This is a genomic window from Methylophilus sp. DMC16, from assembly GCF_056314045.1.
The window spans coordinates 227,733-341,441 of sequence record NZ_JBQUZC010000003.1; the positions used below are offsets into that span (position 1 = coordinate 227,733).

Sequence of the window (113,709 nt, forward strand, 5' to 3'; positions counted from 1 at the left end):
TCATTGCCGACAACGGCAAGATGCATTTCACCCTGGTGCGCAAAAACGGCGTGACCGTACGTAATGAGGTGACCTTGAACCTGCCCGGCCACCACTATGTGCTGAATGCGCTGGCGGCAATTGCGATTGCTACTGAGTTGAATGTGCCGGATGCCGCCATCCTCAAGGCCCTGGCTGAATTCAGGGGCGTAGGCCGCCGTTTTGAGCGCTATGGTGAAATCCCGGTCAATGGCGGCCACTTCACGCTGGTGGATGACTACGGACATCACCCGATTGAAATGCAGGCGGTGATTGCAGCCGCGCGCGGCGCCTTCCCGGGTCGCCGTCTGGTGCTGGCCTTCCAGCCGCACCGCTATACCCGCACGCGCGACTGTTTTGAAGATTTTGTAAAAGTGTTGTCGACCGTGGATGCCTTGCTGTTGACCGAAGTGTATTCGGCAGGCGAATCACCGATTGTGGCGGCGGATACGCGCAGCCTGATCCGCGCCATCCGCGTCAACGGCAAGGTGGAGCCTCGCTTTGTGGAAACCACCGAAGAACTGCCGGCAGCCATTCTTGAGAGTGTGTTGCCTGGCGATGTGGTGGTAGTGATGGGCGCTGGCAATATCGGTAGCGTGGCGGCCAAAACAAGGGAGCTGGCTAGCGTATGAGTGCCACCCGTGTGAAAACCTCAGGCTTGCAAGTGCTCAAGAACGAGCCTTTGGCCCGCTATACCAGCTGGCGTGTCGGCGGCCCGGCGGATCGCCTGGTGCTGGCTGACAGCGTAGAAGCCTTGCAGCAGTTTTTGCAGCAATTATCGGCCAGCGAGCCGCTGACTTTTATTGGCCTGGGTAGCAACCTGCTGGTAAGGGATGGCGGAGTGCGCGGCACAGTGGTGGTCATGCATCAGGCGCTGCAAGCGCTGGAGATGCACGGTGAGCGTATTTATGCGGATGCTGGCGTGACCTGTGCCAAGCTGGCGCGCTTTGCGGCCAGCCAGGACCGCGTTGGGGCCGAGTTTATGGCTGGCATTCCGGGCACCGTAGGCGGCGCGCTGGCAATGAATGCCGGTTGTTATGGGGGGGAAACCTGGCAGTGGGTCAGTGAAGTGAAAACGATTAACCGTGCAGGCTTGGTACAAACGCGCATGAAAGCAGAATACCAGCCCAGCTATCGTCATGTGGCGCATCCGGCGGCAGATGAGTGGTTTTTGGGCGGCTGGTTTGCCGTCCCTGCCGGCGATGGCAAGGCGTCTGCCGAACAGATCAAGCAGTTGCTGGCCAAGCGTTTGGCCAGCCAGCCACTGAATATGCCGAGTGCAGGGTCTACCTTTAGAAATCCTGAAGGCGATTTTGCTGCGCGGCTGATTGAAGCTTCAGGGTTGAAGGGGGCCACCATCGGTGGCGCACAGGTCTCTGAAAAGCATGCCAACTTTATTGTGAATCTGGGGCAGGCCAGCGCGGCGGATATTGAAGCCCTGATTGAGCACGTGAAAACCACCGTGCGCGCCAAACAGGGCGTGGCATTGGTGCAAGAAGTAAAAGTAATTGGGGAAGGTGTTTTACAAGCATGAGTACAAGTCAGTCTCAATTTGGCAAAGTGGCCGTGTTGTTCGGCGGTCGTTCCGGCGAGCGTGAAGTGTCGCTCAAAAGTGGCTCGGCTGTGCTGGCGGCCTTGCAGCGCCAGGGCGTGGATGCGCATGCCTTTGATCCGGCCAGCCAGGACTTGTCGGCGCTCAAGCAGTTTGACCGTGCCTTTATTGCCTTGCATGGCCGCTTTGGTGAAGACGGCACCATACAGGGGGCGCTTGAGTTAATGGGCATCCCTTATACCGGCAGCGGCGTCATGGCGTCGGCGCTGGGCATGGATAAATGGCGCACCAAATTGTTGTGGACGGCTGCGGGTGTGACTACGCCTAACTATGTGCTCATGGATGACAGTACCCATGTTGAAAATGTCGTGACGGCACTGGGTTTGCCGCTGTTTGTGAAACCGGCCAATGAAGGTTCCAGCATCGGTGTCAGCAAGGTCAAGCAGGCGGGGGATTTGCAGGCAGCCTATGCATTGGCCAAACAGTCAGACCCGCTGGTGATTGCCGAACAGTTTGTCGGTGGCGGTGAATATACCGTCGGCATTCTGGGCGAGACCGCGCTGCCTATCGTGCGCATTGTGCCCCAAAACGAATATTACGATTACGAAGCCAAGTATTTGCGCGACGACACCGAGTACCGCTGCCCTTGTGGCTTGTCTGCCGAGCAGGAGCAACAGATCCAGGCCGAAGCCGTGCAGGCTTTCAAGGTGCTGGGCTGCAAAGGCTGGGGACGGGTGGACTTTTTGATGGATGAGGCCGGTAAACACTATTTTCTGGAGGTGAATACCAGCCCGGGCATGACCGATCACAGCCTGGTGCCGATGGCAGCGAAAGCGGCCGGCATGGACTTTGATGCCTTGGTGATCCGTATTTTGCAACAAACCCTGCGTGACGCGTAACGAGGACGACTGAGACGATGTGGGATAGACCAACATTGCTGAACTGGATCGCCAATCTGCTGTTTTCACTGGCAGTGGTGATGCTGTTGTACGCCTTGTTGTTTGTGGTGTTGCATTTGCCCATCTTCCCGGTCAAGCAAGTACAGGTGGAGGGCAACCTCGACCATGTGAACCATGAGCAGATCCAGCTGATTGTGCGCAAATACCTGAAGGGCAATTTTTATACGCTGGATTTGCAACGCACGCGTACCGCTTTTGAAAAGCTGCCCTGGGCGCGCAAGGTGGCCGTCCGTCGCCAGTGGCCAGACACCATTGTGGTACAGATTGAAGAGCATCAGGCCCTGGGCCGTTGGGGCGGCGTGGCACTGGTCAACAAGCATGGCGAACTGTTTCAGGCCGCCTCAGATGAGCAATTGCCCACCTTTTATGGGCCGGGCGATGCCGTGAAAGAAGTGGCGCAAGGCTATGCCAGTTTTGCACAGATGCTAGCAGGCACACCGCTACAGATACAGCAACTGAGCCTGTCCTCGCGCCGTGCCTGGGAAATTAAAACAGCGGATGGCCGCCAGATGATGCTGGGGCGAGAAGCCGCGAAACAAAGATTGCAACAGTTTGTGACAGCTTACCGTCAGCAAGCAAGTATTGCAGAGAGCGACTGGCGTTATGCCGATTTACGCTACCCGAATGGCTTTGCCTTGCGCATGCCACGGCCTGGGGCGTAGGCGGCACATTGCCAGAAAGAAGGTCAAGGAAAACACATGAGTAGAGTCAGAGAAGATAAAAATTTGATCGTGGGGCTGGATATCGGCACCTCGAAGATTGTTGCGATTGCGGCAGAGATTTTGCCGGAAGGCACCCTGAAAGTGATCGGGGTCGGGCAGCATGCTTCCCGTGGCTTGAAAAAAGGCGTGGTGGTGAATATTGACTCCACCATGCAGGCGATTCAGCGCGCGATTGAAGAAGTGGAGTTGATGGCGGATTGCAAGATCAATACCGTGTATTCCGGCATTGCGGGCAGCCACGTGAAAAGCCTCAATTCGCACGGCATGGTGAAAATCAAGGAGAGCGAAGTCTCGCAGATGGATATAGACCGCGTGGTGGAAACCGCCCGTGCGATTGCCTTGCCAGCAGACCAGCAGATTCTGCATATCCTGACCCAGGAATTCATTATCGACGGTCAGGAAGATGTGCGCGAACCGCTGGGCATGAGCGGCATCCGCCTCGAAGTGCGGGTACATATTGTGACCGGTGCCATTGCCGCGGCACAAAACATCGTCAAATGCATCAAGCGCTGCGGCCTGGAAGTCAGCGACCTGATTTTGCAGCCACTGGCTTCCAGTGAATCAGTGCTCACTGATGATGAAAAAGAGCTGGGCGTATGTCTGGTGGATATCGGTGGCGGTACCACAGACCTGGCGGTGTTCAAGAATGGCGCGATCCGCCATACCGCAGTGATCCCGATTGCGGGTGATCAGATTACCAATGATATCGCGGTGGCCTTGCGCACGCCGACGCAGTCGGCAGAAGAGATCAAGGTCAAGCATGGCTGTGCCTTGCGCCAGCTGGCCGACCCACGCGAAGTGGTGGAAGTGCCTGCGGTGGATGGCCGTGAGCCACGCCAGTTGTCCTGCCAGGCGTTGACCGAGGTGATTGAGGACCGCGTCGAAGAGATTTACGAGTTTGTGCAGCAAGAGCTGCGCCGCAGTGGCATGGAATCCATGATTGCTTCCGGCATCGTCATTACCGGCGGCGCGGCACAAATGCGCGGCATGGTCGAGCTGGGCGAAGAGATTTTCCATACGCCGGTTCGTTTGGGTGTGCCGCGCTATGTAGAGGGCTTGTCAGAAGTGGTGGGCAATCCACGCTATGCCACTGGCATCGGCTTGTTGCTGATGGCCAAACAGCAGGTGGAGAAACAAATGGTAGGCGATCTGCAATCCGGGTCATTTGGCAGATTGTTTGAAAGAATGAAGCGCTGGTTTACCGGCAACTTTTAGGTTTTTGTTGTTTTTTTAATGTGTTTTAGGGCGAGTGTGCGGGGCAAACCAAGCACTCAAATAATAGGCAATGGAGGGTGAGTATGATTGAGATTTTTGACAAAGAGAATGATGGCGCCGTGATCAAGGTGATTGGGGTCGGTGGTTGCGGTGGAAACGCCGTAGAGCACATGATGACCAAGAGCGTGACAGGCGTTGAGTTTATTTGCGCCAACACGGATATGCAGGCCTTGAAAAAGAGCCATGCCAAAGTCGTGCTGCAAATTGGTTCTGACATTACCAAAGGCCTGGGCGCTGGTGCCAAACCGGAAATCGGTCGCGAAGCCGCGCTGGAAGACCGCGACAGTATTGCCGAAACGATTGATGGTGCAGACATGCTGTTTATTACCGCAGGCATGGGTGGCGGGACTGGTACTGGGGCTGCACCGATCATTGCAGAAGTGGCGCGTGAAATGGGCATCCTGACCGTGGCCGTGGTGACCAAGCCTTTTGCCTTTGAAGGCAAACGTGCCAAGGTCGCACAGGAAGGTCTGGAAGAACTTTCCCAATATGTAGACTCTCTTATCGTTATCCCTAACGAAAAGCTGATGGACGTGCTGGGTGAAGACGTGACCGTGGTAGAAGCTTACCGTGCAGCCAATGACGTTTTGCACAATGCCGTGTCTGGCATCGCTGAAATCATCAACTGCCCAGGCCTGGTGAACGTGGACTTTGCTGACGTACGCACCGTGATGTCTGAAATGGGCATGGCAATGATGGGCTCTGCAGAAGCCAGCGGTCCGAACCGTGCACGGATTGCCGCAGAACAAGCGGTTGCCAGCCCATTGCTGGAAGACGTGAATCTGGCCAATGCGCGTGGCGTGCTGGTGAACATTAGCGCTAGCGGCAGCTTCAAGATGCGTGAATACTATGACGTGATGAACACGATCAAGGAATTCACCGCAGAAGATGCGACCGTGATCGTCGGTAACGTGATGGATGAAAGCATGGGCGATAACCTGCGTGTGACCATGGTGGCCACTGGCTTGAACGGTTCCGTGGGCAAACGCCAGGCCAAACCTGAGCTCAAAGTGATGACGACCCTGCGTGATGGTACGACTAACCAGCCGATCTTCAACACGGTTGAAGAAGACGAGCCAGCCGTATTCACCAGCAACAGCCGTCGTGCGCAGGTCGAAGCCATGAAGAACTCCGGGATTGAGGAATACGATATTCCGGCATTTTTGCGCAAGCAGGCTGACTAATGATACCCCTGGCGGAACCGGGTGCAACACAGGGAAGGCCAGATGAATCATGAGTGAGTACAGCGATTGGCTTATAATGTCGCCAATCATTAACAGTAGAGAAAACCATGTTAAAGCAACGCACGCTTAAACAATCGATCAGCGCCACTGGCGTTGGGCTGCACAGCGGTGAAAAAGTCACGCTGACGCTCAAGCCTGCGCCCGCCGATCACGGAGTGGTGTTCCAGCGCATCGATTTGCCCGATGCGCCTGCCATGCGGGTCGCCCCGACGGCAGTGAATGACACTCGCCTGAGCTCCGCCCTAGAGTTTTCAGGTGCGCGCGTGGCTACCGTGGAGCATTTAATGTCTGCCCTCGCCGGTTTGGGGGTAGACAATGTATTGATAGAACTGACGGCCGCCGAGGTGCCCATCATGGATGGCAGCTCGGGACCGTTTATCTATCTGTTGCAAACGGCCGGACTGGCTGAGTTGGAGGCACCGAAAAAATTCGTGCGTATCCTCAAGCCGGTAGAAGTAAGCGAAGGCGATAAATGGGCAAAATTTACGCCGCACCATGGCTTTAAAGCCGAATTTACCATTGATTTTGCACATCCCGTGTTCGAGTTTTCTGGCAAAACGGTCACCATTGATTACGACAGCCAGAGCTATGTGGACGAGATCAGCCGTGCACGCACATTCGGCTTTATGCATGAGGTCGAATACCTGCGGGCCAATGGGCTCGCCAAAGGCGGCAGCCTCGATAACGCGATTGTGCTGGATGAATACAAAGTCCTCAACGGCGGTGGCTTGCGTTATGAAGACGAATTCGCCAAACACAAAGTCCTCGATGCGATTGGCGACTTGTATATTCTGGGCTATCCGATTGTCGGACAGTTTACTGCGTTCAAATCGGGCCACGCTTTGAATAACCAGTTACTGCGCGCCCTGCTGGCCGATGAAAGCGCCTGGGAATACTGTACGTTTGATAACGACGCCCATGCCCCAGTTGGCTTTGTTAAACAACGCGACTATTTTAGTCCGGCGCCGCTGTTACCGGCGTAAACCGCGTCCAGGCAGATCACAATGTGGTGGATACGAATCTTGTTTGCCGTGCTGGTGTTGAGCACCCTGATCCTGGGCTTGCTGAGCTGGCAGACCGGGCAGCCACGCTACTGGCGCTGGCTCAAGGCAGTCTGGCGCGGTGGGTTTGTGGTCATCCTGTTGTTGCTGTTGTTCTTTTTCCTCAGTCGATTGGCCAGAATTTGAAATTGATCACGCCATCACGTGATCGTTAATGCATGAAGACTAGATTCCCCTTTTTCGTGGCACTGGCTGCTGCGCTGTTCATTGTGGCGACCGCTGCATTTGCTGGCGACGCCGAGGTCTATGCACAGGCCAAACAGGCCTATCAAACCAGAAACCTCGCCCAATTATCCGAAGCTACTGATACGCTCAGGCAAAAGCGCTCGCCGTTGCTGCCTTATCTGCAATACTGGCAGATGATCCTCACGCTGGATCAACTCTCTTACAACCAGGTGCAGGCGTTTTTGCAGGAAAACAATGAATCCTTGCTGTCGCAGCGGGTGCGTGAGCTGTGGTTGAAACGACTGGGCCGCTTGCAGTTCTGGGACCAGTTTATTGAAATGCGTGCGCAAATGCCCATGTATTACAGCCTCAACGATGTGGGTAACCAGTGTTACCAGATTCAGGCCGGGATCGCCATGGATGATCCGAATGCCTACGAGGACGGCAAGAAACTGTTGCTGGCGGGCAAAGACCTGCCGCCCGATTGTCAGGGCATGCTGGAAGCCTTGCAGCAAGTGGGCGTGCTCGACGAGAAGTTGTTACTGACCCTGTATCGGGACGCGCTGTTTGCCAACAAGCCCGGCTTGGCCAAAACAATGGCCAAACGCAGCAGCAAAACAGATGCTGCGCTGTTTAAACAACTGGACGAAGTCACGCAAAACCCGGCGTTGGCGCTGAAAAAAGGCACGATTCAGGACCGCAGCGCTTATGGCCGGGCGTTGTATATGTATATCATCCATAGACAGGCCAAGGCTGAGATCGAGGTCGCGCGGGCCAGTTATCAAAAACATAACGGCTTGCTGGATGCTGAAGAAAAACAACTGGTTCAGGCTTATATCGCACTCGAGGCGGCACGTAAACACGCGCCGGAAGCCTTGCAAAGTTTTAACAAGGTGACTGCCTCTGTGCTCAATAACGAGCAGTGGGAATGGTATGCACGGGCCGCTTTGCGTCAGCAGGACTGGAACCAGCTGCTGAAAGTGATCTCTGACATGCCGCCGGTCTTGGCCGAAGAGGCCGCCTGGCGGTACTGGAAAGCCCGTGCGCTGCTGATGAAGGGGACGCCTGCAGAAGCCAATGCCTTGTTGGCCAAACTCTCGCAGGAACGGCATTTTTATGGCTGGCTGGCCGCTGAAGAGTTGGGGCCAATGCTGGGTGAGCCGACGGCCACTTATCAACCCGCTGACGACGAAGTCCGGCAGTTTTCACGGCAACCGGCAGTCAAACGTATGGAAGCCTTGTTTGACGTCGAGGCACGCTACGAGGCCAGGCTGGAGTGGATGTACTTGCTGGAAGCGCTGGATGATCCCGGACGCATTGTCGCCGCACAATATGCCATGCTGAAAGGCTGGTTTGACCTGGCGGTGCTGGCGGCAGACAAAACCAGCCGTACCCATAATTTTGAGTTGCGTTACCCCACGCCCTACCGCGATTACCTGCAGAAAGCCTCTCGCAGCCGGGAGATTGATGAAGCCTGGGTCTATGGCATTATCCGACAGGAGAGCCGGTTTATGCACTACGCCAAGTCATCGGTGGGCGCAGGTGGTTTAATGCAGGTGATGCCTGCTACCGCCAAATGGATCGCCAAAAAACTCGGCTTGAATAGCTACCATGATGGCATGCTGCATGACATCGAAACCAATGTGAATCTGGGCACTTATTACATGCGCTACACGCTGGATACGTTTAATGGCCAGGAGGTGATGGCCACCGCCGCCTACAATGCCGGCCCGAGCCGTGCACGGCGCTGGGCGGCCAGTACGCCACTCGAAGGCGCAATTTATGCCGAAACCATCCCGTTTAGCGAGACGCGCAATTATGTGAAAAAAGTGCTGGCCAATGCGCATATGTACGCTGCGCGGTTGGGCTTGCCGGTGGTGACCCTCAAGAAACGTCTGGGGACGATCCCCGCACGCAGTGTGGCAGAGGCTGACACGGTCACCACCACGATCACGATTTCAGAGCAAGAGTAAGCGGCGGTTTTTCGGTACAATAAGCAAATACGAACTCAGTTAACGCAAGACGCATCAGGAACAAGCAAATGAAGACAGTCACAGTGTTGGGTGGTAGCGGTTTTGTTGGTAGCAGTGTGGTCGCCAGGCTAGATCAGGCCGGTTACCAAGTCAAAGTGCTGACGCGGCGTCGCGAGCAGGCCAAGCACTTGATTTTGCTGCCTAATGTGCAGGTGGTTGAGTGTGATATTCATGATCACGCCGCCCTCAAGGCGCAATTGCAGGGCAGTGATGTGGTGATTAACCTGATTGGTATCTTGCATCAAACCCGTGATAACGCCTTTGAAAAAATGCATCACCAGTTTCCACGCCAGGTCGCGCAATTGTGCGAAGCGTTGGGGATTCAGCGTTTGCTGCATATGAGCGCCCTGCAGGCTTCTGCCAGCGCCCCCAGTGAATATTTGCGCAGCAAGGCCGCGGGGGACAGTGCCGTCATGGCGTTCAGCAAAAAACTGCATGTGACCATCTTCCGGCCTTCAGTCATTTTTGGCACGCGTGACCGCTTTATCAACCTGTTCGCCAAGCTGATCCAATGGATTCCCGTTTTGGCACTGGCCATGCCCAATGCCAAGTTCCAGCCGATTTGGGTGGAAGACGTCGCTGCCGCCATGGTGAATGCTGTCGATGAACCTGCGACCTATGGCAAGACTTATGAGCTGGGTGGCCCCGCCATCATGACCTTGCAGCAAATCATTGAGGCGGTCATGAAAACCATCCATGTGCAGCGCCCCATCCTGGGCTTGAGCCTGCGCATGTCCCTGCTGCAAGGCAGCTTTATGCAGCTGTTGCCCATCAAGCTGATCTCACGCGATAACGTCAAATCCATGCAGGTCGATAATGTGTGCCAGCAACCGATGGCCAACGAATTGTGTGTGGTCCCGACGGATATGTTCGCCGTGATTTCCGGGTATCTGGTCAAAAACAATCCGCGGGGGGCTTATGATCAGTTCCGCGCGGCCGCTGGGCGTGTCATCAACGCCAGACGTTGATTGCGTACAGGGCTGCCTGTCATGCAGATTTACCAGGTAGGGGGCGCCGTGCGGGACAGCCTGCTCGGCCTGCCCGTCAAAGACCGTGACTATGTGGTGGTGGGTGCCAGCCCCGAACAAATGCTGGCCGCAGGCTACCGCGCAGTCGGCAAAGATTTCCCCGTTTTTTTACATCCCCAGACCCAGCAAGAGTACGCGCTGGCGCGTACCGAGCGCAAAACCGCCAAAGGTTACAAGGGCTTTAGTGTTCACGCCGATCCAGATGTGACCTTGGAGGAAGATCTCGCTCGCCGTGACTTCACCATGAATGCCATTGCCCAGACCGCGGAGGGTCAACTGATTGATCCGTTCGGTGGCCAGGCAGATATTGAAAAAAGAATCTTGCGGCATGTGACAGCCGCGTTTAGTGAAGATCCGGTCAGAATCCTGCGTGCTGCCCGTTTTTTAGCCAGATTTACCGATTTTACTGTGGCACCTGAAACCATGCTGCTGATGCGCGAGATGGTCGCTGCAGGCGAGGTGGATGCCCTAGTGCCCGAGCGCGTCTGGCAAGAGATCGCCAAAGGCCTCATGGAGTCCCAACCGAGCCGCATGTTTGAGATGCTGCGTGCTTGCGGCGCGTTGAAAATCATCTTCCCCGAGCTGGACCGCTTGTGGGGTGTACCGCAAACCGCCACTTATCATCCTGAAGTGGATACCGGCATCCATATTATGATGGTGATTGATTACGCTGCGACGCAAGCCTTTAGCCTGCCTGTACGCTTTGCGGCACTGACCCATGATCTGGGCAAGGGCACCACGCCTGCTGACGTGTTGCCGCGCCATATTGGCCATGAGTTGCGCAGCGTTGATCTGATTAGGGATGTCGTGGCCCGCCTGAAAGTGCCCAATGATTGCAAGGATTTGTCACTGGTGGTGGCGAAATATCACGGCAAATTGCATGCGGCGCGGCAAATGAAAGCAAGCACGCTGCTACATTTTCTAGAGGAGCTGGACGCATTCAGACAGCGCAGCCGTTTTGAGGATTTTCTCAAGGCCTGTGAATGTGACAGCCGAGGCCGGCTGGGATTAGAGCAATGCCCACTGGAGGATGCCGAGCACCTTAGCCATGCATTGCAGGCGGCCTTGACCGTAGACGCGGGGGCGATTGCCAAACAATGCCAGTCGCCTGCCCAGATCAAACAAGCGGTGGCGGAAGCCAGAACACAGGCCATCCAGCAGGCCATGCATCTGCATTAACCAGTCCGCGATCGTTTAGGGTCTAAACCTCTTCCTGCAAGACTATCCGGTTTCTGCCTTGATGCTTGGCGTGATACATCAGTCTGTCTACATCCGCCAAAAAATCATTCATCTGGTCTGTTGCTGAGGGGATGATACTGCCCACCCCCACACTGATGGTGAGCAGCTGACTGACGGCTGAGTGCGCATGCGGAATCTGTGCCTTGAAAATCAGATGGCGGCAACGCTCAGCGATCTTGCCTGCGGAAACAAGATCGGTCTCCGGTAAGATCCAGGCAAACTCTTCGCCGCCAAATCTGGCAAAAAAATCATTTGCACGCACGCCGGCATGAGACAAGAGGCTGGAGACTTTTTTCAGTATCTCATCGCCTTTCAGATGCCCGTAAGCATCATTGAACTGCTTGAAATAGTCGATATCGATCATGATCAGTGCCAAGGGCTGCTGATGTCGGCTGGCTTCCAGCCATTCTTTTTCCAGCACGCTGTCAAACATGCGGCGGTTGGCGACGCCAGTCAGGCTATCCTGATAGGACAGCACTTCAAGTTGTTTTTGCAAATCCAGTAATTGTTGCTCTGTTTGTTTGCGTTCGCTGATATCAAACATAAAGCCAATCAGTGCCTCGGGCTCGCCGTTCTCAGTACGGATCACATGTACCACATCGCGTATCCAGACAAAGCCACCGTCAGCCGTCAGTGCGCGGTAGTCGGCTTCATGATCCAGGCCTTGCAGTGATTGCGAGATACAAAAATTGAATACCCGATCGCGGTCTTCCTCGTGCATGCGTGCGGCCCAGTCCTCTGCGGATTGCCAGCTGTCCTGTGTCCAGCCGAGTAAGGACTCAATTTGTGGGCCAATATAAGTGAACCGTTTGGAGGCCCAGTCTAATTTCCATGGAATCGCTTTGGTGGATTCCAGCAATGTTTTATAAGTATCGTTATCTTGAGGGGGCAGTACATGATCCATGGCGAAAACGGTGGTGTGAGAAATTGATTAAGGGTAGCGGACGGACAGCAGGATCGCAATAGCCAATTCAGGCTTGCTGCCCTAGAAATGCGGTCACTTCATGGGCCAGGGCTTGCCCTAATTGCAGATGTTGTGGAGCATCCAGATGCACGCCATCTATTTCACTGGCGGTGACGATGCGCCCTGCATCGACAAACAGGCAATCCATCGCCTGGCTGACTGCGCGGTAAGCCGCGGCCAGTCCCTGGCATTTTTGTGCGGCGCCAGCAAACTTTTCTGCAATCGGTCCTTGTGGTTGAGTGATGAGTGGTGGCGCCACGATCATGACTTGGGGGACAGGCATGCCTGGTTCTATCGGTGCTTGCCGTATGGTGGTAACCAGGCTGGCCATGCCTTGCGCGGCGTGCCAGGCGGTATGCGGATGCATGGACTGAAAATCATTGGTGCCCAGCATGAGGATGACCAGCGCCAGCGGCGAATGGATTTCGATACGCTGCGCCAACCCTTGCTGGCCGTTGCGTCCGGGTTTGAACGGGTCTTCGAACACCGTGCGCCTGCCATTCAGGCAATCTTCAATCACGCGCACGCGTCGCTGCATTTGACTCAGGCTGATTTCGAGGACTCCAGGCCAGCGCTGCTCAAACGGCAAGCGCTGACGGGTATTGGGGATGATGCCCCAGCTTAACGAGTCTGAGTAAACCAGAATGTGCTGCATTGCTTCACCTCACCAAGGGAGCATGCAGTATAAAGCAGACGCTGGTTTTGATAAAACAGGTGAATATTCAGCTAGTGAATATTCAGATAGTGCTGAATGGCAAATTTGGCCAGGAATCCGACCAGCCCCAGCGTCAGGGCCAAAAACAAGGCAAAAGTGCCGGTTTTGCCCGCTTTGGATTTCCAGGCCAGGTTGCCCACAATAAAGACAATAAACAGCATGAGGAACGCGAGGCCCCAGGACATGCCAAACTCGGTGAGTTGGGCTTCATTCATGCCAAAAATAGTGGTTTCCATCCGTGATACTTTCTGTTGAAACTTATTGCAGGCAGCCCGTAATCAGCTGGGCCAAGTGTTGCTCAAGATTGTCGCTCGGTTTGCGTTTGAATCCGCTTTTGGCAAAAGTATGCCAGCGGCCCAGCACAAAACTGATCATGGTATTGGCCGCCGTGCCGGCATCATTGATTTTGTGACCCTGAGCTTCGGCAATGCGCAACGATTGCTTGAGGCTGGCTTCTAACCTGTCCAGCAACTGGTTGATACGTAATTGCAAGGCGTCATCTTCATTGACCAGGGCATCGCCAATCAACACCCGTGACATGCCGGGATTGCGCTCGGCAAACTTGAGCATGGTTTGCAGCATCAGCTGTACTTGCTTGAGGCCATCGGTTTCGTCGGTGGTGATTTTGTTCATGACACCAAACAAGGCACTTTCAATAAACTCGATCAGGCCCTCAAACATTTTGGCCTTGTTGGCAAAGTGGCGGTAAAGTGCCGCCTCGGAAACATCGAGTTTGGCAGCCAGGGCTGCCGTGGTGACTTTTTCGCCACGTGGTGTTTGCAGCATGCCTGCCAGGGTTTCCAGAATTTGCTGTTTACGGTTTGCGCGTGCTTCTTTATTGATAGTAGCCATAATGATGTGGGAGACTGAGCCTGATCGTTAGGTGGTTATTTTGACCCGTATTTTAACCTTATTCACCGGCGGCGGGAATGTAAACCGGCCCTTTTTTCAGGCCGCTGTGAGTGAGCGCCAACATATGCGCTAACCTATATTGCACAAAGTTTGGTTTGCGTAACTTGCGGCTGATCCACACCGTGCGCATCCCCAGCCGTTTGGCCGTCATCAGTGCGGGCAGGCTGTCTTCAAACAAGGTGCAATCTGCCGCACGGCATTTAAGCTGGCGTAGCAGCAATTGAAACCCGCGCACGCTGGGTTTGGCGTGAAAGCCACTGGATTCCACACTGAAGACCAGTGAAAAGCAATCCTCAATGCCCAGCACTTGCAGCACGCGCAACGCATAGTGACGCGGTGCGTTGGTGAAGACGCATTTACGTCCCGGCAGTTGCTGCAATAATTGTCTGAGCTGTTTGGTGGTATGCACCATTTCGTCCGTCAGAAAGGCATGGGTTTCTGCAAGAAAATGATGCGGGTTGACCCCGTGGTGGCGCATCAGCCCTTTGAGGGTGGCGCCATAGACCTGCCAGTAATGCTGGCGCAAGGCGCAGGCGGCTGGTTCATCCAGCTGCAAGTGATCCTGGATATATTGGGTCATGGCGCGGTTCATCACCGGGAAGATGTGCGCCGAGGCGTTGTGCAGGGTGTCGTCCAGGTCAAAAATCCACACCCTGCGCGTCATTACTGTCGTGCCAGATTAAAGGGCATCTGCCCGCAATTTGGCCGGGCGGTGCAGCAGGCGGTTTAAGTAGTCGTCAAAGACGGCACGCGGTGGATAGGCTTTGGTGTAACGCATGCCAAACGCCAGATGGGTCGCCAGATAGACATCGGCGGCGGTGAACTCGTCGCCACACACATAGGCATGCTGGCGTAAATGCGATTCCAGGGTATCTAGCGTGAGTGTCAGTGAGCCAAAGCCCAGAAAAGCCTGACAAGGCGTACCCAAAGGTGTTTTTTCCGGCGTTTGCCAGCCCAGAAACTCAGCCGTGGTTGCCGCTTCCAGCGGACCGGCGATAAAAAACATCCAGCGGTAAAAAGCGGCCCTTTCCGGGGTGACCGCGGCTGGAATCAAGCCCTTGTCGGCAAACGTGTCTGCCAGATAGGTCAGGATCGCAGCCGTCTCGGTGACCACGGCCTCGCCATGCTGGAGGGCAGGTACTTTGCCCATGGGGTTGATGGCTAGGTAGTCTGCTTTTTTCATGGCCGGACCAAAGTCCAGCCACACCGCCTGATACGCAAGGCCCAACTCTTCGAGCAGCCAGTGCACGGCACGGCCACGCGACAGTTTGTTGCTGTATAAAATAATCTCAGCCATGGTTGGGCACTGCTGATGAACGTGGCTGAATGGCTATTTCGCCTTGATCAGCGTGCCCACGCCTTCGTCGGTCAACACTTCCAGCAGCAAGGCATGCTCCACGCGGCCATCAATGATGTGCACAGACTTGACGCCACTGCGCGCCGCATCTAGCGCAGAACCGATTTTTGGCAGCATGCCGCCACTCAGGGTGCCATCCTCTACCAGGTCATCGATTTGCTTGGGTGTCAGGCCGGTCAGCAGCTGGCCATTTTTATCCAGCACGCCTGGCGTATTGGTCAGCAAAATGAGTTTTTCTGCATTGAGGATTTCAGCCAGTTTGCCCGCCACCACATCGGCATTGATGTTATAAGTTTCGCCATCCTTGCCTACGCCAATCGGCGCGACGACCGGGATAAAGTCACCGCTATCCAGAAACGTAATGATGCTGGGGTCTATGCCGGAAATCTCGCCCACCTGGCCGACATCAATCATTTTGCTCGGGTCTTTGAGGTCTTCCATCAGCAGTTTGTGCGCATGGATAAAGTTACCATCCTGCCCAGTTAACCCCACCGCTTTACCGCCGTGACGGTTAATCAGGTTCACGATTTCCTTGTTCACCTGACCCCCCAACACCATTTCCACCACGTCCATGGTTTCTTCGTCAGTGACGCGCATGCCCTGAATGAATTCACCCTTTTTGCCCAGCTTGTCCAGCATTTCATTGATTTGCGGGCCGCCGCCATGCACCACCACCGGGTTCATGCCCACCAGTTTTAACAGCACCACATCCTGCGCAAAACATTCTTTGAGGCGGTCGTCCGTCATGGCGTTGCCGCCATATTTGATCACGATGGTTTTATCAAAAAAGCGTTTGATGTAGGGCAGCGCTTCGGACAGGGTTTTTGCCTTTTGCGAGGCAGTGGCATGTTGCATCATCGGAGGTCCGTATTGAGTTCAAAACAGCGTGAATTTTACCGCAGAAATGTGAAGCGCTGATTAAAAAACAGCGCTTACACATCATGCGAATTTAGGGTAGCCAGTAGCTTAACCTGGATGCATCAGCCATATCAGGCTTGCTGAATCCCAGCCAATAACCATGGCGCATTGCTTGGCTGTAACGCTTTTTGCAAGTGCCAGATTTCATTGATGTGTTCAATCGCACCATTGTTTTCGCGCAACTGACCCGAGTAACGCACACTGGCAATGGTGTAAGCGCCTTCAGTGACCACCTCAATCAGCTCAGCATCAATATTCAATACCTCGGTTGTTTGTGGGGCATCGCCGCGTTCTTGCAATTGCAGGCTGATTTCAGCATAGACCTCAGGGGTGGTGTATTCACGAATGTCTTGGATGTCTTTGCGGTCGTTGGCGGCTTGCAGACGAATAAATGAAGCTTTGGCACCACGTAAAAAACTATCCACCGGAAAATCGGCAGGAATATCAGCTTTGATTGTGGATGCAGCGCTGGCGTTGTATGCGGATTCAGATTGAAATCCGGCGGGGGCGTACGGTGCGCCTGCGCCTGCGTATTGCGGCGGCGAGGCTTGCGCATTTTTGAAGCGACGCACTAAAAATATCAGCAAGGCAAAGCCTGCAACCACCATCAATAATGTGCTGAAATTATTGGCAAAATCGCCTAATCCGCCGTGTGAAAACAGGGTTGCCAAGCCGGCACCAATGGCAAGACCGGCCAATGGCCCCATCCATTTGCTCATCCCGTTACGTGGTGCAGCCGCAGGGGCTGGTTGTGGCGTCGCTTCAGGCGCACGTTGCATTTGTTTGGCAGGCGCAGGCCGATTTTTACCAAAACTGCCGCCACCGCCCAATCGCTTGGCCTCTGCCACACCAGAGAACAAACTCATGCAGACCATCAACACCATCAATAGCTTCCAAAACTGTTTCATGTTTTCCTTTTGTTTCTGTGTTTTAAATAAATGCTTGATTGCCTGAGCGCTTGCATGGCAATCGGATATCCAATGTAACGTAAGTGGGCATGAAATGGTTGTATTTCAAGAAGCTAAGGCCATTGTTTGTTTTTTAGGGGCCATAAAAGGGTCAGCCTTTTGGCTGCGGCCTTACAAAGGTTTCACAAACACCTTGGACTTGCGCTGGAAATTATAGAACTTGAGTTTCTCTTGCGGCAGTTGCTCCACGCTTTGTTCGCTAAAGCCGCGCTCCAGAAACCAGTGTTCGGTGCGGGTGGTCAGGCAGAAAAGCTGTTTAAAGCCTTTTTGACTGGCTTGCTGCTGGCAAAAGTTAAACAGCTTATCACCGCGGCCACCGCCACGGTAAGCGGGATCTATCGCCAGGCAGGCGAACTCTACCATTTTTTCCTCGTGAAACGGATATAAAGCCGCGCAACCGATGACGCGGTTATCATGTTCCATCACATAAAAATAGTTGATCTCCATCTCGATGCGTTCGCGGCCGCGCCGCACCAGAATGCCCTCATTCTCCAGGGGTTCAATCAACCGCAAAATGCCGCCTACATCTTCGATATTGGCCTGACGCATGGTTTCCAGTGACAGTTCAGTGATCATGGTGCCTATGCCCTGGCGCGTAAACAGCTCCTGAATAATGGCGCCATCAATGTGGCGTGAGATCAGGTGGGTTCTGGCCACGCCATGCTCGCAGGCACGCACGGCGGCGGGCAGGTAATAATTGACGTCCTCAGAATAAAAAATCGGCTCATCACTTTCCTGCACGTTACGTAGCAGGTTGCGCGCCTTGGCCGAGGTCATTTCGCGCAACAATTCGCCGCGCAGGTTCTGGATCCCTTCTGAGTCCATCAGGAAAATCAGTTTTTCTGCATCCAGCGCAATCGCGGCACTCACCGCGACATCTTCCAGGGTCAGGTTAAAGGTCTCGCCGGTGGGGGAGTAGCCCATGGGCGACAACAACACCATCTCGCCATCGTCCAGCCGTTTCTGGATGCCGACCGCATCAATCTTGCGCACTTCGCCGGTATGTTGCAGATCCACACCGTCGCGTACGCCCAAGGGTTTGGCAGTGACAAAATTACCACTAGCAACACGGATGTCGCTGCCTGCCATCGGCGAGTTGGCAATGCCCATGGATAACAGCGATTCAATCTCGACCCGGATGGCGCCATTGGCTTCTTTTACCGCCTCCATGGCGGCATCATCGGTAATCCGCAAGCCGTTATGCAGTTTGGGGGTGAGGTGGTCACGTTTCAGGCGTTGCTCAATTTGCGGCCGGGCGCCATGGACTAATACCAGTCTGACTTCGAGGCTGGCCAGCAGGTTGAGGTCGTGCGAGAGGGCCACAAACTGTTGTTCACTGACGACTTCTCCGCCAAATGCAATGACAAAGGTGCTGCCGCCAAAGGCGTGGATATAAGGCGCCGCAGAGCGAAACCAATGCACAAACTCTTTGCTATTAGTGCTAGAGAGGATGGCGGGTGGCGTGTTGGTCAGTGAGACGGGGGTTAGGTTGGCATCATAGAGCCGGCCAGGCGTGGTATGCAGCGCCTGTGCGGCGGCGCGTAGCAGGGCTTCAGAGATGCCAATCTCACCGCGTTCAATGCGCGATAAATTGCTGGCATCTGTGCCCATGCGGGCAGCCAGTTGCTGCAAGGTTAAATTTTGCGATTTACGCAATTCCCTGATGTTTGAGCCTAGCATTTTGCGTTTAATTTAAGGTTAATTTGCAAAATAATAAATAAAAATGGTTTTTATTGCAAATATTGGGGTGTTGATTTTTCACCGATGAAAGCAGATAAACGCCGATCAGGCGGACCCGGTGTGAGTTTTTAGCGTAAGTAAAGCGCGCGCAGTTTCAAGCGCAGCAGAATGTTAGCAGGGCAGTCCGCGCTCATCGGCGTGTATCGGCGCTTAAAAATTTTTGTGGTTGTAGATATTCAAGGGAGCGGCACATAAAAAAATGACGGCCAAGGCCGTCATATTAAGGTCAAGAACACAGAGAGACTACGTCAACATCAACTGACTGGCTGCGGGCGGATTGAGCGATACACACGGTTGCTCTGCCGTTTGCTCAATACCAGCTGCCAGAGTTGCCCTTGCCGGGCGCGGAAATAGCCTGCACAACACATCAGGTAGTATTTCCACATCCGGTAAAAACTTTCATCATACTTAAACTGCAATTCAGGCCAGGCACGGTTGAATTTGTCCCACCAGGCCATCAGGGTGCGGTCATAATCCGGTCCGAAGTTATGCCAGTCTTCAATTAAAAACTTTTCTTCAATCGCCCCAGTGATTTCGCTGGCCGAGGGCAATTTGCCATTCGGAAAAATATAGCGGTCTATCCAGGCGTCGGTATGCAGGGCGGTTTTATGATTGCCTATGGTATGCAACAAAAACAGCCCGTTATCCTTAAGCAAACGCTGTGCGGTGGCAAAATACGTTTCGTAGTTCTTTTGGCCCACATGCTCAAACATGCCGACCGAGACAATTTTGTCGAATTGACCATGCAACTCGCGGTAGTCCTTGAGCTGGATATCCACCGGCAATCCTGCACAACGTTCTCTGGCTAAGGCCTGTTGTTCAACTGACACCGTGATGCCGAGCACCTGCACCCCATAGTGTTGTGCCATATGCTTGGCCAGCCCGCCCCAGCCACAGCCGATTTCCAGCACGCGGTCACCGGGTTGTAAATCCAGCTTTTGGCAAATCATATCCAGCTTGTGACGCTGGGCTTCTTCCAGCGTTTGCGCATGTTGCCAGTAGCCGCAAGAGTAACTCATGCTCGAATCCAGCATGGCTTCAAACACATCATTGCCAATATCGTAGTGTTGCTGCGCCACCTGATAAGCCCGGTGCGGCGCTTGCAGGTTAAACAGGGTATGACGAATGATCTCAGCCAATAATTTGAGTCTGGCCGTCCCGCCCATTTTTTCATCCAGGTCCGCCCGCATGACGCGATGGAAAAACTCGTCCAGTCGGTTGCAGCCCCAGCGGCCCTCGATAAACGCCTGTCCCAGTCCGAGCGAGCCTTTGGTCAACACATCGCGGTAGACGCTTTCTTCATACACCTGGATATCCCAGGGCGCGTTGCCATTAATCGTGATCCCGGCGCCCGCCAGCAAACTGGCCAGCGTATCCGGTGGCGCGGGATGCGCACTGAGGTAATGGTTGGTCGTGGTTTTCGGCATGATCGTTTGATAATCCCTAATAACACTTCACGGAGGCATGACTGATGGATTGCATCATAAAAACAGTTGCGCTTGCAGACAACTCGTCATATGACGTATGACAGATTTGACGGCAAAGATTCCGTCGGACAGGATGGTTTTAACGAGCTAAAGCGGTTGCTGTCAGGGCTGCAATGCTGCAAACCATACTGACAGGCTGGCGATGCTGAGCAGGGTACTCAAGAACACGGCCGCGGCATACAGTGCGCCATCCAGGTGATAGCGCTCGCAGATAATAATGCCAAATACCATGGTCGGCATGGCAGCCAGCAAAATGCAGGCGGTCAGGGTGTCACCCGAGATGCCCAGCCATTGTGCAAAGCACCAGGTCACCAGCGGTGCGACGCACAGGCCAATGGCACACACGGGCAATAACAAGGGCATGAATTTCAGTTTAAAAGTATCCCAGCGGATGCTCATGCCCAGTGCAATCAGCATCAGGGGCACCACGCCGCCCGCCAGGGTATGCAAGGCATGTGCAACCATGACCGGTTGCGGAATGTGGCACAGATTGAGGATGGCCGCCAAGAGCAAGGCCCATAGCGGTGGCACGCGCATGAGTTCCTTGAGCGGGTGAGAGCGTTGTTCAGCATGGCCAAAATGTTGCGCCATGAGCATGCCCAGGCTGAGTAAGATCGGCGTGCAGGCAAACAGATCAAACTTGAGCACAATTTCATGCGTCCAGTCGCCCAATACCTCGCTGGTCACCGGTAGTCCAAGGTAGGTCGCGTTCGGGAAGGTGGCCGCCAGCATCAGTGCGCCTTGCTGGGCACGGGTCACGGTCATCAGACGTTGCAATAATTGCAGTACCAGCCACATGCACGAGGCCGCGACCATCAAGCGGCACACAGCAGTCAGCGCAATTTTGACTGCACTCAAATCAAACGGTGCTTGCCATAAGATATTGAGCACCAAGGCTGGCAATAGCACATAAAACACCAGATCTGTCAGCGCACGACGGTGTGACAGGGCGGTGATGTGCGAGGGCGCCCACCGTTGCCAGAGCATGCCTGCCATAATCAGCAAGGCCATTTGCAGCATGACTTGAAACATGTTCCGCCTTATAAACCGAGCGCGGTCAGTCCGGGGTGCTCATCCGGGCGTCTGCCCAGGGGCCAGAAGAATTTGCGGTCTGCTTCTTTAATTGGCAGGTCGTTAATACTGGCGTGGCGCTGCATCATCAGCCCGGCGTCGTTAAACATCCAGTTTTCATTGCCGTAGCTGCGATACCAATTGCCCGCGTCGTCGTGCCACTCGTAGGCAAAGCGCACAGCAATCTTATTATCCAGAAACGCCCAGATTTCCTTGATCAAACGGTAATCCAGTTCGCGCGCCCATTTGCGCGTTAAAAACTGATGCACCTCTGCGCGCCCTACTGGAAACTCGGCACGGTTACGCCAAACCGTATCTTCCGTGTAGACCTGGATCACGCGATCCGGGTCGCGGCTGTTCCAGGCATCTTCGGCCATGCGTACTTTTTGCATGGCAGTTTCCAGGGTAAAGGGCGGTAAGGGTGGGCGGGGTTCCATAGAGGCTCCTTGGGTTGCTAAGTGTGCAGTGTCAGACCTGCTTAAAAGTCTCCCCACAGTGACTGCATCACGCTCATGGCAGTCAATGCTGCGGTTTCAGTACGTAAAATCCGTGGGCCAAGCACGATAGACTGGAAGTGATGTTGCGAGGCGAGCGCAATTTCTGCCGCGCTCAAGCCGCCTTCCGGGCCAATTAATAAATGAATGGCGTTTTTTGGCGGGTTTAGTGATGCCAGCCTTTGTGCACCGACAGGATTCAATAACAGGTTAAGGCTGTCAGCGGTCGTGTGCTGGCTCAGCCATTGTGCAAGTGTGAGAGGCGCGTGTACTAAGGGAATTAAGGCGCGGCCACTTTGCTCGCAGGCGGCGATCGCCACGCCTTGCCAGTGGTCGACGCGCTTTTCGGCGCGGTCGCCACTGAGTTTGGTCACGCAGCGCTCGGTGCTTAACGGGAAGATTTCGCGCACACCCAGTTCCACCGCTTTCTGGATGGTGTAATCCATGCGGTCGCCGCTAGAGATGCCTTGTAGCAGGCGGATATTCAGTGGCGATTCATTGCTGACCTGTGTGCGGCTGAGGACTTCAACGGTAGCGGATTTTTTCTCGACCTGCGTCAGCGCGCAGAGATAGTCAAAACCATCCCCACAAAACAAAATCAACGTGTCGCCTACTTTGAGCCGCATGACTCTGACTGCATGCGCCATGGCGTTATCACTGAGTGGGACTGATTGGCCCACAGTCAATGCAGCCGGGCTATGAAATCGTAAATTACTCATGACTGGCATTGTAACCAAAATGCCTGTGTGCGGGCACGGTGGTGACAAGATTCACCTTGGCGTCTTAATCACGTACCATAATGGTTTGATCTAATGGCAGGAGCAACTCTGATGGCAAGTATTAGCCCCCCCGTATGTGATTTTGGCTGGAAAGCACCGGCATTCAATTTGCCTAATGTAGATGCCAAGCTCGTCAATCTTGAAACCAGCATGGGGCCAAATGGTCTGCTGGTGATGTTTATCTGTAACCATTGCCCTTACGTGAAAGCCATCTTGCCTCGCCTGATCGCTGACGTAAAAGAACTACAGACGCTGGGCGTGAATACGGTGGCGATTATGTCGAATGACCCTTCCGATTATCCGGAAGACAGCCCTGAGAACATGCGCAAAATTGCCACCGAGATGGCGTTTCCGTTCCCTTATCTGTTTGATGAAACTCAGCAAATTGCCAAACTTTATGATGCTGTGTGTACGCCAGACTTTTTTGGCTTTAATAAAGATTTTGCGTTGCAATACCGGGGTCGGTTTGACGAGAGCCGCAAGGAAACCGCTCCTGAGAGTACCCGTGAATTGTTCAAAGCCATGAAGTTAGTGGCTGAAACAGGTCACGGCCCGCAGGAACAGATTGCAAGTATTGGTTGTTCTATCAAGTGGAAAGAGTGAGCGTTAACCGGGCGTGCCGTCAATACGTGGTTGACTGAGGATCGGCCAATAGACAATCGTAAATAATGTGAATGCGGCGATCCAGGTGCTGGCAGCCAGCATCACTGATAATCGGTAAAAGTCTGGCAGCACGATAGGCAATAACGCCCGACTCAGGGTAGCAAAAATGACCAGGCCAAATATCCATACCAAGCTACGCGGTGGGTTATGAATATTGCGGCCTGTGTGCCCTAGGGAGACCCTAGCCATCATCGCCAGCGTAATCACGCCGATACCACCAATCGCCCAGCAATGGATGGCCATAATCACCGAAATGCTTGGCAGCAAAAAACTCAAGGCATATAGCAAAAAGCCCAGGTTGATGAGCCACAGCCCCAGATAAAAACTCCACAGTAGCGGCAGCTGCCAAATACCTGGTGTATGCCAGCGCCATAACCTAAAGCTTGCGCTGATGCTGATAGTAAGTCCTAACACTGTATTCAGCATTTCAGCATTGGCGGTTAATATATTGATCAACAGTGCGGTCAGGCAGACCATCAACAGGCGGTCTATCCAAACTGAATTTTTGAGCGTCACCTGTTCTTTCACACCACGCTCAATAAACATGGGCAAAATGCGGCGGCTCATCACCATGATCAGGCTGACATTGAGCAGTAAACCCATCCATAGCGCGGCATGTGCACCTTGGTTTGTCCAGCCCAGCGCTTGCGAATAAAAAGCCAGGTTGCCAACCGACAGCAACAGTACTTTTGACAGTACGCCCAGTTGGCGCCATTGCTTCACCTGAATAATTGGTCTGGCAATCGCGATGAGCAGCCACAGGTTGAATAGGCCGTCAAACGCAGCTGCCAATGCGACCAGAGAGGGTGCCATCAGCATGACGGCGCGGGCCAATGCCCAGCAGGTGACCAAGCCCATGAGCGGGCGACCATACAAGGTCTGAAGACCGGTCCAGTTTTTGACCGCGGTCAGTAAAAATCCAGCAATCACGGCAAAGGCAAAACCATATAGCATTTCGTGTGCATGCCACTGTGATGCGGTCACGGTGCTCAACACTGGCGCAGAAAGCGTTGCATATTTCCACACCCAGAGGCCAATCGAGAGCACCGCAAAGCAGGCAGCTAACAAGAAAAAAGGCCTGAAGCCCAGGTTGAACAGGGCAAACTGCTTAGCCGGTACTTTGCGGCTGGGAGGTGAAATGGTGAGTGGTTGCATGCAGGCCTCCTCAATAGCGTATAGCGAATAATACGGCGCTGAGGTGCCCGCATATTGCGCTGACGCAAACATGATGCATGCAAAAATGCCAATTAAAAACCCCGCGCTGAACGGGGTTAAATCAACATCAGGCCTGATGGCCAAGGTGTCGGTGAGTTATACACGCAGCGGTTGTTTTCTAAGCAGGCACAAGCCTGCGACCCCCAGGCCAAGCAGGCTGGCCGATAACGGCTCGGGCACTGGCGTCGCCAGCGTCGTCGCATAGGTGACATCGTCTACGGCAAACGTACTGGAGCAGCAACCGGTGCCAGCAAAGACGATGCGATTAAACGCCACATCGGAGGTGAACCCAATAAAGCCATTTAGAGTTTGATTGCTGACGTAAGGGTCTGGCGCGGCATAGGTGGCAATATGATGGTATTCACCATAGGCCGGGCCGATACGGGCCAAGCTGATGGAGAGCAATTGTAGCCGACTATTGTTCATGGTGAGCCCAAAGGCAGTGATTGGCTGACTAAAAATCAGATCCGCCCAGCCGCCGTATGAGGTGTTGAAATAGAGGTTGGTTGTGCCATTGATATCTATCGTTGAAGAAGGTGCATCGACACTGACACTGCCGCTCAGTGTGAAGTCATGAATGGTGATGCCGGAGCCGCTGGGGGCTATATCTGTTGTCATCGCATCAAAAGTTTCGGTAGTGACTGTACCCGCTGCCGCCAAAAAACTGGCTTGATCGGTGTATACCGTGAAGGCTGCCATCGCGGGCATGCTAGTCAGGCCAATAGTAAAAAGCGTAACGAGTTTGATAAACCAAGCTGGATTAATCACTGGGGATGACATCACATGCTCCTTTTAAATAAATGATGGGATGAGAATGCTTGTATGTGTGTTAAAGCGACCTGGCAAAATATGCCTGTATTTTCTCAAGCGCTTTGACGACGCCATAACAACAGCGGCAAACCCATCATGAGCAGCCAGGCCTGGCTTGGCTCTGGCACTGGGGTCACTGCCCAGCTGGCGACGACCAAAAACTGGTTGCTGTATATATTGTTGAGTTGCAAGCGCGAGGCCGTGCTCTGTCCGCTGAGTTCTAGCAAACCACTTGAGATTTCGCCGATATAGACTTCACCTTCACCTTGCAACACTGCCGAACCGGCATAATCGCTGTTACCAATCACCGTCAGGCCATTTCCCTCCAGCAAACTGATGCGGTCATATAATCCATTCCGTAACAGAGCATAGCGAGCAGCATCTGGCAGGTTGAGTTCTACCAAGCCGCTGCTGCTATTGCCCAAGTAATAGATGGAGAGCATGGCGTCAGTCAACCCAAGTAATGCCCCATCCAGCGTCAATTGAGGGGCGGCACTTGTCGTGAGCGGCACGCCCAGCGCGTGGTCCAGTTGCGCAGCGAAATCATGCTCATCGCTGCCGCTGGCAATCAGCGATAATGCCGCCAACGACAGGGCTGCATTGTCACTGGTCAGGTCTTCGCTGCTAAAGCCAGCCGTTGAGCGTCCCAGAGAGGGGTCCACGGTTGCGGTGACGTTCCATAGCTGACGCATGAGATCGAAGGGTGAGTTGAATACTGTCGGTGCAGTCGCGCCTGCATTGAGCAAAATGGTGCTGTCTCTGGCGGCTGCGAGCAGTGTTTGTGCATCTTTTAGCTCGGGTGTGCGGGCGATTTTCAGGGTATTTGCGACTGCGACATCCGTCAGTACGCTATTGCGCAGGGATTGAATATCGGTTGCGGCAGCATCCCAGCGTGCGGCTGCGACTCCGCCACCTGCCCCTGGGGTGGCGGCGAGGGCATCTGCCACATATTGGCTACGTGTTTTGGCGGTAAAGGTGGCGTTGACATTGATCGTGCCAGATAACGATAGCCCCGCATAATTAATGCTCACGCCATCCGCGGTAAACGTGGGTGCGCCACTTGCTTGCAAGCGTATGGGTTGCACCAGTGCCGCTGCATTGGTGGCTGAGTTTGAAAGAGTTGGAGTAAATTTTAACGTGCTATAGACTTCGTCGCGGGTGCAGGAAAGCGCGGTTGCACGGCAAAACCAGGTGGCATCGAGGTTGAGTGACTCGGTGGTGGTCAGCAGGCCGCCGCTCAATGTGGCGCCGGCTTCTATCCGCGTCAGGGTGCGTTGGCTATCAGGCAATACTGAGACCCCGGGGTCGTTTAGTGAAATAAATTGATTACCCCTGAGATCAACCGTCATGCTGCCGCTAGTAAACGTGCCTAGCCTGGTGCTCAAGAATCTAGCGTTTGCAATACTTGGGTCCAAGGTCAACAGCTTGTCAATGTGATCGCTGTAACCTGTGAGATCAATGCCGTCTTCAGACACCGAGGTGGTTCTGCTAATAATGGCAATCTCGTTAAAGTTTAGCCGCATGTTAGTTGCGATTTCTGTGGCGAGGGCCTGGAAAGGCAGGCAAGCAGCCAACAGAATAATGGCGGCAGATGGTTTAGCGTAGCGTTGCAAGGTCAACATGACAAACCCTTTGCCCTGGTTGGGCACGATATTAAGAATGTCCCTAGACTAGTGCAATCAGCCGAAAAAAGGCACCCCCAGTTCAGGGGGGGCATCACAGCTACTCAAAGGGTGAAACAGTCGTTTTTACTAGGATTTTGGCGCGTGACAGCGCTTTTATTCTGTAGTCGATTTGCGCGTGCGCCTGTATCCAACCACGCCCAGCAAGCCCAGGCTGAGCATGAGCGCCGAGGTGGGCTCTGGCACACTGCTCACCATTTGCCCATACTGGATATGATCGACTTCAATGCCGCCCCCGGTGCCTATGGTGATTGATTTTATGCCACCGGCAAACTGCACACCAAAGAAGCGGTCATCGCCGGTGGTGCCGCCAAACGTGCCATCAGGAATGCCCGTATACGACTGTGAACCCAGTGATTGCCCCAGTGCATCTGTTGCGCTGAACGTAATGGTGCCAGAGCCATCCGTCCAGACCACACCAAAGGCTGTTGGCAGAGGTCCGCTACCCGTGTAAGTGAAGGTCACATTGCCTGAAAACCAGCTACGTCCTGCGGTGCCAAAACCATCAATGTTGCCATCATCGGCATCCACCGAGTCGGCAATGCCGGTGGGTCCATACACTGAACCGTTACTGGCACTGATAGACGCATCCAGCGATCCATCTTCCAGATTATCTAGTAAGACAGGATTGCCTCCCAGGTAAAAGCCAGCCGGGATGTCACTCGAGGATAGGTAGGGCGTGGGTCCCCAGAAGATCGCGGTACTACTCGTGGCATGTGCCATATTGGCACTGGCAAGTAAACAACCAGTGAGTGTGGTCATTATTGTTAATTTGTGCATGTCTCTCTCCTCCTGATGATTGGAGTACTCATCTTAGAGACTTTGCCATCCGGCTTGCACCCCCTGGATAGGGGGTGTTAATGGGGAGCTTGCGCGAATGCTTGCAACGGCAGTTGCAGGCAGAGCTTGAGCCCGCCTGTGGCTAAGGCTTCAAAGTGCACTTCACCGCCCAGCAGCGTCGCGCGTTTCTGAATATTGTTCAAACCGCGGCCTTTGTTTCTGGCCGACTCGGCGGGCAGCCCGATGCCATTGTCACTCACTGACAGTAACAGCTGCCTGTCGCTACAACTCAGGTTGACTGTGACCTGGCTTGCCTGGGCATGGCGGATCACATTTGAAACCGCCTCGCGGATAATGCGGCCCAGGTTGAGGACTTGCGGTTGCGTCAGGAGCAGGTGGTCTTCTTTCATCTCAATCTGCCAAACCAGCTGGATATGGACATCACTCAAGCGTTTTTCGCACTCGATACGGTAGTCGGCCATGGCATCCGTCAATGGGATATGTTCTGTGCCGGCCCGTGAAACTACATCGCGCAGGTCTTGCAGGGCAGACCTGGCAAGTTCGGCATTGTTGCTGTCTTGGGCGCGGTATACCAGAGTCAGCAGTTTGGCTCCCAAGTCGTCATGCAGATCCTGGTAAATCCGCTCGCGCTCCTCCAGCGAAGCCTGCTCTTTGAGAATGGACTGCAATTGCTGAAAGTTTTGATTCAGCTCTTCATGCTTGGAAACCACGCGTTGTTCGAGTTGCTGATTCAGTTGCTCGTAATCATTGAGGGCCCCCACATACCTTGAAGTCATCATGAGCCCGACAATCAAAAACAGCACGGGGGCCGAGAATTGCATCAGATATTCCTCATTGCTCACCCAGTGGTTGAGTGCAGCAATATTGGTGTGTATCAGCCAGTCATGAAATGCAAATAGCAGGATCAAACTCAAGGTCAGCAACAGTAAGTTGGCATCCTTGTTGCGGTGCATAATCCCTTCTTTTGCCAGCAAGCAGAGGCCGAACACCACCACGCCCATGGTCACCAGGTGCCATACATCGGTGACGTCAGTAAAGTAAGTATCGGGAGTGCACAACAAAGTCAGCGGTGACAGGATGAGAATCGCCCACAGTAACTGATTGAAGCGCTTAAGACGGATGCCGACAAAATCAAGCAGTGAGATGAGCCACAAGGTGGCAATCGCCTGAAAACTCGCATTCACAAACAACTCCCATTGCGGGGTCGGCAACGGCGCTGTGATGATGTAAAAATTGAGGGATTGCAGTGCCCAGACAAAGGCTGCCAGTCCAAACAGGCCGTAGGCGGTATCCTGCTTTCTGCGCCACCACAGGCTCAGCATCAGCAGCCCAATCCCCACGATCAGCAAGCTTGACGTCTGGTTCAGTGTGATACGGATAAATCTGGCTTCTTCAAAGCGCGGTTGCAGATGCTCTAATGTATCTATTTGCGGCGGAGCGAGCATGCCTTGAGAGTGTGCGGGGGCAATGACTCTTACGAGTAACAGATTGTCGCGGGGCTTGAGCAGGTGGGGCGGGATGGCAAATAACAAGGGGCGGTTCCAGTGCCTGGCGACGGGCTCTTCAAACGCACCGCCAGAGCCTATCTTCTCACCATTGAGAAACGCTTCCGCATTCAGGCTGAGCCTGGAAAGGTAGAGTCCATACAAAGCCTTCTGGCTGAGTGTCGGGTAATCAAACTGAAAGCGATACCAGCCTATGCCCTCTGCCGTCGGATGAGTGATCTTCCAGATGTCCGGCAGGCTGGCAGTTTGCCAGTCTGCATGGTCACCTGGGGGCTGGGGAGCGGCACTCTGGACAAACTCTCCTTGTTTCATGCTGACTAGAGCGTTGCTGGTCACCTCAGGGGTTGCAAATGTGCTTAGGGAGGCGAACAACAGCCACAAAAAAATGCAGCTATCGCGCAATGGTTTTAACAGGGCATGCACGGAAAAGCTCATTTAAACAAGGCCGTCACTTGCAGGTAAATATCGCGCACATCGACAAAGTTGCGCCCGGAAAACGTATCCTGCATTTCGAGCCTGACGATCAGCGGCAGCGGTAACTTGCCTTGTTGCCAGGCCTGGATACCACTCCAGGTCGCACTCAGCCGGTACTGGTCGGCGCGGGTGTAGGTGTTCGTTTCCAGGCTGCTGGTATCGGTGCCAAGGTCAGAGCGGTAAGTGTCAGACTGCTTTTCATAACGGTGCCAGGTAGCAGCCCAGCGCCAGTTGGACCAGCGATATCCCAACTCAATATCGGTTTCATAAAAGTCCCCCAGGTCGCGCTGTAATCTTTGTTTGCTACTGGCGAGGGCCAGTAACTGGCCTGATGAGGGGATGCGCATGCTGGCTTTGTCGCGGGTTTGCCAGTTGTAATCGGCCAGCAAGCGCAAGTCGAGGTGGCTGCCTATATTCTTGAAATACTCTATACGGGTGCGCAGGTCGTCGCTGCCATCGCCGGGCGGCGTATCCAGCAAGTTATCCGGGTCGTCTTTTCTGGCCAGACCCACTCGCCAGCCTATGCCCACAATCAGGCTCTGGTCTGCCGCCTTATAAGCCCGCCAGAGCACGCCTATGGTCGGGTCGCTAAATCCCTCTGACTGTTGAGAAGCAATCCGCTTGTATTGATAACCATACGCCGGGTTCGTCAGGATGTTTTGTACGCCAGCCGCATCCATGGGAGCCACCGCGCCACCCGCAGGCGCAAACGGAAAGTTGCCCGCGCTGATGGGCTGACTCGCGTCAAACGCGGGGTTTGCGCCGACATTACCACCGTCGACGCCAAAACTGACGCGCGTGTGTGATTTCACATAAGGGATGATCGCGCCTACTGTGATATCTGGCGTGATGCCATAGCCGATGGTCAATGTGCTGATCTGGTTACGCACCTCACTCTTGAAGCGCGTCGTTCCCAGCGAGGCACCGGGACCTAATAGTGCGAGCGAAGGGAAAATGCTGCTATTTAATTGAATGCCGTCAAAGCTGGCGCCTAGTCCCTGCAAGTTGCCATGTTGATCATAGGTCTGGTGGTAGTCGTTGTTGCGTTGCTCAAAGCGGATGCCCCAGCTACTTTCTGGCGCCATGGTATTGAGGCCAAACGCCGTGGGTATGGGTAATTCATCCATGGCGAATGCCTCTTGGGTTAGAAAGTTACCCAGTAATAGCCCGCCCATCAATAAACTGATCCAGTTCGTGCGTGATAGGGGGCGCATTCGATTAGGTAACAAAACAGGCAAACACAAAAGAGTCTTGGTCATGAGTGTATTCGAATTATTTTTTGATCGGAGCCCCCTGTTTGCGGGGGTGTTATACGTTGAATTTGGTATATAGTTTTTATCCCAACGCCATTGCTGCCCTAGCCACTGCCCTATGATGAAAACTGCTTTTATTCTTGAGGATACTCCCGAGTCGCAATTGTGGCTGTCTGAGGTCCTGCAACAGAGTTTTCCAGATATCCAGATACACGCAGCCAATCACATCGCGCAGGCACTCACTGCGTTGAACCATCTATCAGCAATCGATATCGCGCTCATTGATTTGAGTCTACCAGATGGTAGCGGGGTTGCGGTGATTGAATGGTTAAATCGTCATTCACCGCAAACAATTTGTGTGGTAGCCAGCATATTTGATGATGATAGCCACATTTTCCCGGCATTGCGCGCAGGGGCGCATGGTTATTTACTGAAAGACCAGCCGCAAACCGCTATCGTGCAGGCGCTGAATGGCATTGTGACGGGGCAGCCGCCACTGTCACCCGCGATTGCGCGCAAGTTATTGCGGCATTTTCACGAGCCCTATGTCGAGGCGACTGCGCAAGGCGTTCTCACCGAGCGTGAAAAAGAAGTGTTGTCGATTATTGCCAAAGGCATGACCATGGCAGAAACCGCCAATATCCTGGGTCTCAAGCGCAATACGGTGGCGGGGTACGTCAAGGAAATCTACCGCAAATTAAATGTTTCTTCGCGGGCTGAAGCCGCCATCACGGCACAACGCATGGGGCTGATTTAATCTTTCAGGGCACTTACAAAGCCCTTGCCCTGTCTTTCTTAATGCAAAGGCGCATGACCCCGCCATTTTCTGCAAGGTATAATCAGCCAAATTAAAACATGGGAAGAGCATCATGACGACAAAACTAAAATGGGGCATTCTCGGTGCTGCGCGTGTGAATGAGCGCCTGCTACCTGCGATTGTAGAGGCCAGCAACTCACAACTGGTCGCCATCGCCAGCCGCCGCCCGGGCGCCGCCAAGGCCACGCTGGATAAATACGCACCCAATGCGGGTGGTGTTAGTTGTTATGACGATATGGAGAGCCTGCTCACAGACAGCAATGTTGAAGCTGTCTATTGCCCCATGGCCAACGAAGAGCATGCCGAATGGGCGCTCAAGGCGATTGCGGCAGGCAAGCATGTGCTGATAGAAAAGCCGATGACCACCAAGTTGGCAGATATTGATGCGATTGAATCTGCCGCCAAAGCCAAAGGGGTGACCGTGATGGAAGGCTTTATGTACCGCTTTCATCCGCAGCATGCCAAGGTTAAAGAATTAATCGACAGCGGGCTCATCGGCGATGTGCTTTCATGCCGTGCCAGTTTTTCTTTCCTGATGGCGCCTGCACGTATGTACCGCATTACCCGTGATATGGCCAACGGTGGTGGTGCCATGTGGGATATTGGGCCTTACGCCATCCATGCCTTGCGCTGGTGTTTTGCGCAAAACGGCGTCCCTGCCGAACCTAAAGATGTATTGGCCTATGGCAAACTCAACGAGCATGGCGCCGATGTGGTTGCCAGTGGTGTGCTCGATTTTGGCCCTGATGCACAGGGACGTGCGCGTTTCGGCCACTTTGATGTGAGTTTTGAGCGTGGCCGCAAAGCCGAGTATGAGCTGATTGGCGATAAGGGCTGGATCAAGTGCCACAATATGTGGTCTTACCCGGGCGATGATCCGGTCATTAGCTGGGAAGCGGGCGGCAAGTCAGAAACCATCGTTTTGCCCAAGGCTAACCACTTTAACCTTGAGATCGAGCACTTTGGTGATTGTGTGCTCAATGGCAAAGCGCCTTTGCTCACTTTTGATGATGCGCGTGGTAATTGCAAAGCAATTGAAGCGGTGATTGCGGCGTTGAAACGTTAAGGCTTTGCACAATAAAAAAAGGATGCCAAGGCATCCTTTTTTTATTGCTGAGTTGGTGTTTTAAAACTTGCCATGCTCTAAATCTTATTATCCAGGCCCATCTGGTAATACTTATGCACAATCTTCTCCTGGTTTTCTAACAACCAGTCTATGCTAGGCTCATTGCGCAAGGCTTTTTGAATCGCCTTGAAGGTCGCCTCACGGTGAATATCAAACAGCGCCTTATGGTCGATTTTCTCTTGTTCCAGAATCGCCGGGCTCAACCACACTGAAACAATAATGCCCAAGTCATTGGCTTTTTCTTTCGGGATATCGCCGCTACGTACGGCATCCAGTACGCCGTTGGCAATGGCGCCCTGCACGGTGCCCATCAAAATATTGGTGTAACGCGGATCTTTCACAGTCACCTTGCTCACCATCAGCGTCGCTGGGCGCACCATAATGTCGGTGTTCATAATCGCCAGTACGCGGGTATGGCCTTTGACCTGGTCGCCCAGCAGGTTGGCAAATGCTGTGCCCATCGGGCCGTTCATTTCACCAATCGCCACTTCGGGTTCAGCCGCCGTGCCGGGTGGGCCGCCTGCCACCAGTGCTTCACCCACACGCATAATAATTCGATCATTAGACATCTTTGGAGCTCCTTTGCTATCAATGTATTGCAACATGGTAGGGGAATTCTCCCACCATGGCTAGTTGCATGCGCTCGGTATCGCGGTTTTACCGCTTGAGGCACCAAGCGCGTGCATGAATTTAATAACCATTAACGCTTGAAGAAAAGCAGGTTCTAGGGAATAATCTAGCCTTTCCGTAAAAGGCTGGTTTTCTGGCTTTTTTAAAGAATTCAATCAAGGTTTTGCAGCTTTTTGTGTAAGACCGTTCACTTTCACTCTAGGGAGAAAACAATGGCAACTCGTGTCGACTTGTGCAACGCCATCCGTGCTCTGAGCATGGACGCTGTACAAAAAGCAAACTCCGGCCACCCAGGCGCACCTATGGGCATGGCTGAAATTGCTGAAGTATTGTGGAACCACAATCTGAGCCACAACCCAAACAACCCACAATGGGCTAACCGTGACCGTTTCGTATTGTCCAACGGCCATGGCTCAATGCTGATTTACTCCTTGCTGCACCTGACTGGTTACGATGTGACCATGGACGACATCAAGTCTTTCCGTCAACTGCACTCCCGTTGCGCTGGTCACCCAGAATACGGCTACGCACCTGGCGTTGAAACAACCACCGGTCCATTGGGCCAGGGTATTGCAAACGGCGTTGGTTTCGCCATGGCAGAAAAACTGCTGGCTAGCCAATTCAACAAGCCAGGCCACGACATCGTTGACCACTACACATACGTGTTCCTGGGCGACGGCTGTATGATGGAAGGCGTTTCTCACGAAGCTTGCGCACTGGCTGGTACATGGGGCCTGGGCAAACTGGTTGCTTTCTGGGATGACAACGGTATTTCTATCGACGGCCACATCGAAGGCTGGTACACAGACGACACCGCAGGCCGCTTCAAAGCATACGGCTGGCACGTTGTTTCAGTAGATGGTCACGACCAGGCTGCGATTCAGAAAGCCATCGACGAAGCGAAATCAGTGACTGACAAACCATCACTGATCTGCTGTAAAACCATCATCGGTAAAGGTTCTCCAAACAAATCCGGTTCACACGACTGCCACGGTTCCGCATTGGGCGAAGCTGAAGTTGCAGCAACCCGTGCTGAAATCGGCTGGCCACACGAGCCATTCGTGATTCCTGCTGACGTGTACGAAGGCTGGAACCAAAAAGACAAAGGCGCAAAACGCGAAGCTGACTGGAACGCCAAGTTCGACGCTTACGCTAAAGCCTACCCAGCAGAAGCTGCAGAATTCAAACGCCGTATGGCCGGTGAATTGCCAGCTAACTGGAAGTCACTGACTGACGCAATCATCGCTGAAACGAACGAAAAAGCTGAGAAATTGGCTACTCGTCAAGCTTCACAAAAAGCAATTACAGCGTTGGCGCCAATCTTGCCAGAATTCCTGGGCGGTTCAGCTGACTTGACAGGTTCTAACCTGACAGCGGCTAAAGAATTCAAACACGTGAGTGGTAAAGAGCCAGGCAACTACATCTCTTACGGTGTACGTGAGTTCGGTATGGCTGCCATCATGAACGGTATGGCATTGCACGGTGGCTTGTTGCCATACGGCGGTACTTTCCACATGTTCTCTGACTACATGAAAAACGGCATGCGTATGTCTGCGTTGATGCATCAACGTGTGATCTACGTGCTGACCCACGACTCTATCGGTCAAGGTGAAGACGGTCCTACCCACCAACCAGTAGAAAACACTTCTGGTCTGCGTATGATTCCTCGTATGGATGTATGGCGTCCAGCTGACTCTACAGAAACAACCGTTGCTTGGGTTGCTGCCGTAGAGCGCACTGAAGGCCCAACCAGCTTGGTATTGAGCCGTCAAGCGGTGCCAGGCATCAAGCACGATGCTAAAGACTTTGAACTGATCCGCAAGGGTGGCTATGTGTTCTCTGACGCTGCAGGTAAAGCGGATGTGATCATCATTGCTAACGGTTCCGAGTTGGATCTGGCGATTCAAGCGGCTGCTGAATTGAACGCTGCGGGTACTAAAGTGCGTGTGGTTTCCATGCCATCCACCAACGTATTCGACCGTCAAGACCAGGCTTACAAAGACAGCGTATTGACTCCAGGCGTTAAACGCGTGGCTGTTGAAGCTGCTCACCCAGACTTCTGGCGTAAGTATGTAGGTATTGAAGGTGCCGTTGTTGGTATCGATACCTTCGGCGAATCCGCACCAGGCGGCGCACTGTTCAAACACTTCGGTTTCACCGTAGAGAATGTTGTGAACACAGTGAAATCTGTTTTGTAATTTAGACCAGATTGCTGCATAAAAAACCGCTTCCTCGTGTAGCGGTTTTTTTTCGCCTATATGCCGTGAAACAACCCATCCACGGCAAGGTTACTCTTGCTTAGCTTGTGAGCAAATTCACTTGTACATTCACAATCAACTTAGGCTGAATATTGGGGCCGATAAAGCTGCCAGCCACTGGCGGGATCGTTTCCGGGTTACGGGAAACCGCCACGGCAATATGTTGTGTGCCGGTCACCTTTCCTGCGGTGGGGTCAAAGCCTTTCCAGCCGGTGCCTGGCAAATATACCTCAGCCCAGGCATGCGTGGTGGCGTTACCGGCCTCAGTCGCCGGGGCATGCAAATAGCCACTGACAAACCGGCTGGCCAGTCCCAAGAGGCGGCAAGCTTCAATAAACAAGGTAGCATAGTCACGGCAAGAGCCACTCAGCTTATTCAAGGTGGTGGCCGGTGTCTGCACGCCAGGTTCTTCGCGAATCTGGTAGCGAAACTGGGTATAAATCGCCTGATTCAGGCGGGTCAGCAGTTCAAATGTATTGATGCTGCCGTTTCTCAGCCCCAGTTGTAGCAGCCACTGGCTGACCGCATCTTGGTCATCCATAAAAGTGGGTCGCTGAAAAGCCGCCAGGTCTTCCCAGTCAGCCTGCGCATAGGCAAACGGATAATTCACTGCATACGGTTCAATCCAAAAGTCCAGTGGGGCCTCTTCATAGTGTTGAATCACCACTTCACTTGCAATGGTGAGTCTGTCGCTCGCTTGCAAAAACGTGACAGCCGCCAGCGAGTTATCAAACACATCGCGATACCATTTGATCTGATACGCTGGCGTAATATTCAGGATAGAAGACTCAATGCGCAAATCGTGCCCCTCACGCGGCCGCAGCAATAAATAATGCTGCTGCAGTGTGACTGTGCCCGAGAACAGGTATTCAGTCAGATGTTTGATTCTTAATCGTTTCATGGTGTGTTTCTCGCGCCATTTAAATCGGTGCGGCGGCCAGTTGCGTGACACGCACCTGCATCAGCGCCGGGTACAAGGCCGGGCCAAACTGGTTAAAAATGGCAACATCGGCCGCATCACGTCCATAGGCCACAGTAATGCGTCCGCCCATGGATTCTGACTGGCTCGGGTCAAACGTGTACCATCCCCCATTCACATACGCTTCAAACCAGGCATGAAAGTCCATCGGTTGTAGTCCGTGCAAATACCCCACCACCATGCGTGCCGGGATGCACAGCCCTCGGCACAAGGCGATGCCCAAATGCGCCAGCTCACGGCAAACGCCTTCGCGCTGCTGATTCACCTCAACCGCAGACAGTTGAAAATGTGGAGAATCCGGATTGAAACGAATATTCTGGCGTATCCATTGCTCGATGGCCTTTACCTGATCGTATCCAGGCAGCACATTGGCGACAATTTGCTGGCCCAGATCAATGAATTTATCTGACTCGCAATAGCGTGATGGCAGTAAATAAGTCAGTACATGGTTAGGCAAATGCTGAACCTCTTCAAACCGCCCGCCGGGCGCAGTCTCAAGCTTGTCAGCGGTCAAAATATCCGCCGATGTGCTGATATAAAACTCACCCACAGGCGCAATCAAGCGCTGGCAAAGATTGCCATAAGTGTCGGTATATTCTTCCACCGGCACACTGGGCTTAAGCGTATAAGACTGTCGAGCTACCCATTGATGCACCCCACTGCGCGGCCTCAGCATCAAAATAAACGGTGTGGGAATACTGACAACAAAGCTGATATCACATTCAGTGCGTAACCACATGTGCAATCCTTAAGTGATGCAAGCCAACCCATTCTAGCCTGCTTTCAAGACATATGTGCAAAAGTGAATGAATAACTAAGACATATCAATAATAACCCTGTAAAATTTATGGTTTTACAGTTTTAGCCAGAAAGTTTTTTATGTCATTACCAGCCTGCCCAAAATGCCAATCCGAATACACCTACGAAGACGGTGATAACTACGTCTGCCCAGAGTGCGCGCATGAGTGGAGCAAAGTGGCCACTGCCGAATCAGAAGAACTCAAAGTCGTGCGCGATGCCAACGGCAACGTGCTGCAAGATGGCGATACCATCACCGTGATCAAAGACCTGAAAGTCAAAGGTTCTTCATCCGTCGTTAAGGTCGGCACCAAAGTGAAAAACATCCGCTTGGTCGACGGCGACCACGATATCGACTGCAAAATTGATGGCTTTGGCGCGATGAAGCTGAAGTCGGAGTTTGTGAAAAAGGCTTAGCCGAATGACTCTTGTTCTGTCATTTAAAACAGCTTGACCGATAAACACCGCCTCCCACAGGGCGGTGTTTTTTATGGTAATTGGCAGATAAACACGTCACGCACACTGCAATCACGCCTCTATCCTACGGTTTAATGGTAGTCTGACCAAAATTATTATTAGCCCGTAAGATGAAAACCCCAAAAAGATTAGAGCCGCTGCTTGAAGATGGTGTGGTAGATGCGGTGATACGCCAGTTAATGAGTGGCAAAGAAGCCACGGTGTACGTGGTGCGCTGCGGTGAAGAAACACGCTGTGCCAAGGTGTATAAAGAAGCCAACAAACGCAGTTTTCGCCAGAGTGTCGATTACACCGAAGGCCGCAAAGTTAAAAGCAGCCGTCAGGCACGGGCCATGGCCAAAGGCTCAAAATACGGCAAACAGGCACAAGAAGAAGCCTGGCAAAGTGCAGAGGTCGATGCGCTGTATCGGTTAGCTGCGGCAGGTGTGAGCGTGCCCACCCCCTATCAGTTTTACGAAGGGGTGTTGATCATGGATTTAGTCACCGACGCCGAAGGCAATGCCGCGCCACGGCTCAACGACGTGGTATTCACCGCTGAAGAAGCCCGCCAGCATCACCAGTCGCTGCTCAAAGAAGTCGTGCGCATGCTATGCGCTGGCATCGTCCACGGCGACCTTTCAGAGTTTAATATCCTGCTGAGTAGCGATGGCCCCATCATCATCGACTTACCCCAAGCCGTCGATGCCGCAGGCAACAACCACGCCATGAGCATGCTAGAGCGCGACGTCGGTAATTTGGCTGATTTTTTCGGCCAATTTGCGCCCGAGCTCATCAACACACACTATGGCAAAGAAATCTGGGCGCTCTACGCAAAAGGCGCACTCACGCCCGAAACGGTGCTGACTGGACAATTCAAACAAGACAATAAACCGGTAGATTTAAAAAGCGTGGTGCGTGTGATAGACGCCGTGCGTGAGGATGAAGCCAAAAAGCAAATGCGGCTGGCAGAAGCCAAAGCCGCGCTGCCTAAGCCTAAACGATTTTAAAACGGTAAATAGCAAGCGGTAGAGTGGCCTGCCATCTGCGGGCGCATGCAATGACAGTTCTTTTTAGTCTAACCCTAAATATCCTGTTTCTTACGTTTGGTCATCCATCCCAGCAAGCCTAAACCTACTACAAGCATCGAGACTGTATTTGCCTCAGGAACGGGCGTTATCGAGAAGAATAAATTATCTGCATAGCCATCATTAGCAGAACCCTGCTCGCGTTGCATTTCAAGTTTAAATGCAATCTGAGTTGTACCCACTGGCGTTAAGCCTGAGATCTCTTTAAATAGCAGTCCAGTAACGCCACCGCGCTCACTAGGCGTTGTTGAACCAAAGGTGACAAAAGAAATGACAGATGCATTCACATCCAAGAATTGAATGGTGAGTTGGGAGTAATCCGTTTGACCTGCGAACCCACCAAAATAGCCAGAAGCATAAAATCCAGCATTACCCGCATTATCAAGAATGTCGGTTACTTGATAGGCAGAAGAGTAATTGTTACTAGTACCACCCCCAAAGTAATTTGAACCACGATCCATAGGCCCTGGATCACCAGATGCCAAATAGCCGCCACCAATATCATATTTAATGACGGTAAAGTTACCAGTTAAATCCTGCCAGTTTGGTACCACCACCACTTCCGAGTTGCCCCCTAAACCTGTTTCAGCATCTCCATTTTTAATCAGATTGACTGTAGCGTTTGCCGTGTTCACAAAGACCATCGCAAACAATAATGCAAGCAAGCTTTTAGTGTGCATTTAGATACTCCTCGAAATTAATATTATTAATGCAACGATGCCGTCGTTTTATACCAACACCACCCAATAGTATTCTGTTGCAAAAACTTGTCGACCCCTCGTTTAGGGGGTAAACATCAATTGGAGTCATCGGGGTTAAGGTCTAGCAAAAAAACACCATTGTTTTTTATTGCTTTTATAAAGCCTAACACCATCACAGTGTTGACCGGCAAATTCAAACAAGACGACAAACCGGTAGACTTAAAAAGTGTGGTACGCGTGATAGACGCCGTGCGGGAGGATGAAGCCAAAAAGCAAATGCGCTTGGCAGAAGCCAAAGCAGCGCTGCCTAAGCCTAAACGATTTTAAAGGCGCTCACAATTAATTGAACAAATTTTAGATAGCGTAGGATCATTTAATAGGTACCTCCCTACGCAAGCTGAATCAGGGTTGCAACGTGTGGCGTGCAGGTCGCCATGCTGGAAATGTTGTTTTGCAAGACCTGACCCCAAAGGTTTGTTTATTTCTTGACCTGACTCAGCTTGCTATTTGGGAGTTTGTGACGAGAGCTTAATTTAAATGAGGTTTATTTTAAAGCGGTATATTACGTTTAGTAATTGACGCGCTTCTTCCTAACGTCAATTCTGAAAAAATTAAGTCCAGTTCGTCATTAAATAAAGTCTTCATGACATTCCGCATTTCTTCTTTGTAATGTTGATTGCAGAATCCGGTTAGGTCCCAATCTTTATACTCAGGTAGTGTTTTCTTCTCAAAAAAGCTTTTAATTCCAACTTGTTTAATTACTTGTCCTATTGATTCAAGCTCGGATATCGACATTATTATGATTGGGTTACGAGTCAGGAGGGCCTCGTTCAACGCAGATAGTTTAAAAGCCGCTTTAACTTCTATATCTAAAAGATGTTTTACCGCAGGACTTAGTAAATACCAATCATCTAACATTACTAAAATTGGAATAAGGTATCGGCCCTGATTAAGCAACTGTTCAATTTTTAAGTTTTTGTATGTTTGAACTACGTATTTGGCTAATAACTGAATATCTTCTCGTAGATTATTACCATCAAAGTCTATTTTTGAATCAAATCTTAATCTTTTAGTTTTGCACTCTATAAGTATTGATGCTGAGGAGTCTTGGATAATCCAATCGACTCTATGCTTAATATTTTTATTTTGCATTATGGGTTCAGGTTTGAAGTAAGTGAATGGATGCTGGTTGAAAATTTTACTTAGGACTTCGCCCACATATATTTCGAATGATTCGCCATAAGAGTTACCAAAATTTTTTGCTCCAACAAAGTCATAAAACAAACCTGACGTAATTCTTTTCATAAATAGTTCTGGTACGGGGCAATAAGTAAAATGTGGATTGTTCCTCGAAATGCTAATTAATGGTTTTTCTTCTAAAGGATTCCATGTGTATTCCCAAAGCTCATTGTGTGATTGATTGGCAATATAAGATTCTTTCAATATTGATAAATCAATAGTTAATTTGTTGAGGAAAGTTCTAGACTGTTCTTGATTAATTCCAAATTCTTCATAGCTTTGTTCTAAGTTGAATCCTGGGTTGTGAAGTAAGTGGCCTCTTGCAGCAAAGCCAACAAACATAAGTTGATTAAGATTTAGGCCTGTTTGATCATTAACTAGTTTATTTACTGTAGAGCTGCCTAAAATCTTTTTATAGCGGATAAGTAGTTCAAGATTGTTAATTCTTTGCCAAGGGAATTGGTGGTGAGCTGTTCTATGAAGGCCTTTTAAAACGTTATCTATATTTATTTTTCTTGAAGCAATAAGGTTTTTGTAATCGCGGACTCCATTTATTGCAGAGCCTAGGTGAGTGTAATTAAATAAAGTTTTATTACCTTTGTTTGATGAGTTAATAATGATTTCTCTGAGAATAGTAACCAACTCCCATGGGTAGACTAAGCCTCTCAAAGTCTTAAATTGCGATTTTAAGTGTATAAACGATGGGTGGTTGGGTAGAGGGTGGTCATTCAGTAAATGTTGCGATAATAACCATATATGTTGCAGTGAAGATTCCACTGGAAATTGGCTAAATAGATTTCTCAGTGGTTTGTACTTTTGATATAAATCCTTAGGTATCAAGTTATTCATAATAGTCGCCGGTGGCAGGTCTTGCAAAATAGCACAAGCAAAAAGTAAGAATCCTTCGATGCTTAAACCTTCATAACCATATCGCCATAGCCCACCAACTGGCTGTCATAGGTGATTAAGTGCATCGGCTCATGTAAGGCTTGAGCAACCAGCAGGCGATCAAATGGGTCTTCACACGCTAATGGGGTCAGGTCTTGCAAAACGCCAATATTCTTTCTAACAATTGGAGTCATAATGACTCGTCCAGTCTACGCATGGATAGCAAGTGAGCCAGCCTTAGCTGTCAATGAATAGCTGCTACTGATTTTCTTTTGAGGACTTAGCCAAGCGCAAAAAATAAGCGACCTGCTCGACCCATTGCAAACGCTGCAATGGAGTTAACGCCATAAAGGCCCGTAAGCGTTCTTCACTCACATGATAAGTTCGGTCGGCTGGATTAAAGGGCGTGTTCATAGTGATTTTATTTTCTCTAAATGCTCAATATCACTCAGGTCTATCGGGCGACCAGCAGCACGTTTCATCGCAATTAAGTCATCTACGCAAGCCACTTCTACCGAGACATCCCCCAAGTTAAATTGCACAGCGCGTGTATGCATCTGGTTAAAATCCAAAGGTGGAAACAGCAGAATATCAATCGTGACCCCAGCCAGGTCTGGTGTGCGTAATGCAAATGCCAGCATGTTTTTTTCAGTGTGCCATTGACGCAATAACGCAAGATTGGTCAGGCTTTCCAGCGGCACAGGCGCAACGGGCGTCAACTGCAACGCTTTTGCACATTGCAACATGCCTTCAAGGTTTTCTGGCTGCATGGCGACTGTGATATCCACATCCATGGTTGCTCGCTCAACGCCATGCAAAGAAACAGCCAAGCCACCGATCAACAGGTAATCGACATCAAATTTTTGCAGCGCTGCAAACAGGTCTAAATAAAACATAACTGCAGTTTAAAGCAGGTGGCTTAAAAATAGAATTAGTTTAATTTCGCACGGTTCATCAAGTCTTGACTTGGCATTGTTAATCAAAAGCCTCAATCAATGGAGTTAAGATTTCATGGAAAACCGTAGCCAATCGGATTAAACCAATTCAAAGAAGCCTACTCTCAAATATAATCATTACTTAACTCTAAAAACTCAGGTAAACCCATGCGAACCGAAAACGCTGTTGCACCAAAAACTATCTACCTCAAAGACTACACGCCCGCGCCTTATCTGGCGAAGCAGGTGAATTTGAGTTTTAACCTATTGCCTGGCAAAACCATCGTCACATCTGAAGTGAAGTATGTGAAAAACCCGGTGGGGGTATCTAGCGACTTGGTGCTGGATGGTGAAGAGCAGACGATTGTTTCAGTGGTAAAAAATGGTGTGCCATTGAGCGATTACACGGTGGCCGATGGGCAGATGACGATTGCGAGTCCGGGGGATGAATTCACGCTCACCATCGTGAGCGAGATTAACCCCGAGGCCAATACGGCGCTGGAGGGGTTGTATCAATCACAAGGCACTTATTGCACACAGTGTGAGGCAGAAGGCTTTAGACGCATTACGTATTATCAGGACAGGCCGGATGTGTTGAGTGTGTTTACGGTGCGTATTGAGGCGGATGCCAAGGCGTATCCGGTGATGTTGTCGAATGGTAATTTGCAGGAAGAGGGCGGCTTGCCGGATGGCAGGCATTACCGTGTCTGGCATGACCCATTCCCCAAGCCTTGTTATTTGTTTGCGCTGGTGGCGGGCGACTTGGTGCGGGTGGCGGATACGTTTACCACTATGACGGGCCGCACCGTAGATTTGCATATTTACGTGCGTGCGGGCGACGAAGGGCAGTGCAGTCATGCCATGGAGTCACTGAAAAAATCCATGAAGTGGGACGAAGAGGTGTATGGCCGCGAGTATCAGCTCGACCTGTTTAATATTGTGGCGGTGAGCGACTTTAATATGGGCGCGATGGAAAACACCTCGCTCAATGTGTTTAACACCGCGTTGGTGCTGGCACATCAAGAGACCGCGACCGATAGCGATTTTATGAGCGTGGAAGGCGTGATTGGTCACGAATACTTCCACAACTGGACGGGTAACCGCGTGACTTGCCGCGACTGGTTTCAATTGTCCTTGAAAGAAGGGTTTACTGTGTTCCGCGACCAGGAGTTTAGTGCAGACTTGAACTCGCGTGCCGTGCAGCGGATTGACGATGTGAACGGTCTGCGTCGTTTGCAGTTTCCTGAAGATGGCAGCCCGCTGGCGCACTCGGTGCAGCCGGATCAGTTTATCGAGATTAGCAACTTTTACACCAAAACCATCTACGACAAAGGCGCTGAGCTGATTCGCATGCAGCATACGTTGCTCGGGCCGCAGACTTTCCGTAAGGCCACCGATTTGTATTTTGACCGCTTTGACGGCCAGGCGGTGACCTGTGATGATTTTGTGCAGTGCATGGCTGACGCTTCTGGCCGTGACATGACGCAGTTTTTCAGGTGGTATAAACAGGCAGGCACGCCTACCTTGGTCGTCAGCAGCCATTACGATGCGGCCCAGCAGCGTTATACGCTAAGCTTTAAACAATCGCAGCCGGAGACGCCGGGGCAGACCGACAAGCAGCCTTTGCATATCCCGATTGCGGTCGGTTTGCTGGCCGCGGATGGCAGCGAGATTGTGCCTACGCAAGTGCTGGAAATGACGGCACGTGAGCAATCATTCACTTTCGATGGCATCGCCGCCAAACCGGTGCCTTCGATGCTGCGAGGGTTCTCTGCCCCGGTCAAACTGGAGACCGATTTAAGTGACGATGATTTGCGCCTGTTGCAGGTGCATGACACCGATGGCTTTAACAAATGGGAGGCCGGGCAGACGCTGGCGCTGCGCACCATACAGCGCGTGATGGCAGATCCGCAGGCGGATATCAGCCAGTTTATTGCCGATGTCGGCACCTTGATTGCGCAAGGCTTGAGCGGGCAGGGTGACAAAGCCTTGCTGGCGCGCGCCTTGAGTTTGCCCATGATAGGTGTGATTGGCCAATATCAGCCGGTGATAGACCCGGCAGCCATTGATGCGGCGCGTAGCAGCATCCTCACTCAGATCAAGCGTGCGCATAAAGACGCTTTGGCCGCGCTGTATGAGGCCAACGCCAATCCGGGCGAGTTCACCATTACCCCGCAAGCCATGGGCCGCCGTACTTTACAGGCCGCCGTGTTAGAGATTCTGACCACCACCAATGGCACTGGTTGTGCTGCACGCGCCAAAGCGCATTACGACGCAGCAGATAATATGACGGATCGGGTGACTGCATTGTCGTGCCTGTCTGACAGTACACAGCCGCAACGGGCCGAGGTGTTTGCAGACTTTTATACCCGCTTTGAAAAGTATCCGCTGGTGGTTGACAAGTGGTTCTCATTGCAAGCGATTGCCAACCGCGAGCAAATTTTTGATGACCTCGCCTTATTGCGCGCGCACCCCGATTTCAACATCAAAAATCCTAACCGCGTGCGTTCGCTGTATAGCGCGTTTGCCATTAACAATCCGGTCAAGTTCCATGATCCTAGCGGCAAAGGGTATGCCTTTTTGCGTGATGCGATTATTGAGCTCAATAGCATCAACCCGCAAATTGCCGCGCGCCTTGTGACGCCGTTGCGTGAGTGGAAGCGCTACACACCTGCCTTGCAGGCGCAGATGAAAGCGGCGCTACAAGTGGTGCTGGATACGCCTAATTTGTCGGGTGATGTGTTTGAAGTGGTGAGTAAGAGCTTGGATGGCTAATAAAAAAGCGGAGCTTAAACTCCGCTTTTTTTAATGGTCTGTTCGCACTATTTCCCCATGGCCTCGCCCAGGCGTATCGGTTTGCCTGGGTGCCAGCTGGCATTAAACTCCAGTACGTCTTTTTCAAATAACATCACCACGGTAGAACCCAACAGAAAACGACCCATTTCTTCGCCTTGTTTCAAGATGATGTGTTGGTTGCTGTAATCCCAATGGATGACTTTGCCCGGACGTGGCGGGTTGATAATGTGGTCTTTGGCATCGTGCCAAACGGTAGCCATGCTGCCGACAATCGTCGCACCGACCAAAACCAGCACAAACTTGCCATGCTGGGCGGATTCAAAGGTGCAGACCACGCGCTCGTTACGCGCAAACAGGCCTGGCACATGGGCGGCAGTCAGGGGATTTACTGAGAATAAATCGCCAGGCACATAGGTCATGCTCAGCAGCTTGCCATCGCATGGCATATGGATGCGGTGATAATCTTTGGGGCTTAGATACAGGCAGGCAAAACGACCACTGTCAAAGTTTGCAGCTAAAGCAGCGTCGCCACCGACCAATGTCTGCGCTGTGTAATGATGGCCTTTAGCCTGAAAAATCTGGCCGTTTTCAACTTTGCCAAACTGGCTGATGGCGCCATCCACCGGGCATACAAAGGCATTATTTGCCAAGGGCCGGGCATCCGGTTTGAGTGGGCGCGTGAAGAACAGGTTAAACGTTTTGTAGCTGCTGATATCGCCGTTGAGTGCTTCTTCCATATTCACATGGTATTTGCGCACAAACCAGCCGATAAACGCCGTGGTCAGGCCACCCGCCTGCCAGTGCGCCAGTTTGCCGGCGGCGGCGGTGAGGAGTTGTTTGGGGGCAATGTATTGCAGCAGAATGGCGAGTTTCACTTCTATCCCTTATCTCTCAGTTCGAGTGTGTTGCAAGCACTTGTTTTTATCATGTCTTTATTCATGATTTTACAAATAAAAAAGCACAGGCGATATACATCGGCCTGTGCTTTTTACCTATGGCCGGATTAATTTGTCATCAACCCAACCTTAGGTACTGATTCAAGGTCTAGAATTAGTTCTTAGACTGATCAACCAGTTTGTTTTTCGCAATCCAAGGCATCATGGCGCGCAGTTTGTTACCCACTTGCTCAATTGGGTGAGCAGCGTTCAAACGACGGCGAGCCGTCATTTCTGGGTAGTTAGTACGGCCTTCCAGGATGAACTGTTTAGCGTAGTTACCATTCTGGATGTTTTTCAGGCATTGACGCATAGCCTCTTTGGACTGGCTGTTGATCACTTGTGGGCCTGTCACGTACTCACCATACTCCGCGTTGTTGGAGATGGAGTAGTTCATGTTGGCGATGCCGCCTTCGTACATCAGGTCAACGATCAGTTTCAACTCGTGCAAGCACTCGAAGTAGGCCATTTCTGGCGCATAGCCAGCTTCAACCAGCGTTTCGAAACCGGCTTTCACCAGTTCAACCGCGCCACCACACAGCACTGCCTGTTCGCCGAACAAGTCAGTTTCTGTTTCTTCACGGAAGTCAGTTTCAATCACGCCACCTTTGGTGCCGCCGTTAGCTGCGGCGTAAGACAAGGCGATTTCTTTGGCTTTGCCTGAGGTGTTTTGGTAAACCGCGATCAATGAAGGTACGCCGCCACCTTTGAGGTATTCGGAACGCACAGTGTGGCCTGGGCCTTTAGGGGCGATCATGATCACGTCCAGGTCTGCGCGAGGCACGATCTGGTTGTAGTGAATGTTGAAGCCGTGTGCGAATGCCAGTGCTGCACCTTTTTTCAGGTTAGGCGCGATTTCGGCATTGAAAATTTCTGCCATGGTTTCGTCTGGCAGCAATACCATGACCACGTCAGCGTCTTTAACCGCTGCTGCGATCTCTAAAGTGGTGTGACCAGCGCCTTCGGCTTTGGCCCAGGAGCCGCCGCCTTTACGCAAACCAATGGTGACATTCACGCCGCTGTCGCGCAGGTTGGCTGCGTGTGCATGACCTTGAGAGCCGTAGCCCACAATCGTCACTTTTTTGCCTTTGATAATGCTTAAGTCGGCGTCCTTGTCGTAATAAACGTTCATCTCTGCTTTTGCCTTTCAATACAAATGCTTTGTCTGTAAAAAATAATTCCGGTTAAACCTTGAGGATGCGGTCGCCACGACCAATGCCGGAAGCACCCGTACGCACGGTTTCAAGAATCGCGCTGCGGTCTATGGCTTCAATAAATGCATCCAGTTTGCTGCAAGAGCCGGTAAGCTCAATGGTGTAGCTATTGTCGGCCACATCGATAATACGGCCGCGGAAAATGTCGCACATGCGCTTCATTTCGTCTTTATGGACGCCGGTGGCTTTGACCTTGACCAGCATCAGTTCGCGCTCAATGTGCTTGCCATCGTTGAGATCCAGCACTTTGACCACGTCAATCAACTTGTTGAGTTGCTTGATAATTTGTTCAATCACATCATCGGAGCCTGTGGTCACAATCGTCATGCGAGACAGGGTAGGGTCTTCGGTGACCGCCACCGTGAGTGATTCAATGTTGTAACCGCGGGCAGAAAACAGGCCGGCCACGCGTGACAGGGCGCCTGCTTCGTTTTCCATCAGCAGTGAAATAATGTGACGCATTATTCTTCCCCTTTCAGGCGGCTGGCGGTGCGGGGGCTCAATACCATTTCTGACAGGCCCTTACCGTTTTCAACCATCGGGAAGACGTTTTCTGTTTGGTCGGTTAAAAAGTCCATAAACACAAATTTATCTTTTCTATCAAACGCTTCTTTGAGGGCGCCTTCTACATCTGCCGGGTTGGTGATGCGCATGCCAATGTGGCCATAAGACTCAGCCAGCTTGACGAAGTCAGGCAGGCTGTCCATATAAGACTCTGAGTAGCGGTTCTCATAGAAGAACTCTTGCCATTGGCGCACCATGCCCAGGTAACGGTTATTCAGCAGGATCACCTTGATCGGCAGGCCATATTGCGCACAGGTCGACAGTTCCTGGATGTTCATCTGGATACTGCCTTCGCCGGTCACACAGGCGACTTGCGCGTGCTTGTCGGCAAACTGACAGCCCATGGCGTATGGCAAGCCCACGCCCATGGTGCCCAAGCCGCCGGAGTTGATCCAGCGACGTGGCTTGTCGAACTTGTAGTATTGCGCCGCCCACATCTGGTGCTGGCCCACGTCAGAAGTCACATAGGCTTCGCCTTTGGTGACCTCCCATAATTTCTGGATCACGTACTGTGGCTTGATCACGGTGTCTGAATAGGCGTAATCCATCGACTGGATGCCGCGCCATTCATTGATTTGTGACCACCAGTCGGCGGTGTCTGTGCTCTGGTTTTCTTCTTGCGCCAGAATCTCGTTCATGTCAGACAGCACGGATTGCACGTCGCCAACAATCGGCACGTCAACCTTGACGCGTTTGGAGATGCTGGACGGGTCGACATCAATATGAATGATGGTGCGTTTGTGGCTGCTAAAGTGCTTGGGATTGCCAATCACGCGGTCGTCAAAACGCGCGCCAACCGCCAGTAACACGTCACAGTGCTGCATGGCCATATTGGCCTCATAAGACCCGTGCATGCCCAGCATGCCGACAAACTGTTTGTCAGTGGCAGGGTAGCCGCCCAACCCCATCAGGGTGTTGGTGACCGGGAAATTCAACGCCTTAGCCAGTTTTACCAGCTCAGCCGCACCATTACCCAATACCAGGCCGCCGCCGGTGTAAATCATCGGACGTTTTGCACCCAGCAGCAGCTTGACCGCTTTTTTGATCTGGCCGCTATGGCCTTTCAAAATCGGGTTGTAAGAACGCATCTCTACCGTTTTCGGGTAGATAAAGTCAGCCACGTGCGCCGTGATATCTTTAGGAATATCGACGACCACTGGACCGGGACGGCCGGTTTTGGCGATGAAGAATGCTTTCTTGATGGTCGGCGCAATGTCTTTAACGTGCTTGACCAGGAAGTTGTGCTTCACGCACGGGCGGGTCACCCCCACCATGTCGACTTCCTGGAAGGCGTCCATGCCAATCGCTGGCACCTGGACCTGACCACTGATCACCACCAGTGGAATCGAATCCATATAGGCAGTGGCAATGCCGGTTACCGCATTGGTCGCACCTGGACCGCTGGTGACCAAGGCAACACCGACATCACCCGTTGCACGTGAATAAGCATCTGCCGCATGCACAGCCGCTTGCTCGTGACGCACCAGAATGTGCTTGAAGCCATTCTGTTTATATAAAGCATCATAGATATGCAAGACCGCACCACCTGGATAGCCAAAGACGAATTTGACTTTTTCTTCATTCAGGCAGGAGACAACAATGTCCGCACCTGTCATGGATTTGGCGTGGGTGTCTGTCGCAGAGTGGGCTGAGGCGTCCATAAAACCTTGATTTTTCGGCTAATAAATGTTGAACCCTATACATTAACTTGCTTTACTAATTTGGTCAAGATTTCGCGCTGACCGTAGCCGACTTTCAGTGATGCCGGGTTCAATATTGCAATCCCTGCAATCAATAGTTGACTTTATAAATGAGAAACATTATCATTTGCATAACGGTTAACGAGAGGCATACACGCCATGCAAAGTTTACAAGGCGCATCACCCAGTCAGTTGTTCGATCCTGACCTGCCGACCGCAAGTGCGGTGCTGGTTTCGCTGAGTTGTGTGGCAACGCGCTATGCCATGAATCCTTCGGAGGATTTGGCCTTGTTGGGTTGCAGTCTGGCCCAGACCTTGAATGCGCCTGAGTATGCAGAGAGTGGTTTGATTACCTCGGCGGCCAGGCAATTGTTGCGTGAATGGCAGGAGTTGTTGCAAGCGCATCAAACCTTTGCCATGCAGCAGGCGGTGTCTGAATTTGTGACGCCGTCGGCCACCATGCAGTGATAGGCGCAAGGGCGCAGGCACTCGTTGCATTAAGTAGTGTACATCGCATACAAAAAAACAAAAGATTAAGAAAGGCAGTATTGAAATGGCAAGAACCACCGGACCTCGACTCAAGATTATGCGCGCCCTGGGCGTGGAGTTGCCAGGGTTGTCACGCAAGTCGATTGAAGATAGACCCAATCCGCCTGGCCAGCATGGTCAGCAGGCTTCGCGTCGTCGTCGCTCGGATTTTGCCGTGAAGTTGGTGGAGAAGCAGAAGATCCGCTTTAACTATGGTGTGAGCGAGAAGCAAATGCGCAAGCTGATGCTGGAAGCGCGTAAAGGTTCGGAGCCTACCGGTGACAAATTGATGTCTTTGCTTGAGCGCCGTCTGGATAACGTGGTGTTCAGGGCTGGTTTTGCGCCGACGGGCATTGCTGCGCGCCAGTTGGTCAATCATGGGCATGTGTTGTTAAACGGCAAGTCTGTCAATATTGCTTCCGTGCGTTTGAAAGTGGGTGATGTGGTCACGCTCAAAGAGAAAAGTCGCAAAATTCCGATGGTGGCCGAGTCGATGGCGACGCCCAGTCTGACCATCCCCGAGTGGTTATCTGTGGATACGACGACCGCCTCGGCAAAAATTGGTCACTTGCCATCCATTGAGGATGTGCCGTTCCCGATTGAAGTGCAGCAAGTGGTTGAATACTACGCTAACCGCGTTTAATTTCGCGTGCAGGTGCAAGCCTGCAGGCCAATGAATTTGAGTGGTGCTCCTAACCCCAACATGTCACTGCTCAAATAGGCGTGTTTTTAATGCGCCAAATTACCCCTGGTAAGGGTGTTCCTTGAAATCTGATGCCGCAGTGCGCAAGCATGTAAGTCGGCTTTTTTTTGGACTGGATTGTAGATGACGAATCGCTTGCAGCCTGAGTTGAATCAAGGGCAAAATGCCGCCAACGCGACTCAGACCGGCGTGCCTGTGGTGGATGCCAATGAATTGCTGGGGAAGCGCGGCGTGGTAGCCATTATGCATGGTCGTGATGAGTACCGACTCACCCGGACCAGGCAAAATAAATTGCTGCTGACCAAGTGTCAGGACAATATAGGGCATGGCGTCTCTTCATGATTAAGAGCGCGTTGGGTGTGGTGAAATATCAATGTGAAGCAGGCAACCAGCAGGTTGCCTTCAGCACTTTAATAAACAGTCTTTTTGTAGGAGATGGACGCTAATGGCGCAACGTGAGTCTTTGCGTGGGTTGTCGTTGAAGCCCACCCGGATGTCGGCTACCAGCCTGCCTGAGTTGAGTTTGCATAAGCGGCAGTTGGGCGAGCTGGCGGGGGTGTTCCGCTGGTCAGTACTGGCGACTGAGCAGTTGCTCATGCGTGACCGCCGCCAGGGTTGGCACGCAGTGGGCATGCTGCTGGTGGTCGCGCTGCATGCGCTGGTGATCGCCAGTTTTCTGCTGTTTGAAGAGGAACTCATTGAGTTGCCCAAGCCAGAGCCGATCACGGTATCGTTGATTACCTTGCCTGCAAAAAAAGAGGAGGCGCCTGCGCCAGAGGTGGTGCCCATCATCAAGCAGCAGCCGGTGGTGAAACCGGTGATCAAACCAAAGGAAACGCCAGTCAAGCCCATAGAGCGCCCGGCACCAGTGGTGGAACGGATCACGGAAACCACGCCAGATCAGCCCAAGTTTGAAGCCAGCACCCAGCCCGCCGCGCCGCCGCTGGAAGCACCGCAAGCGGCTGCCCCAAGCAAGCCCGCACCTGCGCCTGCTGCGCCACCCAAGCACGAGGTGGAAGAAAAAGAGGAGCCGCCAAAGTTTGGCGTGGCTTACCTGAACAACCCGGCGCCGGAATACCCGCGGTTGTCACAGCGCGCCGGTGAAGAGGGGCGCGTGTTGCTCAGGGTGCTGGTGTCGGCAGAAGGTCACCCGGAGTCGGTAGAGATTTTTAAAAGCAGTGGCTATGAGCGGCTGGACAAGGCGGCACTCAATGCCGTCAAGCAATGGCGGTTTGAGCCAGCCCGCAAAGGCGGCAAGGCGCTCAGCGCTTTCGTCAATGTGCCATTGTCTTTCTCACTCACACAAAATTAAATCAGTTTTTATTGAAAGGAACGTTTGATGCAATCAACTAGTGGTTTGGCATTTATTACCGAGGGTGGGGTTGTCTCGGTCATCGTGGCGCTGGTGCTGCTGACCATGTCGGTCATGAGCTGGTATTTTATTGTGGTCAAGGCTTGGCAAGTCTTCAAGCACAAGCGCGAAGTCACGGCTTATGTAAAGCAGTTCTGGCGCAAAGCAACTTTGCAAGAGGCCCTGCAGGATACGCAGATGCAATCACCAGCGTTCCGCCTGGCGCTGACTGCCGTGGAATCTACCCAGCACCATCAGCAACATGCCAGCCAGTCCCTGGGCGCGGCTTGCAGCCAGGATGAGTTTGTTGCACGCCAGTTGCGCCGTACCTTGTCGCAAGAGCAGGCAGGCATGGAGAGCGGGTTGTCTGTCCTTGCTTCTGTGGGCAGCGTGGCTCCATTTGTTGGTTTGTTTGGGACGGTGTGGGGGATTTACCACGCGCTGACCGCGATTGGCCAATCCGGCGTGGCGACCATCGACAAGGTGGCCGGCCCGGTTGGTGAAGCCTTGATTATGACGGCGATTGGTCTGGCGGTGGCGATCCCGGCGGTGTTGGCCTATAACGCCTTTATCAAGGCGAATCGCAGTGTCATGGCCGAGCTCGAGAATTTTGCGCAAGACTTGCATACCTTGCTGACTACGGGTGCGCCATTGATGATCAAGCAAGGTCAGAAACCTGCCAATGTGACTGAGCTGCACGCTAAAGTCGCAAGCAAAGGTGGCAACCTATGATGGGGCAAAATCCTTTTAGCGCGGGTGAGCACACCCAGCCCATGAGTGAAATCAACACCACGCCGCTGGTCGATGTGATGCTGGTCTTGCTGGTGATTTTTATCATTACTGCGCCCTTGCTGACACATGCGGTCAAGATTGATTTGCCACAAGCCACCTCGCAGCCGCTGGAGGAAAAGCCGGAAGTCATTGATCTGGCGGTAGATGCAGACGGTAAGCTGTTCTGGAACGATAGCGAAATCCAGGCGCCAGAGTTGGCTGCCAAGCTGCAGGAAGAAGCAGGCAGGCAGCAACAGTCCGAGTTGCAGATTCGTGCCGATAAAAACACCCGCTATCAGGTGCTGGCCGAAGTGTTGGCCAAGGCGCAAACAGCGGGCATGAAAAAAATTGGCTTTGTCAGCCAGCCGCAACCTTGATTCAAATTCATCTGAGTTAACCATCGCATATGAAACAGCAAACCATCCGCCGCTGGGCATGGATCCATAAATGGAGCAGTCTGGTCTGTACAGCATTCATGTTGCTGTTATGCCTGACCGGCCTGCCCCTGATTTTTATGCATGAGCTGCATCATCTGCTGGGTGACCAGATTGAAACACCCGTGATCAGCCATGCCGGGCCCAATGCCAGCATGGATAGCCTGATGGTGGCGGCCAAAGCCCGTTACCCCAAGCTGGTGCCGCAATATATGTACCGCGAAGACGACGAGCCATTGCAGTGGGTGGTCCGCTTGGGTGCGACGCCGACTGACATCACGAATACCCACAACGTGGTACTCGATGCGCGTACGGCACAGGTGCTGGGTGAGCCCAAGGATGACGAAGGCTTTTTATATGTGATGTTCAAGCTGCATGTTGATCTGTTCGCGGGCTTGCCTGGCATGTTGTTCCTGGGTTTGATGGGCTTTTTGCTGTTGATTGCCCTTATTTCCGGCGTGGTGCTGTATGCGCCTTTCATGCGCAAACTGCCGTTTGGCGAGATCCGTCACCAGCGTGGCGACAAGCTCAAGCGCCTTGATATCCATAACTTTCTGGGCATCGTCACGCTCTGCTGGTTGCTGGTGGTGGGGGCGACCGGCGTGATCAATACCTGGTCGGATTTGCTGATTAAATACTGGCAATTTGACCAAATGGCGCAAATGGTCGCGCCCTATAAAAACCTGCCTCCACCGACAGCGTTTGCCTCACTGCAGCAGTCTTTGCAAGTGGCGCAGCGTGCCGAACCCGAGATGGAATTAGGCTTTATCGCTTTTCCCGGCACGCCTTATACCAGCCAGCATCATTATGGCATTTTCATGCGTGGCGATAGCCCGCTGACCAAGCGCCTGTTCAAGCCCGTGCTGATCGATGCACAGACCGCACAGCTGACCGATAGTCGCCCGTTGCCCTGGTATCTGGTGGGCTTGCTGGTGTCGCAGCCGCTGCATTTTGGCGATTATGGCGGCATGACCTTGAAGTGGATTTGGGCGGTGCTGGATATATTAAGTATTGTGGTGTTGTGGACCGGGCTCAAACTCTGGTGGAAAAAACGCCACCAATATGTACCGGATATTCAAACGCGCATCATACTCAGTGAGGCGAGTTGAGCATCCGGTTTTATGAATAGCGTTTTTTGTGAATATCGACACTGTTTGTGAATTTAAACCTCTGGGGTTTCAACGGCGATGTCTCAATAGGCGAACATGAATCATGGTCACACATCTGTTTATGCAAAGTAAATCACTGTCACAAATCTTTTTATGGCCGCTGGTCATTGGCCTCATCACTGTTCTGGGCCTGGTGACTGCCTTGCTGGTAGATGATGCCCGCGAATTGCTGTCGGATGCAGCGGTGGCGCTGCCGATTGTGATCAGCCTTTATTACTATCTTTGCAAGCCGCGCTTGCCTGCCCGTTTTTTGCCCGGCCAGCCTGGGCGCGCCCGCAAGTAAGTCTTTTTTTGATTGCCCCGCAAGCTGCCGGGCCGTCTTTAGTTTAGCCAGCCACCGAGTCGTCACTCCAGTAGCCAGCCAGTTTTTAAATTGGATGATTGGAGCATAGATGAAACTCACTTTTAACCCCCGCCTTTCCGCGAGCCAGCCTTCTTTTTCAGCGCGCTTATTGTTAAAAGCCGCGCCGCTCGCCGTGGTTGCCAGCACTTTATTACTACAAGCCAATGCGCAGGCCGCAGACCATTGTGAAGTCACGGTAGAAGCCACGGATGCCATGAGCTATAACGTCAAGGAAATTGCTGTGCCCAAAGCCTGTGCCTCTTTTGCCATTCGCTTGAAGCATACCGGCACCATGGCTAAAAACATCATGGGCCATAACCTGGTAATCAGCAAACAGGCTGATGAACAGGGCGTATTGCAAGATGGCATGAAGGCAGGCATCGCCAAGTCTTTTGTCAAACCGCAGGACAGTCGCGTGCTCGCCGCCACCCAGGTGATTGGCGGTGGTGAGAGTGCAGAGACCAGCCTTACACCCAAGCAGCTGGATGCATCAGCCAGTTATGTCTTCTTTTGCTCATTCCCCGGCCATGCCTCGATGATGAAAGGCACGCTCAAGCTGATCTAGTCCTTGCAGAACCTGCCTGCACCGGCAGGTTCAAATGGGCACAGGGCCCAGTTGCGGGCGGTCACTTTGTTTCTTACTGGCAGTAAAAGCAAAGCGTTACCGCGGCTAAAACATGATGAGTGCGTTTGAGGAGAACACGATGCAAGACACACAAAAATTACAGGCCGTTGGCACTGAAGCCAATGCGTTCCACCGGCAGTTTCAATCCCTGCAGTTAGCGACCACCAGTGACCAGGGATGGCCTGAAGCCAGCTATGCCACTTTTGTCGAGCACGAGCAGCGGTTTTATATTTATGTGAGTGAGTTGGCCGCCCATTGCGCCAATTTGCAACATCACGGTCGTTGCTCGGTGATGTTTATCGAAAGCGAGCAGGCAGCCAGCCATCCATTTGCCAGAAAGCGTCTGGTGCTGCAATGCCAGGCGCAAGAAGTGCCTAGGGATGAAGCTACGTTTGTATTGGTGATGGATCAGTTTCATGCCAAATTTGGCAAATTTATGGAAGTGATCGCCAAACTGACGGACTTTCACCTGTATGCCTTAACACCGTTAGAGGGCAGCTATGTGGCTGGCTTTGCCAAAGCCTATCGCCTGACCGGCCAGGATTTATCTGAGGTGGCGCACCGTAACGAACAAGGCCATCGTGCGCCAGATAGCGCCAGTCAGGCGGATCTGGATGCGTTGGTTTGATGGCATGGATAAGCAGAAAACACGTATTCATGCCATGAATGCTTCAGTGGCGGCCAGACGGCAATTTTTACAGCAAGCGGGTGCATTGGGAATCACAGCCCTATTGCCCCAGTCTTTGGTGTGGGCCGCAGACACCGAGCCCGCGAGCCAGCGCATCGTCAGTATCGGCGGTGCTTTGACAGAAATGATTTATGCACTCGGTGCCAGCCAGACCTTGGTCGGTGTAGATACCACTTCGCTTTTTCCGGCGGCGGCCACCAGGTTACCCAGTGTTGGCTATGCACGCACCTTGTCCAGCGAAGGGATTCTGGCATTGGCGCCGACCCTGGTAGTCGCCACTGAAGATGCCGGGCCCCCAGCCGTGCTAAGGCAAGTTCAGGCGGCAGGTGTGCCGCTAAGTATTCTGGCGGCGCATGACCGCTTTGAAGGCGTGGTAGATCGTATGCAACAGCTTGGGCATTTACTTGATCGTACGCCAGCGGCGACGCAATGCGTAGACAAACTCAAAGCCGACTGGCAGCGTGTGCGTGCGCCGATTCTGGCACGTAAAGGGCAGGGCCCACGTGTGCTGTTTGTGTTGTCACACGCCCCCGGCCAGGTCATGGTGGGAGGGCAGGGGAGCAGTGCCGAGGCCATGTTGCATTATGTGGGCGCACGCAATGCGGTGCAGGGCTTCCAGGGCTTTAAGCCCTTGACGCCCGAGGCCGTGATTGCGGCGCAGCCAGAGGTCGTTTTGTTCACAGAGCAAGGGCTGGCGGTGGTGGGTGGAGTCGAAGGCGCACTGTGGCTGCCTGGCCTGGCGCAGACGCCTGCCGGGGAGCATCGCCGGATTGTGGCGCTGGAAGCCATGTTCATGCTAGGGTTCGGGCCACGATTGCCGCAGGCCGTCGCCGCACTTGATCAATTGCTCGGCAAGGCCATGACCCTATGATCAGCGCAACCGCCTGGCCGGTCTTCTGCGAGCGCCTAACCACCCGTTTTGCAACATATCCTTCCTGGGGTTTGGGTCTTGTCTTGCTGATCCTGCTCGCATTGTCGGCCTGGGCGGGGGCCGTCCCCGTGACGTTGGCTGACTGGCGCATCGGCTGGTTGAATGACCCCTCTCATCCGCTCACAGGCGGTGCTTATGTGCTGTGGAATCTGCGATTGCCGCGCATTCTGTTTGCGGCACTGGTTGGGGCTGCCTTGGGATTGTCGGGCGCGCTCACGCAAGGCCTGTTTCGTAACCCGCTGGCCGACCCGGGGTTGCTGGGGGTGAGTAGTGGTGCCGCCTGCGCGGCGGCGTTAACGATTGTGCTGCTGGCTGGCTCGGGAATAGAGATTCCCATCACTTTACGCTATTGGCTGTTACCACTGACGGCTTTTGTCGGCGCGGTAAGCGTCTGCTTTTTGCTGGATGGCGTGGCGCGCTGGCTGACTGCAGATTCGATTGCCGGGTTGCTGTTGACCGGGATCGCGCTCAATGCGCTGGCCACCGCCGTCATCGGCTTATGCACCTATCTGGCGACCGATGAACAATTGCGTAGCCTGACATTTTGGACTTTGGGGTCCTTGGCAAGCGCCAGTTGGCAGTTGGTGGTTTTGTTATCGGTTTTATTAATCGTCGCCTTGGTTTATATGCAGCGGTTGGTGAATGCCATGAATGCACTGGCATTGGGTGAGGCTGCCGCCGCGCATGTGGGCATACACGTGCGCCAATTACGCCGTCGTGTGATTGTGCTGGTCGCCTTGTTAAGCGGCTTCGCGGTGGCCTGGTGCGGCATGATTGGTTTTATTGGCTTGGTCGCCCCACATATGGTGCGCTTGCTGGTGGGGCCTGACCAGCGTCGTCTATCTCCCCTTGCCATGCTGGTTGGCGCCATCCTGTTGCTATTGGCTGATACCGCGGCCCGTACGCTGGCGATTCCCGCAGAAATTCCAGTTGGGATTTTTACGGCATTGCTGGGTGCGCCGTTCTTCTTGCTATTGCTCGGGAGCCTCAGAAAAGGCGGTCATCTATGAGCTATCGCGCTGCACATTTGCTCGAGCTACAAGCCGTGACGCTCAAATTGGGAGGCCATGTTTTTGGTCCGTTCTCGATGACTGTGCAGCCAGGTGAACGGATTGCGGTGCTCGGACCCAGTGGCGCTGGTAAATCTACCTTGCTCAAGTTGCTCGCGCGCGAGTATTTGCCCAGCAGCGGCCAAATCACGCTGCGTGAGCGCTGTTTGACAACGTGGTCACTGGTCGACTTAAGCCGCCAACGCGCCATCTTGCCACAGTCGCATGAGGTCGCCTTTGGGTTGCCCGTTGAACTGGTGATTGGTCTTGGCCGGGTCGCCAGAATGGTCGATCCTGATTTAAATGGGATAGTGCGTCAGGCGGCAGAACTGGCGTGTGCCCGGCACTTGCTGCCGCGCCGGTTCGATACCCTGTCCGGTGGCGAAAAGGCGCGCGTCCACCTTGCCAGGGTCTTTGCGCAATTGTGGGATATCGAGCAAGGACTGTTGCTGGTGGATGAGCCGATGGCGGCGCTTGACCCTGGCTTGCAATGGCAGCTGATGGCGGCTATGGATCAATTTGCCCGTCAGCGCGGCCATACGATTATCGCCATCTTGCATGATCTCAATCAGGCCTTGCAGGGATTCGACCGGCTCGTGCTGATTAAAGACGGGCGTCTTATGGGCGATTATCCGCGCAGGCAAATTGCCCTGTCGACGTTGGCTGCTTTGTACGATGTCCATTTGGTCAGTGCGGTCACTGAGCAAGGGCAAATGCTGGTTGCTCCCGAGGCGGCCCTAGTCACTTCTGTTGATTTTATGAATGATAATTGTTATCATTCAATGTATTAATGCAAGCCAACGAGTCCTTTATCTCCTGTAGCCAGCGATTGTTTACTGGAGTTTTTGTATGTACTCGTTTCGTATCCCTGCAATCCCGCTTGTATTTGTGATTGCTCTCCCAGCAATAGCTTCCAGTGAGGAAGTAGCGCCCAAAGTTGAAACCGATACCTTATCTGAGGTGTCTGTGAGCGCGAAAAAAAGTAGTAAAAGAGATAAATTCATTACGCAAGACCGTGCGACTTCAGTGGGTAAAAGCCCCGTTTCAGTGCAAGATATGCCTCAGTCCGTCACTGTTGTGGATGTCGAGCAGGCACGAGAAATGGGGGCTTTGAATATTCAGGATGCTCTGACTTACAGTGCTGGCGTCTATGCTGGTAACTTTGGATTTGATACCAGAATAGACTCTGCCTCAGTTCGCGGCTTAACCCCATCTATGTTCCAAGATGGTTTGCGTAATTTGTATGGCTCCTACAATAACACCAGAACGGATATCTATATGCTTGAACGCATAGAAGTCTTGAAGGGGCCTTCTTCATCTGTGTTCGGGCAGTCAGATTTGGGTGGGATTGTGAATAGCGTTTCCAAACGCCCCAAAAAAGTAGCCGCACGTGAAGTGAATCTGCAATATGGTATGTATGACCGTAAGCAACTGGGTATCGACTTTACAGGTCCTCTGAGTGAGGATGGCGAATGGCTTTATCGACTGGTGGCTTTAAAGCGAGACAGTGGTACGCAGGTTGATTATGTGAAAGATGATGCCGTAGTGTTTATGCCCTCGGTGACTTGGCAGCCAAGTGATAAAACCAGTATCACTATGCAGTATGTGCATCAGGAAACTGATAGTACGGTTTCAGCACAGTTTTTGCCTTCTCGAGGAACGATCCTTCCAGGACCATTAGGTCGAATATCCAGCCGGACCTTTGTCGGGGAGCCTGGCTGGGATCGCTACGACACCAAAAAAGACGAAGTGTCATTGTTCGTAGATCAGGCGATTACTGACCAAATTAAACTTGTGGCAAATTTGAGAAAAGTTAACTCAGATACGATCACACGGGAACACTGGACTCGAGTTGGAGCTAACCCTGATAGCACAGGCAATATACAGCGTACCATTCACGCTGCTGACCGCAGTACCAATGTATTTTCAAGCGATACACGCTTGCAGGGCAATTTTGCGTTAGGACCGACCAAGCATTTGGTGTCTTTAGGAATGGATTACCAAGATGCATTATGGACAGAGCGTAATTACACCTCTACAACCTCTGCATTTGGCATCAATGTTTATAACCCGGTATATGGCAATGTCGATTATGGTGCATTAGTCGGCGCTGAACGGGACAATAACAAAATCGTGCAGACGGGCTTTTACTTGACCGAACATATGGAATGGGGCCCCTGGGTTGTTTCTGGAGCTCTGCGTCGAGATCATGCGACAAATACCTTGCTCAAGGTTGGTGCTACGCCAGATGTTGATGCGCGTAATTCAGTAACCACGGGACGCTTGGGTCTGATGTATCGGTTCGAGAGTGGAGTCTCACCTTATGTTAACTACTCTGAAGCATTTGTGCCGAATTTGGGTACTGATGGGAATAATGGTGTGCTAAAACCTACTGAAGGAGAACAACGCGAAGCTGGGATGAAATATTACTCTCCAGATGGCAACACATCAGCAGCGTTTGCTTGGTTTGAGATTGAGCAACTCAATAGAGTTATTCAAGGGAACACCCCGGGTGGTTTGCAACAAACCGGTGCATTAACCAGAGGTTGGGAGGTCGAGGCCAAGCATCGAATGGGTGATTCGGAGCTGCTTGGCAACTACAGTCGCATGAATGCGTTTAACGACACGACCAAAATTAGGTTGCCATATGTCGCAGAAAAATTGGGTTCAGCCTGGGCACAATACAAAATCAACTCAAATTGGCGCGCTGGGGTGGGGGTGCGTTATTTAGGTGACAACGTCGGTTTTGGTGGTTTGCCCACAGTGCCATCAGTTACCTTGTTCGATGCCATGGTTGGATTTAACTATGGGAAATGGGACTTGCGCGCCACGATTAGAAATATCGCTGATAAGGAGTTTATTTCCTGGTGTCGCGGCAATGGTCAAGATTGTGGATATGGCGAACGCCAGAATGCTGTCCTCTCTGCAAACTATACCTTTTAACACCAACTTTTATATATACAACCAAGCACCGCTTACGTGCTTGGTTTTTAACTTTTTGAGGTTATCAAACATGAACGCTTATAAAAAAGTCCTGATTGCAGTCATGTATGCAACGGTTTTTATGGATGCTTCCGCTGAAGAGTCTGAATTAGACACTTTGGGCGAGGTGAAAGTGAAAGCTTCTGCTGATGCGAATGCTAAAGGCCTGATGAAGCCTTATGCTGGCGGACAGGTTGCGAAAGGCGGGCGGGTTGGCGTGCTTGGTAATAAAGATGCCATGGATACCCCATTTTCAATCAACGCATATACCAATGAGTTGATCCAGAACCAACAGGCAAAAAGTGTAGGGGATGTGTTACTAAATGATCCTTCCGTACGCGTTGCCCGTGGCTTTGGCAACTTTCAGGAGTCATATTTTATTCGTGGTTTTCAACTGTATTCCGATAGTGTTGCATATAACGGGTTGTATGGAATACTTCCAAGACAGTATATTGCGGCCGAGCTCTTTGAGCGTGTTGAGGTTCTGCGTGGTGCCTCCGCATTCTTAAATGGGACAAGCCCGAATGGGGATGCCATTGGAGGCTCGATTTCTTTACTGCCAAAGCGAGCACCAAATGAGCCATTGAGCTTAGTAAATGCTGGCTGGAGTTCTGGTAACCAACAACTTATTTCTGCAGATGTGGCAAGACGTTTTGGCCCGGATGACAGTGCCGGTATTCGGTTGAATGTGTCTAGGCGTGATGGCGGTACTGCAGTTGATAAAGAACATGCTGAAGTTGATCTGATTTCGCTGGCATTAGATTGGCGCGGCGAGAATTTGCGGTTGTCTGGGGATATCGGTTATCAGGATAATCATCTGAAGCAAACGCGCACAAACGTCACGCTTGCTGCGTCGACAGGTGTACCGCGAGCGCCTAGTAGCGATTCAAACTGGGCACAGCCATGGTCTTACTCTAATGAGCGGGACACCTTCGGGACTTTGCGTGGTGAATACGATTTAACTGACAAAGTGACAGCTTACTTTGCCGGAGGCTTCCGTGAGTCACATGAAGCTAACTCGTTAGCAAATTTGACAGTCAACAACTCTGCGACTGGCACGGGTACTTTCTATCGTTTTGACAATACCAGAGAAGACTCGGTAAGAACCGGTGAAGTTGGCCTAAAAGGTAAGTTTGAAACGGGTTCTATCAGCCATGACGTTGTATTAAATGCAAACTTATATCATTTTGAGAAAAAAGCAGCGTATACGTTTGATTCTGGTAATCAGCTCAATACCAACTTATATGCCCCAACTTATTATGCCCTGCCTGCATTTACTGCAGGCGCAGGTTCAGGTGGTGTGTTGGATAATCCGAATACGACAGGTAGAACGATTTTACGTAGCCTTGCCATAGGTGACACACTGGCCATGTTAGATAATCAGTTGTTGTTGACGCTAGGGGTGAGAAGTCAGCAAATAGCTGCGACAACCTATGATTACAATGGCGTGTTTAGTAGTGCGTACGACAAGACGAAGCTGAGCCCTGTGTTGGGTGCGGTAGTAAAACCCTGGGACGGCATCTCTCTCTATGCTAATTACATTGAAGGCTTGTCACAAGGGGCAACAGCTCCAGGAACCACCGCTAATCGAGGTGAGACGCTTGCCCCCTATGTCTCAAAACAGAAAGAAGTGGGAGCCAAGTTTGATTTTGGTAAGGTTCGGGTGACTACTGCTTACTTTACCACTGAGAAACCACGCGGTTTTATCAATGCGGCGAATGTATTTACTTCGCAAGGGAAAGAAGAGCACCAAGGGGTTGAACTGATGACTTATGGTCAGATTTCGCCCAGTTTGCGGGTGTTGGGGGGGATTACCTGGTTGGATGCCAAACAGAAGAATACGGGCAATGCCTCGACGGAAGATAAGCAAACGATTGGTATTCCAGATCAACAAGCTAACCTGGGTCTAGAGTGGGATGCATTTATGGTGCCTGGTTTAACATTTGATGCGCGTGTGATTACTACTGGCCATGTGTATGGTAATGGCACAAACACTCAAAGACTGCCAGGTTGGACCCGTTTAGATATCGGCGCAAGATATGCGACTGAGATTGAAGGGCATTTATTAACCGTTCGTGGCCGTATTGATAACATCACAGATCGTGATTATTGGGCCTCTGCAGGTGGTTATGCAGGGCTAACCTCTAATTCCGGCTATCTGGTGTTGGGTGCGCCACGGACTATCACCGTCAGCGCCCAGCTTGATTTTTAAATACGAGGTAATTTGTTTTGCGTTCGTCTTTATTATTGGTACATCGGTGGTTAGGCATGGCTAGTGCTTTGTTTCTAATGATCACCGGGCTCACTGGTGCCATTATTTCATGGGATCACGAGATTGATACGTTACTGAATCCAGCGTGGATGCATAGCAAGTCACAAGGTGCGCATCAGTCGACATTAGTGCTTGCAAAACAGGTGTCAGAGCGCTATCCACAAGTTCAGGTCAGTTCGATTCCGCTGAGTGTTGAAGAGGGGCATACGCTAACCATTGGCGTCAAGCCATTATCTAATCCACCGGATGGCATGGTGCCTGTTAAATTTAACCAGGTGTTTATTGACCCCGTCACCGGCCAGGAGCTAGGCAAGCGGGAGTGGGGCGCCGTGTGGCCGATAGATAGGACCAATGTCGTCTCTTTTTTGTATAAGCTGCATTACAGTTTGCACCTGCCCGAAATGTGGGGAATCGACCGCTGGGGACTATGGTTGTTAGGCGGCGTTGCGCTGATTTGGCTGATTGATAGTTTTGTTGGTTTTTATCTTACCTTGCCCAAGTTTTCCAACACCCCAAAAACCAAATTGCACAAAGTACAACAGAACACCCAAGCCTCGTTCTGGAAGCGCTGGTGGCCTGCATGGAAAATGCGCTGGAACAGCAGTACGCACAAACGTTACTTTGATATGCATCGTGCTTTTGGCTTATGGACATGGATATTGCTGATGATTCTGGCATTTTCTGCCTTTGCCCTTAATTTACGCCGTGAAGTCTTTATGCCAGTCATGAAGTCTGCGTTCACACTGACGCCCACTCCTTCAGATATGCGTCCGCGCTTACCGGTCTCACAACAATTACCACCGCAGGTAGATTATGGAAAAGTGCTGGCGATGGCGATCAAGGAGGCGCGTAGGCAAGGCTGGCATGAGCCAGCAGGACGCATTTCTTATAGCGCGGCATACCAGTTGTTTAATGTGGATTTTTATTATCCTGATGCCGATCATGGTGTGGCAGGTGCCGGCCATAAACGTTTGTATTACGATGGTTTGGATGCACATTATGTTGGCAAACGTATTCCTTGGGAAGGCACAGCAGGTGATGTGATTGTGCAAGCCCAATTCCCCCTGCATTCTGGCCGTATCTTGGGCCTGCCCGGCAGGATTATGATTTCTGTCATGGGAGTGGTGGTGGCCACGCTTTCTGCAACGGGCGTGTATTTATGGTGGAAAAAGCGCAAGGCACGAAGCATTTCTGAGGGAATGCTGCGCATGAATTCGTTGCGTACGCATCGTTCATGAGCGCTTTAGCCACACTTACGTGGCGTTATTAAAACGCCAACCTCTTAGCAATCCGGTATGTTTACTGGCCCCTGATAGGGAGGGGTGCTGAGGGTTTTGAAAATAAAAATCAGATTGATCTTGTTGTTTGCCAGCCATCGAGTTTCGCACTCCAGTAGCCAGCTTTATTTAATATGGGAGTGTTGTGTGACCGTGATTCGATTAAAAACAGTTTATTTGTCGTTGTTGTTAGCCTTGCCGATGTCGGCAGCCTGGGCGCAGGGGGAGGCTGGGAAGACTGCTTCTGCGCCAGCTGCAACAAACACTGATGACGATCAGCAAACTCTGGGTGAAGTTGAGGTATCGACCAGCCGTCGCCAGAGTTTTCACTCAAACACGGTACAGGTCGGGACGTTTAGAGACATGAATCCGCTGGACGTGCCCTTGACCGTGAACACGGTGACGCGTGAGGTGTTGGATGCGCAAGCGACCAACTCATTGTTTGGCGCATTGCGGAACACCGCAGGGGTTTCGCGCTCGCAATTGAGTGGCTCGACCTATGACAATATTGCGATCCGCGGCATTCTGGTCGAGAACCGCGGAAACTACCGGCTCAATGGTTCGTTGCCGATTATTAACCTGATTGATACGCCACTAGAAAACAAAGAGCGGGTAGAAGTGCTCAAAGGGGCTTCGTCTCTGTATTACGGCTTGGTGCCGCCCTCTGGCATTATCAACCTGGTAACCAAGCGGGCTGGCAAGGTTGAAAACAAAAGCCTGACGCTGTCTACCAATGAATTTGGTGCGCGTAGCGCCCATGTGGACTATGGCAAGCGCTTTGGCGCTGAGCAGCAGTTTGGTGCACGTTTTAATGTGGTCACTGGCAGCGAAGATATTGGCATTGACCATTATGACGGCAGCCGTGGTCTGGTTTCAGCCGCATTGGATTGGCGTGCAAACGATAAATTGTCTTTCAAGCTTGACCTTGAGCATTACCGCAAAGATGTTTCAGAGCAGGCTGCGATTGTAGTGCCTAATGCCGTCAACGGTAAAATCGCGCTGCCACCTGTGCCGTCGGCGACGCAAAACCTGGCGGGCAAATGGCAGCACTATGATGCTGAGGCAACCAATATTCTGTTCAGGACCGATTATGCCTTGAGTGATGACTGGAGTTGGTTGTTTGAAGCTGGACGAGCCAAGACAGAGCGCGACCGTAACTTTTCACAGTTTCAGAACTTTAACCCGCTTACGGGTGAAGGAGAGTTGCAAGTTTCATTTACACGGAATCAAGTGTTTACCAACACCAACTTTAGAACCGAGTTGCTCGGTTTGCTGGAAACGGGCCCCATCAAGCATCAGCTCACACTGGGATACACCAGCAATCAGCGTGAAGGCGTGACACCTATGTTTGCAACTCGTACGGTGACTCAAAACTATTTTAATCCCAGAGTCGTTCCTGTGCTTGCGGCGGTTTCCAATAACCGTTTATCTGACCAGACAATTCTGGATCGAGGCGTGTATGTATTTGATCAAATGGCGTTGACAGACCAATGGACCCTCATGGCAGGTGCGCGGCAAAGTCGTTATGACACCGAGACCATTGCCACCAATGCAGGCACGGCAACGGCTACGCGCTTCAACGCAAAAAAAGTCATTCCCTCCGTGGCGCTGATGTACAAAGTTCAGCCAAATATTTCTCTCTACGCCAGCTATATTGAAGGTTTTGAGGACAGTGGGCAAGTTCCGACTAGATGGTCAAATGCTGGCGAGTTACTCAATCCGGCGAAATCAAGACAAAAAGAAATTGGTGCAAAGGCGCAAGTGTTTGATCGTTTTTTGCTGCAATTGGCCTATTTTGATATTGAGCGTGCCGCCGCATTTGGTTATCCGAGTACTAATATCTATAAGATTAACGGTGACGCAAATTATCAAGGCTTGGAATTTGCTGCTACTGGCGAGTTGACGGAGAGGCTGTCTGTCGCCGCCTCTTTCCTGCTGATGGATGCGACCTTGAAAACACCTGACGCGGCCAGCAATGGCAATACGCCAGAGAATACGCCAGAGAAAACTGCCAGTCTGTTTGGCGAATACCAGATTGCGCAGGTCCCAGGCCTGTTTTTGAGCGCGGGCTTGTTTTATAGCGGCAAGCAACAGGTCAATGCATTTAATCAAGCCAGCATAGATGGCTACACGATTGGGTCGGTCGGGGCCAGATACAAGACCCTGCTGGGCAAGCAAAAAGCCACTTTTCAGGTCGTGGTCGACAATGTCACGGATAAAAACTACTGGAGTACCGCAGGGAACAGCCTGTTAGGCGTCGGCCGACCAAGGACCTTGCAGGCCAATCTGCGCCTGGATTTTTAATTGGCCCCTGTCACACGCAGCTAGCTTGATATTGGTGTCAGGTTAGCTGCCCTGATGCGGTTTGTGACCAGAGCACAGGCCGCACCTACTTCGATTAAACGGCACCGCACAATTTGAGCTATATGACGCTTGGATTTCCACCAGTATTTACATTTGCACAAATAAATTCTCGCACAACCTTTCATTGATTGTAAAAATGAGAATTGTTATCATTCGTGCTTATTCAATTTGCAAGCCAACGAGCATTGTTTCCAGTAGCCAGCAATTAACTCATTCAATCAATGACGGGAACTATTTATGCCATCCGGCTTTAATAAAAAAACAATGACGATAGCGCTGATGATGGCGCTTCCAGCAATTGCGATCGCGGCAGATGAAGAGAAAAAAACTGCAGACGCGACTCAGACCATGACAGAGGTGAAGGTCAAAACGCAACGAATTCAAGATGCGCCTAACAAAGGCTATCAAGCGACCAAGACCCGCGTCGGTAAAACCTATCAGGATCCGCAAGATGTGCCGCAGGCAGTCACTACGCTAACCAGAGAATTGCTGCATGATCAGCAAGTGGGCTCACTACGTGAAGCCTTGCGGAATGTGGTTGGCTTATCAGTCAATGCGGCTGAAGGGGGCCGTGCTGGCGATAACTTTAACCTGCGCGGTTTTTATACCTTTGGCGATATTTACCTGGATAACATGCGTGACACCGCACAGTACAACCGCGAGACATTTAACTTGGAGCAGGTGGATGTACTGCGTGGTTCTGCGGCGATGTTGTTTGGGCGTGGTCAGGCGGGTGGTGTGATTAACCAGGTCACCAAGATGGCTGAGTTAAATGACAAAAATACCGTGACAGGTAGCTTGGGCAATTATGATTACCATCAGGCGACAGGCGACTTCAACAAGAAGCTGACAGACACTGCCGCGATTCGCGTGAATGTGATGGATCGTTACGAAGAAACGTATCGTAAGAATCCAACGACAGGTGACCGCCCATCATTTGACCGTCAGGGGATTGCAATTAGCTTTGGAGCGGGCATAGGCACGGAAAATGAGTTTTTCTTAAATCACGTCTACACACAAACAAGAGATGTTCCAGACTTCGGTATCCGCTTTTTTAATAAGCGTCCTCAAAGTGATGCCTCAAATGGTGCGAGTGATAAAACATTCTGGGGTGCCAAAAACAACTTTGATGACAGTGATACACGCATTACGACGGGTATTTTTACTCACAAGTTTGATGATGATACGCAACTAAGAACACAACTTCGCCATGCAAGTTACCAGCGTGCATACTGGGCTAAATTACCTCCTAATAACACAGCAACTCCAGCCTTTCCAACTGAAAATAGTAGCGTAGGGTCTAATCAAGCGCGCTATTTAAATTATGAAACAGTTAATTTGCAATCGGATTTCAGTACTAAATTTGAGCTAGGGGGCATGAAACACAGTCTCTTGTCTGGCGTTGAGTATTTGCATGAAAACTCTTATCGTGCGAACTTGGTGGATCTGGACAGCTCTTCAGGGTTTTATTATCGACGTCATGCTTATGATAAAAGCAACCCAACGAAATTTGACGCTGACAACTATGCTGTCTATCTTCAAGATAGTGTTGAGTTTATTCCAAACTGGACAGCATTGGCTGGTATTCGTCGCGATGAAATGAAGGCAAACTACTCTGCTGCGACATCACCCAAACTAGATTTTGGCGAGAACAGTTACCGGACGGGCTTGTCGTGGCAGCCAAATACCGATAGGCATTACTACCTCACTTTTAGTGATTCATTTAGTCCAACAGCGGACCTATATCAGTTTACGACGGTAAGGCAGCCTGCTGAGCGGGCCAGGACTCTGGAGCTTGGCTCTAAATGGTTGTTTATGGATGGGGATCTGGCTGTTAGAACTGCGTTGTTTACGACAACCAAAGATTGGGAACGTAATACGGATTTGTTAACAGCAGTGAATAATCCAATTCTGACCAAGCGTCGCCGTACCAATGGTTTTGAGTTTGAAGTGACAGGCAAAGTGACCGATCGTTGGGATGTTTTCGCCGGGATTGCCCTGCTGGATGCCAAGATCATTAACCCGGCAGTTAATATTTGTGCGCAAATTGCTAATGGGTGTTCGACAGTTGGGCAGGTTAATGTTGCTGATCCGCGCTTTGCTGGAGAACGTGCAAGAAACACTCCTATAGGCACATTTAATTTGTGGACCACTTATGCGCTGACCGATGCCTGGAAGATTGGTGGTGGAGTTGAAGCCAAGGGTGAGCGTTATGCATATGTTCCTTCTGCTACTGATGCGGGTACAAATTTTGTCAATGGTGTGTTTAAACCAAACGCTGCCCCTGGCTATGCAAGAGTGGATTTTATGGCAACGTATGAACAACCAAAATGGGCGGTCAGGCTAAATGTCAAAAACCTGCTTGATAAGGTATATTACGATGCAGTCTATGATAACGGTGGTTTAGTGGTTCCAGGCAACCGTCGTCAGGCCATCGTCACTACTGAGTACAAGTTCTAGGAGTTAATTTGCTGTTAAGTTTACCGGGGGTTTTGCTTGAAGAAGAGCTGCATACTATCCGTGCCTTGCTGAAGCAGGCGCAATGGGTGGATGGCCGCACAACCGCCGGTATTCAGGCAGCCAGCGTTAAAAACAACCAGCAACTGGCCGAAGACGACCCGTTGCTGGCACAAATCCGCAGGATCGTTTTGCAGGCATTGCAGCGCGATCCTTTATTTTTTTCGGCCGCTTTGCCAGACAAAATCTTGCCGCCTTTTGTGAATCGTTATGCGGGTGAGACCAATGCCTATGGATTTCACGTCGATAGTGCCATGCGTCATATGCCGGATGGCAGTGCGCGGGTACGGGCAGATGTTTCGGCTACCCTGTTTTTTAACGACCCGGATGAATATGAAGGCGGTGAGCTGGTGGTGCAGGATGTGTTTGGTGACCAGCGCATCAAGCTCAAAGCGGGTGCTATTGTCATTTATCCTTCCAGCTCGGTGCATGCGGTGACGCCGGTCACGCGTGGTGAGCGCTTGGCCAGCTTTATGTTTATTCAGAGCATGGTGCGCGACGCCGCGCAACGGCGCATGCTATTTGATATGGATATGGCCTTGGTCCGCTTGCGCCAGCAACAAGGGGAAACGCCAGAAGTGGTGCAGTTAACCGGCATTTACCATAACCTGTTGCGCCAGTGGGCGCTCTAAGCGAATGCAGTCCTTACCTTTGCTCTCCTATTTTGCCCAGCAAGCGCAAGCCAAATTGCCAGCTGATGTCTGGCATTATTTGCAGTCAGATGCCGGGAACGGTTTGCAATTACAGGTCAACGAAGCTGGCTGGCAAAGCAAGAAGGTCTGTCCACGTCCACTCCAGCCCCTCTATCAGCCCAACACAAGTTGTAGCATTTTTGGCGAGCAATGGGCGCATCCCATCCTGTTGGCGCCAGTGGCTTATCAGCGCTTGTTTCATGCCGATGGCGAGATTGGCACCGCTGTCGCTTGCAATGCCCAGCAGGGGCAGATGATGGTGAGTAGTCTGGCCAGTCAAGCCGTGAGCGAGATTGTGACGCAGGCGCAACAACCGCTCTGGTTTCAGCTCTATTGGCAAGGTGATCGTGAACGTACCCAAGCGTTATTGCATAAAGCCGTGGCAGCTGGCATTAGCGCAGTCGTGTTCACTGTCGATGCGCCAGTCAAGCAAGCTTTAATTGATTTACCAGACAGGATTTCGGCAGTCAATCTGGCGCAGCCACTGAGCATGCGTCCTGTGCAAGCGGGCCAAAGCCAAGTGTTCGATGGCTGGATGACGCAGGCGCCGACTTGGGACGATGTGGCCTGGCTCAGGCAGCAAGTGAACCTCCCCTTGCTACTGAAAGGTCTGATGCATGTAGAGGATGCCCGGCGGGCGGTGGAATGCGGCTGTGACGGCGTGGTCATTTCCAATCACGGTGGCCGCGTGCTTGATAGCACTCCGTCAGTGGCGGCAGTGCTGCCAACGATCGTGGCTGCCGTGGGTAGCCAGTGCAAAATCCTGGTGGATAGTGGTATCCGCTCCGGGCAGGATGTGTTTAAAGCGCTGGCAATGGGCGCCGATGCCGTTTGTATTGGTCGCCCTTACATCTGGGGCCTGGCTGCAGAAGGCGCGATGGGCGTGGCAAAAGTGATCCGTACTCTGCGCGATGAGCTGGAAATGACCATGGCGTTGACTGGCGTTTCGAATTTGGCAGAGCTGCGCCAGGTAGAATTGTTTGAATCATGAAAAGGACGTTTTGATGAAAAAAATTGGTTTTTCACTCTTGTTGGCAATCGGCCTGCTGCATGCACAAGCTGCGTTGGCCGCGGCGGATTGCAAATCCTATCCAAAAGAGGAGTGGGCTTCGGAAGATACCCTTAAAGAAGCGCTGGAAGCAGAGGGCTATACCATCAAAAAATTTAAAGTAGACGGTAATTGCTACGAAATTTATGGCCGTAACAAAGAGGGTAAGAAGGTTGAGATTTACTTCGACATGAAAACGCTGGCGATCGTCAAAGCCATCGGCTTGAAAGACTAAGTGGGGAGATGTTGCAGCCATCCGCAATGCTTTGGCCCTGGTGGGTGCGTCTGAGTCACTGGCTGGTGGCAGCCGGGGTGATGGCATTGTGGCTGATGAGCCATGTCTGGTATGAAACGGATGCGCTGCATCGCACGGTTGGCTACGCTGTGCTGGCAATCATTATGATCCGCATCATGGCCGGGTGTTTTAGCGCATACCCAAGTGCGCGCTTTCATCTGCCCGGCCTGCGTGACATCCGCGCTCATATTGCAGAGGTGCGTCAAGCAACCCTGCCTGTGCATGCCGGGCACAATCCGCTAGGCCAATGGGCCGTGTATGTCATCTGGATGCTGATTGCCTTGCTGGCGCTGACTGGTTGGTTAAGCCGCACCGATGCCTTTTGGGGCGAAGAGGGGCCGGTTGTGATTCATGCGCTGTTGAGTTGGTTACTGATGGCCGTGATTGCATTGCATATTGTTGCGGTGATCTGGATTGGACGCTTGTCCAAGCAGCATTTAGTGCGGCAAATGTGGCATGGCCGCATTCACTTACGCAAATAAGCGGGCCTTGCGCCTTTAATCTACTTCAATCGGTGGGGCAACCTTGAGCACTTCGTCTACGGTTGTCAGGCCTGCCGCAATTTTCTCAGCACCGTTTAACATCAAAGGTTGCATCCCCGCTTGCGTGGCAGCCTGTCTGAGTTGGATCAAATCGGTTTCAGGCGTGATCAGTTTGCGTAAGGTCGGTGTGAGTGTCAGCATCTCATAAATGCCGGTGCGACCACGGTAACCCGTGTTGCGGCACTCCTTGCAGCCCACGGCTTTCATGATTTTTGCCGGTTTGGCGGCCTTGAACGGGCGCGTAACGCTGGCCCATTCTGCGTCTGAAATGGTGGCTTCTGTTTTGCAATGCGGGCACAAGGTGCGCACCAGCCGTTGCGCCATAATCCCCAGCAGGCTGGAATGTATCAGGTAAGCAGGCACGCCTAAATCCAGCAAACGCGTCACAGCCGATGGCGCATCGTTGGTGTGCAGCGTGGATAGCACCAGGTGGCCGGTCAGTGCGGCCTGAATCGCCATATCTGCGGTCTCCTGGTCGCGGATCTCGCCGACCATGATAATATCGGGGTCCTGGCGCATCAGTGTGCGTATGCCTTCGGCAAAGCCCAGGCCGATATTCTGTGTCACCTGCATCTGGTTAAACGCCGGCTCTATCATCTCAATCGGGTCTTCTACCGTACATACATTGACTTCATCGGTCGCCAATTGCTTGAGGGTAGTATACAGCGTGGTGGTTTTGCCCGAGCCGGTAGGCCCGGTGACCAAAATGATGCCGTTGGGCTGGTGTGTCCACTGCGCCCATTGCTCGCCCTGTCGCTTGGAAAAACCAAGTAACTGAAAATCCTGTACCAGCACATCCGGCTTGAAAATTCGCATCACCAGTTTTTCGCCAAACGCGGTCGGCATGGTCGATAAGCGTAATTCAACCTCTTTGCCATCAGTGTCTACGGTTTTGACACGGCCATCCTGTGGGCGGCGTTTTTCCACCATGTCCATCCGCCCCAGTAGTTTGATGCGGCTGGTAATCGCATTCATGATATTGCTCGGCAGCTGATACACCTGATGCAAGACACCGTCGATGCGAAAGCGCATCAAGCCCAGATTGCGACGCGGTTCCAGGTGGATATCGCTGGCGCGCTGCTCGAAGGCATATTTAAATAACCAGTCGACAATGCTCACCACGTGCTGTTCATTCGCATCCAGTTGGCGGTCTTTGCCCAGCTCAATCAATTGTTCAAAGTTTTGTACGCCGACAATTTGCCCAGCCTTGGCGGCATTGGCAGATTGAATCGCTGCAGAAAGCTGATACACCTCGGGTAAATACCGCTGCAGATCCAGCGGATTCACCATCACCACTTCAATGCGCAACTTCAGCATACGCTCCAGATCATGCAGCCAGGTCTGGTGGAATGGATCGGCCGTCGCAATTGTGGCTACGCCATTCCTGACCGTAATCGGCATGATGCGCAGGCGCTCGGCATAGGCTTGCGACACAATTTGCGCCGCGGCACTAAAGTCCAGTTTTAGGGGGTCGATTTGATAATAAGGCACTGCAGCCTGCTCTGCCACAAAGCGGCTCAGGGCCTCTACAGTCAACAATTGATTGGGATTTTGAAGGTCCGACCATTTTTGCTCGGCCACAATCACAACAGGGTGAATTTTGGAGCTGTCCCGCTTGCGATCCTTATAAAGCTTTTCAGCCTGTACTTTATCCGCATGCCCGTTAGAAACCAGCATGCGTAACAAATCCGAGAGGCGCAGGCTCTCTATGGTTTTGGGCGAGGAAACGGGGATTGGACTATTCATGTCACATGCTGGCTAGACTAGCTGCAAATGATGCAAGAGTCATGCCATCAGGAGGTGGCAGAAATGGTCACATTGCTTAGATTGGAAGTGTGTTTAGTCTGGGTTTTCTAAAGGTTTTTTAATTTGAGTCTGTCACTTATTGATGAGAGTTGTTAAGTTTTATTTAAGATGGAATCTTGAGTGATGTTTTTTAAAGATACATTTTTTCGCCTCTCGGCGAGTTACTTTCTGGTGCTTGTCCCCCAGAAAGTAACCAAAGAGGAGGACACCCAGCCATCACGGCCTTCGGCTGCCTTGCGTTGCTCGGTAAAGTGGGCTGCCATCAAAACTCGCCCTGGCTGCTTGCACAAAACCGCAAGCCACTGCGGAACTCAAACAGTTGATGGCAGAAAGCTCCCACTTCATCTGCGCTACTCAGCGTGATGGGATGGGATTTATCTCGTCAAAGTCACACTGTTGAAGTTTGGACGCTTGCAAAAACCAATTCTTTTATTCAATCCACTGACCGTTACGCTCATCTGGTGTTCGGGGCCCCCATCTGCCGCACGCTTTAATTAAAAGAGTGCAACGCAGGATTGGCGGGGGTCTTCGGCCATCGTCTGTTTAAGCTCCGCAGTGGCTTGCGTTTTGTGCAAGCCGCTAGGGCGAGTTTCGATGGCCGCCCGGCAAATCGAGTGGCACAGTAAAGAACGGTCACCTAAAGGTGAAAGCAATGGTTATTCAATCTAGCCAAAGCTTAAAGAATAACTTTTTACTGCGTTATTTAAATCGTCTGCGCGGATGTTCTATCACTGCATCTGTATCCGCATACTCAAATCCACCGCCTGAATATTTTTAGTCAGTGCCCCAATAGATATTCTATCTACGCCTGTTTCCGCAATCGCCCTAACCGTCGTTAAATCCACATTGCCCGATGCTTCCAGCAACGCTTGCTTTTGATTGATTGCGACAGCTTTACGCAGGTCTTCCTGCGTGAAATTATCGAGCAAAATACTGGTGGCGCCGGCATCCAGCGCTTGCTGCAATTCATCCAGTGTTTCCACTTCGATCTGAATATTATCCGTGCTGCGCATGGCGAAGGCGGCTTCAAGCACGGCGGCAATCGAGCCTGCGGCGGCGATATGGTTTTCCTTGATCAGGATGCCGTCGTACAAGGCCAGCCGTTGGTTGGCGCCACCGCCAGCGAGCACAGCATATTTTTGTGCCAGGCGGAGGCCAGGCAGGGTCTTGCGCGTATCGAGAATTTGAGTAGGGAGTTCACCAATCGCGTCAACATAGCGGCGGGTGTGAGTGGCTACTGCAGAAAGCGTTTGCAAAAAATTGAGGGCCGGGCGTTCGGCACTGAGCATGGCGCGTGCGTCGCCATGAATATGGACCAGCGCTTGATTGGGGACGACGCGGTCACCGTCTTTTACCAGCCATTTGAGCTGGATGCTGCGATCCAACTGCGCAAAGCACTGCTGCGCCCAGGCACAGCCGCAGAGAATGGCAGCCTCACGGCTGATGATGGTCGCGCTGGCCAGGGTGCCGGCAGGGATGAGTGCAGCGGTCAGGTCGCCTTTACCCAGGTCTTCTGCCAGGGCCGATTGCACTTGCGCCGCTATCAGATCGGCATTTAAGTAGTCGGGCAAGTGTTGGTAAAGTAATGCAGTGGTCATGAGCAGCTCAGTCAATTTAAAATTTATGCAGATGAGCGTTCTAAGCCCATGGCAAAAGCTATTATAATAAAAGCACCCCAAGACCAGCGAGTTTTGTACCATCGTATTGTGTCATGGGGTATTTTTTCGGTAAAAGTACTCTTCAATCCGGCTCACATCACACTATGCAGCTTTTATATACGGTTAACAGTCCCTATGCACGTAAAGTGCGTATCGTCGCCATTGAAAAACATATTGACCTGACTTTGACGGAGGTCGTGCTGTCTGCGCCGGATTGTCCCGTGAGCCAGCACAACCCGTTGGGTAAGGTTCCTGTGCTGGTGCTGGATGATGGCGATGCCTTGTATGATTCACGCGTGATTGTCGAGTATCTGGATCATCGCACGCCGGTGGCCCACCTGATTCCGCAAGACCACTCAGCCAAAATCAAGGTCCGTCGCTGGGAGTCACTTGCCGATGGTGTGTGTGATGCTGCCGTGGCGGTGATCTTGGAACAACGCAAGCCAGAGGTGCAGCAGTCTGCGCCATGGATAGAAAAGCAATTTGCCAAGGTGACGGCTGGCCTGACCGTGCTTGATAATGACTTGCTAAAGAAAAAGTGGTGTGTCAACGAAACGTTCAGTCTGGCAGACATTGCCCTGGGCACCGCGCTGGGCTACATAGACTTGCGTTTTAAAAATGTGCAATGGGAAGGCAAATACTGGCAAGAGAAGTTTCCTAATCTGGCCAAACATTACGGGGTGCTGGTAAAGCGTCCCAGCTTCAAGCAAACCATGCCACAGCCTTAAGGCACCTTATCTCAGTATTCCGTCCTAAACTGTCGGGATGCTGTCTTGATTTTCTCCAGTTGATCTTCAGCCGTTCACCTTGTGATGCGGCGCTTTCCCCTTGTCTGCCTTCTTTTTCATTCTGCCTTTTGGCCTCACTGCATCTATCCACTTAAGCTTAATCATAGATCATATTTTTACGTTGCAAAACTAAATGATAATTGTTATCATTTAAGAATACTCAAAAACATGATCAATACATGCTATGCAGGCAATGAATGCACCCGTCAAAAAAAGATTGCTAGAACTGCTGGATGAGCTCATCGCTCATGATGGCTTCGGTAGCATCAAAGTGGATATACGCCTGCTCAAGCGGGGACAGAAAGAAGTCATTATTGATTGCGGCAAGCAGTACCGCTATGTGGTTGATTTTGAGTCCAGGCAGGAGAAGCAAGGCGCCTGACCAGGCGTGATTAAAACAACATCACTTTTATTTTTTAATTTCAATTTTATTGCCATGCGCAAAGCGTGGCGATTGAAATACTCAACGGTGTGGGTCCGTGAGACTTCATTTTAAAAAAATGGCGCGATGGCCTTCGAGAGGAAGGGGCACAAGCGCTCGTTGAGGAGAAATAAATCATGAAATTTTCAGCTTTGGCATTCACCTTAGGCATGCTGTTCAATAGTTCCGCGTTTGCGAGCCAGGCAGTATGGGACACCGCCAATCCCTGGGGGAGTCTGACACCAGCGAGTTATGCTGAGTGGAACGTCTTTAACAGCACCAATGACAATACACCAGATGTCGCTGTGACTGCCGGGATCACCGCTTCTGTGCAAGAAACCACAGGCGGTGCTTTTATCACTGGCGGGGGCAATATTTATAGTTTCTCTGGCGCTACGGCATTCACCGCGACCTTGAGCGGTGCCAGCACAGGCCTGTTTGATGTCTATCTGCGTATTGGAACCTTGGGCACCCTGGCCAACAGTTCAGCAACCTTGAATGGCGTTACAGCGACTTCCGTGTTGCAGTTTAACGAAGATCAAGGCACCGTGATGGGAGGGGCAACTGCTGAACAAGAGTTGTATTGGAAATGGAGCAATGTCGCCGCTTCCAGCCTGTATACCTTTAAATTCAATGCCAATTCATCCAGTATGAGTTTGGATCAATTGGCATTGGCCGCCGTGTCCGTGCCCACTGTGACACCGGTGCCTGAACCTGAGGCCTTTAGTCTGATGGGCTTGGGACTGGGTTTGATGGCATTTGTCGCGCGCCGCAACGCAAAAAAACAAGCCTGATTCCCATTCGGCTGACCATGGCAAAGGGGCTGTTTAGCCCCTTTCTTGCGCGCCTACTTATTTTCGTTAAATGAACATCACCGTTTTAAAGCGGGCTCGCTCTCTTGCGATCCTCTCCAGTTGCCTGCCTGAAAAAAGCTTCATTCGCACAAGGTTAACCTTGTCTGTGGGGCTGTGTTGGCTCGCCTGTTTTTTTTGGCCTCACGCCGCCTGGGCTGAGCAGCTCATACCAGACGTGGAGGCAACGGACGTGCAAACGCCCCCTGCGTCTCCAGCACCCACGATAAAACAGCCAGGGGCCGAGGAGGTGGATACGCTGCCTGAGGTCACCATCCAGGAAAAGAAACAAAAAGCGCCCGAGACTGGGATCAATCCAACCTTGCCGGTTACCACCATTACCAGCGAACAATTGCAACGTGCCCAGCCCAGCAATATTTTTGATGCGGTCAGAGCCGTGCCAGGGGTGTCTATTTCTGGCGGACCACGGCCGAGTGGCATGACGTTTGGGATTCGTGGCTACGTGGACAATGAAGACGTGCTGGTGAAAGTGGATGGCGTGCCCAAAGGATTTGAGAAATACCGCATGGGCGGCACGTTTATCGAGCCTGAGTTATTGAAAAGCATAGAAGTACAACGTGGGCCGCAGATTGCGAGTGGTTCCGGTTCATTGGGAGGCACTGTCAATGCGACGACAAAAAATGCCGAAGACTTTTTAAAGCCCGGTCAGAAGTATGGTGGCAAGGCCAAGTTTGGCTATGGCAATAACAGTGATGAATATTCACGCTCCTATCTGCTGTATGCGCGCCCCGATGAACGCGTGGATATTTTGTATAACTATTCCAATCGGCAGGCCAATAATTTGACCTTGGGCGATGGCTCCAAGCTACAAAGTTCTGCGATTGAATCTATTTCACAGTTGCTCAAGGTCAGTGTGTTTCCAACCGAAGACTTGCAGTTGGTGACCTCTGTGGTGAAGTTTGAGGATACCGGGCTACAACCCTATGATGCGACAGGCGGACAACCCGGTTTCTTTGGCAATGTGGTGCGTTCGGTGGATGATCTCACCTGGTCAGAGACAGTGAACTACGATCCTCAACACCCGTGGATCAACTTTAAGGGCACTATCGGCGCCGGGCATACGCATTTGCAAGATGTGATTGGTCAGGGTGCGCCGTTCAATTCCACGTTTAATGCCTTGCAAAGGCAGTGTCAGGGTGTCATCAATACGACAAATCCCGCGGATACCACGACTTGCCGCGGCAATTTGACGGATACGTACGAATATAAAACAAACACCGTAGACCTGAGCAACCGGGCAATCTTTGCTGAGAAAGATCTATGGTCTGTTTCGTTACTGACGGGCTACCAATACAACGCCAGCGAACGTGAAATTACCCGCTTCTTCGACAATCGGAAGACCGCGTTACAAGCGCTTTATCCCGACGGCTTTAATGCCTCAGCGCCGCCAGGGCGCAAGTCATTTCATGCCGTTTATGTGCAACCAAAGTTTGAGTTCGGCGCATTTTCAGTGATCCCGGGCTATCGCCAGGACCGTTATCAAGTAGAGGCTGATGGAGGGACTTTGGCCTTGCTCGCCCCGTATGGCCAGGCAAGCACCATCAAATTCAAACAAGAGACCTGGAGTCTGGGCCTGGCCTATGATGCCTTAGCCAAACAAAACCCCGACAAACTAACCTTTTACAGCAATTACGGGCAAGGCTTCAGGCCGCCCCTGATTGATGAATATTTTACGCAGGGGCCGTTCAGCCGTTGTCGTGCGCAAGTCATGACAACCAAGGGGCCGAAGTCGCAGATTTGTGGGGATTTGTATGTGCCGCAGCGCTCTGAAACCACCGAGGCCGGGGTGAGTTATCAAACACCGCACTTGTTCAATAGCACTATCTGGTTTTCAGGCAAGCTGAATTTTTATCACACCTATACCTCGCATTTGCTGACCTCATTGCGTGAAGATGCCAATGGCAATCTTGCGCAAGATGGTTGGGAGCGCAGAAACGGGGTTGAGGTTGAAAGCTTTTTGCAATATCGTGGGTGGTATCTGCGTAGTGCGTATTCCAGAATCAATGGTGGGATTAATACCGGGCTGGTCAGTGCGCCGTTGTATACCGCGCCAGGCAATACCTTCAATGTGCAGCTGGGCGCCGTGCTCTCAGAGGCAGTCGATCTGAACCTCAGTTACCGCAAGGTTTCTGACCGGGATATCCTGTTAAGTGGGGATGGCACCACCGCCAGCCCTTACCGGTTTGGGACACAGGACGGCTATGCGCTTTGGAATGCAGGTGCCCGTTGGCAGGCGAGTAAACATGTGACGTTACGACTGATCGGTGAAAATCTCAAAAATACGCTGTATCGCCTGGATGGCACCATGGGCGGCCTGGGTATGTACGGCCCGGGCCGGAATGTGAAATTTCAGGTTGAGCTGACCTACTAGCCAAGATGGGACATTGGCGGTTGACGACCGCTGCTAGAGTGGGCCCAAATCGTCATCGCCCAGCAAATGCAGCTTGTTTTTGTGACGCAAGGTTTGACGCTCGTTCAAGCGTTTTTGTGCGGGGCTCGGGAAGTCGGTAAAGCTGATCAGGTTACGCTCAATCAAAATGCCAATCAGGTCTTCAAGCACGCGCGCGAGCTGAATGTCACTCTCACGGAAGGTGTGGTGCCTTTTGAGTTCGTCATCCAGAAAACACAAATACTCTGTGTCGGTATTATCTATTTCCACCCAGTCCGCAGCCACTTGCGTATCCGGGCTGGCCGCAATAATCGCACCTTGGTTATTTTTTAAGACGTAGGCCATCAGGTGTCATTCCTTGTCACTTGGCAGTGTATTTTGATTAAATGGTGTAAACAAAAGCAATAACCATGCCTCGCGCTTGCGATCTCAACCCGGGTTAAAGCGCACCCGTGATGATGCCGCCGCCCAGACAGACGTTGCTTTCGTAAACGACCACACTTTGCCCCGGTGTGATGGCCCATTGATGCTGACCAAAGCGAATAGTTGCCTCTTCTGCATTCACCGCATCGACCTCGCAAGGCGCATCCGGCTGGCGATAACGGGTTTTGGCAGCATATACCCAGTTGGTACGCGGCTCTTCGCCACTAATCCAGTGCAGTTGTCCCGCTTTCAGCCCGTCGGATTTCAGAAGCGGGTGATCATGGCCTTGTACCACAATCAGCTCGTTATCGGCCATATGCTTGGCGGCGACAAACCACGGCTCGCCATTGCTTTCACGGCTACCGCCTATCTTGAGCCCCTGGCGCTGACCAATGGTGTAATACATCAAGCCTTCATGCTCGCCCACCACTTTGCCTTCGGGCGTACGCATCACGCCAGGATGACGCGGCAGGTAGCGCTGTAAAAACTCCTGAAACGGCCGCTCGCCAATAAAGCAGATACCAGTTGAATCCTTTTTCTCGGCATTGGCCAGGCCATGTTCACGCGCGATTTCGCGTACTTCACGCTTGAGGTATTTGCCTAACGGAAACAGCGTTTTTGACAACTGCGCCTGATTCAGGCGTGACAAAAAGTAACTCTGGTCTTTGCTGCCATCATCGGCTTTAAGCAGTTGAAAATTGCCTGGCTGGATCGGGTTTTCACGCACTTGAGCATAATGTCCCGTGGCGATTAAGTCTGCGCCCATACCCATGGCATGGTCCAAAAACGCCTTGAACTTGATCTCGGCGTTACACAAAATATCCGGGTTAGGCGTACGGCCCGCCTGATACTCCTGTAAAAAGTTAGCGAACACTCGCTCTTTATACTCGGCGCTAAAATTCACGGTTTCAATGTCAATACCAATTCTATCGGCCGCAGAAACCGCATCAATCAGGTCCTGGCGAGAAGAGCAATACTCATCCGTATCATCGTCTTCCCAGTTCTTCATGAATAAACCGGTGACCTCATAGCCTTGCTGTTTCAACAACAAAGCGGTCACGGAGGAATCAACGCCGCCGGACAACCCGACGATCACATGTGGCTTACTCATAATGCTTGGCCCAAATGCTTCAAAATGTCTAAAGAATAACGTTTACCCGCCAGGTAATCCTGCACACACAACAGCACTTGCGGGCTGCGCATCAACTCGCCTTCGGCCGCAATCTCGGCTTCAGTTTTCCATACGGTGCGAATAATGCCATCGTCTAATGCTTGCTCCGGATAATGTGCACCCAATTTGCCGGTAAAGGCAAAACGCAAGTAGGTAATGCCATTGAGCGGATGCTGCCAGTGGTAAATGCCCACCAGTGCCTCAGGGGTGAAATCATAAGCCGTCTCTTCCAGCGTCTCACGAATCGCAGCTGCAATAATCGTTTCACCTTCTTCCAGATGCCCAGCCGGCTGGTTAAACCTGTTACCGCGGTCTGTGGTTTCTTCTACCAGCAAAAATTTGCCATCTTTTTCAATGATGGCTGCAACGGTGACGTTAGGTTTCCACTGCAGGGAAGATTTGGATGGATTTGAAACGGTGGAATTCAAGATTTGCGGGTTTCGTTAAAAACGCTATTTTACCGCTAAGTGATTGATTGGGGGAGGCTTAATTTACCCCGCCTTGGCACTATGCGGCAGTGATCAGTTGTGGAAACAGGCCAGACAAGCCATGCGCAATAAACTCAACAGCCATGGCGGCCAGAATCAAACCCATCAGGCGGGTGACAATATTGATACCGGTTTTACCCAAGTAGTGCGTAATGCCATCTGCGAGTTGTAACAGGCCCCAGATGAACAACGAAATCAGCGCAATCGGAACCACCAGGCTAAGGTGCCCCCAAAAGCCGGGGTGCTGTTGCGCAGTCAGGATCATGCTCGAGATGGCACCTGGGCCAGCTAATAATGGAATGCTGAGCGGTACAATGGCGATAACTTCACGCTCAGCCATGTCATGAGCTTCTTCGGGAGTTTGGCGCGTAGCACTCTGTTTGCCATGCATCATGGAGATAGAAATTAGCAGTAATAAAATACCGCCTCCCACCTGGAATGAGGGGATGGTGATGCCAAAAAAGTCGAGAATTTTGTCACCGATAAAGGCGGAGACGCATAAGACTATCATTACGGTGATAGCCACTGTACGAGCGGTACGTGCTCGCTCAGCTTTGCTCCAGCCACTTGTGGCGCTGATAAAAATAGGCAGGCAGCCGATGGGGTTAACGATGGCGATCAGGGCGATGGCGACTTTGAGCAGATATGCGTATTCGGTCATGCTGTTTCAGACTCCCAATCGTGCGGCTGGTTGCGTGGTAGGTGGACTTATGCCGGGCGTTTATCGAAAAATGCAATCGGTTGTGGTGGTGGCATTTGCAAGATGTGTTTGCGCACTTTGCCCATCACATGCATTTCGCAAGGTTTGCAGTCGAATTTCAGCGTGTATCTGTCGTTACCACTGATCAGCGTCATGGGCTCAGCCGTCACCGTGCCTTGTACACCGATGACGCCTTTGGCTTCTTTGGGGCATAGGCCGTGGCTAAAACGCAGACAGTGCTTGGTAATCATCACCGGTACTTCATCTAGCTCTTCATTGGCCTCATAAGCGCTGGCGATGAGTTTGACGCCATGCTTGTGATAAAAGTCGCGTGCTTTCTGGTTATAGACGTTGGCTAAATAACTCAGGCTATCTTGCGGATAAATGGCGGGTGGTTCGGCTGCTGCACGCAATAGTGGACGCTCGTAAGCTAGTGTTCTGATATCGACCAGTTGCTCAACGGCATCACGGCGCAGTTGATTGACTGTGGACGCTGGTAAAAACCAGGGCTGGGTCAGCTCGAGACCTATATCTCTGGCAATAAAATCGGTATTGCCTAGTTTTGCCAGGTTTTCACGCAAGCTGGTTTCCGCTTTTTCGACATCATTGGCCAATTGTTTTTCTGCACTGCATTGGGAGGTCGCGCTGAAGCCTTGTTCATCGGTGAGTGTTAAGGCAAAGCCATCAGGCGTTTCGTAAAAGGCAGCATCAATCGCAATTTTGCGCGAGGCTGAATCTTTTTCCAGCAAACGCATAAAGGCATGGTCTCGGTTGCGGTAAAGCTGCGTGTTGTTGCGAATATCCGCTGGCATTTCGTTTGGAAACAGGCGGTAGGTGTATTTATCCAGCGCTTGCACCGTGTTTACGCGCAGGCCAACCAGTTCTTTGTGTACATCAAAAAAGCATACACCGTCACCGTTGTGAAGTTCTATGTCGGTCGCCACATCAATAAAATCTTTACCCACCTTACGCACTTTACCCAGTTCTTCGCCGGCAAATTTGGGTGTATCAAACGCGCCGATATCGGCCTGGCGGCCATTGGCGAAATAATCGGTGGAACTGCGGTTAAAAGTTTTTTCCGGTTGCGGGGTAAATGTGTAGGTGGCATGTCCGGCGGAAGACTTCGCGTATTCCGGCATTTCTTTCAGAATTTCATCAAGCAGTTGGCGGTAATGCGCAGTGGCATTTTTTACATATGGCAAGTCTTTGTAGCGGCCCTCAATTTTAAAGCTGCTGACACCGGCGGCGATCAGGGCGCGTAAGTTGGCGCTCTGATCATTGTCTTTCATCGACAGGTAATGTTTGTCTTTGCCGATAATGCGACCTTTCTGGTCTTCCAGTGTGTAAGGCAAGCGGCACTCTTGTGAGCATTCCCCACGGTTAGCACTGCGGCCGGTATGCGCGTGGCTGATAAAACACTGGCCACTAAACGCGACGCAAAGTGCGCCGTGAATAAAATATTCCAGGTTGGCAGCGGTGGCATCGGCAATTTTCTTCACCGTGGCAATATCCAGTTCGCGTGCCAGTACGATCTGGCTAAAGCCGACTTGATCCAGAAACTGTGCTTTTTCAACGGTACGGATATCGGTTTGTGTACTGGCATGTAGTTGGATCGGTGGCAAGTCGAGTTCTAGTAAACCCATATCCTGCACGATCAGCGCATCGACACCGCTGTCGTATAGCTGATGCACCAACTGGCGAACACCTTCGAGTTCGTTATCATGAAAAATGGTATTTAAGGCGACAAATACCTCAGCATGAAAGCGATGCGCATGCTGCACTAACCTGGCAATATCCTGAACGGTATTTGGTGCTTTGGCACGCGCGCCAAAGGCCGGGCCACCGATATACACGGCATCGGCACCATGGTTAATGGCTTCAATACCGAAATCGGCATTTTTGGCCGGGGCGAGCAGTTCGAGATGTTTGCGGGTTTTTTGCATGCAGAGGTAAGAACTTGATTTAAGACGCTATTTTAAACCAAGCATGCTATTTACGCTTGGTTTAAAATAGCACCATGAGTGGAAATCAGGATTTATTGCAGCGTAGCCTGCGCAGCGTGTGGCATCCATGCACGCAAATGAAACATCATGAACGTTACCCTTTGGTGCCAATTGCACGTGGCGAAGGGGCCTGGTTGTTTGATAGTGAAGGCAAGGGTTACCTCGACGCCGTCAGCAGTTGGTGGGTCAATTTATTTGGGCATAACCAGCCAGTCATTAAAGAGGCAATCAAAGCCCAGCTTGATCAGTTAGAGCATGTGATGCTGGCCGGCTTTACGCACGAACCCGTGGTGGCGCTTTCAGAACAGCTGTCGGCATTAACTGGCTTGGGTCACGCCTTTTATGGCTCAGATGGTGCCAGTGCTACCGAGATTGCACTGAAGATGAGTTTTCATTACTGGCGCAATATCGGGCAACCGGAAAAAACTAAATTCATTAGCTTGCAAAATAGCTATCACGGCGAAACGCTGGGTGCACTCAGTGTGACCGATGTCGCCATTTTTAAAGACACCTATGCACCCCTGATTTTGCAGTCGGCGCAAATGCCTAGCCCGGATAGCCGGTTGGCTGAAGCGGGTGAGTCTGCCGAGGCCTACGCCTTACGTTGTGCTGAGGCGCTGGAAGCCTATGTGGCCGAGCATCATGCCACCCTGGCTGCGTTTATTATCGAGCCTTTGGTACAAGGCGCAGCAGGCATGGCGATGTATCACCCAGTGTATTTGCAACGGGCGCGTGAAGTTTGCAGCCGTTACCAGGTGCATTTGATCGCCGATGAAATCGCCGTTGGTTTTGGCCGTACCGGCACCTTGTTTGCCTGTGAGCAGGCAGGTGAAAAAGTGAGTGAGATTGCAGATTTTATTTGCCTGTCTAAAGGCATCACCGGCGGTTACTTACCTTTGTCCGTGGTGTTGACGACGGATGAGGTTTATCAGGCTTTTTATCACGACCAGACCGTCAAAGGCTTTTTACATAGCCATAGTTATACCGGTAATCCGCTGGCTTGTAGTGCCGCGTTGGCCACATTGGCGCTGTTTGAAGCTTCGGATGTGCTGGGGCAAAACCGTGAGACAGCGCAGACTTTGCTGAGCGCCGTTGAGCACTATGATTTTGAAATGCAGCATGTTCGCCAGCGCGGCATGATTACGGCTTTTGAGGTCGTGACGCAAAACCCGCAGTTCGCGCGGGATTGTTATGCCGCGGCCTTGAAGCATGGCCTGCTGTTGCGGCCAATCGGCAATACCGTCTACTGGATGCCACCCTATTGCCTGACGCAATCAGATCAGCAGCATCTGGTGGAAGCTACACGGGCAGCGGTGATGGAGAGCATGTAATGCGCTGGTGGCTACTGTTTGCCAGTCTGTGGCCGGCGCTGGTGCAGGCGGCCTTGCCCGCCAGTTTGCAAGACGCACTCGCCAAAGCGCAGCTGCCGCTTGAGAGTGTAGCAATTGTTGTACAGCCGGTGGAAGGCGGGCCGCCTTTGATCAGCCATCATGCGTCCAAAGCCATGAATCCCGCCAGCGTCATGAAGCTGGTCACCACCTATGCTGCGCTAGAGGCGCTGACGCCTGCCTATCGCTGGAAAACCGAAGTCTATCGCAATGGGCCGCTCAATCAAGGCGTGCTTGAGGGTGATTTGATCATCAAAGGCGCAGGTGACCCGGCACTCAATGTTGCAGAGTTCTGGCGCTTGTTGCAACAAATACAGCAACAAGGCGTGCGCCAGATCAAAGGCAATCTGCTACTCGATTTAACCCTATATGCGCCTGAAGTCAGCCAACGGCCCGTGCTGGATGATGAACCTTGGCGCGCCTACAACGCCAACCCCAGTGCGCTATTGCTCAATGGCCGCAATACCAGCTTCCGTTTTTCGGTCAGCAGTCAGGCGAATAAGCCCGCCGTGCTCATCGCGCAAGAATTTGAGTTGCCGAATATCCATATCATCAACACCATGCAAGCGCGCAAAGGGGCCTGCAATGACTGGCGCAGTGACTTGCATTACAGCGTCACCCCGCAGCCGGATGTGGTCACCGTGGCCTTTAGTGGCACACTGCCCGAGCAGTGTGATGAGCGCTACCTTGAGTTGAGTGTGCTGTCTGATACGCAATATGTGTATGCCACGTTTAAAAAACTGTGGGCGCAATTGGGCGGGCAGTTTAACGGACAATTGGCACTGGCTCCGGTCACGGATGCGGCGATCCCGCTCACGACCTGGTCATCGCCACCGCTGGATTCGGTGGTGCGCGACATCAATAAGTGGAGCAACAATGTCATGGCGCGCCAGGTGATGCTGACGATTGCGCAAGATGCCGGGTTTACGCCCGCGGATGAAGCCGGAGCTGCTTTGGCACTCAAGCAGGTTTTGCGTCAGCGTGGTTTGGTGTTTTCTGAGCTGGTGCTTGAAAATGGGTCTGGGTTATCGCGCAATGAACGTATCAGTGCGGAACATTTGGCGCAGTTGCTCGTCACAGCCTATCAGCGTCCGGCGATGCCGGTGTTTATGGCTTCTTTGCCTATTTTAGGCATGGATGGCACCACCAAAAAGCGACTGGCCGATAGCACGAGCAAGGGCATGGCTTATCTCAAAACTGGTTCGCTTGAAGGCGTCAGCAGTCTGGCTGGCTATGTGCAGGATCAGGCGGGCAAACGCTACGTGCTGGTGATCGTAGCCAATCACCCAAGGGCCGCTGCTGTGCGCGGGGTGCAGGATTTATTACTTAAACAATTGATAGAAAGTCATTAAAAAGCGCATGCAAGAATTTATGGATAAAAGCGCGTAAAATGACGGACGTTTTCTGGGAGCACATACATGAAATCTGGAATGAAATTAGTCGGTTGCAGCTTATTGATGCTGTTGACCATGACGGGTTGCCAGGCGCAATCCAACACTGCAAAAACAAAGGAAGCCACACAAATGTCAGCCCAAGTCACTGAATTACAAAAAATTGATACTGTCGTGGGGACTGGCCGTGAAGCTGAAGTCGGTTTTAACGTCACCGTGCATTACACTGGCTGGCTGTATGACGCCAACAAGGAAGATCACAAAGGTCAAAAGTTTGACAGCAGCCTGGACCGCAACTCGCCGTTTAACTTTTTTCTTGGCGGCGGCCAAGTCATTGAAGGCTGGGATACGGGGGTGCAGGGCATGAAAGTAGGCGGCAAACGTACCTTGATTATCCCATCTGACATGGGCTACGGTGCCCGGGGTGCAGGTGGTGTGATCCCGCCAAATGCGGCATTGGTATTTGATGTCGAATTGCTGGGCGTGAAATAAAGATTACGCGTGTTGCTGTATATGTTTTTATCCTTGTGAAATGAGAATGTAAATGCAAGTCCAGGTGAAGTGGATAGATGGGGTCAGTTTTGTCGGTGAGTCTGAAACAGGCCATGCCGTGGTACTCGATGGTGCACCAGAAAATGGTGGCCGTAATATTGGCATGCGTCCCATGGAGATGCTGCTGATCGGGATGGGCGCATGCACTTCATTTGACGTGGTGACGATCCTGAAGAAAGCCCGTCAGCCCATTGTCGACTGTGTGGCGCAGATTCAGGCAGAGCGTGCTGATACGGTGCCCAAGGTGTTTACCAAAATTCATGTGCATTTTGTGGTGACGGGTGAAGGCCTGAATGCGTCCCAAGTGGAGCGTGCGGTAAAACTGTCTGCCGAAAAATATTGCTCGGCCAGCATCATGCTGCAAAAAGCCTGCGAGATCACACACGGCTTCGAAATCAAGGCGCCGACCTTTGAGTAATCTATGCATGATGACACTGGCTGACATGATCAATCAACGGAGCGTGGCATGAGTATTCCAAAAGGCATGATAGGCATTCGTCACGTCGCGCTGTTTATCAAGGAGCTGGAGTCAGCCGTTGATTTTTATACGCGGGTAGTGGGCATGCAGATCGAGTGGCAGCCCGACCCTGACAATGTGTATTTGACCAATCATGGCGATGTGTTTGCCTTGCACCGCGTCAGTTATACACCGGACCCGATGCAACGGCTGGATCATATTGGCTTTGTGCTGACAGATGCGCAGGCGGTGGATGACTGGTATGCGCATATGGTGGCGCATGATGTGCGCATTACAGAAGCGCCAAAAAGCCATCGGGACGGCTCTCGTGGCTTTTACTGCCTCGACAGTGTCGGCCATTTGCTCGAGTTTATCTATCACCCGCCCATCGTCCGGCATCTCGCGGCGATTGCGTGATTGGACATTAAAAAAGCCTCTAGTGTTAGAGGCTTTTTTGTTTGGTGCTACTCGGTAATGAGCTTGATATTGAGCGTTAGCTCTTTATCTAACACATTGAGCAAGCGGTCAATATTGGGATGCTTGCCTGGATGATCTTCCGCATCCTCGGTATGTTCGGCGTATAAGGCCAATCCCTCTACCGCTGCATCGGTGTTAATTTCACCAAAGACTTTGAACAGATGATGGTAAATCTTGATGGAGCCTTGGGTGCCAGGTTTGTTCTCGATGATCCCGGCAGGCTGATTGCTTTCATCATACAGTTCAATGCGTTTGACGTGATCCGCACTGTCCAGCATCAGAAGATTGTCACTAAATTTTTGCATGGTTGACTCTAGGTTACTACAAATCATTACAAGTGATACGCGGTGCGCGTCATCACTTTTGAAGCCAGCCGCATGGCCAGTTTGACTGGTGCTGGCAACCTGGCGCCGCCCAGTTGCTCTGCGGTATGTGCATGGTGCTCTTCGTCTTCTTTCATTTGCGCCACAATCGCTTTGGATGCGGTATCGTGAGCCGGGAGCTGTTGCAGGTGGTTTTGCAAATGCGCAGAAACTTGATGTTCTGTTTCCGCCAGAAAGCCCAGATTCCACTTGTCGCCAAGCAGGCCGGCTGTGATACCCATGCCAAAACTGGCACCGTACCAGAGCGGGTTGAGCAGACTCTTGCGCCCCCCCAACTCTTGAATCCGTTGTTCGCACCAGGCAAGATGATCCACCTCTTCACGAGACGCTTGTTTAAGCGCCTCTACATTGGCCGGGTCACGTGAAACCAGGGCTTGACCACTGTACAAGGCTTGTGCACAGACTTCGCCCACATGATTGATGCGCATGAGTGCCGCAGCATGTTTGCGTTCACGGTCACTTAACGTGTCGGGGGTGGTTTCCGCGGGTGGGTAAGGGCGGCTGGAGACTGCCGGGCTGAACACCGTACGCAAACCCATATCCATGACGGCGATGGCTTTGTCTAGTGTCAGCGGCGGCAAGTTCAGCATAGTGGTGTCTCAAGTAAGGCCTGTTTACACCTGTGGGTGCAAACAGGCAGAACATTATGGTTTGGTTGCGCTTACTTTAGCAGGTTCTGGCGCTTTTTGAACAGGCAAGCCTTTGAGTAAGTTCATGGCCTGAACAAACTGGAAGTCATCCTGAGTGGCTGGCTCAATCGGGCCACGTGTTTCAGCATGTTTTTCTTCCTTGAGTTTTTCGGCAGCCGCACGTGATTTTGCCTCGTCAACGGATTTGCTGTCAGTCGCATTCTTGCCATCGGTCGGGTTGGACAAGTGCCGCTTCAAGTCTGCTTCATGCAGGCTCAGGCTAGGATCGGAACCATCATCCACCGTCACGTCCGGCACAATGCCCTTGGCTTGAATCGAACGGCCATTGGGCGTGAAATAGCGCGCTGTGGTCAATTTGATTGCGCTGCCATTGTTCATCGGCAATATGGTTTGCACAGAGCCCTTGCCAAAGCTTTGGATGCCCATAATGGTTGCTCGTTTGTGGTCTTGCAACGCCCCAGCCACAATCTCTGAAGCAGAGGCTGAGCCGGCATTGATCAGCACGACGATAGGCACCGATTTAAACTCTTCTGGCAAATCTTTAAGGTAATCAGACTTGCCGCGACGCGCATAATCCAGAGGGGTTGCATTCAGGCGCATCTTGGAATCAGCAACACGACCTTCGGTGTACACAACTAAGTCATCCTTGGGCAGGAACGCGGCAGAGACGCCTACGGCCGCATCCAGCAAACCGCCTGGGTTGTTACGCAGGTCGAGCACCAAGCCTTTGAGCGGGCCTTTATTTTCTGCACGCAAGTTTTTGAGCGCTCTGGCCAAATCTTCACCAGTGCGTTCCTGGAACTGGGTGATACGAACATAGCCGTAACCTTGTTCAATCCATTTGTTCTTCACGCTTTGTGACTTGATAATGGCGCGTGTCAGGGTGAAGGTCAGCGGTTTGTCCTCGCCTTTACGAATCACGGTCAATGTAATTTTGGTGTCTGGAACGCCACGCATGCGTTTAACTGCATCATTCAGCGTCATGCCACGTACTTGGGCATCATCCAGTTTCATGATCAGGTCACCAGACTTGAGACCTGCTTTATAAGCCGGGCTATCTTCAATCGGCGTAACTACTTTGACCAGGCCGTCTTCCATGGCGACTTCAATTCCCAGTCCGCCAAACTCACCTTGCGTACCTGCTTGCAGCTCTTTATAAGCATCGGCATCCATAAAGGTTGAGTGTGGGTCCAGGCCTTGCAGCATGCCGGACAAAGCTTCGTTGATCAGCTTCTTGTCCTCTACAGGCTCAACGTAATCAGATTTTACTTTGGCAAAGACTTCGGCGAAGACGCGTAATTCATCAATAGGTAATTGAGAGACTGAGGTCCGGTCTGCCCATGCAGAAATATTGATACTGACCAGAATCCCTACAAATACGCCTGCACCCAGCAAGCCGAACTTTTCTAATTTGGAACGCATACCATGCCTTGTGTGATCAAATAAGCGAAGAATATTACTTCATTCAGAATCAGGATGCATCAGTTGATGTCAGCCTGTTGCAGAGAGTAGATAGAACGCTGTTAAGTTCATTTTCCGCTATTTCAATAAAATTGACTATACTCTTCTAGCAAATAATTGTTTAGAGAAAAACATGCAAAAGCCTATCGTAGAAATCGAGTTTTGTACACAGTGCCGATGGTTGTTACGGGCTGCCTGGCTGGCGCAGGAGCTGTTAACCACGTTTGATGGCGATTTGAAGTCAGTCAATCTCGTCCCTGGAACTGGCGGTATTTTGGAGGTGCGCTGTGATGGTGTGGTGATTTTTTCACGCAAAGCCGCAGGGCGCTTTCCAGAAGCCAAGGAGTTGAAACAGCTGATCCGTGATGTGATTGATCCCGAGCGGTCGCTCGGGCACAGCGATACGCCAGTCAGTCCTTAAGCGGGTTAGGAGGGGATACAAGCCGTCTATATAATTGACGACGGTTATTGAGACGCTTCTACCTCAAGTCGCTTGGCACCGTTATAGCGCGATTTCCAGTAGCGCTCATCCATGTTTTCAATGCGTACCTTTGCCCCCGCGCGTGGCGCGTGGATAAACTGGTTATTACCAACATAAATGCCCACATGCGAAAACGCAGATTTAAGGGTGTTGAAAAAGACCAGGTCACCGGGTTGCAATTCCTCACGTTTGACGGTGTTGCCCATTTCGCTAATGGTACGGGCTGAAGGGGGGAGCGCAATCTGCGCAGCGTTCATGAACACATACTGTACAAAGCCGCTGCAGTCAAAGCCGGTCTCAGGGCTGCGTCCGCCATATTTGTAATTGACACCGGTCAGGCTTAAGGCGCGGATCATGATTTCCTCGACCTTTTCAGACCAGCTGCCAGAGACGCCGGACTGACTCTCCATCACCTGCGCTTGAGAGTAGCTGTAGGCGTTTTGCCAGCGCTTGTCATCCCCGGGCGCGGCAACGCTTTTGCACTGGCAGAGCAGTACACTCACGAGTAAGGCTGCCAGCCGGAAAATGGATTTATTCATCACAATCAAGGGCTTGTTATATTGAATTTGAAGCGGTTTAAAAAGTTTTACAGGCTAAACCATGCCATATTTTATATTGATATGCAAGTATTTGGCGCCTTTTGTACGTTGCTTGACTGACTGGAAGTCGCAAAAGTGCTGTCTGTTTTGGCGATGCTCATGGGATAATTACGCATGTCTTTAGCGCAGCAAGTCAGTTCGGCATTTTCAGAAAACGGGTCTTTGGCACAAGCCATGCCCGATTTCCGCAGCCGCCCGCAGCAACAGGAAATGGCGCTGGCCATCGCCGAAGCCATTGAGCAGCAACAGCAGTTGGTCGCCGAGGCTGGCACCGGCACCGGTAAAACCTATGCTTATCTGGTGCCTGCGCTGTTGTCGGGGGGCAAGGTCATTATTTCTACTGGCACCAAAACCCTGCAAGATCAGCTCTTTCAGCGGGATTTGCCAGCGGTACGCGAAGCGCTCAAAGTGCCCGTGTCTGTTGCCATGCTCAAAGGGCGCGCCAACTATCTCTGCCATTATCACTTGCAACGTGCCAGCCAAGAAGGGCGCTTTCAGTCGCGGGAGGACGCACAATATATTCCTATCCTGCAAAGCTTTGCTGAACATAGCCAGACTGGTGATAAAGCAGAGTTGGTCGAAGTGCCGGAACAAGCCACCGTTTGGCAACAAGTGACCTCCACCCGCGACAACTGTGTCGGCCAGGATTGCCAGTTTTACAAGCAATGTTTTGTCATGGAAGCACGCAAGCAGGCATTGGCGGCCGATGTGGTCGTGGTCAACCATCATTTGTTTTTTGCTGATGTCATGTTGCGCGATGAGGGCGTGGCCGAGTTGTTACCCAGCGCCAATACCGTGGTGTTTGACGAGGCGCATCAATTGCCTGAGGTGGCTGGGCTCTTTTTTGGCGAGGATATCTCCACCTCACAGTTGATGGATCTGGCGCGGGATAGTCAGATGGCTTACCTGAGCCTGGCCAAGGATTGTGTTGCGCTGAGTGAAGCGGTGCCGCTGTTGGAAAAGGCTTGCCGTGATTTCAGGCTGGTGTTCCAGTTTGAAGGTTCGCGTATGCCAGCACAAAAGGCGCAAACCATGAAAAATTTTGATGAGGCTTTTCAGCGCATGCTGGAAACACTCGCCGCCCTGACCGCGGTACTAGAAACCCAAGCTGGACGTGATCCGCTGCTGGAAAAGTGCTGGCAACGCGGTGAAGCATTGCTCGCCCTGCTGCAAGCCTGGCTAAAAGGCAATCACGCCAATCTTGTGCGCTGGGTCGAGGTATTTAGCCAAAGTGTACAGTTACATGCGACCCCCCTCAGTGTGGCGGATGGCTTTGGCAAGCAACTCAATGCGCAGCCGCGTGCCTGGATTTTTACCTCTGCCACGTTGGCCGTCAAAAGTGATTTTAGCCATTATCAGAGCCAGATGGGCTTGCTGGCGGCGCAAACCCGGCATTGGCAAAGTCCGTTTGATTACGGTCAGCAAGCGTTGCTATATGTGCCTACGGGTATGCCTGAACCGAATAGCAGTGCTTATGCCGCTGCCGTTGCCGCTGTCAGTTTGCCTGTGCTGCAAGCCAGCCGTGGCCGCGCGTTTGTGCTGTGTACTTCACTTAAGGCCATGCGCGAAGTGCATGCGTTGCTCAAAAATGCGTTTGAAGAACTTGGCCTCAATTACCCCCTGCTGATGCAAGGCGAGAGTAACCGCACCGAATTGCTGGATCGCTTCCGCAGTCATGGCAATGCCGTCCTCGTCGGCTCGCAAAGCTTTTGGGAGGGTGTGGATGTGCGCGGCGAGGCTTTGTCCTGCGTCATTATCGACAAGCTACCGTTTGCGCCGCCCGATGATCCGGTCCTGGCCGCCCGCATCGACAAAATGAACGCCGAAGGCAAGAATGCCTTTATGGAGTACCAGTTGCCCTATGCTGTGATTACCCTCAAACAGGGCGCCGGGCGTTTGATTCGGGATGAGCAGGATGTGGGGGTATTGATGATTTGCGATCCGCGCTTGGTGGATAAACCTTATGGCCGCCGTATCTGGCAAAGTCTGCCTCCATTCAAACGCACACGTGTGCAACAAGAGGTGGAAGACTTCTTTGCACTGATCAATGGGGTTTCTTGATTTGTGAGGATTGCGCGCCATGCTTGAGATTGCCGCTCACGAATATACCCTCACTGCCATTCGCGCCCAAGGCGCAGGTGGTCAAAACGTCAATAAAGTTTCGTCTGCCATCCATTTGCGGTTTGATATCCAAGCCTCCAGCCTCAGTGAGGCCGTGAAAGCCCGCTTGCTCAGTCGCAAAGACCAGCGCATCAGTGCAGAAGGTGTGCTGGTAATCAAGGCGCAACAATACCGCACGCAAGAAGCGAATAAGCGCGATGCGATTGCCCGGTTGCATGCGATTGTCGAAGCGGCGAGTCATGTGAACCCGGTACGCCATGCGACCCGGCCAACACTGGCTTCGAAAAAAAGAAGGGTGACCGGGAAGTTGCTGCGTGGGGTCGTTAAACAGGGCAGGGGCAAGGTGCTGGATGAAGCATAAACAAGACATACTTTTGCTTGGCCGCTGTATGGGTTGAAAGCGTTTTTTGCGTGGGCAAAATAAAAAAGCCATCACAACGCATGGTAAGGCGTGTGACGGCTTTTTATTGTGACTGCCTCATTACCGATGAGGCAGTCAGCTAACTATCAGGATCTATAGTCGGCATTGATCTTTACATAGTCATAAGAAAAATCGCAGGTCCATACAGTCGCATTCGCCGCGCCGCGATTCAATACCACACGCACCAGGATGTCACTTTCTTTCATGACTGCCGCGCCTTGTTCTTCGACATAGCTGGCTGCACGGCCGCCTTTTTCGGCAACCAAAACATCGCCCAGATAAAGTTGCATGGTGTTGACATCAAGGTCTTCAATGCCCGCATAGCCGATGGCGGCCAGAATCCGGCCCAGATTAGGGTCTGAGGCAAAAAAGGCTGTTTTGATCAACGGGGAGTGGGCAATCGCATAAGCAACTTTACGGCATTCCGCTTCATCTTTGCCTGCTTCAACCTGAATCGTCATGAATTTAGTGGCGCCTTCGCCATCACGCACAATCGCTTGTGCCAGTTCAATCGCAACGTCGGTCAGGGCGGTTTGCAAAGCCGCAAACTCAGGGCTTTGTTCTGTGATCATGGCATTGCCAGCCTCGCCGGTAGCCATCAGAATCAGGCTGTCGTTGGTGCTGGTATCGCCATCGACGGTGATGCAGTTAAACGATTGGTTGACGGCATGTTGAATGATGCTATCGAGCGCTGATTGTGCGATGGCCGCATCGGTCGCGATATAGCCGAGCATGGTTGCCATGTTGGGGTGGATCATGCCAGAGCCCTTGCTGATGCCAGTGATGGTGATCGGCTTGCCGTCTATGGTCAGTTGGCGGGAAGTACCCTTGGCCACAATGTCGGTGGTCATGATCGCTTCGGCTGCATTTAACCAGTTATCTTCCTGTAAGTTGGCGACTGCATTCGGGATGCCACCTAACAAGCGGTCCATCGGCAGCGTCTCCAGAATCACGCCAGTCGAGAACGGCAGCACTTGTTCCGGGCTGATATTGAGCGCCTGCGCCACACCGATGCAGCTGGCGAGTGCATCATCCAGCCCTTGCTGGCCTGTGCCTGCATTGGCACAGCCGGTATTCACCAACAGGGCGCGAATGCCTTTGTTGAGTGTCAGATGCGTTTTACACACCGTCACTGGCGCCGCACAAAACCGGTTCAGGGTAAACACCCCTGAGACGCTGCTGCCTTCAGGCAGGGTCATTACCAGAATGTCTTTACGGTTGGGCTTGCGGATATGTGCCTGGGCAAAGCCAAGTTTGACGCCTTTGACAGGCAGTAGGGTCCCGGCAGCGGGAGCAGTCAGTTTAACGGGCATTCTATTTCTCTCGTGAGTTTCGTCTTTGAAATAAGTGTGCATTCTACAAGAGAATTATGACGAAAAGTCTCTCCTAAAGCGCTGATGAAGTGAATACACTTTTTAATTATTTAATAGTGATATGGTAATCTTTAATTGTTAAGACTTGATAGGAAGGTGAGTTTTAACAATGACTAAATTTAATTGAATGGAAGAAAAATGAGAAAAATAATTTCGATGGTGTTCATGCTTGGCTTGGTCGGATGCGCTACGGTACAAAAACCAGTGGCACTCGACAATCACTTCTGGGAGAACCGCAAACCTGTTATTGGTATTGCTAAAACAACGGCGCCCAAACCTGATGCATATATGACAGGGAATATGGGGGTGTTAGATATCGCGATTAATCGCGGTAATGCAAAATCGTTGATTACGCATTTGGAAAAGATGGATACATCCAAATTGCAGTCAATGGATAACGAATTTATGGCCCAATTACAGGCAAGGGGCTTTCAGGTTAAAAAAATTGACCAAGCCATAGATTTGAACAAGATGCAAAAGTTTTCAGGCAAGTCGGAAACGACTCAATATGCGGAATACGATTTTCGCAACTTGAAATCAAACAATATTGATTATGTATTGCTGTTAGATGTAGAGCGTATTGGTACGATTAGAAATTATTACGGATTCATGCCTTTAGGGGCGCCGATGGCAGATTTTAAGTACAAGGGATATTTGGTGGATCTGAATACCAACGAGCTGAAATGGTATGTGGATGATGTCAGCAATATGCCGATTTCTGAGCCTTGGGATCAGGCCCCCAGTTTTAACAATGTCACTGCCGCGGTGAGTACCAATCTGGATCGAGGGATCGATAGTCTGGGAAGTGCTTTCTTTGGTGGTAATTTGAAATAGTTAGGGCGCTGTCTGGCTGATGATTTGTGCTTTTGGGATCGAAATCAGCTGGGCAGCATCATGGGCAAACATGCGGCCGACAATGCGATCAGAGGTTTCAGCCAATGGAAACAAATGATTTTGGCTGGTTTTGCCAGAATGGCTATCGATAAAAGAGATGTCCCTCATGGCTGATCCTGGACCGGTTTTCCAGTTTTTATCAATAAAGTCCTGGATAAATATTTCAGCCGACACTTGTAAACCATTCCTGATGGACTGTTTCAAGCGTTCACCGCCATTTTGTGTCCAGCTTGCTTTCAAAAACGTTTTATCCTGGCTGATGACTTGATCAGAGATATATTTAATCTCTGATAAATAAAATGGGTTTACTTTATCTTTAACCCATAATCTGGGGCTGGTTTCAAAGCAAAGCGATTGAAGCTTGCTATCAAAATAAATGCGATTCTCGAAAGTCAGGATGTAGTTCTCTTTAATTCTAACGAGTAAGCCTGCCTGGTTAAGTGAGTTTCTAGATTCAACATTCTCAAACTCAAATTGGGTATTCGCAAGATGCTGTGAAAGCTGCTTTTGTAGTGCCAGGCTAAATTCTTGGTTAATATCAATGGATTGCAAGATTGAACTTAACTCGGTATTAAATCTTGCAGCGGCATCATTTTCTTTCGAGTTTTGGCTGTTAAGCAGGCTGGTGGCGATAAACGCGCCAACCAGAGATGAAATCGGGTCTGCCCCTGGCACTTGTGGCGTTGCAATAAATGCTGCAGTGTGGCGTGAAATCGGCAAAATGCTGAATTTGTTGGTGTGCATCATGATGTGTAACGCATCCACCTTTGCATGAAACTCAGGAATTTCCATCGAAACCGAATGCTGGTAATGATTCTCTTCAGCGTGAAGATGGGTTGCGATGAACAGTCCTAGTAATGCCAGATTTTTATACATTTTGGGCCCCACAAAAGCACAAGGTTAGCTAAGCACGACGCCAGGTGGTGCCTTGAGGCGTATCTTCCAGAATCACGCCTGCTTCAGACAGGGCTTTGCGAATCCGGTCGGCCTCGGCATAGTTCTTGGCTGTTTTGGCGGCGATGCGTGCATTGATCATGCCTTCAATATCCAGGCTAGTGCTGCCGGTGTCGCCTTGCATAAAGCTTTCCGGGTCACGTTGTAGCAAGCCGATAATCGCAGCCAATTGTTTCAGTAATGCGGCGGTGGTAGCCGATTTGTCTTTATTTAGATCGTTGGCAAGTTCAAACAAGGCGGCAATCGCCTCTGGGGTGTTGAAGTCGTCATTCATGGCTGCCTGGAACTTGGCCGCTTGCGGTTGTTGCCAGTCGATCTCACATGCATCGACCTTAATCCCGCGCAAGGCCGTGTACAGGCGGGTCAACGAGGCTTTGGCATCATCCAAGTGCTTGTCAGAGTAATTAAGCGGGCTGCGGTAATGGGCGCGCAGAATAAAGAAACGTACGACCTCTGGGTCATATTTTTCCAGCACTTCACGGATGGTGAAAAAGTTGCCCAGCGATTTGGACATTTTTTCGTCATCGACCCGCACAAAGCCATTGTGCATCCAGTAGTTGGCCATGGTGCAGTCGTGGGTGGCTTCGGATTGGGCAATTTCATTTTCATGGTGCGGGAACTGCAGGTCCTGCCCGCCACCATGAATATCAAAGTGCTGGCCGAGATGGGCGGCACTCATGACCGAACATTCAATATGCCAGCCGGGACGGCCATTGCCCCAGGGGGATTCCCAGTAGGGTTCGCCAGGTTTGACGGACTTCCACAACACAAAGTCTAGCGGGTCTTGTTTAAAGCTATCGACTTCAACGCGTTCACCCGCACGCAGGTCTTCCAGGCTTTTGCCGGAGAGCTTGCCGTAATCATTAAATCTGCGCACTTTGTAAAATACATCACCATTTTGTGCCTGGTAAGCAAAGCCTTTGTCTATGAGTTTGCTGATCATGTCCAGCATGCCCTGCACATGTTCGGTTGCGCGTGGTTCAAGGTCAGGGCGCAAAATGCCAAGCTTGGCCGAGTCCTCGTCCATGGCGGTAATAAAACGCTGCGTCAGACTTTGGATGGTTTCATTGTTTTCGTTGGCACGCTTGATGATTTTGTCGTCAATATCGGTGATATTGCGTACATATGTCACTTGATAGCCAGTGGCGCGCAGCCAGCGCGCCACCATGTCAAACACCACCATGACGCGGGCATGTCCCAAGTGGCAAAAGTCATACACGGTCATGCCGCAGACGTACATATTTACCTGGTTGGGCTGAATCGGCTTGAAATCTTGCTTGCTGCGTGTAAGGGTGTTGTAAAGTTTTAGCATGCGAATGAAATTGAAGAAGGATGGATGCGTGATAAAATTAGCAGAAATAGTCTGGTGTTTAATTGGTGTTAAGCAGGCAGGCTGTATGTTTTGCCTAAAACAGTCTACAAACAATCCCTTGCTTGATCAGCTTGTTGTGGTTGAGGCGACGCCAAACACAAAATGATGTGTAATTCGTCTGCATATTCACCTAATTTTGCACTGTCTCTAGTACAATCCGAGTATAACATACTGATAAAAATCAACGATTACCCAGGTAATAGCTCATGAACGCAACATTAAAAAAATATTTACTCGTGCTTGGCGTCTTTTTAAGCCAGGTGGCCTTCTCCGATACCGTGCTGGCCGGTCAAACCAATGTCGAGTTGCGCGAAATCAACCAGCTCTCTGAGCAGGGGAATCAGGCAGCAGCGCTGGATCGCGTGAATAACTATTTGGCAGCCAACCCGAAAAATGCCGAAGCCATGTTTATGCGTGGCGTGATTCTGGTCGAGCTGGGCAAGCGGGACGAAGCGATCAAGGCTTTTACCGAATTGACTGACAAATATCCTAGCCTGCCTGAGCCTTATAACAACCTGGCCGTGCTCTATGCGGATCAGGGGCAATATGACAAAGCGAGAAAAGCGCTGGAGTCTGCCATCAAAACGCATCCAAGTTATGCCACGGCCCATGAGAATCTGGGCGATATTTATGCACGTCTGGCCTCTGAGGCTTATGACAAGGCGCTCAAGCTGGATACTTCAAATAGCCGTGCGCAGAATAAGCTGGCCATGATTACGGATCTGTTCGGCGGAAAGCGTGCGCAAGCGCGTCCAGCGACAGCTGTACCACCTGCCGCGAGCGTATCGCCTACGCCGCCCACCAATAATGCGGCTGTGAATCCACCGGCAGCGGTGACGCCACCGGCTGCGACCGCCCCTGTGACCAATAATTCTCCCGTGACAGAGACTAAAAAACCGGTCGTCACTGAAGTAAAACCGCAGGAGATCAAGCCGGCTGAGCCAAAACCAGTAGAGTCCAAGGTCGCTGAGTCCAAGCCAACAGAGTCTAAATCTGCCGACAGTAAATCATCTGCACAACTCGAGCGCGCAGTGTTGGATGCGGTAAACGCCTGGGCGGATGCTTGGGAGGCACAAAATGTAGAGCGCTATCTGAACAGCTATGCCAAAGATTTTAAAACACCCGCAGGTGAGCCGCGCAAACAGTGGGAATCCACGCGTCGTGATCGCGTGAGCCGGCCAAGTAAAATTTCTGTCAAGTTGAGCAATATCGATGTCAGGATGGAGGGCGACAGCAAGGCAAAAGTCACCTTCCGTCAGGCCTATAAAGCAACCGGCCTGGATGCAAACTCAAACAAAACACTCAATATGGTCAAAGAAGGTGGTCGCTGGTTGATTCAGCAAGAGCGTGTAGGCAAGTTTTAAATTGGCGCACTTGCCTCTGGGGGCCTCTTGCATGATGCATGCTGGTGTTCTTGAGGCGGGTCACACCAAAGCCGCACTGCGGCGCCTGGGGCCTGAGCACACGGGTTTTTACTGAAACAATTGTATAATCATGGTATGAGTCGGTTGAGAAAGTACTGTTGTATTGCGTTTGTCAGCGCTGCCCTTTTGCCCTGGAATGCAACTGCGGTTAACCATGAGGCGTTAACCGCCAGGTTGTTCATGCAAAGCAAAAACACCAATGCGGTAGAGCGCATGTTGGTGCAGACCTTGCAGTCTATCAAAGAAGGTCATTTGCAACAGGCGCTGGATTATGTCGATCAGTTACTCGCCATCTCTCCCAATTTTGCACTGGCGCACTTGATTCATGGCGATCTCTTATCCGCCAAAGCCAGAATCCTGCATGGCTTTGGCGATGCGCATGTCGCCGATGTCAGCCGTATCCAGGACTTCAAAGAAGAAGCTGAGATTCGGATTCGTAATTACTTTGACCGCAATCGTGGCTTGACCCAACCGAATCTGCTGGTTGAGTTGTCCGAAAAACAAAGCCATGTCCTGTTTGTCGATACCGCACGCTCCCGTGTCTATGTCTACGAAAAAGGCAATGACAATGAGCTCAAATACATTGCTGACTATTATGTCACGATAGGAAAAAATGGCATCGGCAAAAAAGACCAGGGCGACAAACGTACGCCTATCGGTGTGTATTTTGCTTCGCGCAAACTGAACCGTCCCTTACCAGATTTGTATGGCGATGCGGCTTATCCGCTCAACTACCCGAACGAAATAGATAGCTACGAGCGTAAAACAGGCTCGGGGATCTGGATTCATGGCACCCCACGCGATACCTACAGCCGTCCGCCAAGGGCCAGTGATGGCTGTGTTGTGTTGTCCAATCCTGACATGCAAGCGTTGCAAGGTATTTTGCAAGCTGGCAATACGCCCGTGGTAATCGGGGTGGATTTTCAATGGGTGACACCCGAGTCCGCCCGTCAGCAAGATCGTGCCAAGGCTGATCTCAAACAGGCGATCGAGCGCTGGCGTAAAGACTGGATGGCGCAAAATACAGAGGCTTATCTGTCGCACTACACGCCTGACTTCTTTTACTCTGATGGTGATTTGTCTAAATGGGCCAGTTACAAACGCCAGATTCAAGCGGCCAAGCCCAAGGTCAATATCAATTTGTCTGATGTCAGCATGTTCACCTATCCGAACGCCAAGCGCAATATGGTGGTCGTAGACTTTGAGCAGGAATATATTAGCGCTGCGCTCAGGAATGTCATGAAGAAACGGCAGTACTGGGTGCAGGAAAACGGTGAATGGAAAATTCTTTACGAAGGATCAGCTTAATGCGTGTGTGGTCAAAATTAGTAGGTGTGTGCTTGATGTTGGCTGTGAATCTGGCGATTGCAGCAACGCAGGTCATGTTTGAAACCAATCAGGGTAATTTTACGGTAGAGGTTTATCGTGACAAGGCACCTAAAACCGTGGATAACTTTTTGCAGTATGTGAAAGACGGTTTTTACAGCAATACCATTTTTCATCGTGTGATTGGCCGTTTCATGATTCAGGGCGGAGGCTTTGACCGTGACCTCAACGAAAAGCCGACCCGCGCACCCGTCGTCAATGAGGCGGCCAATGGGTTGATCAACCAGACTGGCACGATTGCCATGGCTCGTACACCAGACCCTAACTCGGCCACCGCCCAGTTTTTCATCAATGTTGCAGATAACCAGTTTTTGGATTACACCAGCCCGGAACCAGACCGTATCGGCTACTGTGTCTTTGGCAAAGTGGTGTCTGGCATGGATGTGGTATTCAAAATCAGCAACTTACCGACAGGTAACCAGCGCGGTTTTTCGGATGTGCCCTATCGTACGGTCATCATCAAACGTGCAACGATAGTCAATTAATTGAGCTTATTGATTGTCGCAACCTTTAATCAACGGAGAATATTTTGGTCAAACTGACGACTAACTTTGGCGATATCACGCTAGAACTCAACGCAGAAAAAGCACCGATCACGGTCGCTAACTTTTTGAGCTATGTAGAAAAAGGCTTTTATGATGGCGTGATTTTTCATCGCGTGATCAAAGACTTCATGATTCAAGGCGGTGGCTTTGATGTCGACATGAAGCAAAAACCAACTGACGCGCCGATCAAAAACGAAGCCGATAATGGCCTCAGCAATGACAAATATACCATTGCCATGGCACGTACCATGGTGCCAGACTCAGCGTCTGCCCAGTTTTTCATCAACGTGAAAGATAACGATTTCCTCAACTTTAGCGCACCCACCACTCAAGGTTGGGGTTACTGCGTGTTCGGTAAAGTGGTCGAAGGCATGGACGTCGTGGATAAAATCACAGCAGTCAAAACAGCTAGCCGCGCTGGTCATCAGGATGTGCCGGTTGAACCTGTGGTGATTGAAAAAGCAGTTTTGGTTGCCTAGGACATGACCACCTGGATCATTTCTGATCTGCACTTGAGTGCGCAAAGGCCTGCGGTAACGCAGGCTTTTTTGCATTGGCTAGACACCGTGGTTAGTCAGGCCAACGCATTGTATATTCTCGGTGATTTTTTTGAGGTCTGGGTGGGTGACGACCTGCTGCAAGACGCCGAGTATGGCCGAGCATTTTTGCCAGTCGTCCAGGCGCTTAGGGCTTTATCAGCACAAGGGGTTCAGCTTTATTTCATGCATGGCAACCGCGACTTCTTAATTGGGGATGCCTTTGCCCAAGCCTGTGGCCTCACTTTACTCAAAGACCCTGCACGCTTGCAGATGGCAGGCAAAAGTCTTCTGTTGAGTCATGGAGATGCGCTATGCACGGACGATGTGGCTTATCAGCAATTTCGTCAGCAGGTGCGCAGTCCGGCCTGGCAACACGCTTTTCTGTCGCAGCCGTTGGCAGCACGCATTGCCTTTGCCCAAGAAGCGCGTAGCCAGAGTGCGCAAAACAAAGCCAGCCAAAGCATGCAGATCATGGATGTGAATGGCGAGGCGGTCAACCAGTTGATTCGCGATAATCACTATCCGGATGTGTTGTTGCATGGCCATACACACCGGCCAGCGATACATCCTTTGCTGGTCGATCAGCATGCCTGTGAGCGTTGGGTGTTAGGGGATTGGCACGAAACCGCAGTGGTGGCACGTTTAGATGCTGCTGAAATGCAGTTGGTGACGTTATCACTTGATGTGTAATTGCTATTTTTCTGCGACTTACTCACTCCGCACATAAAAAAGACAGCGCTTTTAAGCGCTGTCTTTTTTATGTCAGATCCAGGTTCAAACCGTCAAAGAGTTACTTTTTGACTTGTTGACCAAATTCATGCGGACGGACTTGCGCGGCGATTTTATCCAAGACGCCATTGATGTATTTATGGCCGTCTATGCCACCATAAGCTTTGGCGAGCTCCACGCCTTCATTGATCGCGACCCGGTACGGGATGCTGACATCAAACATCAGTTCATAACCTGAAATACGCAAAATGGCATGTTCGATTGGACTCAGTTCTTCGAGTTGACGGTCAATAAACTGGCCGATCATGGCGTCGATTTGCTCGGTCTGCTCGAGTACCCCGGTCAGCAGTTGTTTGAAATACGCTTCATCCGCTTTGAAATAGTCCGGGTCATCCAAACTGTCCAGGCGCAGTTGTTTGACATCGCCCGCATTCATACGGTTGCGGTACAGGGCCTTGAGCGCCAGCTCACGCGATTTTCGGCGGTTTTTACTGCCTTTGCTTTTGCTGGGTGCTGCCTGATCAGCACTCATAGTGCATTCACCAGATTGGCCATTTCAATCGCCACTTGTGCAGCTTCAGCGCCTTTGATGGCCATGCGTGCTTCGGCTTGTTCGTCGTTTTCGGTGGTCAGGATGGCGTTGGCGACGGGCACGCCAGTGTCACGCTGCACTTCGGAAATGCCGCGCGCGGACTCGTTGGACACCACTTCAAAGTGGTAGGTCTCGCCGCGGATGATAGCGCCTAGGGCAATCAGGGCATCGAAGTTTTCTGACAGCGCCATGTGCTGCAGAATCAGGGGCGTTTCGAGCGCACCAGGGACACTGGCAAGCGTAATATCTTCAGCAGCGACGCCCAGTTTGAGCAGTTCTTGTTCGCAGGCGTTAAGCAAACCTGCACCGATATTGTCGTTAAAACGGGAAAGAACGATACCGATTTTTTTACCGGTACCGTCCAGATTTTGGGCAATTTTGTTCACTTTGAGTCCGTGGGTTAACACATAAAAGTGCTATTTTAACCCAAACGGCTGCTTTACGGATTATGCGAACAATGACCAGGCTTTTTGTACGGTCATCCAGATGCCGTAACTGATGGGGATCAGTACCGCCAGCCAGGCCAGTTTTACCAGTATGGCAGGTGTTGGCGTATCTGTTTTAGCCAGACTGACTGCGTTGTCTGCCGGTTTTTTGCCGCTTTGCTGTTCAGCCGCCAGTTCGCTGTCGGACATGAAGTATTTGTCTGCCACTGGCCGGACCAGCAAATTGGCCGTGAAGCCCACCCCAAGCAAAGCCGCCAGCGTCATGAATATCGGCGCATAAATGTCTGCATACGGAACATGAGCCTCCAGCCTTACATCGTGCATGTAGTTGACGATGACGGGCCCCAAAATCCCTGCGGTCGACCAGGCGGTTAACAGGCGGCCATGAATCGCACCGACAAACTGCGTGCCAAACAGGTCTGCCAGGTAGGCGGGAATGGTCGCGAAGCCGCCGCCGTACATGGAGGCGATCACACAAAACACCAGTAGGAACAAGGCTAGCTGATGATGGTTGGCGGCGTAGGTGCCGCAGACATACATCATGATACCCAGCACAAAAAAGATAAAGTAAGTGGTTCTGCGCCCCAGTTTATCGGAAGAGGTGGCCCAGCCGATACGGCCAAAAATATTGAATAGCGAAATGAGACCGACAAAGCCTGCGCCAACAGCGGCTGCTGTGGCGGTTAATGCTTCGTCTGCCTTGATCTCGGCAAAGTCCAGTTGTGGCTGGCCTATCAATACGCCACCAAAGGTCTCTTGTAACATCGGCGCTGCTGCGCCAATAATACCGATGGCTGCGGACACATTCATGCACAAAATCAGCCATAACAGCCAGAACTGTGGCGTTTTATGGGCATTTTTCAAGTGTACATGCCGGGTGGCTACCAGTCGGTTGTGTTGTACATCGGGTGGCGTCCAGCCAGCAGGTTTCCAGTTGGCGGCGGGGACACGGTAACCCAGCGAACCACAAGTCATGAATACCGCGTAAATCAGCGCCAGCACCACAAACGTTTGCCAGACACCAGGGTCTGTCGGTGTGGCAAACATCGCCATCAGCTTAGTCGCCAGAGGTGAGCCTATCATGGCGCCCCCGCCAAAGCCCATAATCGCCAGGCCGGTCGCCATGCCGCGCCGATCTGGGAACCATTTAATCAGGGTGGAAACGGGTGAGATGTAGCCTAGCCCCAAGCCGATGCCGCCAATGACGCCGCTACCCAGCCACATCATCCAGAGTTGATGCTGGTGTATGCCCAGCGCCGAAATCAGTAAACCACCGCACCAGCAAAGCATGGCTACCAGCCCGGCTTTACGCGGTCCTGCCCGTTCCAGCCAGCCGCCCCAAATCGCCGCCGAGCAGCCAAGTAAGACAAAAAATAAGGTATACATCCAGCCCAGATCAAACTGGGTCCAGTTACAGTCGGTGGCGGTCAATGCTTTTGCGGTGCCGGCCAATTTGTCGGCGAAAGTGGATGCGCCTGCAGCACAGGCGGCAACAGGTTTGCCGTCTGGTCCGGTCAATGCATTGCCTAACGGTTTCCAGAACACGCTAAAGCCATAGGCCATGCCTATTGAAAGATGTACTGCCAATGCCGCTGGCGGTACCAGCCAGCGATTAAACTGATTGCCGGCTGTAATGTGTTCTTTGGAAAGATTAATCAAGATAAAGCCCCTCATTTACGTCTGTTACATATTGTTACAATTTGCCCCAAAAGGCAATAACAGTCTTGATTAAATTTATGTGATGTTGTCATTAAAATGTCATAATTCATTCATAAACTGGCGAGCATTCAATTAAGTAGTTTGATCTCAATATTGCTCGAAGGGAGTGTCATGGCTGCAGCGAATATTTTGGTGGTAGAAGACGAACCGGCGATCCAGGAATTGCTGGCGTTGAATATCAAACAGGCGGGGCATCATGCTATCCGTGCCACCAGCGTTGAACATGCACAAATGTTGTTACGCGAAACGATGCCAGACCTGATTTTGCTGGACTGGATGTTGCCTGGCATGAGCGGAATCGAGTTTGCGCGCAGGCTTAAATCTGACAGCATGACCAAAGAAGTGCCGATTATCATGCTCACTGCCCGCGGCGATGAGTTTGACAAGGTGCGTGGTCTCGAAGTGGGGGCGGATGATTATGTGACCAAGCCATTCAGCCCGCGTGAATTAAATGCACGCATCAAGGCCGTGTTGCGCAGACGTGCGCCGCAGATGACAGATGATCCGATTGAAATTGCCGGCTTGCATCTGGACCCGACTACCCATCGTGTGACCGGTCATAATGTCCATATTCCACTGGGCCCTACCGAATTCAAGCTGCTGCATTTCTTCATGACCAATCCTGAGCGTGTGCATAGCCGTACGCAACTGCTGGACAAGGTGTGGGGTGACCGTGTCTTTGTTGAAGACCGTACCGTGGATGTGCATATCCGTCGTTTACGCAACGCACTGGTGGCCTCCAATCATCAGGAAATGATTCAGACTGTCCGCGGTTCAGGCTACCGTTTCTCCGTGCATACCGATCCTGGTACGCAATAAGCATTCTTCCTTAATTTGACAAAATACGAGCAAGACCATGGGTCTTGCTCTACCATCCGGCAGGGTGTCGTGATACGCTTGCGCCTGTTTCATTTTTTTAATGGCAAGGCCCATGAACGCTGCTGCAAATGCTTCCTTGAATGAGTCACTTTACCGCTGGTTGATCCGGCTGTTTTGGCTTGTACTGGTCGCATGGGTGGCGTTGACCTTCCGTCAGCATGGCATCAGCAATGATGAGTATGTGCAGCATACCTATGGCCAAATGCTGCTCGACTGGTATCAGTCGGGATTCAAGGACCAGGACGCTTTTCATTACCGTAATCTTTATCTCTATGGCGGCCTGTTCGATATTATCGCGGCCGCACTCGACCCCTATATCCCGGTCATGATCTGGGATATCCGACACCTGCTCTCGGCCTTGTTTGGCTTGCTTGGTTTTTATGGTGTCTCGCAATTTGGCCGGTTGCTAGGCGGCCCCCGTCTGGCACTGTTGGCAATGACCATGTTGTTTTTGACGGTGTCGTGGTCAGGCACCATGTTTACCCATACCAAAGATGTTCCGTTTGCGACCTGCATGCTGTGGGCGCTGTATGCCACCGCCTTGGTGGTGCGCGACATGGAACTGGTGAGTGGCAGAGTCATTGTCCTGCTTGGCTTTGCGGTCGGCGGTGCGCTTGGCTTGCGCGTGGGCGGCGCCTTTGCCGTGATTTACCTGGTTTTGCTGGTCATGCTGCGGGCCTGGCTCGATCACAGGCAACTGCATACCCCGATATTTTCGCGCCTGGTGCGTATGGTGTGGGTGTTGCTGCCTGCGGCAGTGCTGGCGTTTGTGTTTATGGCCATGTGCTGGCCGTGGAGCGTGATCGAGGCCGACAACATGCTGGAGGCGGCCAAGTCGTTCTCCCATTTTGACTTTAATATGCAAACCATCGCCAACGGGGTGGTGTATAACATCAGCGAAGTTCCACGCAGCTATTTGTTCCAGTATCTGGCGGTGAAGTTGCCTGAGGCAGCGCTATTGGCGTTTGCCGGGGTTGTCCTGCTATGGCTGCTGAATAGACGGTCACTGCGCCTGGCCGACAACGCAACACGCATGGCTATGTATACGCTGTTGATGGGCATCCTGTTTCCGCTGGTCTTTGTCATGGATGACCGTCCAGCTTTGTACAATGGTGTCCGTCACTTTACCTTTATCTTGCCCTTGCTGGCCATCTTGTCTGCCTGGTCTGTGCTCGCGGTTTGGCAGGCCTGCGCGCAGTGCACATCGTCCTTGCATTATCACGCACAGGCACTGTGGGCGGGGGTTATCGCCGGGCTCATGCTGGTGACGCTGGTGGATATTGTGCAAATGCATCCGTATCAATACGTCAGGTTAAATCGTCTGGTTGGCGATCAGGCACAAGCACAGTTCAAATGGGAGGGCGATTACTGGTCCAGCGCCCTGCGGGCGGCTGCGGCCCAACTCACGGCCCTGCATTTGCCCGCGCGCAGCCAGCCTTATTGGGTGGCTGCCTGTGTGGATACGCCACAAATTGAGCCCTATCTGGATGGTCGCTTCAGTGTCACCCGCCGCTGGGAGGAAGCAGATTTTTTCCTCTCCACCACCAATATGCATTGCCACGAGGTCATGCAAGGCAAACTCATCAGTGGCATCCAGCGCGATGGCATGTGGCTGGCGGTAGTCAAGGACCGTCGTCACTTGCAAGGGGCGGATCGCAAAGCGACGCCAGCCAAAAACTAACCGCAATCCGCTACAATAGTCCCAGTTATTTTTGAGTATGACGCCATGACCACTGCTGTTAGCCATCGCCAATCTGCCCAGCCGCATATGACGGTGATGGTGCCTGCTTACAACGAAGAAAAAAATATTGCAAAAACCTTGCAAAATATCCGGCAAGATTTGCAGCAAATGTCGCCCAACTGGGACATTGTCGTGGTGGATGACGGTAGCCGTGATCAGACCTCACTCGTGGTGCAGTCGCTGGTGGACGAGTGTCGTGTGACCCTGGTCAAGTTCTCCCGCAACTTTGGCAAGGAAAACGCCATCAGCGCTGGCCTGACTTATGCCAAGGGTGAGATCGTCATTTGTATGGATGCCGATGGTCAGCACGCTTCAGATCTGATGTACACCATGCTGGAAAAGTGGCGCGAGGGATATGACATGGTCTATGCCGTGCGTCAGGACCGCGAGCAGGAATCGCCTTTCAAACTCTGGGGATCTCGGCTGTTTTATCGCATGATGAGTAGCAGCACCCATGTGGAAATCCCACGCGACGCCGGTGATTTCCGCCTGATGGACCGTAAAGTGGTTGATGCGCTGTGTGCACTGCCAGAACGCAACCGCTTCATGAAAGGTATCTATGCCTGGGTTGGCTACAAGTCGATCGGCATTCCGTACACCCCATTGCCGCGGTTGCATGGTGAAAGTGCTTATTCAAAACTCAAGCTGATTGCCTTGGCCTGGACTGGCATTACCAGTTTCTCGGTGTTGCCTTTACGTCTGGCCAGCCTGACTGGTGCCACCCTGGCTATTCTGGCGTTTGCCTATGGTTTGCTGGTGGTCATTGATGCGCTATTTTTTCATGAGTCTGTTCCTGGATGGCCCACCGTCGTTGCCAGCATGATGTTCCTGTCCGGCGTACAGTTGTTGTTTATCGGCGTGCTTGGCGAATATCTGGCGCGTGTTTATGATGAGGTCAAAGGGCGGCCACCCTACATTGTGGCAGAAGTCGTCACGCCTGCGCCATCAGCGGATTCCCGCTAAGCGTCCCATGCGTGCCTCGGTACTCGGGTTTGTCAGTGTTGGTGCCTTCGCGGCCGCCGTCCATTATGTCATGGCGCTACTGGCACATGCCTGGGGCCTGTCACCGGCACAGGCGAATTGGATCGGCTTTTTATGCGCATTTCCGGTCAGTTACCTCGGTCATCGGCTATGGTCTTTTCGCGGCACACAAGCCAATCATCTGGCGGCATTCTGCAAGTTTTTTGCGGTGGCCTTATTGGGGTTCTTTGGCAATCAGGCCCTGTTATGGCTGGGGCTGAACTATACGCCGCTGCCTTTCTGGCTGGTGCTCGGCTGCGTGATGGTGATGGTCGCGGCAAGCACCTGGCTGCTCAGCCGCTTTTGGGCGTTTCAACACCATGAGGGCCAAGCATGACGCAGCTGATTATTTGTGCAGATGATTATGCACAGTCCGCCGAGATTGATGACGCCATCCTGGCCTTGATCGAGCGCGGCGTATTGACCGCCACCTCTTGCATGACCTTGAGTCCGCGTTGGTCAGAGAGTGCCCGGCATGTCACGCCAGCCATCCGCAATTTGGCAGACATCGGCTTGCATCTTGATTTCACGCAGTACGCGCACACCTCACGCTTTGCACATCCCGTCCTGATCATGCGCAGCCTGTGCGGCATGCTCAATCCTGCAGATGTGACGTCGAATATCACACAGCAACTGGATGCCTTTGAAGCGGCCTTGCACACGCCGCCTGATTATATTGATGGTCACTTGCATGTGCATCAGTTGCCAATGATCCGCGAATCGTTGATCACACTCATGCAACAACGCTATGGCCATCTGCCCGTGGATCAACGTCCCTGGCTGCGTATTTCCAGCCCGCCAGCAGCAACCGGTCTCAAGGCGCGCATTATTCATTGGCTAGGCGCACAAGCCTTGCAGCGACAGGCAAGTGCGGCTGGTTTCCGGGTCTCGCCAGTATTATTAGGCGTCTATGATTTTCAGGGCGATGCTGCTGCCTATCAGGCGCACTGGATAGAATGGGCCAGACAACTCAAGCAACTGGCGCCTGTCAGGCAAAACGAATTGCCACCCGTCCTCATGTGCCATCCTGCCCGGCCAACACAGACGGTGGATCCCTTGGACCCCATCGCCATTGCGCGCATGATCGAGTGGCAAGTCATGCAGTCCGCTGATTTTTCAGCCTGGCTTAAGATGGCAGACCTGCAGCCGGTCAAAGGCTACCCGAAAGGCCTGCCATGCGCGTAATCACCGCCTGGCTCAGCCAGGCCTCGTTGATGCAACAAGCCGTTCTCTCGTGTCTGTTAGGCGCGTTAACGGTGCTTGGCTTTGCGCCGTTTAACCTGTTTTGGCTACCGTGGCTGACGCTGGCAGCCTTGCTAGTACTTTGGCAGCAGGCGGCCACGCCCGCGCAAGTGTTCAGGCTGGGCCTGGCATTTGGCTTGGGCTTATACGGTGTTGGTATCTACTGGATTTATATCAGCTTGCATACCTTTGGCGGCATGCCCTGGTGGTTTGCCGGGTTTTGTACCTTTTGTCTGTGCGCCTTCATGGCGCTGTTCCCGGCCATCGCGGGTTACCTGGCAAAGAAAGTCGGTCATCTGCTATGGTCTGCGCCACTGCTATGGGCCTTGTCAGACTGGGTGCGTAGCTGGATTTTTACCGGGTTCCCCTGGTTGACCTTGGGGTACAGTCAGGCACCAGATAGCCCGCTCAGCGGTTTTCTGCCTGTCGTTGGCGTCTATGGCGTCTCGACCTTGCTCATGCTGGGGGCTGCCAGTCTTGCTTGCCTGCTGATCACGCCGCAGCGTAAACCGGCCTTCATCATGCTCGCGCTATTGTGGCTAGGCGGCAGCCTGCTGACACTGGTGCCGTGGACGCAGCCTACGGGAAAACCTGTCTCGGTCGCCTTGCTGCAAGGCAATATTAGCCAAACCATCAAATGGTCGCCTGAGCACGCGGAACAGACCTTGCGACAGTATTTCGACATGGTGCAGCAAACCCAGGCCCAATTGATTGTGCTGCCCGAAACCGCCTTGCCGGTGCTGCTCGACCAACTTGCGCCCAGCTATCTCGATGCTCTCAAACAGCACGCAGTACAGCAAAAAGGCGACCTCTTGGTGGGCGTTGTTGAGTCCAAACAAGACCAGTACTTTAATAGCGCCCTCAGCCTGGGCAGCTCTCCCACACAGTCATACTCCAAAAGCCACCTGGTGCCTTTTGGCGAATTTATTCCGCTTAAAAGCCTGTTCG

General features: G+C 51.9%; 112 protein-coding genes (2 of these 112 running past the window's edge). 65 read left to right on the plus strand and 47 right to left on the minus strand.

Going from position 1 to position 113,709, the window contains the following annotated elements; translation table 11 throughout:
- The 11 genes from murC to ACT53D_RS12610 all read left to right on the plus strand — a co-directional run.
- On the plus strand, positions 1 to 650 hold the final stretch of the coding sequence (gene murC / locus ACT53D_RS12560; RefSeq protein WP_476156498.1) for a UDP-N-acetylmuramate--L-alanine ligase. It extends 745 nt beyond the left edge of the window; only the last 650 of its 1,395 coding nucleotides appear in the window; its start codon lies beyond the left edge, outside the window; the stop codon is at positions 648 to 650.
- Positions 647 to 1,552: a UDP-N-acetylmuramate dehydrogenase gene (gene murB / locus ACT53D_RS12565; RefSeq protein WP_379073440.1), complete on the plus strand. Its 906-nt coding sequence runs from the start codon at positions 647 to 649 to the stop codon at positions 1,550 to 1,552. The genes murC and murB overlap by 4 nt, the downstream gene beginning before the upstream one ends.
- Complete coding sequence (locus tag ACT53D_RS12570; protein ID WP_476156500.1) at positions 1,549 to 2,469, plus strand: D-alanine--D-alanine ligase; 921 nt, start codon at positions 1,549 to 1,551, stop codon at positions 2,467 to 2,469. Before murB ends, ACT53D_RS12570 begins: the two co-directional genes overlap by 4 nt.
- Positions 2,470 to 2,486: 17 nt before the next feature.
- Complete coding sequence (locus tag ACT53D_RS12575) at positions 2,487 to 3,191, plus strand: cell division protein FtsQ/DivIB (protein ID WP_275356562.1); 705 nt, start codon at positions 2,487 to 2,489, stop codon at positions 3,189 to 3,191.
- A gap of 36 nt (positions 3,192 to 3,227) precedes the next feature.
- On the plus strand, positions 3,228 to 4,466 hold the full coding sequence (gene ftsA, locus ACT53D_RS12580) for a cell division protein FtsA (RefSeq protein ID WP_194749196.1): 1,239 nt from the start codon (positions 3,228 to 3,230) through the stop codon (positions 4,464 to 4,466).
- Positions 4,467 to 4,549: 83 nt separating this feature from the next.
- Complete coding sequence (gene ftsZ, locus ACT53D_RS12585) at positions 4,550 to 5,710, plus strand: cell division protein FtsZ (RefSeq protein WP_194749197.1); 1,161 nt, start codon at positions 4,550 to 4,552, stop codon at positions 5,708 to 5,710.
- Positions 5,711 to 5,817: 107 nt separating this feature from the next.
- The gene (gene lpxC / locus ACT53D_RS12590; RefSeq protein WP_194749198.1) at positions 5,818 to 6,753 is read left to right on the plus strand and encodes a UDP-3-O-acyl-N-acetylglucosamine deacetylase; all 936 of its coding nucleotides are present in this window, start codon (positions 5,818 to 5,820) and stop codon (positions 6,751 to 6,753) included.
- Positions 6,754 to 6,774: 21 nt separating this feature from the next.
- Positions 6,775 to 6,957 (plus strand): hypothetical protein, encoded by a 183-nt coding sequence (locus ACT53D_RS12595; RefSeq protein ID WP_194749199.1) that lies wholly within the window; start codon positions 6,775 to 6,777, stop codon positions 6,955 to 6,957.
- Between the two features lie 32 nt (positions 6,958 to 6,989).
- Entirely contained in the window at positions 6,990 to 8,969 is a 1,980-nt protein-coding gene (locus ACT53D_RS12600) for a transglycosylase SLT domain-containing protein (protein WP_476156502.1), read from the plus strand.
- A gap of 68 nt (positions 8,970 to 9,037) precedes the next feature.
- Positions 9,038 to 9,997 (plus strand): complex I NDUFA9 subunit family protein, encoded by a 960-nt coding sequence (locus ACT53D_RS12605; protein WP_338656382.1) that lies wholly within the window; start codon positions 9,038 to 9,040, stop codon positions 9,995 to 9,997.
- A gap of 21 nt (positions 9,998 to 10,018) precedes the next feature.
- Positions 10,019 to 11,236, plus strand: coding sequence for a multifunctional CCA addition/repair protein (locus ACT53D_RS12610; RefSeq protein ID WP_476156504.1), 1,218 nt, complete (start codon positions 10,019 to 10,021; stop codon positions 11,234 to 11,236).
- 22 nt (positions 11,237 to 11,258) lie between these two features.
- On the opposite strand, the gene ACT53D_RS12615 is transcribed toward ACT53D_RS12610, so the two are convergent.
- From ACT53D_RS12615 to ACT53D_RS12675, 13 genes are all read right to left on the minus strand, one after another.
- Positions 11,259 to 12,200: a sensor domain-containing diguanylate cyclase gene (locus ACT53D_RS12615; protein ID WP_476156505.1), complete on the minus strand. Its 942-nt coding sequence runs from the start codon at positions 12,198 to 12,200 to the stop codon at positions 11,259 to 11,261.
- 67 nt (positions 12,201 to 12,267) lie between these two features.
- Positions 12,268 to 12,915, minus strand: a complete 648-nt coding sequence (locus ACT53D_RS12620) for an SGNH/GDSL hydrolase family protein (RefSeq protein WP_476156507.1) — start codon at positions 12,913 to 12,915, stop codon at positions 12,268 to 12,270.
- Between the two features lie 71 nt (positions 12,916 to 12,986).
- Positions 12,987 to 13,211, minus strand: coding sequence for a DUF2788 domain-containing protein (locus ACT53D_RS12625; protein ID WP_194749205.1), 225 nt, complete (start codon positions 13,209 to 13,211; stop codon positions 12,987 to 12,989).
- Between the two features lie 22 nt (positions 13,212 to 13,233).
- A complete protein-coding gene (gene slmA / locus ACT53D_RS12630) occupies positions 13,234 to 13,827 on the minus strand; it encodes a nucleoid occlusion factor SlmA (protein ID WP_194749206.1) in 594 nt (197 codons plus the stop codon).
- 58 nt (positions 13,828 to 13,885) lie between these two features.
- Positions 13,886 to 14,551 (minus strand): pyrimidine 5'-nucleotidase, encoded by a 666-nt coding sequence (locus ACT53D_RS12635; protein ID WP_476156509.1) that lies wholly within the window; start codon positions 14,549 to 14,551, stop codon positions 13,886 to 13,888.
- A gap of 15 nt (positions 14,552 to 14,566) precedes the next feature.
- Positions 14,567 to 15,184 carry a glutathione S-transferase family protein gene (locus tag ACT53D_RS12640; RefSeq protein WP_476156511.1) on the minus strand — a complete coding sequence of 206 codons (618 nt, stop codon included), beginning with the start codon at positions 15,182 to 15,184 and terminating at the stop codon, positions 14,567 to 14,569.
- A gap of 33 nt (positions 15,185 to 15,217) precedes the next feature.
- A complete protein-coding gene (gene argB, locus ACT53D_RS12645; protein ID WP_379073761.1) occupies positions 15,218 to 16,099 on the minus strand; it encodes an acetylglutamate kinase in 882 nt (293 codons plus the stop codon).
- A 134-nt stretch (positions 16,100 to 16,233) separates the two neighbouring features.
- Positions 16,234 to 17,070 (minus strand): Tim44 domain-containing protein, encoded by an 837-nt coding sequence (locus tag ACT53D_RS12650; protein ID WP_476156513.1) that lies wholly within the window; start codon positions 17,068 to 17,070, stop codon positions 16,234 to 16,236.
- 171 nt (positions 17,071 to 17,241) lie between these two features.
- On the minus strand, positions 17,242 to 18,810 hold the full coding sequence (gene argA, locus ACT53D_RS12655) for an amino-acid N-acetyltransferase (RefSeq protein WP_194749211.1): 1,569 nt from the start codon (positions 18,808 to 18,810) through the stop codon (positions 17,242 to 17,244).
- Between the two features lie 314 nt (positions 18,811 to 19,124).
- The gene (cfa, locus tag ACT53D_RS12660; RefSeq protein WP_313988651.1) at positions 19,125 to 20,297 is read right to left on the minus strand and encodes a cyclopropane fatty acyl phospholipid synthase; all 1,173 of its coding nucleotides are present in this window, start codon (positions 20,295 to 20,297) and stop codon (positions 19,125 to 19,127) included.
- Between the two features lie 162 nt (positions 20,298 to 20,459).
- Complete coding sequence (locus ACT53D_RS12665; RefSeq protein WP_313988653.1) at positions 20,460 to 21,389, minus strand: AEC family transporter; 930 nt, start codon at positions 21,387 to 21,389, stop codon at positions 20,460 to 20,462.
- Positions 21,390 to 21,397: 8 nt separating this feature from the next.
- Positions 21,398 to 21,865, minus strand: coding sequence for a nuclear transport factor 2 family protein (locus ACT53D_RS12670; RefSeq protein WP_275356574.1), 468 nt, complete (start codon positions 21,863 to 21,865; stop codon positions 21,398 to 21,400).
- Positions 21,866 to 21,906: 41 nt separating this feature from the next.
- Entirely contained in the window at positions 21,907 to 22,641 is a 735-nt protein-coding gene (locus ACT53D_RS12675) for a 16S rRNA (uracil(1498)-N(3))-methyltransferase (RefSeq protein WP_476156516.1), read from the minus strand.
- Positions 22,642 to 22,752: 111 nt separating this feature from the next.
- Between ACT53D_RS12675 and ACT53D_RS12680 the strand changes: the two genes are divergently transcribed.
- Complete coding sequence (locus ACT53D_RS12680) at positions 22,753 to 23,304, plus strand: thioredoxin family protein (protein ID WP_476156518.1); 552 nt, start codon at positions 22,753 to 22,755, stop codon at positions 23,302 to 23,304.
- Positions 23,305 to 23,307: 3 nt separating this feature from the next.
- On the opposite strand, the gene ACT53D_RS12685 is transcribed toward ACT53D_RS12680, so the two are convergent.
- From ACT53D_RS12685 to ACT53D_RS12710, 6 genes are all read right to left on the minus strand, one after another.
- Entirely contained in the window at positions 23,308 to 24,519 is a 1,212-nt protein-coding gene (locus ACT53D_RS12685; RefSeq protein WP_476156519.1) for an NnrS family protein, read from the minus strand.
- Between the two features lie 156 nt (positions 24,520 to 24,675).
- Complete coding sequence (locus ACT53D_RS12690; protein ID WP_476145228.1) at positions 24,676 to 25,359, minus strand: PEP-CTERM sorting domain-containing protein; 684 nt, start codon at positions 25,357 to 25,359, stop codon at positions 24,676 to 24,678.
- Positions 25,360 to 25,442: 83 nt separating this feature from the next.
- Complete coding sequence (locus tag ACT53D_RS12695; RefSeq protein WP_476156521.1) at positions 25,443 to 27,011, minus strand: hypothetical protein; 1,569 nt, start codon at positions 27,009 to 27,011, stop codon at positions 25,443 to 25,445.
- Positions 27,012 to 27,167: 156 nt separating this feature from the next.
- Positions 27,168 to 27,851, minus strand: a complete 684-nt coding sequence (locus tag ACT53D_RS12700) for a PEP-CTERM sorting domain-containing protein (protein WP_275356580.1) — start codon at positions 27,849 to 27,851, stop codon at positions 27,168 to 27,170.
- Positions 27,852 to 27,928: 77 nt separating this feature from the next.
- On the minus strand, positions 27,929 to 29,800 hold the full coding sequence (locus ACT53D_RS12705; RefSeq protein ID WP_476156523.1) for a sensor histidine kinase: 1,872 nt from the start codon (positions 29,798 to 29,800) through the stop codon (positions 27,929 to 27,931).
- An 8-nt stretch (positions 29,801 to 29,808) separates the two neighbouring features.
- Positions 29,809 to 31,026: a hypothetical protein gene (locus tag ACT53D_RS12710; RefSeq protein ID WP_476156525.1), complete on the minus strand. Its 1,218-nt coding sequence runs from the start codon at positions 31,024 to 31,026 to the stop codon at positions 29,809 to 29,811.
- A 196-nt stretch (positions 31,027 to 31,222) separates the two neighbouring features.
- Here ACT53D_RS12710 and ACT53D_RS12715 point away from each other — a divergent pair, with 196 nt between their 5' ends.
- Positions 31,223 to 31,861 carry a response regulator gene (locus ACT53D_RS12715; protein WP_228518904.1) on the plus strand — a complete coding sequence of 213 codons (639 nt, stop codon included), beginning with the start codon at positions 31,223 to 31,225 and terminating at the stop codon, positions 31,859 to 31,861.
- Between the two features lie 112 nt (positions 31,862 to 31,973).
- The gene (locus ACT53D_RS12720) at positions 31,974 to 32,987 is read left to right on the plus strand and encodes a Gfo/Idh/MocA family protein (protein ID WP_476156527.1); all 1,014 of its coding nucleotides are present in this window, start codon (positions 31,974 to 31,976) and stop codon (positions 32,985 to 32,987) included.
- A gap of 77 nt (positions 32,988 to 33,064) precedes the next feature.
- Here the strand turns inward: ACT53D_RS12720 and fae are convergent, their stop codons facing one another.
- Positions 33,065 to 33,616 (minus strand): formaldehyde-activating enzyme, encoded by a 552-nt coding sequence (gene fae / locus ACT53D_RS12725; protein WP_313988680.1) that lies wholly within the window; start codon positions 33,614 to 33,616, stop codon positions 33,065 to 33,067.
- A gap of 273 nt (positions 33,617 to 33,889) precedes the next feature.
- Between fae and tkt the strand changes: the two genes are divergently transcribed.
- The gene (tkt, locus tag ACT53D_RS12730) at positions 33,890 to 35,875 is read left to right on the plus strand and encodes a transketolase (protein ID WP_313988683.1); all 1,986 of its coding nucleotides are present in this window, start codon (positions 33,890 to 33,892) and stop codon (positions 35,873 to 35,875) included.
- Between the two features lie 100 nt (positions 35,876 to 35,975).
- Here the strand turns inward: tkt and ACT53D_RS12735 are convergent, their stop codons facing one another.
- Together ACT53D_RS12735 and ACT53D_RS12740 are read right to left on the minus strand one after the other, a co-directional pair.
- The gene (locus tag ACT53D_RS12735; protein WP_313988687.1) at positions 35,976 to 36,836 is read right to left on the minus strand and encodes a transglutaminase family protein; all 861 of its coding nucleotides are present in this window, start codon (positions 36,834 to 36,836) and stop codon (positions 35,976 to 35,978) included.
- 19 nt (positions 36,837 to 36,855) lie between these two features.
- Positions 36,856 to 37,653 carry a transglutaminase family protein gene (locus tag ACT53D_RS12740; protein ID WP_275356588.1) on the minus strand — a complete coding sequence of 266 codons (798 nt, stop codon included), beginning with the start codon at positions 37,651 to 37,653 and terminating at the stop codon, positions 36,856 to 36,858.
- Between the two features lie 140 nt (positions 37,654 to 37,793).
- Here ACT53D_RS12740 and ACT53D_RS12745 point away from each other — a divergent pair, with 140 nt between their 5' ends.
- Both ACT53D_RS12745 and ACT53D_RS12750 read left to right on the plus strand, forming a co-directional pair.
- A complete protein-coding gene (locus ACT53D_RS12745) occupies positions 37,794 to 38,129 on the plus strand; it encodes a zinc ribbon domain-containing protein YjdM (protein WP_194749227.1) in 336 nt (111 codons plus the stop codon).
- A gap of 170 nt (positions 38,130 to 38,299) precedes the next feature.
- The gene (locus ACT53D_RS12750; RefSeq protein WP_476156529.1) at positions 38,300 to 39,175 is read left to right on the plus strand and encodes a PA4780 family RIO1-like protein kinase; all 876 of its coding nucleotides are present in this window, start codon (positions 38,300 to 38,302) and stop codon (positions 39,173 to 39,175) included.
- Positions 39,176 to 39,249: 74 nt separating this feature from the next.
- On the opposite strand, the gene ACT53D_RS12755 is transcribed toward ACT53D_RS12750, so the two are convergent.
- Complete coding sequence (locus ACT53D_RS12755; RefSeq protein WP_476156531.1) at positions 39,250 to 39,933, minus strand: hypothetical protein; 684 nt, start codon at positions 39,931 to 39,933, stop codon at positions 39,250 to 39,252.
- A 159-nt stretch (positions 39,934 to 40,092) separates the two neighbouring features.
- On the opposite strand from ACT53D_RS12755, the gene ACT53D_RS12760 reads away from it, so the two are divergent.
- Positions 40,093 to 40,281, plus strand: coding sequence for a hypothetical protein (locus ACT53D_RS12760; protein WP_476156532.1), 189 nt, complete (start codon positions 40,093 to 40,095; stop codon positions 40,279 to 40,281).
- 222 nt (positions 40,282 to 40,503) lie between these two features.
- Here ACT53D_RS12760 and ACT53D_RS12765 read toward each other — a convergent pair whose 3' ends face one another.
- The 3 genes from ACT53D_RS12765 to ACT53D_RS12775 form a co-directional block, all read right to left on the minus strand.
- The gene (locus tag ACT53D_RS12765; RefSeq protein ID WP_476156534.1) at positions 40,504 to 42,042 is read right to left on the minus strand and encodes a hypothetical protein; all 1,539 of its coding nucleotides are present in this window, start codon (positions 42,040 to 42,042) and stop codon (positions 40,504 to 40,506) included.
- A 62-nt stretch (positions 42,043 to 42,104) separates the two neighbouring features.
- A complete protein-coding gene (locus ACT53D_RS12770) occupies positions 42,105 to 42,275 on the minus strand; it encodes a hypothetical protein (RefSeq protein WP_476156536.1) in 171 nt (56 codons plus the stop codon).
- Positions 42,276 to 42,491: 216 nt separating this feature from the next.
- Positions 42,492 to 42,977, minus strand: coding sequence for a DUF6036 family nucleotidyltransferase (locus tag ACT53D_RS12775; RefSeq protein ID WP_275356592.1), 486 nt, complete (start codon positions 42,975 to 42,977; stop codon positions 42,492 to 42,494).
- 207 nt (positions 42,978 to 43,184) lie between these two features.
- Here ACT53D_RS12775 and pepN point away from each other — a divergent pair, with 207 nt between their 5' ends.
- Positions 43,185 to 45,791: an aminopeptidase N gene (gene pepN, locus ACT53D_RS12780; RefSeq protein WP_476156538.1), complete on the plus strand. Its 2,607-nt coding sequence runs from the start codon at positions 43,185 to 43,187 to the stop codon at positions 45,789 to 45,791.
- 47 nt (positions 45,792 to 45,838) lie between these two features.
- On the opposite strand, the gene asd is transcribed toward pepN, so the two are convergent.
- The 4 genes from asd to ilvB all read right to left on the minus strand — a co-directional run bounded on the left by asd (position 45,839) and on the right by ilvB (position 50,186).
- Positions 45,839 to 46,687 carry an archaetidylserine decarboxylase gene (asd, locus tag ACT53D_RS12785; RefSeq protein WP_476156539.1) on the minus strand — a complete coding sequence of 283 codons (849 nt, stop codon included), beginning with the start codon at positions 46,685 to 46,687 and terminating at the stop codon, positions 45,839 to 45,841.
- Between the two features lie 175 nt (positions 46,688 to 46,862).
- Positions 46,863 to 47,879 (minus strand): ketol-acid reductoisomerase, encoded by a 1,017-nt coding sequence (ilvC, locus tag ACT53D_RS12790; protein WP_194749235.1) that lies wholly within the window; start codon positions 47,877 to 47,879, stop codon positions 46,863 to 46,865.
- A 52-nt stretch (positions 47,880 to 47,931) separates the two neighbouring features.
- Positions 47,932 to 48,423, minus strand: coding sequence for an acetolactate synthase small subunit (gene ilvN, locus ACT53D_RS12795; RefSeq protein ID WP_018987330.1), 492 nt, complete (start codon positions 48,421 to 48,423; stop codon positions 47,932 to 47,934).
- Positions 48,423 to 50,186: a biosynthetic-type acetolactate synthase large subunit gene (ilvB, locus tag ACT53D_RS12800; RefSeq protein WP_476156541.1), complete on the minus strand. Its 1,764-nt coding sequence runs from the start codon at positions 50,184 to 50,186 to the stop codon at positions 48,423 to 48,425. Before ilvB ends, ilvN begins: the two co-directional genes overlap by 1 nt.
- Positions 50,187 to 50,384: 198 nt before the next feature.
- On the opposite strand from ilvB, the gene ACT53D_RS12805 reads away from it, so the two are divergent.
- The 22 genes from ACT53D_RS12805 to ACT53D_RS12910 all read left to right on the plus strand — a co-directional run bounded on the left by ACT53D_RS12805 (position 50,385) and on the right by ACT53D_RS12910 (position 72,746).
- Entirely contained in the window at positions 50,385 to 50,693 is a 309-nt protein-coding gene (locus tag ACT53D_RS12805) for a hypothetical protein (protein ID WP_194749237.1), read from the plus strand.
- An 85-nt stretch (positions 50,694 to 50,778) separates the two neighbouring features.
- A complete protein-coding gene (gene rpsD / locus ACT53D_RS12810; RefSeq protein WP_275356595.1) occupies positions 50,779 to 51,396 on the plus strand; it encodes a 30S ribosomal protein S4 in 618 nt (205 codons plus the stop codon).
- Positions 51,397 to 51,579: 183 nt separating this feature from the next.
- Positions 51,580 to 51,798, plus strand: a complete 219-nt coding sequence (hemP, locus tag ACT53D_RS12815) for a hemin uptake protein HemP (protein ID WP_194749239.1) — start codon at positions 51,580 to 51,582, stop codon at positions 51,796 to 51,798.
- Between the two features lie 103 nt (positions 51,799 to 51,901).
- On the plus strand, positions 51,902 to 52,768 hold the full coding sequence (locus tag ACT53D_RS12820) for an energy transducer TonB (protein WP_194749240.1): 867 nt from the start codon (positions 51,902 to 51,904) through the stop codon (positions 52,766 to 52,768).
- A 27-nt stretch (positions 52,769 to 52,795) separates the two neighbouring features.
- Positions 52,796 to 53,539, plus strand: coding sequence for a MotA/TolQ/ExbB proton channel family protein (locus ACT53D_RS12825; RefSeq protein ID WP_194749241.1), 744 nt, complete (start codon positions 52,796 to 52,798; stop codon positions 53,537 to 53,539).
- Positions 53,536 to 53,955, plus strand: a complete 420-nt coding sequence (locus ACT53D_RS12830; RefSeq protein ID WP_379073468.1) for an ExbD/TolR family protein — start codon at positions 53,536 to 53,538, stop codon at positions 53,953 to 53,955. The genes ACT53D_RS12825 and ACT53D_RS12830 overlap by 4 nt, the downstream gene beginning before the upstream one ends.
- A gap of 29 nt (positions 53,956 to 53,984) precedes the next feature.
- Entirely contained in the window at positions 53,985 to 55,121 is a 1,137-nt protein-coding gene (locus ACT53D_RS12835) for a PepSY-associated TM helix domain-containing protein (RefSeq protein ID WP_476156543.1), read from the plus strand.
- Between the two features lie 103 nt (positions 55,122 to 55,224).
- On the plus strand, positions 55,225 to 55,464 hold the full coding sequence (locus tag ACT53D_RS12840) for a hypothetical protein (protein ID WP_476156545.1): 240 nt from the start codon (positions 55,225 to 55,227) through the stop codon (positions 55,462 to 55,464).
- 109 nt (positions 55,465 to 55,573) lie between these two features.
- Positions 55,574 to 56,089, plus strand: a complete 516-nt coding sequence (gene azu, locus ACT53D_RS12845; RefSeq protein WP_379073471.1) for an azurin — start codon at positions 55,574 to 55,576, stop codon at positions 56,087 to 56,089.
- A 139-nt stretch (positions 56,090 to 56,228) separates the two neighbouring features.
- Positions 56,229 to 56,777: a HugZ family pyridoxamine 5'-phosphate oxidase gene (locus tag ACT53D_RS12850; protein ID WP_194749245.1), complete on the plus strand. Its 549-nt coding sequence runs from the start codon at positions 56,229 to 56,231 to the stop codon at positions 56,775 to 56,777.
- A complete protein-coding gene (locus ACT53D_RS12855) occupies positions 56,764 to 57,708 on the plus strand; it encodes a heme/hemin ABC transporter substrate-binding protein (protein ID WP_476156547.1) in 945 nt (314 codons plus the stop codon). The genes ACT53D_RS12850 and ACT53D_RS12855 overlap by 14 nt, the downstream gene beginning before the upstream one ends.
- The gene (locus ACT53D_RS12860) at positions 57,705 to 58,778 is read left to right on the plus strand and encodes a FecCD family ABC transporter permease (RefSeq protein ID WP_476156549.1); all 1,074 of its coding nucleotides are present in this window, start codon (positions 57,705 to 57,707) and stop codon (positions 58,776 to 58,778) included. Before ACT53D_RS12855 ends, ACT53D_RS12860 begins: the two co-directional genes overlap by 4 nt.
- Positions 58,775 to 59,608 carry an ATP-binding cassette domain-containing protein gene (locus ACT53D_RS12865; RefSeq protein WP_476156550.1) on the plus strand — a complete coding sequence of 278 codons (834 nt, stop codon included), beginning with the start codon at positions 58,775 to 58,777 and terminating at the stop codon, positions 59,606 to 59,608. Before ACT53D_RS12860 ends, ACT53D_RS12865 begins: the two co-directional genes overlap by 4 nt.
- Positions 59,609 to 59,666: 58 nt before the next feature.
- Positions 59,667 to 61,760, plus strand: a complete 2,094-nt coding sequence (locus tag ACT53D_RS12870; protein WP_476156551.1) for a TonB-dependent siderophore receptor — start codon at positions 59,667 to 59,669, stop codon at positions 61,758 to 61,760.
- A 70-nt stretch (positions 61,761 to 61,830) separates the two neighbouring features.
- Positions 61,831 to 64,011, plus strand: coding sequence for a TonB-dependent receptor (locus ACT53D_RS12875; RefSeq protein ID WP_476156553.1), 2,181 nt, complete (start codon positions 61,831 to 61,833; stop codon positions 64,009 to 64,011).
- A 35-nt stretch (positions 64,012 to 64,046) separates the two neighbouring features.
- Complete coding sequence (locus ACT53D_RS12880) at positions 64,047 to 65,309, plus strand: PepSY-associated TM helix domain-containing protein (protein ID WP_476156800.1); 1,263 nt, start codon at positions 64,047 to 64,049, stop codon at positions 65,307 to 65,309.
- A gap of 216 nt (positions 65,310 to 65,525) precedes the next feature.
- Positions 65,526 to 67,652 carry a TonB-dependent siderophore receptor gene (locus tag ACT53D_RS12885; RefSeq protein WP_476156555.1) on the plus strand — a complete coding sequence of 709 codons (2,127 nt, stop codon included), beginning with the start codon at positions 65,526 to 65,528 and terminating at the stop codon, positions 67,650 to 67,652.
- 297 nt (positions 67,653 to 67,949) lie between these two features.
- The gene (locus tag ACT53D_RS12890) at positions 67,950 to 70,172 is read left to right on the plus strand and encodes a TonB-dependent receptor (protein ID WP_194749251.1); all 2,223 of its coding nucleotides are present in this window, start codon (positions 67,950 to 67,952) and stop codon (positions 70,170 to 70,172) included.
- Positions 70,173 to 70,180: 8 nt separating this feature from the next.
- A complete protein-coding gene (locus ACT53D_RS12895; protein WP_275356606.1) occupies positions 70,181 to 70,861 on the plus strand; it encodes a Fe2+-dependent dioxygenase in 681 nt (226 codons plus the stop codon).
- A gap of 4 nt (positions 70,862 to 70,865) precedes the next feature.
- Entirely contained in the window at positions 70,866 to 71,912 is a 1,047-nt protein-coding gene (locus tag ACT53D_RS12900) for an alpha-hydroxy acid oxidase (protein WP_476156556.1), read from the plus strand.
- 13 nt (positions 71,913 to 71,925) lie between these two features.
- On the plus strand, positions 71,926 to 72,204 hold the full coding sequence (locus ACT53D_RS12905; protein WP_275356608.1) for a PepSY domain-containing protein: 279 nt from the start codon (positions 71,926 to 71,928) through the stop codon (positions 72,202 to 72,204).
- An 8-nt stretch (positions 72,205 to 72,212) separates the two neighbouring features.
- Positions 72,213 to 72,746 (plus strand): cytochrome b/b6 domain-containing protein, encoded by a 534-nt coding sequence (locus tag ACT53D_RS12910; protein WP_476156558.1) that lies wholly within the window; start codon positions 72,213 to 72,215, stop codon positions 72,744 to 72,746.
- 15 nt (positions 72,747 to 72,761) lie between these two features.
- Here ACT53D_RS12910 and tfpB read toward each other — a convergent pair whose 3' ends face one another.
- Both tfpB and nadC read right to left on the minus strand, forming a co-directional pair.
- Complete coding sequence (gene tfpB / locus ACT53D_RS12915; RefSeq protein WP_476156559.1) at positions 72,762 to 74,552, minus strand: type IV pilus assembly ATPase TfpB; 1,791 nt, start codon at positions 74,550 to 74,552, stop codon at positions 72,762 to 72,764.
- Between the two features lie 788 nt (positions 74,553 to 75,340).
- Positions 75,341 to 76,210: a carboxylating nicotinate-nucleotide diphosphorylase gene (gene nadC, locus ACT53D_RS12920; RefSeq protein WP_476156561.1), complete on the minus strand. Its 870-nt coding sequence runs from the start codon at positions 76,208 to 76,210 to the stop codon at positions 75,341 to 75,343.
- A gap of 164 nt (positions 76,211 to 76,374) precedes the next feature.
- On the opposite strand from nadC, the gene ACT53D_RS12925 reads away from it, so the two are divergent.
- The 4 genes from ACT53D_RS12925 (at position 76,375) to ACT53D_RS12940 (ending at position 80,722) form a co-directional block, all read left to right on the plus strand.
- Complete coding sequence (locus ACT53D_RS12925; RefSeq protein WP_275356612.1) at positions 76,375 to 76,998, plus strand: glutathione S-transferase family protein; 624 nt, start codon at positions 76,375 to 76,377, stop codon at positions 76,996 to 76,998.
- A 244-nt stretch (positions 76,999 to 77,242) separates the two neighbouring features.
- Positions 77,243 to 77,440, plus strand: a complete 198-nt coding sequence (locus ACT53D_RS12930) for a hypothetical protein (RefSeq protein ID WP_194749262.1) — start codon at positions 77,243 to 77,245, stop codon at positions 77,438 to 77,440.
- Between the two features lie 176 nt (positions 77,441 to 77,616).
- Positions 77,617 to 78,273: a PEP-CTERM sorting domain-containing protein gene (locus ACT53D_RS12935; protein ID WP_476156563.1), complete on the plus strand. Its 657-nt coding sequence runs from the start codon at positions 77,617 to 77,619 to the stop codon at positions 78,271 to 78,273.
- A gap of 250 nt (positions 78,274 to 78,523) precedes the next feature.
- Positions 78,524 to 80,722, plus strand: a complete 2,199-nt coding sequence (locus ACT53D_RS12940; RefSeq protein ID WP_476156565.1) for a TonB-dependent receptor domain-containing protein — start codon at positions 78,524 to 78,526, stop codon at positions 80,720 to 80,722.
- A gap of 33 nt (positions 80,723 to 80,755) precedes the next feature.
- Here the strand turns inward: ACT53D_RS12940 and ACT53D_RS12945 are convergent, their stop codons facing one another.
- The 5 genes from ACT53D_RS12945 to ACT53D_RS12965 all read right to left on the minus strand — a co-directional run bounded on the left by ACT53D_RS12945 (position 80,756) and on the right by ACT53D_RS12965 (position 85,465).
- Positions 80,756 to 81,085, minus strand: a complete 330-nt coding sequence (locus ACT53D_RS12945; RefSeq protein ID WP_194749265.1) for a hypothetical protein — start codon at positions 81,083 to 81,085, stop codon at positions 80,756 to 80,758.
- 94 nt (positions 81,086 to 81,179) lie between these two features.
- On the minus strand, positions 81,180 to 82,274 hold the full coding sequence (gene mnmA, locus ACT53D_RS12950) for a tRNA 2-thiouridine(34) synthase MnmA (RefSeq protein WP_313985930.1): 1,095 nt from the start codon (positions 82,272 to 82,274) through the stop codon (positions 81,180 to 81,182).
- Positions 82,271 to 82,726 carry an NUDIX hydrolase gene (locus tag ACT53D_RS12955; RefSeq protein ID WP_379073765.1) on the minus strand — a complete coding sequence of 152 codons (456 nt, stop codon included), beginning with the start codon at positions 82,724 to 82,726 and terminating at the stop codon, positions 82,271 to 82,273. Before ACT53D_RS12955 ends, mnmA begins: the two co-directional genes overlap by 4 nt.
- 115 nt (positions 82,727 to 82,841) lie before the next feature.
- Positions 82,842 to 83,483, minus strand: coding sequence for a YchE family NAAT transporter (locus ACT53D_RS12960; RefSeq protein WP_379073488.1), 642 nt, complete (start codon positions 83,481 to 83,483; stop codon positions 82,842 to 82,844).
- Between the two features lie 47 nt (positions 83,484 to 83,530).
- Positions 83,531 to 85,465, minus strand: coding sequence for a peptidase U32 family protein (locus ACT53D_RS12965; protein ID WP_476145189.1), 1,935 nt, complete (start codon positions 85,463 to 85,465; stop codon positions 83,531 to 83,533).
- A 74-nt stretch (positions 85,466 to 85,539) separates the two neighbouring features.
- On the opposite strand from ACT53D_RS12965, the gene bioA reads away from it, so the two are divergent.
- The 5 genes from bioA to ACT53D_RS12990 all read left to right on the plus strand — a co-directional run bounded on the left by bioA (position 85,540) and on the right by ACT53D_RS12990 (position 89,730).
- Positions 85,540 to 86,856: an adenosylmethionine--8-amino-7-oxononanoate transaminase gene (bioA, locus tag ACT53D_RS12970; RefSeq protein ID WP_476156567.1), complete on the plus strand. Its 1,317-nt coding sequence runs from the start codon at positions 85,540 to 85,542 to the stop codon at positions 86,854 to 86,856.
- A complete protein-coding gene (gene dacB, locus ACT53D_RS12975; RefSeq protein ID WP_476156569.1) occupies positions 86,856 to 88,265 on the plus strand; it encodes a D-alanyl-D-alanine carboxypeptidase/D-alanyl-D-alanine endopeptidase in 1,410 nt (469 codons plus the stop codon). Before bioA ends, dacB begins: the two co-directional genes overlap by 1 nt.
- A 117-nt stretch (positions 88,266 to 88,382) precedes the next feature.
- The gene (locus tag ACT53D_RS12980; protein ID WP_412011208.1) at positions 88,383 to 88,796 is read left to right on the plus strand and encodes an FKBP-type peptidyl-prolyl cis-trans isomerase; all 414 of its coding nucleotides are present in this window, start codon (positions 88,383 to 88,385) and stop codon (positions 88,794 to 88,796) included.
- Between the two features lie 52 nt (positions 88,797 to 88,848).
- Complete coding sequence (locus ACT53D_RS12985) at positions 88,849 to 89,274, plus strand: OsmC family protein (RefSeq protein ID WP_338656475.1); 426 nt, start codon at positions 88,849 to 88,851, stop codon at positions 89,272 to 89,274.
- A 48-nt stretch (positions 89,275 to 89,322) separates the two neighbouring features.
- Entirely contained in the window at positions 89,323 to 89,730 is a 408-nt protein-coding gene (locus tag ACT53D_RS12990) for a VOC family protein (RefSeq protein WP_275356625.1), read from the plus strand.
- A 47-nt stretch (positions 89,731 to 89,777) separates the two neighbouring features.
- Here the strand turns inward: ACT53D_RS12990 and ACT53D_RS12995 are convergent, their stop codons facing one another.
- From ACT53D_RS12995 to ACT53D_RS13005, 3 genes are read right to left on the minus strand one after another with little or no spacing between them, the layout of a single operon-like run.
- Positions 89,778 to 90,095: a DUF2322 family protein gene (locus tag ACT53D_RS12995; RefSeq protein WP_194749278.1), complete on the minus strand. Its 318-nt coding sequence runs from the start codon at positions 90,093 to 90,095 to the stop codon at positions 89,778 to 89,780.
- A 26-nt stretch (positions 90,096 to 90,121) separates the two neighbouring features.
- The gene (coq7, locus tag ACT53D_RS13000) at positions 90,122 to 90,763 is read right to left on the minus strand and encodes a 2-polyprenyl-3-methyl-6-methoxy-1,4-benzoquinone monooxygenase (protein WP_476156571.1); all 642 of its coding nucleotides are present in this window, start codon (positions 90,761 to 90,763) and stop codon (positions 90,122 to 90,124) included.
- A 54-nt stretch (positions 90,764 to 90,817) separates the two neighbouring features.
- Positions 90,818 to 92,245, minus strand: coding sequence for a S41 family peptidase (locus tag ACT53D_RS13005; protein ID WP_194749280.1), 1,428 nt, complete (start codon positions 92,243 to 92,245; stop codon positions 90,818 to 90,820).
- Between the two features lie 172 nt (positions 92,246 to 92,417).
- Between ACT53D_RS13005 and ACT53D_RS13010 the strand changes: the two genes are divergently transcribed.
- Complete coding sequence (locus ACT53D_RS13010; protein ID WP_275356627.1) at positions 92,418 to 92,705, plus strand: Rdx family protein; 288 nt, start codon at positions 92,418 to 92,420, stop codon at positions 92,703 to 92,705.
- 44 nt (positions 92,706 to 92,749) lie between these two features.
- Here the strand turns inward: ACT53D_RS13010 and ACT53D_RS13015 are convergent, their stop codons facing one another.
- Positions 92,750 to 93,304, minus strand: coding sequence for a C40 family peptidase (locus ACT53D_RS13015; protein WP_194749282.1), 555 nt, complete (start codon positions 93,302 to 93,304; stop codon positions 92,750 to 92,752).
- A gap of 174 nt (positions 93,305 to 93,478) precedes the next feature.
- Between ACT53D_RS13015 and ACT53D_RS13020 the strand changes: the two genes are divergently transcribed.
- Together ACT53D_RS13020 and arfB are read left to right on the plus strand one after the other, a co-directional pair.
- Complete coding sequence (locus ACT53D_RS13020) at positions 93,479 to 95,425, plus strand: ATP-dependent DNA helicase (protein WP_476156572.1); 1,947 nt, start codon at positions 93,479 to 93,481, stop codon at positions 95,423 to 95,425.
- A 19-nt stretch (positions 95,426 to 95,444) separates the two neighbouring features.
- Positions 95,445 to 95,846: an alternative ribosome rescue aminoacyl-tRNA hydrolase ArfB gene (gene arfB, locus ACT53D_RS13025; RefSeq protein WP_379073494.1), complete on the plus strand. Its 402-nt coding sequence runs from the start codon at positions 95,445 to 95,447 to the stop codon at positions 95,844 to 95,846.
- 146 nt (positions 95,847 to 95,992) lie between these two features.
- On the opposite strand, the gene argJ is transcribed toward arfB, so the two are convergent.
- Entirely contained in the window at positions 95,993 to 97,219 is a 1,227-nt protein-coding gene (gene argJ / locus ACT53D_RS13030; RefSeq protein ID WP_476156574.1) for a bifunctional glutamate N-acetyltransferase/amino-acid acetyltransferase ArgJ, read from the minus strand.
- Between the two features lie 198 nt (positions 97,220 to 97,417).
- Between argJ and ACT53D_RS13035 the strand changes: the two genes are divergently transcribed.
- On the plus strand, positions 97,418 to 98,113 hold the full coding sequence (locus ACT53D_RS13035) for a hypothetical protein (protein ID WP_476156576.1): 696 nt from the start codon (positions 97,418 to 97,420) through the stop codon (positions 98,111 to 98,113).
- Here ACT53D_RS13035 and ACT53D_RS13040 read toward each other — a convergent pair whose 3' ends face one another.
- Both ACT53D_RS13040 and cysS read right to left on the minus strand, forming a co-directional pair.
- Entirely contained in the window at positions 98,114 to 99,049 is a 936-nt protein-coding gene (locus ACT53D_RS13040; protein WP_476156577.1) for a hypothetical protein, read from the minus strand. It abuts the gene before it with no gap.
- A gap of 28 nt (positions 99,050 to 99,077) precedes the next feature.
- Positions 99,078 to 100,439, minus strand: a complete 1,362-nt coding sequence (gene cysS / locus ACT53D_RS13045; protein ID WP_476156578.1) for a cysteine--tRNA ligase — start codon at positions 100,437 to 100,439, stop codon at positions 99,078 to 99,080.
- Between the two features lie 266 nt (positions 100,440 to 100,705).
- Between cysS and ACT53D_RS13050 the strand changes: the two genes are divergently transcribed.
- From ACT53D_RS13050 to ACT53D_RS13070, 5 genes are all read left to right on the plus strand, one after another.
- On the plus strand, positions 100,706 to 101,863 hold the full coding sequence (locus ACT53D_RS13050; protein ID WP_476156580.1) for a nuclear transport factor 2 family protein: 1,158 nt from the start codon (positions 100,706 to 100,708) through the stop codon (positions 101,861 to 101,863).
- Between the two features lie 120 nt (positions 101,864 to 101,983).
- Positions 101,984 to 103,231: a L,D-transpeptidase family protein gene (locus ACT53D_RS13055; RefSeq protein ID WP_194749288.1), complete on the plus strand. Its 1,248-nt coding sequence runs from the start codon at positions 101,984 to 101,986 to the stop codon at positions 103,229 to 103,231.
- Between the two features lie 35 nt (positions 103,232 to 103,266).
- Positions 103,267 to 103,794 carry a peptidylprolyl isomerase gene (locus tag ACT53D_RS13060; protein WP_409934474.1) on the plus strand — a complete coding sequence of 176 codons (528 nt, stop codon included), beginning with the start codon at positions 103,267 to 103,269 and terminating at the stop codon, positions 103,792 to 103,794.
- Positions 103,795 to 103,838: 44 nt separating this feature from the next.
- Positions 103,839 to 104,333 (plus strand): peptidylprolyl isomerase, encoded by a 495-nt coding sequence (locus ACT53D_RS13065; protein WP_313985980.1) that lies wholly within the window; start codon positions 103,839 to 103,841, stop codon positions 104,331 to 104,333.
- Positions 104,334 to 104,336: 3 nt separating this feature from the next.
- A complete protein-coding gene (locus ACT53D_RS13070) occupies positions 104,337 to 105,083 on the plus strand; it encodes a UDP-2,3-diacylglucosamine diphosphatase (protein ID WP_476156583.1) in 747 nt (248 codons plus the stop codon).
- A 100-nt stretch (positions 105,084 to 105,183) separates the two neighbouring features.
- Here ACT53D_RS13070 and nusB read toward each other — a convergent pair whose 3' ends face one another.
- The 3 genes from nusB to ACT53D_RS13085 are packed head-to-tail and all read right to left on the minus strand — an operon-like array spanning position 105,184 to position 107,834.
- Positions 105,184 to 105,654, minus strand: coding sequence for a transcription antitermination factor NusB (gene nusB, locus ACT53D_RS13075; RefSeq protein ID WP_476156584.1), 471 nt, complete (start codon positions 105,652 to 105,654; stop codon positions 105,184 to 105,186).
- Positions 105,651 to 106,100: a 6,7-dimethyl-8-ribityllumazine synthase gene (gene ribH / locus ACT53D_RS13080; protein WP_194749293.1), complete on the minus strand. Its 450-nt coding sequence runs from the start codon at positions 106,098 to 106,100 to the stop codon at positions 105,651 to 105,653. The genes nusB and ribH overlap by 4 nt, the downstream gene beginning before the upstream one ends.
- 60 nt (positions 106,101 to 106,160) lie before the next feature.
- Positions 106,161 to 107,834: an OFA family MFS transporter gene (locus ACT53D_RS13085; RefSeq protein WP_476156585.1), complete on the minus strand. Its 1,674-nt coding sequence runs from the start codon at positions 107,832 to 107,834 to the stop codon at positions 106,161 to 106,163.
- Between the two features lie 156 nt (positions 107,835 to 107,990).
- Here ACT53D_RS13085 and phoB point away from each other — a divergent pair, with 156 nt between their 5' ends.
- From phoB to lnt, 6 genes are all read left to right on the plus strand, one after another.
- On the plus strand, positions 107,991 to 108,698 hold the full coding sequence (gene phoB / locus ACT53D_RS13090; protein WP_194749295.1) for a phosphate regulon transcriptional regulator PhoB: 708 nt from the start codon (positions 107,991 to 107,993) through the stop codon (positions 108,696 to 108,698).
- A 112-nt stretch (positions 108,699 to 108,810) separates the two neighbouring features.
- Positions 108,811 to 110,439, plus strand: coding sequence for an ArnT family glycosyltransferase (locus ACT53D_RS13095; RefSeq protein WP_476156587.1), 1,629 nt, complete (start codon positions 108,811 to 108,813; stop codon positions 110,437 to 110,439).
- 45 nt (positions 110,440 to 110,484) lie between these two features.
- A complete protein-coding gene (locus ACT53D_RS13100; protein ID WP_275356638.1) occupies positions 110,485 to 111,462 on the plus strand; it encodes a glycosyltransferase family 2 protein in 978 nt (325 codons plus the stop codon).
- A 7-nt stretch (positions 111,463 to 111,469) separates the two neighbouring features.
- Positions 111,470 to 111,856: a GtrA family protein gene (locus ACT53D_RS13105; protein ID WP_275356639.1), complete on the plus strand. Its 387-nt coding sequence runs from the start codon at positions 111,470 to 111,472 to the stop codon at positions 111,854 to 111,856.
- Entirely contained in the window at positions 111,853 to 112,704 is an 852-nt protein-coding gene (locus ACT53D_RS13110; protein WP_476156589.1) for a ChbG/HpnK family deacetylase, read from the plus strand. The genes ACT53D_RS13105 and ACT53D_RS13110 overlap by 4 nt, the downstream gene beginning before the upstream one ends.
- A protein-coding gene (gene lnt / locus ACT53D_RS13115; protein ID WP_476156591.1) for an apolipoprotein N-acyltransferase crosses the window boundary here: on the plus strand, positions 112,695 to 113,709 show its 5' portion. The gene runs 464 nt beyond the window's last position; only the first 1,015 of its 1,479 coding nucleotides appear in the window; the start codon lies at positions 112,695 to 112,697; the stop codon falls past the right edge of the window. Before ACT53D_RS13110 ends, lnt begins: the two co-directional genes overlap by 10 nt.

Excerpts from the sequence above, each read along its gene's own strand:
- murB (WP_379073440.1), top strand. The coding sequence starts at position 647 with ATGAGTGCCACCCGTGTGAAAACCTCAGGCTTGCAAGTGCTCAAGAAC.
- ACT53D_RS12570 (WP_476156500.1), top strand. The coding sequence starts at position 1,549 with ATGAGTACAAGTCAGTCTCAATTTGGCAAAGTGGCCGTGTTGTTCGGC.
- ACT53D_RS12575 (WP_275356562.1), top strand. The coding sequence starts at position 2,487 with ATGTGGGATAGACCAACATTGCTGAACTGGATCGCCAATCTGCTGTTT.
- ftsA (WP_194749196.1), top strand. The coding sequence starts at position 3,228 with ATGAGTAGAGTCAGAGAAGATAAAAATTTGATCGTGGGGCTGGATATC.
- ftsZ (WP_194749197.1), top strand. The coding sequence starts at position 4,550 with ATGATTGAGATTTTTGACAAAGAGAATGATGGCGCCGTGATCAAGGTG.
- lpxC (WP_194749198.1), top strand. The coding sequence starts at position 5,818 with ATGTTAAAGCAACGCACGCTTAAACAATCGATCAGCGCCACTGGCGTT.
- ACT53D_RS12595 (WP_194749199.1), top strand. The coding sequence starts at position 6,775 with ATGTGGTGGATACGAATCTTGTTTGCCGTGCTGGTGTTGAGCACCCTG.
- ACT53D_RS12600 (WP_476156502.1), top strand. The coding sequence starts at position 6,990 with ATGAAGACTAGATTCCCCTTTTTCGTGGCACTGGCTGCTGCGCTGTTC.
- ACT53D_RS12605 (WP_338656382.1), top strand. The coding sequence starts at position 9,038 with ATGAAGACAGTCACAGTGTTGGGTGGTAGCGGTTTTGTTGGTAGCAGT.
- ACT53D_RS12610 (WP_476156504.1), top strand. The coding sequence starts at position 10,019 with ATGCAGATTTACCAGGTAGGGGGCGCCGTGCGGGACAGCCTGCTCGGC.
- ACT53D_RS12615 (WP_476156505.1), bottom strand. The coding sequence starts at position 12,200 with ATGGATCATGTACTGCCCCCTCAAGATAACGATACTTATAAAACATTG.
- ACT53D_RS12620 (WP_476156507.1), bottom strand. The coding sequence starts at position 12,915 with ATGCAGCACATTCTGGTTTACTCAGACTCGTTAAGCTGGGGCATCATC.
- ACT53D_RS12625 (WP_194749205.1), bottom strand. The coding sequence starts at position 13,211 with ATGGAAACCACTATTTTTGGCATGAATGAAGCCCAACTCACCGAGTTT.
- slmA (WP_194749206.1), bottom strand. The coding sequence starts at position 13,827 with ATGGCTACTATCAATAAAGAAGCACGCGCAAACCGTAAACAGCAAATT.
- ACT53D_RS12635 (WP_476156509.1), bottom strand. The coding sequence starts at position 14,551 with ATGACGCGCAGGGTGTGGATTTTTGACCTGGACGACACCCTGCACAAC.
- ACT53D_RS12640 (WP_476156511.1), bottom strand. The coding sequence starts at position 15,184 with ATGGCTGAGATTATTTTATACAGCAACAAACTGTCGCGTGGCCGTGCC.
- argB (WP_379073761.1), bottom strand. The coding sequence starts at position 16,099 with ATGCAACATGCCACTGCCTCGCAAAAGGCAAAAACCCTGTCCGAAGCG.
- ACT53D_RS12650 (WP_476156513.1), bottom strand. The coding sequence starts at position 17,070 with ATGAAACAGTTTTGGAAGCTATTGATGGTGTTGATGGTCTGCATGAGT.
- argA (WP_194749211.1), bottom strand. The coding sequence starts at position 18,810 with ATGCTAGGCTCAAACATCAGGGAATTGCGTAAATCGCAAAATTTAACC.
- cfa (WP_313988651.1), bottom strand. The coding sequence starts at position 20,297 with ATGCCGAAAACCACGACCAACCATTACCTCAGTGCGCATCCCGCGCCA.
- ACT53D_RS12665 (WP_313988653.1), bottom strand. The coding sequence starts at position 21,389 with ATGTTTCAAGTCATGCTGCAAATGGCCTTGCTGATTATGGCAGGCATG.
- ACT53D_RS12670 (WP_275356574.1), bottom strand. The coding sequence starts at position 21,865 with ATGGAACCCCGCCCACCCTTACCGCCCTTTACCCTGGAAACTGCCATG.
- ACT53D_RS12675 (WP_476156516.1), bottom strand. The coding sequence starts at position 22,641 with ATGAGTAATTTACGATTTCATAGCCCGGCTGCATTGACTGTGGGCCAA.
- ACT53D_RS12680 (WP_476156518.1), top strand. The coding sequence starts at position 22,753 with ATGGCAAGTATTAGCCCCCCCGTATGTGATTTTGGCTGGAAAGCACCG.
- ACT53D_RS12685 (WP_476156519.1), bottom strand. The coding sequence starts at position 24,519 with ATGCAACCACTCACCATTTCACCTCCCAGCCGCAAAGTACCGGCTAAG.
- ACT53D_RS12690 (WP_476145228.1), bottom strand. The coding sequence starts at position 25,359 with ATGTCATCCCCAGTGATTAATCCAGCTTGGTTTATCAAACTCGTTACG.
- ACT53D_RS12695 (WP_476156521.1), bottom strand. The coding sequence starts at position 27,011 with ATGTTGACCTTGCAACGCTACGCTAAACCATCTGCCGCCATTATTCTG.
- ACT53D_RS12700 (WP_275356580.1), bottom strand. The coding sequence starts at position 27,851 with ATGCACAAATTAACAATAATGACCACACTCACTGGTTGTTTACTTGCC.
- ACT53D_RS12710 (WP_476156525.1), bottom strand. The coding sequence starts at position 31,026 with ATGGGCGGGCTATTACTGGGTAACTTTCTAACCCAAGAGGCATTCGCC.
- ACT53D_RS12715 (WP_228518904.1), top strand. The coding sequence starts at position 31,223 with ATGATGAAAACTGCTTTTATTCTTGAGGATACTCCCGAGTCGCAATTG.
- ACT53D_RS12720 (WP_476156527.1), top strand. The coding sequence starts at position 31,974 with ATGACGACAAAACTAAAATGGGGCATTCTCGGTGCTGCGCGTGTGAAT.
- fae (WP_313988680.1), bottom strand. The coding sequence starts at position 33,616 with ATGTCTAATGATCGAATTATTATGCGTGTGGGTGAAGCACTGGTGGCA.
- tkt (WP_313988683.1), top strand. The coding sequence starts at position 33,890 with ATGGCAACTCGTGTCGACTTGTGCAACGCCATCCGTGCTCTGAGCATG.
- ACT53D_RS12735 (WP_313988687.1), bottom strand. The coding sequence starts at position 36,836 with ATGAAACGATTAAGAATCAAACATCTGACTGAATACCTGTTCTCGGGC.
- ACT53D_RS12740 (WP_275356588.1), bottom strand. The coding sequence starts at position 37,653 with ATGTGGTTACGCACTGAATGTGATATCAGCTTTGTTGTCAGTATTCCC.
- ACT53D_RS12745 (WP_194749227.1), top strand. The coding sequence starts at position 37,794 with ATGTCATTACCAGCCTGCCCAAAATGCCAATCCGAATACACCTACGAA.
- ACT53D_RS12750 (WP_476156529.1), top strand. The coding sequence starts at position 38,300 with ATGAAAACCCCAAAAAGATTAGAGCCGCTGCTTGAAGATGGTGTGGTA.
- ACT53D_RS12755 (WP_476156531.1), bottom strand. The coding sequence starts at position 39,933 with ATGCACACTAAAAGCTTGCTTGCATTATTGTTTGCGATGGTCTTTGTG.
- ACT53D_RS12765 (WP_476156534.1), bottom strand. The coding sequence starts at position 42,042 with ATGAATAACTTGATACCTAAGGATTTATATCAAAAGTACAAACCACTG.
- ACT53D_RS12770 (WP_476156536.1), bottom strand. The coding sequence starts at position 42,275 with ATGACTCCAATTGTTAGAAAGAATATTGGCGTTTTGCAAGACCTGACC.
- ACT53D_RS12775 (WP_275356592.1), bottom strand. The coding sequence starts at position 42,977 with ATGTTTTATTTAGACCTGTTTGCAGCGCTGCAAAAATTTGATGTCGAT.
- pepN (WP_476156538.1), top strand. The coding sequence starts at position 43,185 with ATGCGAACCGAAAACGCTGTTGCACCAAAAACTATCTACCTCAAAGAC.
- ilvC (WP_194749235.1), bottom strand. The coding sequence starts at position 47,879 with ATGAACGTTTATTACGACAAGGACGCCGACTTAAGCATTATCAAAGGC.
- ilvN (WP_018987330.1), bottom strand. The coding sequence starts at position 48,423 with ATGCGTCACATTATTTCACTGCTGATGGAAAACGAAGCAGGCGCCCTG.
- ilvB (WP_476156541.1), bottom strand. The coding sequence starts at position 50,186 with ATGGACGCCTCAGCCCACTCTGCGACAGACACCCACGCCAAATCCATG.
- ACT53D_RS12805 (WP_194749237.1), top strand. The coding sequence starts at position 50,385 with ATGCAAAGTTTACAAGGCGCATCACCCAGTCAGTTGTTCGATCCTGAC.
- rpsD (WP_275356595.1), top strand. The coding sequence starts at position 50,779 with ATGGCAAGAACCACCGGACCTCGACTCAAGATTATGCGCGCCCTGGGC.
- hemP (WP_194749239.1), top strand. The coding sequence starts at position 51,580 with ATGACGAATCGCTTGCAGCCTGAGTTGAATCAAGGGCAAAATGCCGCC.
- ACT53D_RS12820 (WP_194749240.1), top strand. The coding sequence starts at position 51,902 with ATGGCGCAACGTGAGTCTTTGCGTGGGTTGTCGTTGAAGCCCACCCGG.
- ACT53D_RS12825 (WP_194749241.1), top strand. The coding sequence starts at position 52,796 with ATGCAATCAACTAGTGGTTTGGCATTTATTACCGAGGGTGGGGTTGTC.
- ACT53D_RS12830 (WP_379073468.1), top strand. The coding sequence starts at position 53,536 with ATGATGGGGCAAAATCCTTTTAGCGCGGGTGAGCACACCCAGCCCATG.
- ACT53D_RS12835 (WP_476156543.1), top strand. The coding sequence starts at position 53,985 with ATGAAACAGCAAACCATCCGCCGCTGGGCATGGATCCATAAATGGAGC.
- ACT53D_RS12840 (WP_476156545.1), top strand. The coding sequence starts at position 55,225 with ATGGTCACACATCTGTTTATGCAAAGTAAATCACTGTCACAAATCTTT.
- azu (WP_379073471.1), top strand. The coding sequence starts at position 55,574 with ATGAAACTCACTTTTAACCCCCGCCTTTCCGCGAGCCAGCCTTCTTTT.
- ACT53D_RS12850 (WP_194749245.1), top strand. The coding sequence starts at position 56,229 with ATGCAAGACACACAAAAATTACAGGCCGTTGGCACTGAAGCCAATGCG.
- ACT53D_RS12855 (WP_476156547.1), top strand. The coding sequence starts at position 56,764 with ATGCGTTGGTTTGATGGCATGGATAAGCAGAAAACACGTATTCATGCC.
- ACT53D_RS12860 (WP_476156549.1), top strand. The coding sequence starts at position 57,705 with ATGATCAGCGCAACCGCCTGGCCGGTCTTCTGCGAGCGCCTAACCACC.
- ACT53D_RS12865 (WP_476156550.1), top strand. The coding sequence starts at position 58,775 with ATGAGCTATCGCGCTGCACATTTGCTCGAGCTACAAGCCGTGACGCTC.
- ACT53D_RS12870 (WP_476156551.1), top strand. The coding sequence starts at position 59,667 with ATGTACTCGTTTCGTATCCCTGCAATCCCGCTTGTATTTGTGATTGCT.
- ACT53D_RS12875 (WP_476156553.1), top strand. The coding sequence starts at position 61,831 with ATGAACGCTTATAAAAAAGTCCTGATTGCAGTCATGTATGCAACGGTT.
- ACT53D_RS12890 (WP_194749251.1), top strand. The coding sequence starts at position 67,950 with ATGCCATCCGGCTTTAATAAAAAAACAATGACGATAGCGCTGATGATG.
- ACT53D_RS12900 (WP_476156556.1), top strand. The coding sequence starts at position 70,866 with ATGCAGTCCTTACCTTTGCTCTCCTATTTTGCCCAGCAAGCGCAAGCC.
- ACT53D_RS12905 (WP_275356608.1), top strand. The coding sequence starts at position 71,926 with ATGAAAAAAATTGGTTTTTCACTCTTGTTGGCAATCGGCCTGCTGCAT.
- ACT53D_RS12910 (WP_476156558.1), top strand. The coding sequence starts at position 72,213 with ATGTTGCAGCCATCCGCAATGCTTTGGCCCTGGTGGGTGCGTCTGAGT.
- tfpB (WP_476156559.1), bottom strand. The coding sequence starts at position 74,552 with ATGAATAGTCCAATCCCCGTTTCCTCGCCCAAAACCATAGAGAGCCTG.
- nadC (WP_476156561.1), bottom strand. The coding sequence starts at position 76,210 with ATGACCACTGCATTACTTTACCAACACTTGCCCGACTACTTAAATGCC.
- ACT53D_RS12925 (WP_275356612.1), top strand. The coding sequence starts at position 76,375 with ATGCAGCTTTTATATACGGTTAACAGTCCCTATGCACGTAAAGTGCGT.
- ACT53D_RS12930 (WP_194749262.1), top strand. The coding sequence starts at position 77,243 with ATGCAGGCAATGAATGCACCCGTCAAAAAAAGATTGCTAGAACTGCTG.
- ACT53D_RS12935 (WP_476156563.1), top strand. The coding sequence starts at position 77,617 with ATGAAATTTTCAGCTTTGGCATTCACCTTAGGCATGCTGTTCAATAGT.
- ACT53D_RS12945 (WP_194749265.1), bottom strand. The coding sequence starts at position 81,085 with ATGGCCTACGTCTTAAAAAATAACCAAGGTGCGATTATTGCGGCCAGC.
- mnmA (WP_313985930.1), bottom strand. The coding sequence starts at position 82,274 with ATGAGTAAGCCACATGTGATCGTCGGGTTGTCCGGCGGCGTTGATTCC.
- ACT53D_RS12960 (WP_379073488.1), bottom strand. The coding sequence starts at position 83,483 with ATGACCGAATACGCATATCTGCTCAAAGTCGCCATCGCCCTGATCGCC.
- ACT53D_RS12965 (WP_476145189.1), bottom strand. The coding sequence starts at position 85,465 with ATGCAAAAAACCCGCAAACATCTCGAACTGCTCGCCCCGGCCAAAAAT.
- bioA (WP_476156567.1), top strand. The coding sequence starts at position 85,540 with ATGAGTGGAAATCAGGATTTATTGCAGCGTAGCCTGCGCAGCGTGTGG.
- dacB (WP_476156569.1), top strand. The coding sequence starts at position 86,856 with ATGCGCTGGTGGCTACTGTTTGCCAGTCTGTGGCCGGCGCTGGTGCAG.
- ACT53D_RS12980 (WP_412011208.1), top strand. The coding sequence starts at position 88,383 with ATGACGGGTTGCCAGGCGCAATCCAACACTGCAAAAACAAAGGAAGCC.
- ACT53D_RS12985 (WP_338656475.1), top strand. The coding sequence starts at position 88,849 with ATGCAAGTCCAGGTGAAGTGGATAGATGGGGTCAGTTTTGTCGGTGAG.
- ACT53D_RS12990 (WP_275356625.1), top strand. The coding sequence starts at position 89,323 with ATGAGTATTCCAAAAGGCATGATAGGCATTCGTCACGTCGCGCTGTTT.
- ACT53D_RS12995 (WP_194749278.1), bottom strand. The coding sequence starts at position 90,095 with ATGCAAAAATTTAGTGACAATCTTCTGATGCTGGACAGTGCGGATCAC.
- coq7 (WP_476156571.1), bottom strand. The coding sequence starts at position 90,763 with ATGCTGAACTTGCCGCCGCTGACACTAGACAAAGCCATCGCCGTCATG.
- ACT53D_RS13005 (WP_194749280.1), bottom strand. The coding sequence starts at position 92,245 with ATGCGTTCCAAATTAGAAAAGTTCGGCTTGCTGGGTGCAGGCGTATTT.
- ACT53D_RS13010 (WP_275356627.1), top strand. The coding sequence starts at position 92,418 with ATGCAAAAGCCTATCGTAGAAATCGAGTTTTGTACACAGTGCCGATGG.
- ACT53D_RS13015 (WP_194749282.1), bottom strand. The coding sequence starts at position 93,304 with ATGAATAAATCCATTTTCCGGCTGGCAGCCTTACTCGTGAGTGTACTG.
- ACT53D_RS13020 (WP_476156572.1), top strand. The coding sequence starts at position 93,479 with ATGTCTTTAGCGCAGCAAGTCAGTTCGGCATTTTCAGAAAACGGGTCT.
- arfB (WP_379073494.1), top strand. The coding sequence starts at position 95,445 with ATGCTTGAGATTGCCGCTCACGAATATACCCTCACTGCCATTCGCGCC.
- argJ (WP_476156574.1), bottom strand. The coding sequence starts at position 97,219 with ATGCCCGTTAAACTGACTGCTCCCGCTGCCGGGACCCTACTGCCTGTC.
- ACT53D_RS13035 (WP_476156576.1), top strand. The coding sequence starts at position 97,418 with ATGAGAAAAATAATTTCGATGGTGTTCATGCTTGGCTTGGTCGGATGC.
- ACT53D_RS13040 (WP_476156577.1), bottom strand. The coding sequence starts at position 99,049 with ATGTATAAAAATCTGGCATTACTAGGACTGTTCATCGCAACCCATCTT.
- cysS (WP_476156578.1), bottom strand. The coding sequence starts at position 100,439 with ATGCTAAAACTTTACAACACCCTTACACGCAGCAAGCAAGATTTCAAG.
- ACT53D_RS13050 (WP_476156580.1), top strand. The coding sequence starts at position 100,706 with ATGAACGCAACATTAAAAAAATATTTACTCGTGCTTGGCGTCTTTTTA.
- ACT53D_RS13060 (WP_409934474.1), top strand. The coding sequence starts at position 103,267 with ATGTTGGCTGTGAATCTGGCGATTGCAGCAACGCAGGTCATGTTTGAA.
- ACT53D_RS13070 (WP_476156583.1), top strand. The coding sequence starts at position 104,337 with ATGACCACCTGGATCATTTCTGATCTGCACTTGAGTGCGCAAAGGCCT.
- nusB (WP_476156584.1), bottom strand. The coding sequence starts at position 105,654 with ATGAGTGCTGATCAGGCAGCACCCAGCAAAAGCAAAGGCAGTAAAAAC.
- ACT53D_RS13085 (WP_476156585.1), bottom strand. The coding sequence starts at position 107,834 with ATGAGGGGCTTTATCTTGATTAATCTTTCCAAAGAACACATTACAGCC.
- phoB (WP_194749295.1), top strand. The coding sequence starts at position 107,991 with ATGGCTGCAGCGAATATTTTGGTGGTAGAAGACGAACCGGCGATCCAG.
- ACT53D_RS13095 (WP_476156587.1), top strand. The coding sequence starts at position 108,811 with ATGAACGCTGCTGCAAATGCTTCCTTGAATGAGTCACTTTACCGCTGG.
- ACT53D_RS13100 (WP_275356638.1), top strand. The coding sequence starts at position 110,485 with ATGACCACTGCTGTTAGCCATCGCCAATCTGCCCAGCCGCATATGACG.
- ACT53D_RS13105 (WP_275356639.1), top strand. The coding sequence starts at position 111,470 with ATGCGTGCCTCGGTACTCGGGTTTGTCAGTGTTGGTGCCTTCGCGGCC.
- ACT53D_RS13110 (WP_476156589.1), top strand. The coding sequence starts at position 111,853 with ATGACGCAGCTGATTATTTGTGCAGATGATTATGCACAGTCCGCCGAG.